Raw genomic sequence first — 113,675 nt, 5'->3', positions numbered from 1 at the left:
CCGTCGCTCATGTGCATCGCCTCATAGTGGACAGTCACATCGGCGAGCGTATGACCCATCTGATCATCTGTCTAGCTGATCAGATGAGCAGGCTTTTTCGCTCGGCGACCTGCCCGGACGGGCAGGTGGTCACCCCCGGATGCGGTCCCCGGCGGGATCGTGCAGCGGCCGCAGCGACACCGAGACCGGGTAGCGCCGGGAACCGACGCTGATCTCGTAGTCACCGGCGCGTACCCAGTCGGCAGCGACGACGGACCCGTCCGCCGCGCGCAGGTACGCCAGCCCCACGCACGCACCGGTCGTCTCGCCCCATGCCGCCGAGGTGGCCTGCCCGGCGACCACCCCGTCGCGCAGGATGAGCTCGCCACCCCACAGCATCGGTTCGTCGGACTCCACACGGAAGCCGGCCAGTTTGCGCGTCGGACCGCGGCGGCGCGCCTCTTCGACGGCGGCCCGACCCAGGAAGTCGATGTCGGTGCCCAGCTTGCAGGCGAACAGCAAGCCCGCCTCGACGGGGTTCTCGCTGGGCGACAGTTCCCGGCCGAAGGCGCGGTATCCCTTTTCCAGACGGAGCGACTCGAGGGCGTAGTACCCACCTCGCGCGACCTCGACGTCGGCGCCGACCCTCATCAGGTCCTCGTAGACGCCGACGGCGAACTCCGCCGGCACGTACAGCTCCCACCCGAGCTCGCCGACGTAGGTGATGCGGGTGGCGCGCACGGTCGCATACCCCAGCGACAGCATGCGGCTGGTCCCGAAGCCGAACGCGGCGTCGGACAGGTCAGCGTCGGTGAGCTGTGCGAGCAGCTCGCGCGAGCGCGGACCCATGACACCGAAGACCGCGTAGGCCGACGTGACGTCGACGATGTGCGCGTCGGTCACCGTATCGGGCAGGTTCCTGCGCACGTGGTCCTTGTCCCGCTCCGTGCTGGCCGCACCGCTGACGACGAGGAACTCCTCGGCGCCGGTGCGGGTCACCGTGACGTCGGCCTCGTAGGTGCCGCGCGCGTTGAGCATGCCGGTGTAGACGGCCCTGCCGATCGGCACGCCGACATCGGCGGTGCACAGCCACTGCAGCGCAGCCTCTGCGTCACGGCCGACGACGAGGTACTTCGAGAACGACGTCTGGTCGAACACCGTCACCGCATTGCGGGTGCTGCGCTGCTCGGCGGCCGACCAGGCCAGCCAATTCGGCATGCCCCAGGTGTATTCGATCACCGGCGCCTGCCCGTCCGGGGCGAAGAAGTTGGCCCGCTCCCAGCCCATCTTGCTGCCGAAGTTGGCTCCGGCAGCCTCAAGAAGGTGGTGTACCGGGGATCGCCGGAACGGGCGGGCCGTCGTCATCTCCCGGTTGGGCCAGGGGATCTCGTAGTGGATGCCGAGCACCTCGGCGACCCGGTCGTGCAGCCAGCGGTTGTTGCCGTTGAACGAGGCGAAACGGCGGATGTCGACGCCGGTGAGATCGGTGGTCGGGCTGCCCTCGACGATCCACTCCGCGAGTGCGCGACCGGCGCCGCCCGCGGTCGCGATGCCGACGGAATTGAAGCCGGCTCCGACGAAGAAGTTCCGGCACTGCGGCGCTTCCCCGAGGATGAACTGGTTGTCGGGGGTGAAGCTCTCGGGCCCGTTGTAGAACTTCTTGATGCCGGTGGTCTCGAGCGCCGGGATGCGCAGCAGCGCACTGTTCATCAGGATCTCGAAGTGCTCCCAGTCTTCGTCGAGGAGCTGGAACTCGAACGGGTACGGGATCGCATCGGGCGACACCCACGGTTTGGCCTCGGGTTCGAACCCGCCGATGACCAGACCACCGACCTCCTCCTTGAAGTACGTGTAGCCGTCCGGGTCACGCAGGATCGGCAGGTCGGGGTGCACCCCCGCGATCGGTTCGGAGACGACGTAGAAGTGCTCGGCCGAGTGCAGCGGCACATCGGCGCCGACCATCGCCGCCACCTGTTTGGCCCACTGCCCCGCACAGTTGACGACGATCTCGGCCTCGACGTCACCGGCGTCGGTGCGCACCCCGGTCACCGCGCCGTCGGCGGTCGTCACGTCGAGCACCCGGGTCTTCTCCACGATCCGGGCACCGCGCATCCGCGCTCCCTTGGCCAACGCGAAGGTCAGGTCGGTGGGATTGGCCTTGCCGTCGGCGGGCAGCCAGATCGCACCGACCAGGTCATCGGTCCGCATGACCGGGTAGCGCTCGGCGGCCTCCACGGGAGACAGGAGCTGACAGTCGAGATCGAATGCCGCCGCATTGGCTGCGGTGCGGCGCAGCTGCTCCATCCGGTTATCGGTGCGCGCCACCGTCACGCCTCCGCACTGCTTGTAGCCGGCGGACAGGCCCGTTTCGGCCTCGAGCTCGGCGTACAGCGCCGTGGAGTACTGCACGAGGCGCGTCATCCCCTCCGAGGCGCGCAGTTGCCCCACCAAACCCGCTGCGTGCCAGGTGGTTCCGCTGGAGAGCTGACCCTGTTCGATCAGCACCACGTCGGTCAGGCCCAGCTTCGTCAGGTGGTAGGCCACGCTGGTGCCGATCACTCCCCCGCCGATGATCACGGCGCGGGCGCGCGCGGGCAGGGACTTCGCGGAGGTCATGTCATCCTCGTGGGTCGTCGGCTGCTACCTGGTCGAGCAGCTCGTGATAGCCGGGACTGCAGAACTCGGCGACGGCCGCCTCATAGCGCTCCATCGCCCACTCCCAGAAGTCGAATTCGATTGCACTGGAGCCACTTTGAATGCACCCCCACAGCGTCCAACCGTACTTGGCGACGATTCCCTGCAGGTGGGCTCGCGCCGTCTTCGCCGGTCGCGGACTGCCGTAGTACTCGGTGACGAGCTCATCGAGCTGATCGAGAGACAGCCCGCATTCGCTCCAGATGTTGCCCAATTCGAAGCACGGGTCGTTGTTGCCCGAGTACTCGTAGTCGATCAGATGGATCCGGTCGCCGCACTCGATGAAGTTGCCGGCCAGCAGGTCGTTGTTGCACGGCACCAGCGTGTCCGCCCCGGCCGAGCCGGCGGCGAGGACCCGCCGCGCAGCAGCGAACGCCTCGGCGTGGTCGTGGTAGCCGGCGGGGATCGCGAACCCGTGCCTTCCGATGATCGCGAGGTAGGCCGGCTGCCGTTCGAACATGTCGAACCGGTTGACGAAGCGAGGCCCCTCATGCAGCGCGCGAACCGCGCGCGCCGCCTTGGCGATGACGCCGGGGCGTTGGAAATCGTTGTTGCACAGGGTTTTTCCGTCGATGTACCCGAGGAGGAGGACACCGAGGTCGGCCCGGTAGTCGAGCACCGGTGCGCCTACCCCGGCGCGGTGGGCGGCCACACTGTTGGCGTGCTCGCAGTCGCGGTCGATGTCGAGCAGATTGCCGGTGGTGTCGACACAGCGCGCCACGTAGATACCGTCGGCCGTGGTGATCTTGACGTTGCGATTGGTCAGGCCCCCGGAGAGGTCTTCGATCGTCCGCGCCCGGCCGGCCAGCACCGGAAGCTGCTCGAGCAGCCAGTCCAGGTGATCGTCGGACAGCGGTGACGACATCGCTTCACTCTACGACGTGACGATGCAAAGGTCTAGACCTAAGCAGGTCAGGTGGTATCGGCGCGCGACCTGACCCGGATCGTGGTGCGGTCCGAGCGGTGGAAATCGCGGGAGTACTCGACCGCAACACCGTTGTCGGCGAACGATGTTCGCACGATGAGCAGCAGCGGGCTGGCCGGTTCCACGCCCAGGATCGTGGCCTGCTCCGGCGTCGCCGACGTCGCCTCGATACGTTCGTCGGCCGACGACGGCCCGTGACCGTACCGGCGCATCAGCGCGTACAGCGAGCCGTCCAGATCGTGGCCCGGCAGGTCGGGGAACACTGCGGCGGGCAGATAGGCCTCCTCGTAGACGATCGGCTCACCGTTGGCCGTGCGGGCCCGCAGGATCTGGTGGACCTCATCGGTTCGGCGCAGTCCCAGTGCCCGACTCACGTCCGGCTGCGGCGGACCCGTGTGCACACCCAGCACCAGAGCACCGGGTTCGACCTCGATGCGGCGCATCTGCTCGGTGAAGCCGGGCAGGCTCGCGTGGTCGAATTCGATGCGCGGCGAGGTGACGAAGTTGCCACCGAAGCGGCCGCGGCGGCGGTCGATCAAGCCCTTGCTCTCAACAGCACCGAGCGCCTGACGCAACGTCATCCGACTACATCCGAGCGCGGTGGCGATCTCCACCTCCGGCGGCAGCTTGTCCCCGGGCACCAACCGTCCCGACGCGATCAGCCCCTGCAGCCAGGCCGCGATGCGCGCGTGCACCGGCCCGTCGTTCTTGCCGCCGAGCACCGGCCCCGGCGCCAGCGGCGGCTGGTCGATGCTCAGCACGCGCGTCACCCGTGCCTGGCCCCGATCCAGTGCAGCAGATCGTGCACGGTCTCGTCGTCGAGCCGATACCGCACCGATCTCCCGACGCGCTCGTTGCTCACCCACCCCTGCTGACGAAGCACGCGAAGCGCTTGCGACACCGCGTTCTCCGAGCGCTTCAGGGCGGCGGCCAGATCGCTGACGACGATCCCCGGCGATCGGTGCAGGCACAGCAGGATCTCGAGGCGGTGCGGATCGGACACCAGATCGAAGCGCTGCGCCCACCCCGCCGTGTCGACCTCGGCCAGCGCCGACGATGCGCGTTCGACGAGTTCGGCATCCTCCACACGTGCAATCTAGCGTCCTGGACACCCCCGGTGGCCGACATCCACGCCCTCAGCGCTTCGTCGCGGTGACGAGCAGGTACTCCGCGTCGTAGGCGGTGCGACCGGCCTCGTCACTGCGATTCCACGCCGTCAGGAACTCCAGGAAGTCGCGGTCGAGGGCGTCCACGCGCTCGGGGTGCTCGCGGGTGTTCCGGTATGCCGCGATGGTCGGGCCGTAGTTGCGCTTCCAGTACTCCCGGAACTCCAGCGGTGACGAGCAGTGGTCCATCCGCACGCTGCGCCGCCGCATCGACAGATCGGTGACACGATCACCGAACAGGGCGCGGACGTGGTCTTCACTGCCCCACAGGGGCGGCGGGCCGGCCCCGGGCGGGGGCGGTGGCGCGTACGGTTTCAACGTCGCGAACAGGTGCCCGATGAAGCCCTCGGGTGTCCAATTGATCAGGCCGATCCGGCCGCCGGGGCGCACCACACGAATCAGTTCGTCGGCAGTCGCCTGATGATGGGGCGCGAACATCGCACCGACACAGGACATCACGATGTCGAAGCTGTCGTCGGCGAACGGTAGCGCCTCGGCGTCGGCTTCCACCCACTCGACTGTCACGCCGCGCTCGCCCGCGATACGCCGGCCCTCCTCGAACAGCTCCGGTGTCAGGTCGCCGGCGGTGACGATGGCGCCTGTCGCCGCCGCCGGGATCGCGGCGTTGCCGGAGCCGGCGGCGACGTCGAGCACCCGGTCGCCGGCGGCCACGCCGCAGGCCGCGACGAGCTCGGCACCCAGCGTGGGGATGATGTCCGCGGCGACGGCGGGATAGTCGCCGGAGGCCCACAGCGCGCGGTGTCTGGCCTTGAGAGCCCGGTCGTCCGCCACGGCGTCGCGGTCTGTGCCACTGTTCGTCTCACCGGCCATCTCGCCCTACCTCCGTGCCGATGGTTTCACCTCCCCCGCTGGCCGTAGGTGGTTTCGGCGCTCCTGGGCTCAGTCCAGGAAGCCGTGCAGCAGGGCCGCCGATCCCCAGACATGGGCCGCCATCGTCTGCGCGGCGGTGTCGACGTCACCGGCGAGGATCGCCGCGACGATCGCCTCGTGCTGCTCGTCGGAGTGAGCGATGTTGCGTGCCAGTAGCGGGATGCAGTCGAGGAGTTCGTTGAGCCGCATCCGGTTCTGCGCCACCAGCGGCACCAGCGACGGCACTCCGGCCGCCTCGGCGATCGCGAGGTGCAGCCGTGAGTCGAGCCGCCGATAGTCGGCGGGATCGGCGCCGCGCACATCGATCAGCCTGCCGCGCAACGCCTCTCGCTCGGCCGCGCCCAGTCTGCGCTCGGCGGCCATGCGTGCCGCGCCGACTTCGAGGATCTCGCGCAACCGCAGCGCGTCGTCGATGTCGGCGCGGCGCAGTTCTACGTCCTCGGTGTGCGGCGCCGGCAACTCGTCAGCGAGAAATGTGCCGCCGTAGCGGCCGCGGCGCGACACCAGGTACCCCGCGTCGGCCAGGGATTTGATCGCCTCCCGGACGGTGTCGCGGCTGACGCCGAGCCGGGCGGCGAGCTCCCGCTCCGGGGGCAGCGACTGTCCTGGCGCCAGCACGCCGAGCCGGATCGTCTGCAGCAGGCGCTCCACCGTGTTCTCGAACGCGTTGAGCGGCCGCACCGGGCGCAGCAGCGCTGCGCCCGGGTCGGAGTCGTCCGCATCGGCCGTCATCGGGTGCCCTCTAGGGCATCACAGCGGGGTGACGTAGTGGCCGCTGATCCCGCCGTCGACGAGGAACGACGACGCGGTGATGAACGAGGCGTCGTCACTGGCGAGGAACGCCACCGCCGCGGCCAGTTCCTCGGGTTCGGCGAAGCGGCCGACGGGCACGTGCACGAGACGGCGTGCCGCCCGCTCGGGATCCTTGGCGAACAGCTCCTGCAGCAGCGGGGTGTTCACCGGTCCGGGGCACAGCGCATTGACCCGGATTCCCTGCCGGGCGTACTGGACCCCGAGCTCGCGCGACATCGCCAGCACCCCGCCCTTGGACGCGGTGTAGGAGATCTGCGATGTCGCCGAGCCCATCACCGCGACGAATGACGCCGTGTTGATGATCGAGCCCTTCTGCGCCGGAACCATGTGTCGCAGTGCGGCTTTGCAACAGAAGAACACCGACTTGAGGTTGATGTCCTGCACCCGCTGCCAGGCATCGATACCGGTGTTCTCGATCAGGTCGTCCTCGGGTGGGCTGATGCCGGCGTTGTTGAACGCGATGTCGACTCCGCCGTGCACCTCGAACGCCGTGTCGAAGAGCTTGTCCACCGCCACCTGGTCGGACACGTCGACCTGCACGAATGTCACGTTCATGTCGTTGGCCACGCTGCGGCCGGTGGCCTCGTCGAGATCGCCGATGACGATGATGGCACCCTCGGCCTGCATGCGTTTGGCCGTCGCCAGGCCGATGCCGCTGGCACCGCCGGTGATGACGGCGACCTTGCCCGCCAGACGCTGGGACAGATCCATCAGTGCTCCTCCTGAACAGCGATAAAGACGTTCTTGGTTTCGGTGAACGACAGGGGGGCGTCCGGCCCGAGCTCACGGCCCAGCCCGGATTGCTTGAAGCCGCCGAACGGCGTGCTGTAACGCACCGACGAGTGCGAGTTGACCGACAGGTTGCCCGATTCCACCGCGCGGGACACGCGCAGTGCCCGCGACAGATTCTCGGTCCAGATCGACCCGGACAGCCCGTAGGGACTGTCGTTGGCGAGGGTGATGGCGTCGGCCTCGTCGTCGAAGGGCAGGACGGTCACGACGGGGCCAAAGATCTCCTCTGTGACCGTGCGGTCGTCGCGTGTTGGTGTGAGAACCGTTGGCGGGAACCAGTATCCGGGGCCCGACGGGGCGTCGCCGCGGAACGCCACCGGTGCGTCGTCGGGTACGTAACCGGCCACCGACTCCCAGTGCTTCTTCGACACCAGCGGACCCATCTCGGTGCCCTCGGCACGGGGATCGCCCACGACGACACCCTTGACGGCGGGCTCGAGCAGCTCCATGAAGCGATCGAACACACTGCGCTGGACCAGGATCCGGCTGCGGGCGCAGCAGTCCTGACCCGAGTTGTCGAAGACGCCGTAGGGCGCGGTCGCCGCCGCGCGCTCGAGGTCGCAGTCGTCGAACACGATGTTCGCGCTCTTGCCGCCCAGTTCCAGCGTGACGCGCTTGACCTGGCGGGCCGCACCGGCCATCACCCGGGTACCGACCTCGGTGGATCCGGTGAACACGATCTTGCGCACGTCGGGATGGCTGACGAAGCGCTCCCCCACCACCGATCCGCGTCCCGGCAGCACCTGGAACAGATCCGCGGGCAGCCCCGCCTCCAGCGCGAGTTCACCGAGCCGGATCGTGGTGAGCGGCGTCCACTCGGCGGGCTTGACCAGCACCGCGTTCCCGGCCGCGAGGGCTGGGGCGAATCCCCACGACGCGATCGTCATCGGGAAGTTCCACGGCGTGATCACCCCGACCACGCCCAGCGGTTCGTTGAACGTGACGTCGAGTCCACCGGCGACGGGAATCTGCTTGCCGGACAACCGTTCCGGGCTGGCCGAGTAGTACTGCAGCACATCGCGGACGTGCCCTGCCTCCCATCGGGCGTTGCCGATGGGATGACCGGAGTTGGCGACCTCGAGCTGCGCCAACTCCTCGACGTGGGCGTCGACCACAGCGGCAAACGCCCGTAGCGCGGCCGCCCGCTCCGCCGGGGGCAGCTTCGCCCACGTCCGCTGCGCCGCGCCGGCCCGGGCCACCGCCTCGTCGACGCCGGCCTCGTCGGTGTGGGTGACGGTGCGCAGCACCTCCTCGGTGGCCGGGTTGATCACGTCACTGGTCTGGCTCATACGCTCACTTTCTGGGCTTTCTTGGCTGCATGGTCTGCGGCGGCGCCGACCAGGCCCCCGAACAGGCGCAGATCGTCCAGCCGCTCTTCCGGGTGCCACTGCACCGCGACCAGCCACCGGTCGGGATGGCGGCGCGGGTCCACCTCGATCGCCTCGATCACGCCGTCGGCGTCCGATGCGCTGACGATCAGGCCGTCACCGAGCCGGTCGATGGCCTGGTGGTGGTAGCACTGCGCTTCCGTGCTGGGACCGACGAGCGCGGCGACCTGGGTGCCGGGGACGGTGGTGATCGTCGATGTCGAGAACACCGCGTTGCCCTGCTGGTGCCGGGGGTGGCCGAGCACATCGGGCAGGTGCTGGTGCAGCGAGCCGCCGAGCGCGACGTTGAGCACCTGGGCCCCGCGGCAGATCCCCAGCACCGGCACGCCGCGGCGCAGGGCCGCATGCAGCAGGGCCAGCTCGAACGCGTCGCGGGTGCGGCTGTCCTCGGTCGGCTCGTCGGTGGCCGGGTGCCGGGTGCTGCCGTAGACCGCGGGGTCGACGTCGCGCCCGCCGGTGATGATCAATCCGTCCAGGCCGTCGAGAATGCGGTCGGCGATCGCATCGTCGACCGGTTGTGGCGGGAGCAGCGTCGAGATGCCGCCGGCGAGCCCGACGCCCTCGAAGTAGATGGCGGGCAGAAAGCTCGCCCGGACATCCCACACGCCGGTCTGAGCCTGCTGCAGATACGTGGTCAGCCCGATGACCGGCCTGACCTCAGAGGCGTTCAAAGCCGCGCACCCTTTCCCAATCGGTCACCGCGGCGTTGAAGGCCTTCAGCTCGACGCGCGCATAGTTCAGGTAGTGGTCGACGACGTCGTCGCCGAACGCCTCGCGGGCGATCGTCGAGTTGTCGAACAGCTCGACGGCCTCGGCGAGCGTCGTGGGTAGCCGTTCGGCGCCGCTGGTGTAAGCGTTGCCCTCCAACGGATCCGGCAGCTCGAGCTCGTTCTCGATGCCGTACAGGCCGCCGGCGATCAGAGCCGACACCGCCAGGTACTGGTTGACGTCACCGCCGGGCGCCCTGTTCTCCATCCGCATGCCGGCGCCGTGGCCGACCACGCGCAGCGCGCAGGTGCGGTTGTCGAATCCCCACGCGATCGCCGTCGGCGCGAAGCTGCCTTCGGCGAAGCGCTTGTAGGAGTTGATGTTCGGCGCGTAGCACAGGCTCAGCTCCCGCATCGTGGCGAGCTGGCCGGCGATGAAGCTGCGGAACAGCGGCGTCATCCCGTCCGCGGCGTCGGAGTCGGCGAACACGGCACCACCATCGTCGCCGCGCAGCGAGATGTGGATGTGGCAGCTGTTGCCCTCGCGCTCGTCGAACTTGGCCATGAACGTCAGGCTCTTGCCGTGCTGGTCGGCGATCTCCTTGGCGCCGTTGCGGTAGATCGTGTGGTTGTCGCAGGTGGACCGGGCGTGGTCGTAGCGGAAGCCGATCTCCTGCTGGCCCAGGTTGCACTCCCCTTTGACGCCCTCGCAGTACATGCCGGCGCCGTCCATGCCGAGCCGGATGTCGCGCAGCAGCGGTTCCATCCGCGTCGACGCGAGCATCGCGTAGTCGATGTTGTAGTCGGTGGCAGGAGTGAGGCCCTTGTAGCCGGCGGCCCAGGCGTCGCGGAAGGTGTCGTCGAACACCATGAACTCGAGTTCTGTGGCGGCGTAGGGCACCAGGCCGCGCTCGGCGAGGCGGTCGATCTGCCGGTTGAGGATGCTGCGCGGCGCCTGGGTGACCGGCCGGCCGTCGGTCCAGGACAGGTCGGCCATGACCAGCGCCGTGCCCGGCTGCCACGGGATCACGCGCAAGGTGTCGAAGTCCGGGGTCATCACCATGTCGCCGTAGCCGGTCTCCCAGCTCGAGATGGCATACCCGTCGACGGTGTTGTTGTCGACGTCGACGGCCAGCAGATAGTTGCAGCACTCGGCGCCGTGCTCGGCCACATCGTCGGCGAACAGCCGCGCCGAGATGCGTTTCCCGGTCAGCCGGCCCTGCATGTCGCAGAACGCGACGATCACGGTGTCGATCTCCCCCGCCTCGACCAACGCGTCCAACTCTGATCGCGACAGCATGCCTCGTGTGCCCATCGGTGTCCTTACGTTCGTCGCGCCCTCGTGTCCCACCGCGCTTCTCGCGCCCGAACACAGTCGCACAAAACTGCCTTCAAAGGTAGGACACCAGACCAATGGCGATCTATTGTCATGCTCGGCGCCGCCGCCGCGCCGATTCCCACACACAGGAGGTCCTGGAGTGCCTGAGGGTCATGAATATCTGAGCGACGACGAACGACATCTCGCCAAGCTCGGCTACGTCCAGGAACTGCAGCGTTCCTGGTCCGGTTTCTCCAACTTCGCGATCTCCTTCTCGATCATCTCGATCCTGGCCGGCTGCTTCACCTCGTTCGGGCTGGGCTGGAACAACGGTGGGCCCGCGTCGATCGCGTGGGGTTGGCCGGTGGTCGCGGTGTTCATCCTGCTCATCGGCTTGTGCATGTCCGAGCTGGTGTCGGCGTTCCCGACCTCCGGCGGGATCTACTGGTGGGCGGCCCGTCTCGGCGGCCCGAAAGCGGGCTTCTACACCGGCTGGCTCAATCTGATCGGCCTGATCGCGATCCTCGCCTCGGTCGCCTACGGGAGCGCGACGTTCCTGGACCTGACGATCTCGACGTTCAGCGAGAGCTGGGCGGCCGGTTACAGCCTGACCCGCGTGTTCGTGATGTTCCTGGTGATCCTCGTCGCCGTCGCGGTGATCAACATCTTCTCCTCGCACCTACTGGCCGTCATCAACAACATCTCGGTGTGGTGGCACGTGGCCGGCGCGATCGCGGTGGTCGCGATCCTGTGGCTGCTGCCGGAACGGCACGCGAGCCTCTCCGACGTCTTCGCCACGACGGTGAACAACACCGGGATGTTCGACGGCGACAAGGGTATCGGCTGGCTGCTGTTCGTGCTGCCCATCGCGGCGATCCTCACGCAATACACGATCACCGGATACGACGCGTCGGCACACCTGTCCGAGGAGACGCACAGCGCGGCCGACGCCGCCGCCAAGGGCATCTGGCGGTCGATCTTCTACTCGGCCATCGGCGGCTGGATCCTGCTGCTGAGCTTCCTGTTCGCGGTGCAGGACGTCGACGAGGTGACCGCGGGCGGCGGGCTGGTGCAGGTGATCTTCGCCCAGGCGCTCGACTCCAAGTGGATGGGCATCGTCCTGCTCATCTCGTGTGCGGGACAGCTCTTCTGCACCACCGCCTGCCAGACCAGCGCCTCCCGCATGCTCTTCGCGTTCAGCCGCGATCGCGCGGTGCCCGGCCATCAGCTGTGGGCCAAGATCAACGCCAAGCGGGTGCCCGCCAACGCGGTACTCGTCACCGCGGTGCTGGCTGCGGTCATCACACTGCCCGCCCTGGTCCCGGTCGACGTCAACGGCGCGCCCGCCCCCATCGCCTTCTACGCGGTGGTGTCGATCGGCGTCGTCGGCCTGTACCTGTGCTTCGCGGTGCCCATCTACTACCGCTGGAAGATGGGCGACGCGTTCGAGGTCGGGTCCTGGAACCTGCGCGGTCACCACCGCTGGATGGCGCCGTTGGCGCTGATCGAGATCATCGTCACCTCGATCATCGCGATGTTCCCCACCTCGATCGGCGGTGTGCCGTGGGGCGGCAGCTTCGAGTGGAAGTTCGTCAACTACACGCCGATCCTCGTCGGCGGCGTCCTCCTGCTGCTCTTCATCTACTGGCACGCCTCGGTGAAGAACTGGTTCACCGGGCCGGTCCGGCAGATCGACGAGACGGGTGGCCAGCTCGAAGGCGTCTCCTGAACCCGGCGCTCTCTGTGACGCGGATCTCGATCTTGATCGGTGAACGGCGTTTGACCCGCTGACGCGCGGGTAAACCCTCACATCGCCGCGCGCCGGAGCGTGGCCGCATCGCCTGAACGAGGAACGCCGACACGGAGTAGGGTCGAACACGTGTGTGGAGCCACCGGCGAGGTACGCCTCGACGGAACCAACCCAGATGTCCGCGCTGTCACCGCGATGGCCGAGGTCATGGTCCCGCGAGGTCCCGACGCCGCAGGCGTCTGGGCGCAGGGCCGGGTCGCGCTCGGTCATCGCCGACTGAAGATCATCGACCTCACCGAGGCGGGCGCGCAGCCGATGGTCGACAGCGAGCTCGGGCTGTCGATCGCCTGGAACGGCTGCATCTACAACTACGAGAGCCTGCGCGACGAACTGGCCGGCCACGGATACCGGTTCTACTCCCACAGCGACACCGAGGTGCTGATCAAGGCCTATCACCACTGGGGAGACCGGTTCGTCGACCGCCTCAAGGGCATGTTCGCGTTCGCGATCGCCGAACGCGACAGCGGGCGGGTGCTGCTGGGCCGCGACCGGCTCGGGATCAAACCCCTCTATCTGTCGGAGACGGCCCACCGGATCCGGTTCGCCTCCTCACTGCCCGCGCTGCTGGCCGGCGGCGATGTCGACACCCGCATCGATCCGATCGCGCTGCACCACTACATGACGTTCCACTCGGTGGTGCCCTCGCCCCGCACCATCCTGCGCGGGGTCACCAAACTCCCGCCGGCCACGCTGATGGCGATCGAACCGGACGGCACCCGCACCACCACCACGTACTGGGAACCCGACTTCAGCCGCCGCGACGATCGCGCCGATTGGTCCGAGAAGGACTGGGAGGACGCGGTTCTCGAGTCGCTGCGGGCCGCGGTCAAGCGTCGACTGGTCGCCGACGTGCCCGTCGGCTGCCTGCTCTCCGGCGGCGTGGACTCCAGCCTCATCGTGGGCCTGCTCGCCGAAGCCGGTCAGCAGGGCCTCGCGACGTTCTCGATCGGTTTCGAATCGGTCAACGGCGTCGCCGGCGACGAGTTCAAGTACAGCGACATCATCGCCCAGCGCTTCGGCACCGACCACCACCAGATCCGCATCGACACCGCCCGTATGCTGCCCGCACTCGACGGCGCGATCGGCGCGATGAGCGAACCGATGGTCAGCCACGACTGCGTGGCGTTCTACCTGCTCAGTCAGGAAGTGGCCAAGCACGTGAAGGTGGTGCAGTCCGGGCAGGGCGCCGACGAGGTCTTCGCCGGCTACCACTGGTATCCGCCGATGGGGGAACCTGCCGCCGCCTCACTGGAGGGCTCGGTGGCGAGCTACCGCGGCGCGTTCTTCGATCGGGACCGCGCCGGCTACGCAGAGCTGGTGTCCGCGGCCTACCTCGCCGACGGCGACCCGAGCGAGCAATTCGTCACCGAGCACTTCGCGCGCGCCGGCGCCGCGACGGGTGTGGACCGCGCGCTGCGTCTGGACACCACCGTGATGCTGGTCGACGACCCGGTCAAGCGGGTCGACAACATGACGATGGCCTGGGGGTTGGAAGGCCGGGTGCCCTTCCTCGACCACGACCTGGTGGAGCTGGCCGCCACCTGTCCGCCACAGCTCAAGACCGCCCACGAGGGTAAGGGCGTCCTGAAACAGGCTGCCCGCCAAGTCATTCCGTCCGAGGTCATCGACCGCCCGAAGGGTTACTTCCCGGTGCCGGCGCTGACTCACCTGGAGGGTCCCTACCTGGATCTGGTGCGCGATGCGCTCTACGCACCCGCAGCCAAGGAGCGTGGCCTGTTCCGGCCCGAGGCGGTCGAACGTCTCCTGGCCGACCCCAACGGCAGACTGACCCCGCTGCGCGGCAACGAACTGTGGCAGATCTCCCTTCTCGAACTATGGCTGCAGAAGCACGGGATCAACGGGCCGGCCGCATGACCAGCGTCGACAAGGCGGATCCGGCCGGGGAGCATTCCGAGGCCATCACGCTCGCGCTACACGAAGCGTCGCCGCCCGACATGGTCGACGCGATGGCCGACGACGTGGTGCTGGAACTGGGTTGGGGCCGACTCATCTTCGGGCAGACGTTCAGCGATCCCGCCCGGCTGGCGGACGTCCTGCGGGCGGAGGCGCACGGCCGGCGGGACATCTGCATCTATGCGCGAGAACCTCACGTGCTGGTATCGAAAGCACCTGCGGAATTGTTCATCGATCCCAGCCACACCTACCGTCTGCGTTTCTCCGACGCGGAGGACGACGCGCCTGCGCCCACCGGTTTCCGCGTGCGGACGTTGGAGAGCCGCGACGACGCCGACGAGATCAACCGGGTGTACGTGCGATGCGGCATGGTGCCCGCCCCCACCGACGTCATCTGGGCCAACCATCAAGACCAGGAGTCGGTCGACTACCTGGTCGCGGTCAGCGACGAAGACGGCAGCGTGCTGGGCACCGTCACCGGCGTCGACCACGCTGTCTTGTTCGCCGACCCCGAGGACGGGTCCAGCCTGTGGACCTTGGCGGTCGACCCGGCGGCAACGCTCCCCGGCGTCGGCGCGGCACTCACCCGCGCGCTCGCCTCGCTGTACCGCGATCGCGGGCGGGCCTACATGGACTTGTCGGTCACCCACGACAACAACGCCGCGATCGCGCTGTACGAGAAGCTCGGCTTCAGCCGGGTCCCGGTGATGGCGGTCAAACGCAAGAACGCCATCAACGAGCCGTTGTTCACCCATCCGCCGGAGACGGTCGACGACCTGAACCCGTATGCCCGCATCATCGCCGACGAGGCGATGCGCCGCGGCATCTGGGTCGAGGTGCTCGATGCCGAGGCCGGTGAGATGCGACTGTCGCACGGCGGGCGCAGCGTCGTCACCCGGGAGTCGTTGTCGGAGTACACCTCTGCGGTGGCGATGAGCCGCTGCGACGACAAGCGACTGACCAGAAGGATCGTGTCGGACGCCGGGATCGCCGTGCCGAAGGGCCGCCTCGCGACGTTCGACGCCGCCGACCACGAATTCCTTTCCGAGGTCGGCGATGTGGTGGTGAAGCCGACGCGCGGCGAGCAGGGCAAGGGCATCACCGTGGGGGTCGACGGGGACGAGGAACTGGACGCCGCGCTGGCCCGGGCGCGCGAGCAGCATCCCGAGGTGCTGATCGAACAGCGCGCCGAGGGTGACGATCTGCGGCTGGTCGTCATCGACAAGAAGGTCGTCGCGGCGGCGCTGAGGCTGCCGGCCGAGGTGACGGGCACCGGCAAGCACACCATCCGCGAACTGATCGAGACGCAGAGCCGTAGGCGCGCTGCCGCCACCGGCGGCGAGTCCCGGATTCCGATGGACGTCGTCACCGAGACCACGGTCCGGGAGGCCGGATACTCCTTCGACGACGTACTGGCCGAAGGTGAGCGGCTGCGGGTGCGGCGCACCGCGAACCTGCACCAGGGCGGCACCATCCACGACGTGACCGCGACCGTGCACCCGGAACTGTGCCGGGTCGCCGTCGCGGCGGCCGAGGCGATCGGCATCCCCGTCACCGGCATCGATCTGCTCGTACCCGACGTGACCCGGCCGGACTACGTGTTCATCGAGGCCAACGAGCGGCCGGGGCTGGCCAATCACGAACCCCAGCCCACCGCAGCAGCTTTCGTCGACTTCCTGTTCCCGGGTCAGCCCGGCCTACCACAGGCGTGGACGCCGGACGAGGCGGAGCGCTAGCCGCCGGTGCGCGTCACCAGCCGCCCACCCAACCGTCGAAGACGGCGTCCGGCTCGGCGTCTGGATCGACGGAGCGGCCCACCAGGAAGTCGAAATCGCAGCCGCGGTCGGCTTGTAGCACCCGGTCGACGTACATCGCCGCGTAACCGCGCCGATGCCGAACCGGCGGCGTCGAGTCCAGGCCGGCGCGACGCTCGGCGAGCTCCGCGTCGGTCAGCTCGACGTTCAGCAGACCAGCGTGCGCGTCGAGAGTGATGATGTCGCCGTCGCGGACCAGCCCCAGCGGACCGCCGGCCGCCGACTCCGGGCTGACGTGCAACACGCAGGTGCCGTACGCGGTTCCACTCATCCGGGCGTCGGAGATCCGCACCATGTCCGTGACACCTTGGCGGAGCAATTTGCTCGGGATCGGCAGCTGACCCCATTCGGGCATGCCCGGACCGCCGCGCGGCCCTGCATTGCGCAGCACCAGCACCGAGTCCGCGGTCACCTCGAGGTCGGGATCGTCGAAGCGCGCCAGCATGTCCCGCATGGTCTCGAACACCACCGCAGGGCCGCGGTGGACGAGTAGCTCGGGACTCGCGGCCGCGCACTTGATCACCGCACCGTCCGGGGCGAGGTTGCCACGCACGACGGCAAGGCCCTGGGGCGGCTGGAACGGCCGGTCCAGCGAGGTGATCACCGCGGTGTCGGCGGCCGGCTGGGCGGGCAGGTTGTCGGCGACCGTCTTGCCGGTGACGGTCAACACGTCGGTGTGCAACAACGACTCCAGCGACTTCATCACCGCCGGGATGCCGCCCGCGTGGAAGACCTGTTCCACGAGGTGCTCGCCCGCCGGTCGCACGTTCACCAGCAAGGGTGTGCGCGCCGACAATTCGTGGAAGCGGTCCAGCGTCAGCGCCACCCCGGCCCGCCCGGCGATCGCCAGCAGGTGCACGATCGCGTTGGTCGAGCCGCCGACCGCCAACATCACCGTGATGGCGTTGTCGAAGGCGTCGGCGGTGAGGACATGCGACGGGCGCACGCCCTCGGTGGCCAGCCCGACAGCTCGCGCGCCCACCTCCTCGGCCACCTGCATCCGCCGCGAGTCCATCGCCGGCACCGCCGCGGTGCCCGGCAGGGTCATGCCGAGCCCTTCGACGATGGTGGCCATCGTCGATGCCGTGCCCATCTCCGGGCAGTGGCCGCGCGACGGACCGGCGGCCGCCTCCAACCGCTCGTAGTCGGTCATCGACATCCGTCCCGCCCGGACGTCGTCGATGTACTCCCACAGGTCGGTTCCCACGCCGAGCTGCCTGCCCTCGAACACTGCGGGCGCGGCGGGCCCGCCGGTCAGCGCGATGGCCGGCACGTCAGCGCTCGCCGCACCCATCAGCTGAGCGGGCACGGTTTTGTCGCATCCGCCCAGCAACACCACCGCGTCGAAGGGATAGGCCCGGATCGATTCTTCGACGTCCATCGCCATCAGGTTGCGGAACAGCATCGTGGTCGGCTTCATCAGCTGCTCGCCGAGTGACATCGTCGGGAACTCGAGAGGGAAGCCGCCGGCGGCGAGCACCCCGCGCCGGACCGAATCGGCGAGACCGCGAAAGTGCATGTTGCAGTTGACGACTTCAGACCACGAATTGCAGATCCCGACGATCGGCCTGCCTTCGAACGCCATCCGGGAGAATCCCGATGCGCGCATCGCCGACCGGTGGACGAAGCCCGGGACGTTCTGGCCGGCGAACCATTTGGCGCTGCGCAGAGTCATCGGACGCGTGCGGCGTACGCGGTGATCTTGCGCAGCGCGGGTTGACGCGCGGCCCGGTATCCCACCCAGCGGCCCGGCCGCGTGGACATCAGCGTGCCCACCATCCGTTGCTGCCAGGGCACCCGGGCTCCGCCGACCGGGGCCCGGCCCGTGGCGATCGGGACACCAGCGGCGTCGGCGAGCGCCACCTTGGCCGCGTTGTGGCCGTTGGCGCCCATCACCCCGCCGCCCGGGTGCGTGCCCGAGCCGCATAGGTAGTAATTTCGCACCGGCGTCCGGTAATTCGCGAGCTCAGGCAACGGACGCGCACCGAACAGCTGATCCAGCATCATCGACCCGTGGAAGATGTTGCCGTCGGTGATCAGGTACTCGTTGTCGAGGTCGTCGGGGGTGATGATGACCCGATCGAGGATGTGGTCGCGAAGGTTCGGCGCATAGGTGAACAGATCCTCGAGCACCAGGTCGGCCCACTTCTCCTTCTCCGCGGCCCACGTGGTGCCGGTGAGTTCGGACGGCAGCTGCTGGATGCCGAGTGTCATGGTGTGCAGCCCCGCCGGTGCCAGTGAATCGTCGGTGACCGACTGGGTGACGGCCTCGATGACGAAGGTGCTCGGGAACGTGCCGCGTCGCTGCGCCTCGTAGGCCTCCTCGAAGGCTTCCCGGCTGGGACCGAGCAGCTGATGCCCGTGGTGTTGCGGGCCCTCGGAAGCGTCGGGGAACGGAAGGTACTGCGGCAGTTCGTCGATCAGCAGGTGGATTCGGGCCATGGACCCGCGGGTGTCGATGTTCTCGACGTCTCGCACCAACCGCGACGGAAGCACACCGGGTTCGAGAAGCTTCAGCAGCGAGCGTTTCGGGTCGGCGTTGGAGAACACCTGCGAAGCCGTCACGGTCGACCCGTCGGCCAGCCGCACCCCGGTGGCCACCCCGCGTTCGACGATGATCGTGTCGACCGGGGCGGAGGTCCGTATCGTCGCGCCGTGCGCGCGTGCCCCCGCCGCGAGAGCCTCGCTGATCGCGCCCATGCCACCCCGGGCGAGGCCGAATTGCCCGAAATTGCCGTTGAACTCGCCCCAGGAGTGGTGCCCGTAGGTGTAGGCGGTGCCGGGTGTCGAGGGACCGCCGAAGATGGACACCATCCCGAAGAACGTCAGCATGCTCTTGAGGCGTTCGTCCTCGAAGTACCGGTCCAGCAGGTCGCGCACCGACAGCAGGGTGAACTCGTCGAACAGCGTCTGCTCCCCCGCGGCTTCGAACGCGGCGAGCACCTCGGAGCGCTCTGGCGGGGACTGGAGCAGATACGGGGTGACCAGTCCCGCGAACCGTTGTAGCCGCACCCCGAAGTCGAGGAACGCCTGGGCGTCCTTCTTGTTGATCTTCTCGAGCTCGCGCAGCGTGCGGTCGGTCTCCTTCCACATCGTGAAGGACGTACCGTCACGGAACAGGCTGTACGACAGCGCATCTCCTTGATACAGGTCCAGACCGTACTTGGCCAGTTCCAGCTCGGCGATGATCTCCGGGCGCAGCAGACCAGCGATGAACGCACACGACGACCATTTCGAGCCCGGGATCAGTTCTTCGGTGACGCAGGCGCCGCCGACGATCTCGCGGGCTTCCAGTACCAGGACGCGCTTGCCGGCGCGCGCCAGGTAGTTCGCGGTGACCAGTCCGTTGTGGCCCGCGCCGATGATCACGGCGTCGTAATCGGTTGTGGTGGACATCTAATGCTCCTGCGGTTGTGCGGGTCGAGTGAGGACGGTGGTGACGCTGCTCGTCTCGACGAGTTCGTCGAACCGCGCCAGCACGGGTTTGAGCTCGGGTGCGTCGGCGAGAAGCTGTTGCCACCCGGGCCACGACGTCACCGTCATGACCTCGATGACATCGGCGCCGTCGGGTTCGGCGTCCTCGACGAGGTAGACGTCGAAGGAGAGCACCACGTCGAAGGCGAGACAGACCGGGCGGTCGAGTTCGGCGGAGAACCGCTCGAAGTCGGCCAGTGTCACGCCGGGGCGCAAGCGGAACATGTTGATCGCACTGACCGCCATGTCAGGCGCTCTCGCGATTGATCATCACGTGCTTGATCTCGGTGTACTCCTCGAGCGCGTAGACCGACATGTCCTTGCCGTTACCGGACTGCTTGAACCCGCCATGCGGCATCTCCGGCGTCACCGGCAGGTGATCGTTGACCCAGACGGTGCCGAACTGCAGCTCGCTGGAAGCGCTCATCGCGCGGCCGATGTCCTGGGTGAACACCGATGCGGCCAGCCCGTATTCGGTGTCGTTGGCTAGTGCGATGACGTCGTCGCTGTCGCCGAACCGGGTCACCGAGGTGACCGGGCCGAAGACCTCGGTACGTACGATCTCGTCGTCCTGGCGCGCACCCACGACCACGGTGGGGGCGGTGTAGAAGCCGGTGCCGGGGTTCTCGCCCTGGATCAGCTCGGTGTGTCCGGTCTGCTTCGCGCGCTCGACGAATCCCTCGACGCGGTCGCGGTGTTCGGCGGTGATCACCGGTCCCATGGCGGTGTTCTCATCGGCGATGTCGCCGAGATCGAGGGCCTTGACCGCCTTTTCGAGTCCTGAGACCAGTTCGTCGTGTACCGAGTCGTGCACGTAGATCCGCGAGGCCGCCATGCAGTCCTGTCCGGAGTTGCAGAACGCGCCCTCCATGATCTTGGCGACCGTGAGCGGGATGTCGGCGTCGGGATACACCAGCACCGGCGCCTTGCCGCCGAGCTCGAGGTGGAGCCGCTTGAGGTTGGTGTCCGCCGAGGCGCGCATGAGCGCCCGGCCGGTGTCGACGGAACCGGTCAGCGATGACATCCGCACCAGCGGGTGGGCGACCAGCCGGGCCCCGACATCCTCGCCGTCACCGGTGACGACGTTGAACACGCCGGCCGGGAACAAGTCGGCGGCCAGCTCCGCCAGGCGGAGCACGGAGAACGGGGTGTGCTCAGAAGGCTTGAGCACCAGGGTGTTTCCTGTCAGCAGCGCCGGGGAGATCTTCCAGATCGCCATCAGCAGCGGGTAGTTCCAGGGCGCGACCGAGCCGACCACACCCAGCGGGTCCCGCCGGATGATGCTGGTCTTACCCGCCACGAACTCCCCCGCCGCACGGCCCTCCATGGTGCGGGCGGCCCCGGCGAAGAACCGCAGGTGATCGGGGATCATCTCCATCTCCTCCAACGCCAGGCCGATCGGCTTGCCGACGTTGCGCGATTCGATCTCGGCGAGCGTGCGGGCGTCTTCTTCGACGCGGTCGGCGAGCTTGAGGAAGGCTCGGGCGCGTTCACCGGCAGGCGTGCGGGCCCAGTCCCCGAACGCGGCGTGGGCGGCGGCCACCGCGCGATCGACGTCGTCGACGGTTCCGTGGGCGATCTCGGCGAACGCCTCACCGGTGGCGGGTGCAGGCACCCGATCGACCGCGCCGCTCGACGACGGAGTCCAGTCGCCGTTGATGAACATCGTGCTGTGAAAAGTCATGTCGTACTCCGATTCTTCTCTGGGGAAAGGGGATTGTCGTTGTCAGCGGCGCCGGCGTTGGCGGCCGTGGTGAGGAATGCACGCACCGCGTCCTTGGACATCGGCTGCGCGGCAATGGACATGTGCACCATCACGCCTTCGATGACCACGTCGAGCAGTCGTGCGGTGGCGCGGTCGAAGTGCTGCGACAGGGCGTCCTCTGCGCGCTCCATCCACTGCTGGGTGATGCGCTTGTTGCCGGATCGTCGCACCGCGTCGCCGTAGAGCTCGTAGGTGACGGCGAGCTCGTTCGGGTTGGCGGCCAGGTCGTCGGTGACGGCCGAGACGATGCACTCGAGGAGATCGTCGTCGGCCCCGCAGGAGGCCAGCCGATCCTCGAACCGGGTCGCCAGCTTCTCGACATGGGTCTGGAAGGCCTGGTTGACGATGTCGTCGAGCGTCGCGAAGTGGTAGGTGATGGAGCCGAGCGGGACGTCGGCAGCCTCGGCGATGGCGCGGTGGGTGATACCGGCGACACCGTCGCGGGCCAGGACTGCCAATGCCGACTCCACGATGCGCTCCTTTCTGTCCGGGTCGTGACGACGTGCGCGGCGGGCTGCGGTGGCCATGGTCGCCTTCCGTTAAGAACAGGTGTACGTATCGGTGAGGACAAACGTACCCAACGATCCGCCGCCGCGCGCACCTTTAAGAACTTGCCCCTACATCGCCTCGGGGGCCGGCTCGTCCAACTGACGTTCATTGAGGGCTTTGCCGACGAGCTCATACCGCTCGGGTGCGACGAACCGCAGGTAGGCGCCGTAGGCCATCCCCGCGAAGAGTGCGACGAACACCAGCGAGACCATGACCGCCGCCATCGCGCCCTGCACACCCAGCAGGATGTCGAGGCTGTTGAGCGTCAGGACGAAGAAGGCGGCCAGCCCGATGACCGCCAGGATCGGCGCGATCACGGTGTTCCACCGGCGCTTGTCGACGTCGGACTTCCGGAAGAACACGAAGATCGCGACCCCGGCGACCAGCTGGGAGAAGATCACCCCGATGGTGCCGATCCCCGTCGCCCAGGTGAACAGGGTGGCGAACGGGTCCAGGCCGGCGACGGCGAACGCGACGATGACGATGCCCACCATCGCGCTCTGGACGATCGAGGCGACCCACGGCGTCTGGCGGCGCGGCAGTGTCCAGCCCAGCGGTTTCCACACCAGACCCTGGCGGCCCAGGGAGAACAGGTATCGCGAGACGTTGTTGTGGAAGGTCACGATCGCCGCGAATGTCGCTGTGACGATGAGGATCTGGAACAGAAGAGAGATGTTGTGGCCGATGATGGTGTCGCTGGCGGCGAAGATGAAGTTGCCGCCGGTGTCGGTCGCGATCGAGACCACCTTGTCCAGACCCAGTGCGTTCATGATGAGCCAGCCGGAGATCGCATAGAGGGTGCCCATGAACGCGATCGACAGATAGGTGGCCCGCGGGATCGTGCGGGCGGGGTCGCGTGCCTCCTCGCCGTAGATGGCCGATCCCTCGAAACCGATGAACGAGGCGTGGGCGAACATCAACGCCACCCCGAGTGCGCCGCCGAGCACGGCACTCGGCGCGAAGGGCTCCAGGGAGAACTCCGAGACCGGCTCATTGCCACCGAACAGGCTGCACACACTCAGCACGGTGATCATCGTGACCTCGAGGGTCATGAACACGCCGAGCACCTTGGCACCGGAGTGCACCCCTTGGACTCCCAGGCCGAGACACGCGAGCAGTCCGACGAATGCGTACACCCACCACGGAATGGCCACGCCGAGAACAGGATTGAGCAACTCGCTCGCGTAGTACCCGAATCCACCGTACAAGCCGGCTTGAATGGCGTTGTAGGCGAAGATGGCCAGCGAGGCCGAGCCCAGTCCGGTGATCCGGCCCAACCCCAGCGTGACGTAGGCGTAGAAGGCGCCGGCGTTGGTGACGTGGCGGCTCATCGCCACATAACCGACGGCGAAGATCATCAGCACGACCGCGGCGATCACGAACGCACCGGGCATGCCGATGCCGTTGCCCGCGCCGATGATGATCGGATAGAGCGCGACGACGACAGTCAGCGGCGATGCGGCGGCGATGATGTAGAAGAAGATGCTCGGAACCCCGAGGCTGTTCTTCTTCAGCCCGTGGTTGAGGCGTCGGCTCCCGGCCGGATCGGCGGCGGTCGGGTTGGCGGGCCGGCGCAGGCCGAGCCGCCGCTGGGGTGGCGACAGGGTGGGGATGTTCTCCATAATGGTCCGTCTCTCGTGATTCACGATGTCTGAATTGGGCACTTCGTGTCCAGGCGCCGAACCGGAAACGGTCGAACGCATCGGATGATCACTGTTCACCCCCTCAGATCCAGCGCGAGGTCGATGAGCAGATCTTCTTGGCCGCCCACCATCGAACGGCGGCCGGCTTCGACGAGCAGGTCGCGTGTGTCGACACCGACCTCGGCGGCGATGCGCTCGGCATGCAGCAGAAAGCTGGAGTACACCCCGGCGTACCCAAGGGTGAGGGTTTCCCGGTCGACCCGCACGGGGCGCTTCTGCAGCGGCCGGACCAGATCCTCGGCGGCGTCCATCATCGCGAACAGGTCGCAGCCGTGCGCCCAGCCGTGGAGTTCGGCGACCGCGACGAAAGCCTCGAGGGGGCAGTTCCCGGCACCGGCGCCCAGACCGGTCAGCGACGCGTCGACGCGGTGCACTCCTTCTTCCACTGCGACAACGGAATTGGCGACACCGAGCGCCAGGTTGTGATGAGCGTGCACCCCGATCGTCGTGGTGGGCGCGAGCACATCACGGTAGGCACGAACGCGGTCGCGCATGTCGGTCATCGTGAGCCGGCCACCGGAGTCGGTGACGTAGACGCACAGTGCGCCGGCCTCCTCCATGATCTTGGCCTGCGCGGCCAGATGATCGGGATCGGTGAGGTGGGACATCATCAGGAAACCCGCCACGTCGAGGCCGAGGCTGCGTGCGGTCGAGATGTGCTGGCGCGCGATGTCGGCTTCGGTGCAGTGGGTGGCGATCCGCACCGACGTGACGCCGACGTCGACAGCAGCGCGCAGATCGTCAAGCGTCCCGATACCGGGGATGAGCAGCGTGGTGAGCCGCGCGGTGCGGATGACGTTGGCGGCCGCCGCGATCCACTCGCGGTCCTCGTGCGCCCCGGCCCCGTAGGTGAGGCTGCCGCCGGCCAGGCCGTCACCGTGCGCGATCTCGATGGCGGCCACGCCCGCCTGATCCAGTGCGCGGGCGATGCGCCGGGTGTCGGACAGGCCCAGCGAGTGACCGACGGCGTGCATGCCGTCGCGCAACGTCACGTCCTGGACGTAGATCTCGGTGGGGCGATCGGTGTTCACCGTGCAACACTTTCGAACTGCCCCGCCATGACGGCCTGCTCGGCGACCCGGACCGCAGCGGCGGTCATGATGTCGAGATTGCCCGCATAGGCAGGCAGATAGTCCCCAGCACCCTCCACCTCGAGGAACACCGTCACCTGAGCCACGTCCACCGCCGTGTCGATGAGCCGTCGGCGCCGATCATGCTGCGGCACCGGCGAATACCGCACCTTCTGACGCAGCCGGTAGCCGGGAACGTACTGGGCCACCGCGTCGACCATGTCCCCCACCGCGCTGGCGATCACCGTCTCGTCGACAGCCGACACCAACGCGCTGACAGTGTCACGCATGATCATCGGCGGTTCCGCGGGATTGAGGATGATGATCGCCTTGCCGCGGGCCGCGCCGCCCACCGTCTCGAGCGCCCTCGCAGTCGTTTGCGTGAATTCGTCGATGTTGGCGCGGGTGCCGGGGCCCGCCGAGCGAGACGAGATGGAGGCCACGATCTCCGCGTAGTGCACCCGGGTCACCGACGACAGCGCACCCACGATCGGGACCGTCGCCTGGCCACCACAGGTCACCATGTTGAGGTTGCGCTGCCCGGTCAGGTCGGCCATGTTGACAGCTGGTACGACGAAGGGCCCGATGGCCGCCGGGGTCAGGTCCACGACCAGGCGACCGGTCGCGCTCAGCGCGGCGTCGTTGTGACGATGAGCTGCGGCGCTGGTGGCGTCGAAGACGACGTCGACGTCGTCGAAGGCAGGCATCGCCAGCAGTCCGTCCACCCCCGCCGCCGTCACCGGCACCCCGAGTGCGGCCGCGCGGGCCAGACCGTCGCTGTCCGGGTCGATCCCGACCATCGCGGCGATGTCGAGCATCTTCGATCTGCGCAGTTTGAACATCAGGTCGGTGCCGATGTTGCCCGAGCCGATGACGGCGGCGTGGTGTCCCATGTGTCTGCTCGTCGACTCAGTTGGCGAGTGCGGGACTGGCCGCGCGCGGTTGCGGGGAGACGACGACGTCCGGAGCGCTCGAGCGGGCGAGCTCGTTGAGAATCGCTGCGTGGCGCACCTTGTGGCGGATGAGTTCCTCGTGGAACTCGGGCCGCACCCAGCCGTTGTACATGACGGCTTCGGATTCGCCCGGCTCGATCTTGAAGTAGACAGGACCCGCGACGCGGGCGATGTCACCGGCCTCCCACAGCCGATTCATTCCGCCGAACGATTCGAACGTCTCGGCCCAGACGTCCAGCGGCACATCGACAGAGCGGCGGATCGCAGCGAGCATCGGGCGACTGAGGTCACCCACCGGATTCACGCTGTCTGCACCGAGATCCTGGAGTATCCGGATCGAGGCCGGGTTGGCATGTCCGGCGTAGACCGAGATCTTGAACTTGGCGTCGGCCGGGATGTGTCCGGCGTCGCGCGCCTTGTTCAGGATGTCGAGGACCCCTTCGTCCCACACCAGGACACCGCGGATGCCGGTGGAGAAGATCCGCAGGTAGTCGTCGAGCAAGTAGCGCACGTTGTCCAGACCGCGGACGCGGCGGCCGCCGGCCGTCCCCTCGGTACTCAGTGCCTGCCGGCCGAGATCCCACCCGGTACGCGGGCCGGGAACGGCGATGAGCTCGATGCGGTTCTCGGCGGCCAACGCGGCGACATCGCCGAGTTCACCGGTGGTGAGCAGCGTGGTGCCGCCGCCGAAGGCGATGACGCGGTGGATGAAGACGTCCTGCTTCGCGGCCTCGTCCAGCATCACCTGCAGCGTCGAAAGACGTTCTACACCAGAGAGTTCCAGTCGATACTGGCCGCCGTCGTCGAACGACTTGTTCGACGTGGCAAGCGAGTAGTCATCGGCCGACAGAAGGCCTTGGGACGCCAGGATGGCGGCCCCGTCGACCCTCGATGAGCGGCTGTCGGCTGCGGTGGGCATTGCGTCTCCTTCTCGAACCTGGATCGGTTATTGCGCCTTATTTCATTCAGTGAAACTGTTATGCGCTGAATGAAAATCTAACCCAGGCCCACCGCTCCGTCAACATGACGCACCATCGGCGTGCCGGCACTGGGCGCTGGTAACCTTCACTGGGTGAAAACCGAGGATCGTCCGGAGAAGAGCTCGACCCTGATCGGCGTCGAGCGCACGGCGCGGGTGCTCAGCGCGGTGGCCGACGCGAATGTCGGTAATCTGACCGAGATTTCGCGTCGGACCGAGCTCAACGAGGCCACGGTGCTGCGGTATCTGAACAGCCTCGCGGCACTGGGTTACATCGAGCGATTCAACGCCACCCAGTACCGGCTCGGCTGGGAGGTGTTCCGGCTGGGGCAGCGCGCGTTCTCCGGCCAGGTGCCCTCCGAGGTGGTCCTGCCGACCATGGAGCGGTTGATGCACGAGTTCAACGAGACCGTGAACTTCGCGGCGCACAAGGAGCGCAGCGTGGTCATCCTCGAGGTGGTCGAGGGTCGGCGCGCGGTCAAGAAGGTCAGCGATGTCGGGCAGTCCGATCCCTGGCATGCCTCCGCGCTGGGAAAGGCTCTTCTGGCCACCATGCCCGACAGTGTCTGGCGCGACATCGTCGCCTCGACGGGCCTTCCGGAGCTCACGCCCCACACGATCACCACCATGAAGAAGATGGACGCGGAGATCAAGGAGATCCGCAAGCAGGGGTTCGCGGTGGACCGCGAGGAGGCCGCGGAGGAGCTGACGTGCGTGGCCGCGGCGATCCCCACCTCCGACGGCGGTGCGTCGCGCTACGCACTCAGCATCAGCTTCCTGACGCACCGGTTGACCCCGGCGAGCCTCGAGCATGCCGGCGCCCAGGTGATCGCGGGGGCGCAGGAGATCGCCAAGAAGCTGCCGTGACGGCCTCGCAGGCGCCGGGCCGGTTCGACGGGCGAGCAGCCGTGGTCACCGGAGCGACATCGGGCATCGGGCCGGCGATCGCAGCGCGGCTGCATGCCGAGGGCGCGCGGCTCCTGGCCACCGGCCGTGACCGAAGGCGTGGCCGCGAGCTCGTCGAATCTCTGGGCGAGAGAATCGTTTTCGTCGCCGCGGATCTCACCGCCCCCGAGACCGCCGACCGGCTCGCGGACGCCTGTCTCGAGTCGTTCGGCGCATTGGATGTGCTCGTCAACAACGCGGGTCTCGACCACACCGGCGACTTCGCGACGAGCTCCATGGACTCCGTCCGCCGGGTGTTCGAGGTGAACACCTTCTCCACCATCGCGATGATGCAGAGCGCGGCGCGCGTCATGCGGTCCGGCGCGGCGATGGTCAACGTGACGTCGAGGCTGGCGACCGTCGGCGTGCCGACCATGGGGATCTACGCGGCGTCCAAGGGCGCGATTCACGCGTTGACGCGCTCGGTCGCGGTCGAACTCGCTCCGCGTGGAATTCGCGTCAACGACGTCGCGCCCGGGATGACCCGCACCCCCCTCTACGACGACTGGCTCGCCCGCATTCCAGGCCGGGAGACCACCGAGGCCGAGGTGTTGGCCGATATCCCGTTGCACCGCTTGGCAACTCCGGAGGATGTGGCGGCCGCCGTGGCCTACCTCGCCTCGGACGACGCACGGTATGTCACGGGGACCACGATCGCCGTGGACGGGGGCTACACCGCACGGTGACAGGCGCTCGCGGGCGTCACCAGGTGCTGGTGCGCATCACGATCTCGGCCGCGAGCTGCGCGGTCGAGTCGGCGGCCTGCTTGCGGCCCAGGAGATCGACGATCCGGTACTCCCCGTAGACGAAACGCTGACTCGCCTTCGCCACCGCCCGCGCCGCCGGGGTGCTCACCAATGCGGTCGTGTTGAGTTCGACCGGCGGACAGCTGTCGTCACGCACGGCGCCCGTCAGATCGGGCACCCGGGGATGACCGCGGTCGATGACGACGAGACCGATGAAGCGGTCCAGCCGCGTCGCGGCCAGCTCCCAGGCCAGTTCACCCCCGAGCCTGTCCCCCACCAGCAGCGCCCACCGCACGTCGAGCTTGTCCAGGATGTCGATCACCGACTTCGCCGTGAGCCGGGGGTCGGGCCCGATGACCACCGTGCGCAACGACGCGGTGTGCAGCCGCTGGCACACGGCTTCGTATGCGGCGGGCGCTTTCTGGGCGGCGCCGAGCAACACCACGACCGAGCCGTTCTCGGGACCGGCGACCTCGACGGGCACCCCGACGCCGTCGACGGTGATCATGGGAGCGGGCATTGCGCCACGCTACCGTCCACACCTGAGTCGGCGGGCCGATTTGCCTGCGGTTGACCGATGCGTCATGCCGCCGCAGCGCGCTGGGCCTGCCGGTCGACCGTGTCCAGGAATGTCTGCGGCAACGTGCCCTCGGCCGGGATCGACGGATCGCGCGTCGGGAACGCGATCCCGAAAACCGCTGTGGCACCAAGGTTCTCGAACGAGAAGTAGACGGTGCTGTCGGCGCCGGCGAGGTGCATCGTCTGCTCGTAGACAAGAGCGTCGGTGCGGTCGGTCTGCAGGCGGGTGGTGGTCATCGGAATACCCGGATCGCTGGGAGCGAAAAATGTCTCGAAGGTCGCGCAGCGCTCGGCGGTGGCGGCGAGCCGAGCCAGATCGAGCGGCCACGTCAGCACCGTGATGACCATGCGCGCCCCGTTGTAGGCCGCCACGTATTCGGCGGCGCTGCCGGGCCCGCGCTCGGCCGTCGCCGCGATGTCCCGCGTCAAGCCGTCGGTGCAGCCCTCGGGCTTCGACAGCATCGGTGGTGGACCGCCCGCCCCGTCCGCCGCGCCGGGGTCCTTGTCGATGCGCTCGTAGTGCACACCGGGAGGGAAGTCGGCGGCGGTGAGCAGCGCCCGGTCCAGCCGTGCTCCCGGCCACGTCGCCGTCCCGGTCACCGTCGGCGCGCAGCCACCCACCAGCAACAGCGCGACCACAGTCGCGAAGCCGGCACGCCAGGTCATGGCATCAGGCTACCGACGCCTCAGACCTGCGTGAGGATCTCCGCGCCGGAGTCGGTGACCACCAGCGTGTGCTCGAACTGCGCGGTCCACTTCTTGTCGGTGGTCGCGACGGTCCAGTCGTCGTCCCAGATCTCGTAGTCCAGCGAGCCGAGGTTGATCATCGGTTCGATGGTGAACGTCATACCCGGCTCGATGACGGTCTGCACGGACGGCTGGTCGTAGTGCAGCACGACCAGGCCGTTGTGGAAGGTGGTTCCGATGCCGTGCCCGGTGAAGTCACGAACGACGTTGTAGCCGAACCGATTAGCGTAGGCCTCGATGACCCGCCCGATCACCGACAGGGCACGACCGGGCTTGACCGCCTTGATCGCACGCATGGTCGCCTCGTGGGTGCGCTCGACCAGCAACCGGTGCTCCTCGGACACGTTGCCGGCCAGGAACGTCGCGTTGGTGTCACCGTGCACGCCGTCGATGTAGGCGGTCACGTCGATGTTGACGATGTCGCCGTCCTCGAGCACCGTCGAATCCGGGATGCCGTGGCAGATGACCTCGTTGACCGAGGTGCAGCACGACTTCGGGTAGCCCTTGTAACCCAGCGTCGACGGGTACGCGCCGTGGTCGATCATGTACTCGTGAGCGATCCGGTCCAGCTGGTCGGTGGTCACCCCCGGTGCGACAGCCTCACCGGCGGCGGCGAGCGCACCGGCGGCGATCCGGCCGGCCACCCGCATCTTCTCGATCACCTCGGGCGTCTGCACCCATGGTTCGCTGCCCTCCTGCGCGGTCGGCTTCCACGCGTACTCGGGGCGGGGAATCGACGGGGGCACCGGCAGCGTCGGAGAGACGGTGCCGGGGCGCAGGGCGGTCCGGACAGACATGAGGTCGATGGTAGTCGCCGGGCTGGCCCTCGACGGTGCAGCGGTCAGCTGATCAGTGGCCACGCCGGGGCAAACCGACCCGCCACGATTTCTGCGGGCCGCGGATGTCGACCGACCCGCACACCACCTTGCCGGTCAGCACGACATGCGGATTGCCTTCCGCCGGCGCTTCTTTGCGGTGATCGGTCGCACTGCCGACGTTGACCTCGACGTCGTCGATGGAGGCACTCGCGCCGTCGGGCAGCCGCAGCTCCAGACCGCCGAACTTCATGTCGAGTTCGATGATCACGATCGGTCCGGCGAACCGCGCCCTGGTGAGGTCGAGCTCCACCGAGCCCATGCGGCGGTACAGCGCCAGCCGGGTCGGCACCACCCATTCGCCCTGCCGCTTGAGCGAGCCGAACACCCCGCGCAGCTCCACGCGGTCGGCGGCCGAGGCCACGATCGCGCCGGGGCCGGGCAGATCACCGACGAGGGCGTCGAGGTCGGACGGCAGCCGCGCCTGCGACACCATCGCCGAGCGCTCCTCGAACTCGGCGATGTCGATCAGGCCGAGCGCGACGGCGTTGTGCAGGCGGCGCAGAGTGCCGTTGCGGTCGGCATCGGAGATCCGCATCTCGATATCGGTCATGACGGTTCCACCGTACCGCCGGGCCGCCGCCCGTCAGGCCTGGTAGTCGGGCGGCAGAGAGTCCAGCATGCCCTTGAGCATGCGTACCGCGTACTCCGAGCTCCCGCCGCCGACGATCAGCGCCGAGAACGCCATGTCGCCGCGGTACCCGGTGAACCAGGAATGCGAGCCGCCGGCGAACTCGGCTTCCCCGGTCTTGCCCCGTACATCGCCCGCGCCCTGTAGGTCCTTGGCGGTTCCGTTGGTGACGACCAGTCGCATCATCGGCCGCAGGTTGTCGACCACGTCGGACGGAATCGGCTGCCGGTCGCCGCTGATCTCGGTTTCGCGCCCTTCGATCAGCTGCGGCACCGGGGTGTGACCGGCCGCGACGGTCGCGGCGGCCAGCGCCATGCCGAACGGACTGACAAGGACCTTGCCCTGGCCGAAGCCGTCCTCGGTGCGCTCGGTGAGATTGACCGTGGGCGGCACCGAGCCGCTGACGGTGGACAATCCGGCGATCTTGTAGTCCGGCCCGATGCCGTACTGGGACGCGGCCTGGGTGAGCCCACGCGGCGGCATGCGGCTGGCCAGTTCGGCGAACGTCGTGTTGCAGGAGCTGGCGAACGCCCGCGACATCGGGACGGTGCCCAGGTCGAATCCGCCGTAGTTGGGCACCGTGCGATGTCCGATGTCGAGGTGGCCCGGGCATCCGAGCAGCGTGTTCGGAGTGGCCATGTCGCGCTCGATCGCGGCGCCCGCGGTGACGATCTTGAACGTCGATCCCGGCGGGTAGAGACCCATCGTGGCGAGCGGGCCCTCCTGATCGGCGGCGCTGTTCTGGGCCACGGCGAGGATCTCGCCCGTCGACGGCTTGATGACCACGATCATGGCCTGTTTGCCGGTGACGTCCACGGCGTTCTGCGCCGCGTTCTGCACCGACCGGTCCAGGCTGATGGTGATCGACGGGGCGGGTGTACCCGCCACTTCGTTGAGCACGTCGACGTCCACGCCGTTCTGGTTGACCGTGACGACGCGCCACCCCGGCGCGCCGTCGAGTTCGTCGGAGACGGTCTTCTTCACCTCGTTGACCAGGGCCGGCGCGAAATGCTCGTCGGTGGGCACCATCTCGGGCTGGGGAGTGATCACCACTCCGGGTAGCGCGCCGATCGCGCCGGCGACGGCGTCGCGGTCGGCCTGGCGCAGTGTCATCAGGTTGAGCGGCCCGGCCGTCGAGCTGGCCTGCTCGGCGAGGCGCTGGGGATCGAGGGTGTTGTCGAAGCGGCGCAGTGCGTCGGCGACTGCCCGTGCGGTCGGCATCAGCTGCTCGCCGGCGGCTTTGGCGTCCAGCGCGAAGCCGTAGCGGAAGCCGGGCACCAGCACGGTGGTGCCGCTGCGCTCGTTGACCGATGCCCGCGGCGGAGCCTCGGCGCGCAGCGCCAGCGTCTGGTTCTCGCCGAGGCGCGGATGCAGGCCGGTGGCCGACCAGCGTACTTGCCAGCGGCCCTCCTCGCGGATCATGTTGAGCTGCCCGTCGTAGGTCCAGCTCCGGTCCTTGGGCAGATGCCAGGTGTAGCGGTAGGTGATGCTGCCGGTGTCCTCGGCGTACTTGGCGCTCAGAATCTGGGCGTCGAGAGCCTTGGCCTGCAGACCTGCCCACGCTTCGTTGAGCGCTTCGCGGGCCGCGTCGGGATGGTCGGCCAGCGCGGCCGCGGCGCTGGTATCGCCGGTGGCCAGCGCCGCGAAGAACGCTTCGGCGGTGGGTTCGGGGCCGTCGGGTCGCGGTGTGCATGCGCTCAACGCCAGCACCACCGTCAGGACCGTGACGACGGCCGCCACACGCGATGTGATTGATGCGGAAGAGACTGTTGTGACCATTGGGACTGATGTTAAGAAGTCACGATCCGATATCGCTGCAGGCGCACCGCGGGATCACCGCCCAAACCGACGTTCGGGCGCACAAGTTCGAGAGAGATCGACCATTTCGTCGAATTCGGCGCGGGGATTACGCGCCCGCGGCGGGAGCCCGCACGACGAGCGGCGCGGCGGGAAAATACGCGGCCATCTCCGAACGCGAGGTCCGCAGCGCCGCCGTGCCGTAGCCCTGCTTGCGGTGGTCGGGGTGAATCCAGATCCGCACGTCCACCTCACCGCCGCACAGCTCACCGAACACCATGCCGACCTTGACCGTGCCGGCCTTGCCACCGCCGACCTCGGCGACCAGCCACGCCGCTTCCTCGGCCGCGACCCGGGCCACGGCGTCGCGGATCTCGTCGGCCAGCTCGCGCGGCGGCGAGTCCGTGCCGTCGCCGGCAGCGCGGACGTCACCGGTGCGGGCGGCGAAGATGTCGGCGTCGAGGTCCGCGCGGAACGGCCGCAGCCGCAGCCGGCGGGCCGACCCCGGCGCGTGCTCGACCGGGCTCTCCGAGACCTGACTCGTCAGGCTGTCCAGCTCCGCGGCGATCCGGCGCCGCGACACGCGGGTCAGCCGGTCGAAGGACAACCGCAGCACGGCCTCGGCCGCCTCGGCACTCGTGTCGAGCAGTTCCTCCAGCGCTTCGATCGCGGCGTCGTAGTCCTCGGACGCCACCACCGCGTCCAGCACGTCGTGGCGGCGCTCCAATGCGCGCACCATCGCATCGGCGATGATCGTCCGCTGCGCCGCGTCCTGGTCGGGCATCAATCCAGCAGCACCGTGGCGAAAGACGCGACTTCGGTGAACCCGATCCGCGCGTAGGTGGCCCGCGCGACCGTGTTGAAGCTGTTCACATACAGGCTCGCGATGCGCCCGCTCGCCACGACGGCCGCCGCGACGGTGGCGGTGCCCGCGGTTCCGATACCGCGGCCCCGCAGATCCGGATGCACCCACACGCCCTGGATCTGCCCCACGGCCGGCGACTGCGAACCCACCTCCGCCTTGTAGACGACCTGCCCCCGGTCGAAACGTGCCCATGCCCGGCCCGCCGCGATCAGTCCGGCGACCCGACGGCGGTACCCGCGGCCCCCGTCACCGATGCGGGGATCGATACCGACCTCGCCGATGAACATGTCGATCGCCGCGACCAGGTAGGCGTCGAGTTCGTCCATGCGCACCTGCCGGACCGCGGGATCGACTGCACAGGCCGGGGCGGTGGCGAGCGCCATCAGAGGCTGATGGGCTCGGACGTCGCGCGCCGGGCCCCAGACCGGCTCGAGCCGCTGCCACATCGGCAGCACCAGTTCCGCGCGCCCGACCAGCGACGAACACCTCCGCGACGTGCTCATCGCCTTGTCCGCGAACGCATTCAGATCACCGGCTGCACCGCGCAGCGGAATCAGATTGGCTCCGGCGTAGCAGAGGGATTCGCTGGCACGCCGCCTCGTCCACAGCTCGCCGCCGATGGCCGCCGGCTCGATGCCGTGTTCGGCGACCCGGGAGGCGACCATGCACGAGGCCACCGGATCGTCGTCGAGAACCTGCCGGACGGCGGTCATGTCCCGGATGTCGCGCACCACCGACACCCTTCGCTCGTCAACGAGGCGAAAAAGCGGAGGAGCCGACATCTGGACTCTTTCTGCGACGACCCTTGTGCAGCCCTAACGGGACCTTGCGCTCAGCTTACGGTCACAACCGGTGAACCGCTGGCATCCTCGGAACCTTCCGACGTGTCCATGTCGGCCGCCAACCTCATGGCCTCCTCGATGAGCGTCTCGACGATCTGCGCCTCGGGCACCGTCTTGATCACCTCACCCTTGACGAAGATCTGGCCCTTGCCGTTGCCGGATGCCACCCCGAGGTCGGCCTCGCGTGCTTCGCCCGGTCCGTTGACCACACAGCCCATCACCGCGACACGCAGCGGAACGTCCATGCCTTCCAGGCCCGCGGTGACCTCGTTGGCGAGGGTGTAGACGTCGACCTGCGCACGACCGCACGACGGGCAGGACACGATCTCCAGTCCACGGGGCCGCAGGTTCAACGATTCGAGGATCTGATTGCCGACCTTGACCTCTTCGACCGGCGGCGCCGACAGCGACACCCGGATGGTGTCGCCGATCCCCTGGGACAGCAGCGCCCCGAAGGCGACGGCCGACTTGATCGTGCCCTGGAAAGCGGGCCCCGCTTCGGTGACACCGAGGTGCAGCGGATAGTCACACTGGGCGGCGAGCTGCTGGTAGGCCTCGACCATCACCACGGGATCGTTGTGCTTGACGCTGATCTTGATGTTGCCGAAGCCGTGCTCCTCGAACAGCGAGGCCTCCCACAGCGCGGACTCCACGAGCGCCTCGGGCGTCGCCTTGCCGTACTTCTGCAGGAACCGCTTGTCCAGGGAACCGGCGTTGACGCCGATGCGGATCGGGATGCCGGCATCGCCGGCGGCCTTGGCCACCTCGGCGACGCGCCCGTCGAATTCCTTGATGTTGCCAGGGTTCACCCGCACCGCAGCACACCCCGCGTCGATCGCGGCGAAGATGTACTTGGGCTGGAAATGGATGTCGGCGATCACCGGGATCTTCGACTTCTTCGCGATCGCCGGCAGCGCATCGGCGTCTTCCTGCCGAGGGCACGCCACCCGGACGATGTCGCACCCCGACGCGGTCAGCTCGGCGATCTGCTGCAGCGTGGCGTTGATGTCGTGGGTCTTGGTGGTGCACATGGACTGCACCGAGATCGGATGGTCACTGCCGACCCCGACATCACGCACCATCAACTGACGGGTGGGACGACGCGGGGCCAGAACGGGCGCCGGCGCGGCCGGCATTCCTAAACCGATGGAGGTCATCAGAGCTTTCCTATTGGAACAACCTGATCGGGTTGACCAGGTCGGCGGTCACGGTCAGCAGCATGTAGCCGACCACCAACACCAGCACCACGTAGGTGGCCGGCATCAGCTTGAGGTAGTTCACCGGTCCGGCGGCCACTTTGCCGCGCGCGGACCGGAACAGATTGCGCACCTTTTCATACAGTGCGATCGCGATGTGGCCACCGTCGAACGGCAGCAGCGGCACCAGGTTGACCGCGCCGAGCACGAAGTTCAGCTGAGCGAGGAAGAACCAGAACGCCACCCACAGCCCCGCCTCGACGGTGTCGCCACCGATGATGCTGGCTCCCACGACGCTGATCGGGGTTTCCGGGTCCCGTTCCCCACCGCCGATGGACTGCACGAGCGCCCCGACCTTGGTCGGGATCTTGGCCAGCGACTTGCCCAGCTCGACGGCCAGGTCCCCGGTGAACGCGAATGTCGCCGGTACCGCGGAGAGCGGGTTGTACTGCGTGGGACCGAAGCTGGCCGCCGCGACGCCGATGGTGCCGACCTGGGTGGGCGTCGGGTCCGCGCCGTCCTTGGCCACGAACCGCTGGCTCGGCGTGACGTCGACGGTGGTGACGAACTCGCGAGTCTGCCCGTTCTCGTCGCGTTGCACGGTGAGTTGGGTCGGACCGTTGAGTTTCCGGACGGCGGTGGACATCTCGTCGAAGTTGGCCACCGGGGTGCCACCGACGGCGACGATGACGTCACCGGCCTGGATGCCGGCCGCCGCGGCCGGACTGGCCGTCACACACTCCCCCAGGTTGCCCTGTGTCACTTCGTCTTTGACGCAGGCAGTCTGCCCCACCATCGCGTTGGTGGGCTGATGCAGGTTGGGCAGCCCCCAGACGACGGCGATCGCGTAGATCAGCACCAGGCCGATGACGAAGTTCATCCCCGGCCCGGCCGCGAGCACCGCGACGCGTTTCCACGTCTTCTGCCGGTACATCGCATACGGGCGATCCTCGGGGTCGAGCTCCTCGACCGAGGTCATGCCGGCGATGTCGCAGAAGCCGCCCAGCGGGACCGCCTTGACGCCGTACTCGGTGGAGCCCAGCCGGTTGGGGCGACGGGTGGACCACAGCGTGGGCCCGAAGCCGACGAAGTAGCGGCGCACCTTCATCCCGGTCGCGCGGGCGACCCACATGTGGCCGCACTCGTGCAGGGCCACCGACAGCAGGATGGCGAGTGCGAAGAGCACGATGCCGATCGCGAACATCATCTGGTGGGCCTCTACTCCTGCTAGTCCCTGCTACCTGCGAAATCGTGCTCGACGGCGCGACGGGCACGCATCCGCGCCCAGTCCTGCGCGTCGAGGACGTCATCCACGGTAGCTGGTTCGGCGGCCCACTGGTCGGCAGCGCGCAGCACGGCCTCGATGGTGCGCACGATCGCCGGGAATCCGATCCTGCCGTCGAGGAACGCCGCGGCGGCTTCCTCGTTGGCGGCGTTGTACACCGCGGTCAGGCAACCACCCCGCCGGCCGGCCTCACGGGCCAGCTGCACGGCGGGGAACACGTCGTCGTCGAGCGGCTCGAACTCCCAGGTCGACGCCGTGGTGAAGTCGCAGGCGGCGGCAGCTCCCGCGACGCGGGCCGGCCAACCCAATGCCAGGGCGATCGGTAGCTTCATGTCCGGCGGGCTGGCCTGCGCCAGCGTCGAGCCGTCGGTGAACGTGACCATCGAGTGCACGATCGACTGTGGATGGACCACCACCTGGATGCGGTCATAGTCGATGCCGAACAGCAGATGTGTCTCGATGAGCTCGAGCCCCTTGTTCACCAGCGACGCCGAATTCAGTGTGTTCATCGGTCCCATGGACCAGGTCGGATGGGCCCCCGCCTGCTCCGGGGTGACCGACTCGAGCTGCTCTGCCGACCAGCCGCGGAACGGACCGCCCGAGGCGGTGAGCACCAGCGCCGCCACTTCGTCGGGGGCGCCTCCGCGCAAACACTGCGCCAGCGCCGAGTGCTCGGAGTCCACCGGCACGATCTGGCCGGGCGCGGCGGCCTTGACCACCAGCGGACCTCCCGCCACCAGGGATTCCTTGTTGGCCAATGCCAGTCGCGCGCCGGTCTCCAGCGCCGCGAGCGTCGGCTGTAATCCCAGGGCACCGACGAGCGCGTTGAGTACGACGTCGGCCTCGGTCTCGCGCACCAGGCGGGTCACCGCGTCCGGCCCGCTGTGGGTGACGTCACCGAGCCTCTCCGCCGCGGCGGGATCGGCGACGGCGATGGTGGTGACCCCCGTGCGCGCCCGCTGCTCGGCGAGCAGATCCAGGTTGCCGCCGCCGGCGGCCAGCCCGACGACCTCGAACTGATCGGGGTTGGCGGCGATCACGTCGAGGGCCTGGGTGCCGATCGATCCGGTGCTGCCGAGGATCAGAACGCGTCGCGTCACGGGTTCATTGTGCCGTGCCGCAGACCGCACCCGGACCTGTGAGGTGACTGTGACGCAAGTGTGACGGGGGGCGTCCGCACCGATCCACATCGCGAACAGCGGTGAATAACCCGCGTCAGCCAAGGACGGGCACCGACGCCCGCCCCACCGAAGGGAACAAGTGATGATCACCGTAAAGCGCAAGACCGTCACCGCCGCGAGCCTGGCCGCCGTGGCCATCTTCGGAGCCGCCGCGTGCTCCAGCGAGGAGGCCGCCAGCACGGCGTCGTCGGCAACCAGCGCCGCCTCATCGGCCGTCGAATCGGCGACCGGCACATCGACCTCCCCGACCTCGAGCGCCGCCGCGGACCCGGCCGCCAACCTCATCGGATCGGGCTGCGCCGCCTACGCCGAGCAGGTGCCGTCCGGCCCGGGCTCGGTCGCCGGCATGGCAGCCGCACCGGTCACGGTCGCCGCGTCGAACAACCCGATGCTCAAGACGCTGACCCAGGCGCTGTCGGGCCAGCTCAACCCGAACGTCAACCTCGTCGACACCCTCAACGGCGGCGAGTTCACCGTCTTCGCCCCGACCGACGACGCGTTCGCCAAGATCGACCCGGCGACCATCGAAAAGCTCAAGACCGATTCCGACCTGCTGACGAGCATCCTCACCTACCACGTGGTGCCCGGCCAGGCCGCGCCCGACGCGGTCGCCGGCGAGCACAAGACCGTCCAGGGCGCGAACCTGACGGTGACCGGCGCCGGGAACGACCTGAAGGTCAACGACGCCGGGCTGGTCTGCGGCGGGGTGAAGACCGCCAACGCGACCGTCTACATGATCGACACCGTCCTGATGCCCCCGGCTGCCTGACCCGGCCACAACACCCCTGCAGACAGAAGGAGACACGTCATGAACACAGCACGACGCGCAGCAACCCTGGGTTTCACCGCCGCCGCCGCTGCCGGCCTGGTCCTGGGAACCGCCCCGTCGGCGGCCGCCCAGCCCGTCGGCCCCGGATGCGCGGCCTACGCCGCGGAGGTACCCACCGGGCCGGGCTCGGTCCAGGGCATGTCGATGGCCCCGGTGGCCGAAGCAGCCTCCAACAACCCGATGCTCAAGACGCTGACCGCAGCCGTCTCGGGTCAGCTCAATCCGCAGGTGAATCTCGTCGACACCCTCAACGGCGCCGAGTTCACGGTGTTCGCCCCGACAGACGAGGCGTTCGCCAAGATCGACCCGGCGACCATCGAGAAGCTCAAGACCGACGCCCCGCTGCTGACCAACATCCTCACCTACCACGTGGTGCCCGGCCAGGCCGATCCCGCGCAGGTGGTGGGCACCCACAAGACCGTGCAGGGCGCCGACCTGACAGTGACGGGCACGCCCGATCACCTGATGGTCAACAACGCCTCGGTCGTGTGCGGCGGCGTCAAGACCGCCAACGCGACCGTGTACCTCATCGACACGGTCCTGATGCCACCGGCAGCCTGACCCGTTCTCGGACCGGGCCCCTCGTCGTTTTCGGCGGGGGGCCCGGCTCGTTGACGGCACAGGGCCTGCGTCGTTCGGGACCGTCACCGATCCGTCAACCTCGTTTCGGCGTCGGCCGCAGCCGCACAGGGCAGCATCAAGACATGCCCGCCGTCCTGTGGTTTCGCCGCGATCTGCGGCTTGCCGACTCCCCCGCCCTCTTGGCCGCCGCGGACGAGGACGGCGACGTCCTCGCCTGCTACGTTCTCGACCCCCGGTTGGAGAAGTCCGCAGGCCCGCGCAGGCTGCGCTACCTCTACGACGCGCTTCGGGATCTCCAGGAGAGTCTCGACGGCCGCCTCCTGGTCACGCGCGGAGCGCCCCACACGCGAATCCCGCAGCTGGCCAACGCCGTCGGCGCGAGCGCAGTCCACGTGTCCGACGACTTCACGCCGTTCGGCCGCGCTCGTGACGAGAAGGTGCGTGACGCCCTCGGTGACGTCGATCTCGTCGCCACCGGATCGCCCTACCTGGTGTCCCCCGGGCGCGTCACCAAGGGCGACGGTGACCCGTACAAGGTGTTCACGCCGTTCTTCAACGCCTGGCGCAAGCACGGCTGGCGGGCGCCGGCCGACTCGAGCGCGACAAGCGCGAGCTGGATCGACCCCGGCGACGTCAAGGGCGCGAAGACGGTGACCATCCCGAAGGGTGACGCCGAGATCGACCTGCCGGCAGGTGAGAAGGCCGCTCACAGCCAATGGAAGGAATTCCTCTCCGACGGGGTGTCCGGCTATGCCGACGACCGCAACCGACCGGATCTCGCCGCCACCAGCAGGATGTCGGCCCACCTGAAGTTCGGCGCCATCCACCCCCGCACGATGGCCGCCGACCTCGGCCGGGGCAAGGGCGCCACGGCATATCTGCGGGAACTCGCCTTCCGCGACTTCTACGCGTCAGTGGTGTGGGAATGGCCGCGCAGCGTCTGGTGGAACTTCAACTCCGCGTTCGACGCGATGGAGGTGGACGAGGGCAAAGACGCACAGGGGGCGTTCGAGGCGTGGAAGGCGGGTCGTACCGGTTTCCCGATCGTCGACGCCGGGATGCGTCAGCTCGCCGAGAGCGGCTTCATGCACAACCGGGTCCGGATGATCGTGGCGTCGTTCCTGGTCAAGGATCTGCACCTGCCGTGGCAGTGGGGCGCCCGCTGGTTCTTGGAACAGCTGGTCGACGGCGACATGGCCAACAATCAGCACGGCTGGCAGTGGGCGGCGGGGTGCGGAACCGATGCGGCGCCGTACTTCCGGGTGTTCAATCCGACCACGCAGGGCTCGAAGTTCGACCCGGACGGCGAGTACATCCGGCGCTGGGTGCCCGAACTGGCCGACGTGGACAACGTGCACAAGCTCGACGGCGACCGGCCCGCCGACTATCCGGAGCCGATCGTCGATCACAGCCAGGAGCGCGCGGAGGCGCTGCGCCGCTACAGCAACCTCGGTTAACGCAGCTGGAGGCCCGCATCGATCGGCAGCGCGACGCCGGTGATGTAGCGCCCGGACGGGCCGCACAGGAACATGATCGCGTCGGTCACGCTGGCCGACTCCATCATCGGCAGCGTCATCAGCGGCATCTGGGACTCCCCGAACGACGGGTTCTCCGTGATGAACCCGGCCATCGCCTCGTTGAGCACCATCGGCGTCGCGACACCGCCGGGGTGTACGGAGTTGACCCGGATGTTGCGGGCGGCCAAAGAGGTGGCGAAGTGCCGCATCAAGCCGACCACGCCGTGCTTGGCCGCCGTGTAGCCCGCGGCGCCGTGGGTCATGGTGGCCAGGTCGGTGCTGACCGACTTCAGCCCGGCGGCCGAGCTCGTGATCACGATCGCCCCGCCGTCACTGTTGGCCAGCAGCGCCGGCAGCGCGGCGTCGACGGTGAAGTAGACGCCGTTGAGCATGATGTCGACAGCGTCGATGTAGGCGGTGATGTCGCGACCCTGCGCACCCGTGGCGGGCATGATGCCGGCGTTGGCGAGCACGAAGTCGCACCGCCCCAGCTCGTCGACGCCGCGCGCGACGACGGACTCCAGCCGGTCACGGTCCCGGACGTCGCAGCGCTCGGCGACGATGCGACGGCCCGTCTTCTCGACCAGCGCCACGGTCTCGGCGAGATCCTCCGGGGTCGCCATCGGGTAGGCCACGCTGTCGAGTTGCTCGCACACGTCGACCGCGATGACGTCGGCGCCCGCCTCGGCGAACCGGACCGCATGTTCGCGGCCCTGCCCGCGCGCGGCGCCGGTGACGAACACCACCCGGTCGGCGAAGGGCCGGTCCGACTGCTGGCTTGCCATGGACGGGCAGCCTACGGCCTGTGTCAGAATGGCCCCAACACCGAGACCAGAGGAGCAGCTGTGGCAAGCACCGAGGTGGAACGACACACAGGTGTCGACGTCGAGGACGTGCCGTCCGCCGAGTGGGGCTGGTCGAAGGAGAACCCCCGGCTGCAGCAGATCGGCGGACTCTTCGCAGGGGTGTTCCTGCTGCTGATGATGCACGGCAACCATCAGGGCCACGTCGAGGACTGGTTCCTGGTCGCCGGTGCGGCCCTGCTGTTCGGCTACGTCGCGCGCAGCTGGTACCTGCACCGCAACCGCGACACCCGCTAGCTCAGACGGCCAGCGGTAACGCGCCGGCGACCGGCGTCAACGTCTCCGGCAGTCCGGCGGCGGCACGGATCTCGGCGAATGCGCCCAGCAGCGCATCGGTGGCTTCGTGCGGATCGTCGAGCGTGCGGTCGTCGGTGAGCACCGAGATGGACAGCTGGTCCACATAGCTCCACACCGTGATGTTCATGCCGCTGCCCGCCACGATCGGGCCCACCGAATAGATCTCGCTGACCGTCGCACCGTGCACGAGGCCGCGTTCCCGCGGACCGGGCACGTTCGAGATCGTCAGATTCATCACCAGCGACGACTCCAGGCGCCGCGCCTGCTGCCGGAAGATGCGCGGCGTGGTCGCCGGCGGCAGGTAGGACAACCACGAGGGCAGCAGGGTGGGGCCGAGCAGCCTGTGGTTCTCCTTGGCGATCGCCGTGGCGGTGGCCGTCAACCGCACCCGCTCCAGCGGATCCGCGACGTGCACGGGCAACGACGGTGTGATGTAGGTGAATTCGTTCCCCATCACGCGGGTGGGAGACGTGTCGACGCTGACGGGTACGCCGGCGATGAGCGGCGCCTCGGCGGCGCCGTCATAGCGCAGCTGCAACCGGCGCAACGCACCCGCCGCCGTGGCGAGCACGATGTCGTTGAGCGTCACACCGAGATGGCGCGCCGTGTCCTTGACATCGGCGAGAGCCAGCGGCGCGGTGGCGAAGCGCCGCACCGGGGAGACGACGTGATTGATGAACGTCGGTGGCGGGGCGAAGTTGCGCGCCAAGTCGGGGTGGGGTCCGCGCTCACGGGCGCTGCGGCGGACGCGCGCGACGCCCGCCGCGGTCTCGCCCAACAGCCGTGGCACCCTGCGCAACCCGCGCACATGGTCGCGGCCCGCGGCGCGCAGTAGGTTGAGCGGGGCGGTCGAATCGGCTCGCGCCTCGGCGAGTGCGCCGCGCACGTCGGGCTCCTCCGCTCCGATCACCATCGCCATCTGATTCGCCGAGGCCATCCCGTCTGCGAGCACGTGATGCACTTTGTGGATCACCGCGATCTTGTTGTCCGGCAATCCTTCTGCCACGTACATCTCCCACAGCGGCCGCGAGCGGTCCAGCGGTGTGCCGGCGATCTCACCGATCAGCTCGTCGAGTTCGCGGCGCCCTCCCGGCGCACGAACCCGGGCGCGGCGGATGTGATAGTCGACGTCGATCTCGGCGTTCTGCACCCACATGGGGTGGTGCAACTTCAACGGGATGTCGACCAGCTGGCACCGTAGCGGCGCCAGCGCGTGCAACCGCGGCAGCGCCAGCTTCCGGAAGAGATCGAAATCGTAGCCGGGCACCCGGGACACATCGAGCACCCCGATCTTGAGGGTGTGCATGTGGATCTCGGGAGTCTCGCTGTAGAGCATCATGGCGTCCACACCGTTGAGCCGCTTCACTCACTCACCCGCCCTCACCCGCGAACCGTTGCCGGACCCCATACCCATTCCGTGCGATAACGGCACATCACGATAGCGTTCACCCCCGATGACACGTGTCGAGAAGAGCTGGATCGCCGAGCTGTTGACGTTCGATCGCCGCGACGGCGACGTCTTCGTCCTGACCGCGCCCGACTCCGGACCGGGGGTGTCCTTGTTCGGCGGGATGATCGCCGCGCAGGCACTGGCCGCCGCGGGCGCCACCGTCGATCCGGCCAAGCTGCCCCAGTCGCTGCACCTCTACTTCGTCCGCGGGGGCAGATACGGGGAGCAGGTCGAGTTCCGCGTGGAACGCACCCGGGACGGACGGTCCTTCGACACCCGGCGCGTCACCGCGGTACAGCACGATGCGGTCATCCTCGAGATGATCGCGTCGTTCCACATCCCCGAACCCGGGGCCGACGAGCAGCCTGTGACGGTGCTGACGCTGGACTTGGCCGACGCGCACCACGAGGTGGCGGGTCTGGAGTACACCGACCGGCTCGAGATCCGCACCGCCCGGAACTGCAGCCCACTTGCGCTGCCGCCGTTCTGGATTCGTTCTCGCACGCCGGTCGACGACGATCCGCTGCTGCGGGCCTGCACGCTGGCGTTCCTGTCCGATTTCGGTCCCGTGCCCGCGGCGCGGCCGTCGGGCGTGACGCTCCCCGCCGGCGCCGGCTTCGCCGCCAGCCTGGACCACTCGGTGTGGTTCCACCGGCCCTTCGTCCCGCATGACTGGCACCTGTACGACGTGGTCGCGCGCAACCACAACGACTCCCGCGGGCTGGTGATGGGCTCGCTCTACGACCGGAACGGGGTGCTCGTCGCCTCGACCACCCAGGAAGCGCTGTGGCGTCCCTGACGCAACCGGGTCCGGCGGGGCCGCTGTTTCGGTAGGTTCTACCGACGTGCCCACGCTGACGAACCGCCAGATCGTGCTGCGCCGCCGACCGCAGGGGCTCGTCGCTCCGGACGACACCGAACTCGTCGAAGGCACTGCGCCCACCCCCGCCGACGGCGAGGCGTTGGTGCGCACCACCTACGTCGGCATCGACGCCGCGGCGCGCACCTGGCTCGACGACCAACCGAGCTATCTGCCGCCGGTGGCGCTGGGTGAGGTGATCCGCGCCGCAGGCATCGGCGTGGTCGTCGAATCCCGTTGTCCGGCATATTCAGTCGGTGACGTGGTGACCACGCTGACCGGATTCTCGGAGTACACGATCGTGCGCGACGACCTGTTCACCACCCCGGTGCCGGGTCCCGGCGATCAGGTCGACCAGCGCGCGGTGATGTCGCTGTACGGGCCGACGGGCGCGACCGCATATTTCGGCATGACCGGCATCGGCAAGCCCGCGCCCGGGGAGACCGTCGTGGTGTCGGCGGCAGGCGGGGCAACCGGATCGGTGGCGGGTCAGATCGCGCGCATCGCCGGAGCCCGGGTGGTGGGCATCGCGGGAGGACCGCAGAAGTGCCGAGCAGTGGTCGAGGACTTCGGCTTCGACGCCTGCATCGACTACCGCACCGACGACCTCCCGACTGCGCTCAAGGCGCACTGTCCCCGCGGCGTCGACGTGTACTTCGACAACGTCGGCGGACCCATCCTCGACGCGGTGCTCGGCAGGCTCGCCCACAAGGCGCGGGTGGTGCTGTGCGGGGTCATCTCCAGCTATCTGACCGGCGAGCACCCGGGCCCGAGCAACTACGTCAACCTGCTCGCCAAGACCGCACTGATGCAGGGCTTCAACGCCCTGGACGAGTGGGGCCGATTCGACGAGGCATTCGCGGCGTTGCGGCGCTGGGATGCCGAAGGCCTACTCGTGCACCGCGAGCACGTCTACGAGGGCATCGAGTCCTGCGTCGACGCACTCAACGGGCTGTTCACCGGCGCGAACATCGGCAAGACCCTGGTCCGTCTCAGCTGACTCAGCCCTGCGCCGCCAGCTGGCCGCAGGCCGCGGCGATCTCCCGGCCGCGTGTATCGCGCACCGTGCACGAGACCCCACGCTCCCGCACGCGGCGCACGAACTCCCGCTCCGCGGGCTTCGGGCTGGCATCCCATTTGCTGCCCGGCGTCGGGTTCAGCGGGATCAGGTTGACGTGTGCCAGCGGACCCAACGCGCCGTGCAGCTTCTTGCCGAGCAGATCGGCCCGCCACGGCTGGTCGTTGACGTCGCGGATCAGCGCGTACTCGATCGACACGCGCCGCCCGGTCGCGTCGGCGTAGTAGCGTGCGGCGTCGAGCGCCTCGCTGACCTTCCAGCGGTTGTTCACCGGCACCAGGGTGTCGCGCAGCTCGTCGTCGGGGGTGTGCAACGACAGCGCGAGCGTGACGTTGAGCTTCTCGTCGGCGAGCTTGCGGATCGCCGGGGCCAGCCCGACGGTCGACACCGTCACCGACCGCGCCGAGATGCCGAAGCCCTCCGGCACGGGTGCGGTGATCTTCCGGACGGCGGCGACGACGCGGTTGTAGTTGGCCAGCGGCTCGCCCATGCCCATGAACACGATGTTGGACAACCGTGAGCCGTCGCGCTCCCGCAGCTCGGCGGCCGCCGACCGGACCTGCTCGAGGATCTCGGCCGTCGACAGGTTGCGTTTGAGGCCGCCCTGCCCGGTCGCGCAGAACGGGCACGCCATCCCGCAGCCGGCCTGCGAGGAGATGCACACGGTGTTGCGGTCGGGGTAGCGCATCAGCACCGACTCGAACGTCGTCTGATCCGCCGCCCGCCACAGCACCTTGCGGGTCTCCCCCGCATCGCATTCGATCTCCCGGGCCGCGGCGAACAGTGTCGGGAACAGGGCCTCGCCCACCTGCTCACGCACCGCCGCCGGCAGGTCCGTCATCTGCGTCGGGTCGGCGATCAACCGGCCGAAGTACTGATTGGCCAACTGTTTGCCGCGAAATGCCGGCAACCCCAGCTCGGCGACCGCGGCCGCCCGGCCGCCGTCATCGAGATCGGCGAAGTGCCGCGGCGGCATCGCGCGACGCGGGGCATCGAAGACGAGGGGCAAAGGAGCCCCGGCAGAACCAGACATGACTGCAGCCAGTATCTCAGGCCAACAGGGTCAGGACGATCCATCCAGCCACCGCGGACGGCAGCATCGCGTCGATGCGGTCCATCAGACCGCCGTGACCGGGCAGCAGCGTGCCCATGTCCTTGATGCCGAGATCGCGCTTGATCTGCGATTCCACCAGGTCACCGAGCACTCCGGTGATCACCAGCATCACACCCAGCGGGACACCGACCCATGCCGGCTTGTCCAGCAGGAACGTGACGGACAACACCGCGGCGGCGGTGCCGAACACCAGCGATCCGCCGAGGCCTTCCCAGGATTTCTTGGGGCTGATCGCCGGCGCCATCAGGTGCTTGCCGAACAGCACGCCCGCGACATAGCCGCCGATGTCGGCGAACACGACCGTGGCGATCACCGTGAACACGCGCACGCCGCCGTGGTCGGCGAAGATCAGCAGCGCCGTGAACGCCGCGAACATCGGCACCCAGGTGGCCAGCAGCACGGACGCTGCGATGTCGCGGAGATAGTTGACGGGCTGGCTGCCCAGCCCCTGCCCGAGCAGTCGCCACACCATGGCGACGACGATCGTGCCGGCATAACCGCCCAGCAGTCCCGCCATGCCGAACGGCCACGTCAGCCAGATCATCGCCTGGCCGCCGACCAGCAGCGGGATCACTGGTAGCACGTAGCCGTGCTCGCGCAGGCGACGAATCACCTCGTGGGTGGCGATCGCAATGGCCGCCGCCAACAACGGCAACCACCAGATCGGCGCGAACAGCAGCGTGCCGATCGCCATCGCCCCGAGCACCACACCCACCGCGATCGCTGCGGGAAGGTTGCGTCCGGCGCGGGACTTCTTCTGGGTCGGCGCTGGATCGACCGGCTTGTCTGCCACGGGAGTCGGTTGCTGATCGGTCACCTCAGACCTCCAGCAGCTCGCCTTCTTTGTGTTTGACCAGCTCGTCGATCTGGGTCGTGTATTGCGCCGTGGTCTTGTCGAGATCCTTCTCCGCCCGGGTGACCTCGTCCTCGCCCGCGTCGCCGTCCTTCTTGATCCGGCTCAGTTCCTCCATGGCCTTCCGGCGGATGTTGCGCACCGAGACCTTCGCGTCCTCACCCTTGGCCTTGGCCTGCTTGACCAGGTCACGGCGGCGCTCCTCGGTCAGCTGAGGAATCGCGACACGGATGACGTTGCCGTCGTTGGAGGGGTTGACGCCCAGGTCGGAGTTGCGGATCGCGTCCTCGATGTTGCGCAACTGGTTGGCCTCGTACGGCTTGATCACCACGAGCCGCGGTTCGGGGACGTTGATGCTCGACAGCTGCGTGATCGGGGTCGCGGAGCCGTAGTAGTCGATGCTGATCCGGTTGAACATGCCGGGGTTGGCCCGTCCGGTGCGGATCGCCCCCAGGTCGTCTCGGGCCACCGACACGGCCTTCTCCATCTTCTCCTCGGCATCGAAGAGCGTCTCGTCGATCACCTGAATCTTCTCCCGTCGCTTCGCTCGCCGATCACATCACCGATCACGAGGTGGTGACCAGTGTGCCGATCTTCTCACCTGCGACCGCGCGGGCGATATTGCCGTCGGTGAGCAGGTTGAACACCATGATCGGCATCTTGTTGTCCATACAGAGGCTGAACGCGGTCGCGTCCGCCACGGCCAGGCCGCGATCGATGACCTCGCGGTGCGTGATCGACGTCAACAGCGTGGCATCGGGATCGGTGCGCGGGTCGGCGGTGAACACCCCGTCGACCGCCTTGGCCATCAGCACGACATCCGCCCTGATCTCCAGGGCCCGTTGCGCGGCGGTGGTGTCGGTGGAGAAGTAGGGCAGTCCCATCCCGGCGCCGAAGATCACCACACGGCCCTTCTCCAGGTGCCGCTGCGCGCGCAGCGGGATGTAGGGCTCGGCGACCTGACCCATCGTGATCGCGGTCTGCACGCGTGTCTGGATACCTTCCTTCTCCAGGAAGTCCTGCAGCGCAAGGCTGTTCATCACGGTGCCGAGCATGCCCATGTAGTCGGAGCGGGTGCGCTCCATGCCCCGCTGCTGCAGCTGGGCACCGCGGAAGAAGTTGCCGCCGCCGATGACGACCGCCACCTGGACGCCGCTGCGCACCACCTCGGCGATCTGGCGGGCGACGAGCGCGACGACGTCGGGGTCGAGACCGACCTGCCCGCCGCCGAACATCTCACCGCCCAGCTTGAGCAGTACGCGGCTGTAAGCGGGCCTGATCGACGATGTCGGGCCCCCGTTGGCTGTGCCGTCCGCCATCCGACTCCTTCTCGCTCGCGCTTGGCCGCCCCCGAGAATGCCGCAGACGGCTCCCCCATCCTGCCTCATCGCAGGCCGCGCGCGTCGCTCAGGGGCGCCCGGGTGTGTCAGCCGGCGTGCGCGGTGAGAAGCCAGGCACCCACCGACTTGCGGCCGGGCGCCTCGTCGCGGATGTCGGCGCCCGCGAACGTCGCGAATCCGGCGGCGAAGGACTCCGGCACCTCGGCGTGGATGCGGGCGGGGCGAATGTCGTCGATCGTCCAGTACCGGGCGACGACGTCGCGCAGCTCGGGCTCGGTGACGGCGTTGACCGGACCGCCCTCGGGCATCGCGGCCCGGTCGAAGACGAGCACGACGTACGTCGCGCCGGGCGCCGCGGCGCGCACGATCGACTGCTGGTAGCCGTCGCGCAGCTCCACCGGCATCGAGTGGAACAGTGTCGAGTCGATGATCGTGCCGAATCGGCCGTCATAGCCGGTGAACGCGCTGATGTCGGCGACCTCGAAGGTCGCGTTGCCCAGCCCGCGGCGGGCGGCATCGGCTCGTGCCAGGTCGATGGCGGTCCGCGACTGGTCCAGTCCGACGACGGTGAAGCCGCGTTCGGCGAGGTACATCGACACCGCCGCCTCGCCGCACCCGGCGTCGAGCACGTCACCGTGACAGATGCCGGCGTCGATCAGCGCGCGGATCTCGGGCTGCGGCTCGCCGATGCTCCACGGCGGCCGAGTGCCTGTGCCCATCTCCTCGGCTTCGCCGCGGTAGGCGGCGTCGAACATCGCGTCACTGGGATTCGTCATACCATCTTTGGTATCAATGAGATTGATATGCGTCAAGATGGTTGACATGGGCGAGCGCGACGGCACCCCGCTGGGCTACCTGCTGCACCGGTTGGCGTCCGCGTTGCGCGCCGACGTCACGAGTGCGGTGCTCGAGCCCTTGGATCTGAGCTTCCCGCAGTACATCTGCATGCGGCTGCTGTCGCGACAGCCCGGACGGTCCAACGCCGAACTGGCCCGCGACGTGATGGTGTCTCCCCAGGCGATGAACATGGTGGTGCGGAGCCTGCAGGAACGTGGTCTGGTCTCGCGGCCCGCGGCGGTCGCGTCGGGCCGCGCGCTGCCCGCCGAGTTGACCCGTCAGGGGCGGGCCCTGCTCGCGCGCACCGATGACGGAATTCGGGACGCCGAGCAGCGGGTGCTGGGCTCGCTGTCGGAGCGTGACCGCCGCGAGTTGCGGCGCATCCTGACCGCACTGACCTGACCTGGTCACTCTTTCCGGTCAGGATTCCATCGCGCGCTCCGCCACGGGCAGTCCGCTGTGGTTCATGTGGCACGACTTGGGCGGTGACGGCGGCAGGTCCAGCGCCGGGTTGCCGTCGAAGAACCCGATCGGCTTCAGATGGAAGCCCGCATACGCACACGGCATCACCGGCCAGTCCTCCGGCCGGACCACGTGGTGCGCCCCCAGCGTGTACCAGAGCACCACGTCGGTGTTCTCCAGCGGCGCGTCGTCGGCGATGAACTCCGGCAGACCCTGCATGTCCGCTGACTGATACATGTAGTCACCCGCGGCGAACATCTCCGTGGGGTCGTAGCGCGTCACCCAGAGGTTGTGCTGAACGAACCGGGCACGGTCGTAGATGTAGGAACCCTCCTGCACCATCACCGGCACGATGTCCTTGGGCACCAGCTTGTAGGCCACCGGGCTGCCCAGTTCGTTGACCTTCGCCGGGTTGGTGACCTTCCAGTACCGCCCCGTCGACCAGTTCCAGTCGCGCGCCCCGTCGGCCTCCGACGCCACGAGCGTGTCCCGCACGATCCACGCGTTGTGGTGCGGATTGAGCTCCGGATCCGGTTCCGGTATCGAATCCACCTCGTAGACACTGTTGTTCGACCCGTCGACGCTCATGTCGAGCCGAAAGTTGAAGAAATGCTGGTGATTCGGGCCGTAGATGCCGGGGGCGACCATCTTGCCCCAGCGCGGCGTCTCCCCGTCGGGAACGGCCCCGGTGGTCAGCACACCGGAGAGCTTCACCTCGACCTCGATCGAGGCGTCGTTGTACAGGTACCAGAAGAAGCCGTACTCGTAGTTGCCCACGGTGCAGATCATCGAGATCACCAGCCGGCGGGACCGTCGGACCTCGACCTCTTCGGTGCGGAAGTCGGTGTGCTTCCACGAGATCCCGTAATCCTCCTCGTGCATGCAGATCGCATTCGGGATCGTCACCGCGTTGCCGCTCGAATCATTGACCGTGCCGTCGAAGTAGAAGATCTCGCCCAGGCAGTCACATCCCAGCGTCAGCGGATTGGCCGAGAACCCCATCCCGACTTCGCCCATGTCGAAAACGTTCTTGTTCCAGTGCGTCGGCGACGTGTCCCCATACGGCACCACCATCTCCGACAGCGATGCGCGGTAGAGGATCGGTCGGGTGACGCCGCGGTCGGTGTAGGTCACCTCGTGCAGGGTGACGCCCTCACGTGGATTGAAGCCGATGCGCAGCGACCATTTCTGCCAGGTGACGTTCCAGCCGTCGACGGTGAAACTGGGCCCGTCGGGCTGGGTGATCTCGATCGGCTTCACGTCGTCGCGGAACTGCGTGAACGCCGGTCGGTTGTTCGCATCGAACATGAACTTCTCGGAGTAGTTGCCTGCCGTCGGCGGTAACGGCACCACCCCGTGGTCCTCCACGTCGAGCACCGTCATGGCGTCGAGGTCGAACGTGACGATCAACCCCTCGACCGGGCGGGCGTAACCGTGCTCCGAGGGCGCGGCACGCATGAACGTCAGCGGCCGGCAGATCAGAGCCGAGTTGTCGTAATGGTCTGCGCTGCCGTAATAGCCGGCCGGCCACGGATCGATCATCGCCAGGCTGAAGTCGGTGACGCCGCGCTTGCGCATCGCGTCCTGCCAGCGCGGATCCTCTCGGACCTTCTCCTCCACCCCGGTCATGTGCTCGACGAGATAGGACGGGAAGCGGCCGGGCACGGGTGTCCACGTCTCGAGGAGCCGGGCGTCGAGGTTCACGACGGCCTCGTACACCATCTTGGCCGCGGCGTCGTACATCGTGACGAATGCACACCGTGGCACATCCGTGCCCGCGAAGGTCAGCGTCTCCGTCTTCGCCGGCTCCGCCAAGTAGATCATGACGAATTTCAGTGTCGGCGTGTCGTATTGACTCGAGCGCACGACAGCAGCCGCGGCTTCGATCTCGGCCCCGGTGAGCGGATCGAGCGGATACCGCCCGACGGTGTCGGCGGACTGGGTGCGGGTGTCCTCCAGTGTCATCAGACGCTACCTTCCGCCTTGTCCTTGTCGGTGAGGTCGAAGACCGCGAGGTGGGCCAACGAATCCTCTTGGGAGATCTTGTGCGCGGAACGCCTGCCGAAGACGTAGACGATCAGGCCGAGTGCGAACATGCCCACGCTGATGCCGCCGACCCAGGTCATCCAGGTCGCCGACGGCACGTCGATCCACGGCGTGACGAACGAGTAGTAGACGCCGCCGATGGTCCCCACGGTGCCCACGACGACGGCGATCCAGACGCCGGTCATACCGCCGGGGATTCGCCAGAATTGTTCTGCGGCATAGCGATCGGCGTACTTGCGCCGGGCGATCACGACCGGGAACAGGAAGAAGAATCCGGACAGCAGCCACACCGTGGACAACCCACCCTGCAGATAGATGGTGACGTTGGCCATGCTGCTCTGTGAGTACAGGCCCACCAGGATCAGCGACGAGATGACACCCTGGATCAGGATGGCTGTCACCGGATTACGGGTGCGTGGATTGAGATGGGTGAACAGCCGCGGCAGGTGCCGTTCCAGGCCGGAGACGAAGATCAGCCGGGAGTAGGCGACCTGATAGGTCATCAACGCCACGATGATGATGAACGCCAGCACGACCGCGCAGACCTCCATCAGACCGGGGAAGCCGGCCACATCCAGCATGCCGATCACCCCGGTGACCGGGTCGATCTCATCGCTGGGCAGGGCCATCATGGTGCCCAGCGTGGTCAGCAGGTAGATCGCGACCAGAGCGGCGGATCCCCACAGGATCATCTTCGGCCCGCTCTTGCGCACCGAGAGGAACTCGGCGCCCATGTTGTACGGGGTCTCCACACCGAGCAGATACAGCAGCACGGTGCCGTAGAGGAAGCCGGCGACGGCGAAGTTGGGGATCGTGGCCTCGGCCCAGCTGAACGGCGTGCCCGATCCGTTGTTGACCGCGAAGAGAAGGCCGCAGATGAAGATCGTCAGGGTCAGGATGCCGTACACCACGAAGACGATGTTCATGATCTTCTGATTCGCAGCCAGTTTCGCGAGGGCGAGCCCGATCACCGTCCAGAGGATCACCAGCTGCAAGATGATGCTCGTGGTCAGGCCGAGTTCGGCATGGAACGCGAGCAACAGGAACTGCAACACGACCGCCGGCGACGACGCGGCGTTGAGGATCACCGGTACCCACGACAGATAGCCGCCGATGAAGCCCCACGTCTCCCCCATGGTGCGGGTGGCCCAGATGTACACACCACCTTGGCCGGGCCAGAGGTTTCCCAACTCCACGACCGCCATACCGGCCGGGATCAGGAACGTCAGGATCCCCAGCACCCACATCGGGATCGCCGTCCAGCCGCCCGCGGCCATCACCGACGACCCGGTGACCCAGCAGATGATGAACACGTAGGCCGCCGTCAGGCCGAACGTCGTCATCACCTTGGGCAGGATCTGTTCGGGTACCAGCTCCGTGGTCATCAGCGCGTCGCGCCCCTGGGGTGGCGCGGGTTCGGTCTGCGTCATAGGTTGTCTCCCAACTCAGTTGACGATCTGTCCGTCTTTCATGCGGACGACACGGCTCGCTTCGTCGGCCACCGTGGGGTCATGGGTGCTGGCGACCACGGTGACGCCCATGGTCGAGCAGAGCTCGCGCAGCATGCGCACGACGGTCTCGCCGGTGCGGTGATCGAGGTTCGCCGTCGGTTCGTCGGCCAGTACGAGGGCCGGGTTGCTGATCAGCGAGCGGGCGATCGCGGTGCGTTGCTGCTCGCCGCCCGACATCTTGGTCGGCTGATGGTGGATCCGGTGACCGAGACCGACCAGCTCGAGCAGCTCGACCGCCCGCCGGCGCAGCGCGTCGCGATCGTAGGGTTCGAACATCAGTGGCAGCTCGACGTTCTCGACCGCCGACAGAAACGGGATCAGGTTGTAGCTCTGGAAGATGAAGCCGACCTTGTCGTGCCGCAGCGCGGCGAATTGGCTTTCTGTCAGGGCGGCGGTGTCCTGGCCCGCGACGGTCACGGACCCTTTCGTCGGCCTGTCGAGGCCGCCGATGATGTTGAGCAGCGTGGACTTTCCACTACCGCTGGGGCCCATCAGGCACACGAACTCGCCCGGCATGACGGTGAGGTCGGCCGCCATCAACGCCTTGACGACCTCGTCGCCGAGTTTGTGCAGTTTCCAGACATCCGAGATCTCGATGACGGGCGCAGGTGCGGGGGCGGGCGCGGATGCGGTCATGTCAGCTTCCTTCGGTCAACGAACGAATCGGAGGACGTGAGGCCGCCTTCCACGTCGGCACGATGCTGGTCGCCAGGGCGGCCACGATGCTGACGCCGACTGCGACCGCAGCGCCGACTGCCGATCCGGCCACCGACACACCGGTGCCGACCACCCCGGCCACGGCCAGGGCCACCCCTGTCAGCGCCGCCAGCAGCGCCCCGGCGACGGCACCCACCACCGCGGCGATCGCAGGTTCGACGAGGAGGGCGGCGACGACCGGTGGGCGAGGCACCCCGTTGGCGCCGAGCACGCCGAGCTCCCGGGTGCGTTGCGTGACGGTTCTCGTGGTCGCCACCGCGACCTCGGCGACACCGACCAGCAGCACCGTGACGGCGATCAGCGTGACCGCGTGCCCGATCTCGTCGGCGTGCCCCAACACCGCTGACTGACTACGGATTCCGTCGCTCATGCCGAAGACGAGCACCACGAGGTACGCCCCGGTGGCGGTGGTCACGGCAGGCAGCACCATCTCCCGGACGCGGCGGCGGGCGGCGAGCCATCCGTAGGTCAAGCCCTTGGCGATCATCGCGCACCCAGCAGTTCGACAGGACGCTGCTGGAGCAGCCGGTGTACCGGCACCAGGGCTCCGACGATGGCCATGGCGGGCAGGAACATCGCGGTCATCGCGATGCCCTGCAGCCAGGACGTCACCGTGGCGATTCCCGGAATGACCAGCGCCACAGCGATTCCCGCGGCAGCAATACCCAACACATAAGCGGTCACGAACACGATTGCCGACTCGACCAGGAAGAAATACAGGACTTCGTCGGCGAGTCCGATACTCGACATGATGCCGAACTCTCGGCGCCGCTCGGTGACCGAGGCCAGAAACGACGACACCGCGATGACGAAGCCCAACCCGAGACCGACGGTCGAGATCAGGCCGAGCGTCGACCCGGTCACCTCGCCGGAGAACAGTGCCGAGAACTTCTGCTCGAAGGTCAGTGGGCCCGAGCCGCCGACGGTGTCGTAGATGAGTCCCGCACCCTTCGGGTCCGGTTGCACGGACGGATCGGCGGTGACCGGCAATCCCACCTCGGCGCCGAACGTCTGCGCCACATCACGGCGCTTCTCGGCTCCGGCAGGAGCCGAGACCACCCACCAACCGCCCTCTCCGACAATGGCTTTGGCCAGCGACGTAGCAACGACCACGGATTGACCGTCGCCGCCGGTCCGGACCAGCAGGCTCTGCCCCCCGATCGTGACACGGTCGCCGTCGGCCAGACCGAGACGCTCGGCCGCGCCGGAGGCCACCGACGCCTCGCCTGCGGCAACGTCGTCGCGACCGCGCAGGGACACCGGATGACCGCTCACCTCCGTCACCCCGGACAGCGTGCGGGTGACCGTCCATCCGGCGGGGACGTCGATGTCGGGCGCGGGACCGTTGGCGACGAGAGCCTCGACGTCGGGGTCGTAGCGCACACCGTCGGCGGGCACCACCCACAGGGCGCCGCCCGAGAGCACATCGGTGACCGAATCTTGGCCTGTGATCGCGAAACTCGCCGACACCGTGCGCACCACGGTCACGCATGCGATGGCCAGCGCGATGCCGAGCACCGACAACACGAAGCGTTCCGGCCGGCGCCGGATGGTGGCCAGCGCGAACCGGATGAGGCACATCACCGTGTTGTGCGAGCCGACGGGCAACCGTTCGGAGCGCATCACCGACGACGAATCGCCGACCTGCTTCGTCTCCACGAGACATGATGGTGGGAGCCACACGTAACACCCAGGGCCGCCAGTGGTGTCGTCGGTGTTAAAACGCCAGGGGCTCAGTTACAGCAGGGTGTCGCGAAGGCAACGGATTTCGTTGCCGACCCGTCACCCCGAGATCGTCGGCCACGGTCGCGCCTGCTCGAGTTCGTAGGCGAGCTCCAGCAGCCGGGCGTCGCGGCCCAGAGGTGCGGAGAACATCATGCCGACCGGCAACCCCGACGCCGACCGTGCCAACGGAAGCGAGATCGCCGGTTCCCCCGTCACGTTCTGCAGCGGCGTGAACGCCACCCAGTCGATGAGCCGCTCGATCACCTGCTGGTAATCAGCGGTCGGATCGAGATGCCCGATGCGCGGCGTGACGTCGGCGAGGGTCGGGGTCAGCAGCAGGTCGTAGGTGGCCTGAAGCCGCGCCGTGATTCGCCGGGTGCGGGCGAGCCGCACCAGCGCCGCGGGCAGGCGCGCCAGGTTGCGAGCAGCGTGCTGCTCCAGCCCGAGGGTGAGGCTGTCCAGCCGGGTGCGGTCGAACGTCTCACCGAAGGTGCGCCGACCACCGCGCACCAACGCGAACGCGAGGAACGACCAGTACAGCAGGAAGTCGTCGATGAAGCGTCGCGGTATCGGGTTGTCCACCACGGTGACTCGATGACCGAGCTCCTCGAGCAGTGCCGCGGTCTGCATCGTCAGTTCGGCGATCTCCGGTGCGGAGTTCCGCGCGATCGACTGCGTGCACACGGCGATGTGCAGGCGCTCGACACCCGGGGCGCGGACGTCGCCGACAGGCGGCAGCTTCGGGTGGGCGACGACGCGTTCCATCTCCCGGTAGAAGGCGGCGGTGTCGCGCACCGTCCGGGTGAGGACCCCGTTGTGCACGATCTGCAGCGGCATCTGACGCACATTGCGATCCAGCGGAAGCCGACCCCTGGAGGGTTTGAGGCCGACCAGGCCGTTGCACGCCGCAGGGATGCGGATGGAGCCGCCGCCGTCGTTGGCGTGCGCGATAGGGACGACACCCGCGGCGACGAACGCGCCCGAACCCGACGAGGAGGCGCCCGCGGTGTGGTCGGTGTGCCACGGGTTGCGCACCGCCCCCAGCCGCGGGTGCTCGGCTGAGGCGCTGAACCCGAACTCCGACAGCTGCGTCTTGCCGAGCGGGATCAACCCGGTGGCCAGGTACGGTTTCGCGAAGTCACCGTCGCTCCGCTCGACCCGGGCCTCCCACGCGTCGGCTCCCTCCCGGGTGGGCATGCCGGCCACCGCCACGTTGTCCTTGATGAACGAGGGCACGCCGTCGAAGTAGCCGCCGTAGGGGTAGGCCAGCCGGGCCCGCGTGCGCGCGCGGTCGAACGCCTCATAGGCCAGGCCGTTGAGCGCCGGATTGACGGCCTCCGTGCGTGCGATGGCGGCGTCGACCAGTTCGGCCGCCGAGACTTCGCCCGCGCGAAGGGCTTCCACGGCACCGACCGCGTCCAGCGTGCCCAGGGCGTCGTCGGTGAAGGCGTCGATGCGGGTCATGGCGCGACGGTACCAGAGCGTACCGATGGCTCAGGCCGTCACGAGGTCATCATTCGGCGCGCTGCAGCACCGCGCCCACGGTCATCGCCAGGATCTTCCAGTCCAACCACAGCGACCAGTTCTCGATGTAGAAGTTGTCCCATTCGGCGCGGTCGGCGATCGAGGTCTGGCCACGAAGGCCGTGCACCTGCGCCCACCCGGTCATCCCCGCCTTCACGCGGTGCCGGTCGCCGTATCGCGCGATCTGGGCGTTGAACAGGTCGACGTACTCGGGCCGCTCCGGGCGTGGGCCGACCAGACTCATCTCGCCCCGGATCACGTTGATCAGCTGCGGCAGCTCGTCGAGCGAGGTCGCACGCATGATCTTGCCGATCCGCGTGCGCCGGTCCTCCCCCTCGACGCCGCCGGGCGCGCTGTCCGCGCGTCGCTCGAACGAGGCGTCGGCCTCGCTCGGCGGCCGCATCGACCGGAACTTGAGGCAGTCGAAGACGCGCCCGTCACGGCCGACCCGGGCCTGGCCGAAGAAAATCGGCCCCGGCGAGCTCAAGCGCACCGCCAGCATCAGCGACAGGAACAGCGGTGAGATCAATACCAGCCCGATCGTCGCCACCAGGCGATCCGAGAAGTGCTTGACCGCGAACTGCCAGCCGCGCGGGTCCGTGCTGGGTACCGAGATCAGCGGAAGTCCGCCGATGTGGTCGATACTGGCATGCACGCCGATGGTGTCGAAGACCCGCGGCACGATCCACACGGCCAGTCCGCGCCGATGCGCGACCTTGACCGCCGCCGTGATGGCCTCGTCCCGGGTGCGGGAGAAGGCCACGATCAGACATCGGGCGTTGGTCCGGTCGATGGCGTCTTCGAGAGTGTCCAGCTTGCCGAGATACGGGATGCTTGCCGGCTTGTCGCGATCCACCCCCATGGACGGGAGGTCGTCGTCGATCAGGCCGATGGGCCGCAACCCGTAACCCGGGGTGACTTCCAGCCGCTCCACCACCTTCGCGGCGATCCTGCCGTTACCGACGATCAGCGTCGGCGAGATCATCTTGTCGCGGCGTATCAGGCGGGTTCGGGCGGCGAACCACAGCAGCCGCCCCAGGGGGATGAGCACCGCGGCGCAGACCCACACCTGGGCCACCGCAGTACTGCGCGATCCCTCGATGTCCGGATTGAGGACGAGCCCGGTCATCAGCAGCATCGCTGCGACCGCGGTGAGCGCTTCGATCTTCGGCAGCTCGTCGAGGAACGAACGGTTCAACGACCGTTTGTAGAGACCGCGGATGGCGAACAGCCCGACCACCGTGGGTGCGAAGAAACACATCATCTGCCACGGCGGCAGCTGCTGATGCCGGTAGTTGGCGACCGTCATGCCGATCGCGACCGCCGCCGACGCGGTCGTCAGATCGACCGCCATCGCGACGACGGGCGACCATGCTTTGCGGCGTCGGGCCGGGGAGACGCCGGACAGCATCCGCAGCTCAAACTGGCGGTCGACGGCATCAGTCTTTGCCGTTTGCGGAGCGTCGATCACACCGGTCATTGCTGACCTCCCCCGACTACGCATTGCTCCACAGGGAAAGATTAACTCTATAGCCGGTCTCATCGCGGGATTTGACCTGAACGTCAGCACTTAGCTGACCTCGACAACATCAGGAGAAACTTTGCTGATCCGGTCTAGTCAGCGGTCGCGGCAAAACAATGACGTCCACACTCGTCGCTGACGGCAACGGGCGGAACACGGCGTTATTGTCGTCAACGCCATTTGTCGTCTCATTTTTGCAATCGTGGCAAAGATCGGTCCGGGTTCGAGCGGTTGCCGTCGACGAGCAACTTCCGGTGCTGCAACATCGCCGAACATCGCCTACAACGCACACAGCCCCCGGAACAGGAGTTCCGGGGGCTGCGCGGTGACGCTGGGGTCAGGCCTGACCGACCTCGAACCGGACGAACCGGGTCACGGTCACGCCGGCATCGTCGAGCAGAGCCTTGACGGTCTTCTTGTTGTCGGACACCGACGGCTGGTCGAGCAGCACGACGTCCTTGTAGAAGCCGGTGACGCGACCCTCGACGATCTTGGGCAGCGCCTGTTCGGGCTTGCCCTCGGCCTTCGCGGTCTCTTCGGCGATGCGACGCTCGTTGGCGACGATGTCCTCGGGCACGTCCTCGCGGGTGAGGTACTTGGCCTTCAGCGCGGCGATCTGCAGGGCCACAGCGTGCGCGGCCGACTTGTCGTCGCCGGTGTACTCGACCAGCACACCGACGGCCGGCGGGAGGTCGGCAGCGCGCTTGTGCAGGTACGTCTCCACCTGGCCGTCGAAGTACGCCACGCGGCGCAGCTCCAACTTCTCGCCGATCTTCGCCGAGAGGTCGGCGATGACCTGCTCGACGGTGGTGTCGCCCGCCTGAGCGGCCTTGAGCGCATCGACGTCGGTCGCCTTGGCCGCGACGGCAGCCGCCACGATCTGGTCGGCGGCGGCCTGGAACTCGGCGTTCTTGGCGACGAAGTCGGTCTCGGAGTTGAGCTCGATCAACGCGCCGTCCTTGGCGGCCACCAGACCTTCGGCGGTCGCGCGCTCGGCGCGCTTGCCGACGTCCTTGGCGCCCTTGATGCGCAGCAGCTCCACAGCCTTGTCGAAATCGCCCTCGGCGTCGACGAGCGCGTTCTTGCTGTCCATCATTCCGGCGCCGGTCAGCTCCCGCAGGCGCTTGACGTCGGCAGCGGTGTAGTTAGCCATAGATGTGTTCCTAGGGGTTCTGTGCGGGGGTGGGTTCGGTCTGGATGTCGGCCTCGGGCGTTCCCGGCGCGGCACCGGCCGCGGTGGGCGACGCCGTCGCACCGGCGAGCAGCTCCTGCTCCCATTCGGCGAGCGGCTCGGCGCCCGCGCCGTCCTGGCCGGCCTCGGCCTTACCGGCACCCGAGCGGGCCTGCAGACCCTCGGCGACCGCGGAGGCGACGACCTTGGTCAGCAGCGCGGCCGAGCGGATCGCGTCGTCGTTGCCCGGGATCGGGTAGTCGACGAGGTCGGGATCGCAGTTGGTGTCGAGGATCGCGATGATCGGGATGTTCAGCTTGCGCGCCTCGGCGACGGCCAGGTGCTCCTTGTTGGTGTCGACGACCCAGATCGCCGACGGCACCTTCTGCATGTCGCGGATACCGCCGAGCGAGCGCTCGAGCTTGTTCTTCTCGCGGGTCAGCATCAGGATTTCCTTCTTGGTGCGACCCTCGAAGCCACCGGTCTGCTCCATCGCCTCGAGCTCCTTGAGGCGCTGCAGGCGCTTGTGCACGGTGGAGAAGTTGGTGAGCATGCCGCCGAGCCAGCGCTGGTTCACATACGGCATGCCGACGCGGGTGGCCTCTTCGGCGATCGATTCCTGCGCCTGCTTCTTGGTGCCGACGAACATGATGGAGCCGCCGTGGGCCACGGTCTCCTTGACGAATTCGTAGGCCTTGTCGATATAGGTCAGCGTCTGCTGCAGATCGATGATGTAGATGCCATTGCGGTCGGTGAAGATGAACCGCTTCATCTTGGGGTTCCAGCGCCGGGTCTGATGCCCGAAGTGGGTGCCGCTGTCGAGCAGCTGCTTCATGGTCACAACAGCCATGGTTGTCCGTACCTTTGAGTTGTCGGTTGTCGTCCGGCATCGGGTGAGCCGGACCCTGGCGACTGCTTCGATGCCGGACCCGAGTCATCGGGACCGCCCGGCATACAGGTGACGAACCGTGAGGTTCGTGCAGACGCGCGAAGTCAGCCCGCGCAAGCGAGCTGCGCAGAGAAGTTTACACGCTCGGAACGGGTGGTTTGACCACGCCGAGGCGCCATCCCCAACCGCTGAACTGGGGCTGGAATGCGGGCGTCTGCTCGGGTGCACTCTTCCGATGCGCATTCCGGCGGCTCTTCTGCTGTGCGTCTCGATCGCGGCCGGGGCGGCGCAGGCCCCCGCGACGGCAGACGGTACTCGTCTGGAGTGGCCGTTGCGGCCGCGCCCGGCGGTGGTGCGAGCGTTCGATGCGCCCGAACGCAACTGGCAGCGCGGGCATCGCGGCGTCGACCTCGCTGCTTCGGTGGCCCAAGTCGTCTACGCCGCGGCGGGCGGCACGGTGGTGTTCGCCGGGGAACTCGCGGGCCGGCCGGTGGTGTCGATCGCCCACCCGGGTGGCTTGCGCACCAGCTACGAGCCCGTGCAGGCGACGGTTCGCCCGGGTCAAACGGTCGGCGCGGGCGCTGCCATCGGTGCGCTGCAGCCAGGTCACGCGGGGTGCGCCTCGGCAGCGTGCCTGCATTGGGGCGCCATGTGGGGTCCCGCGGCGCGCGCCGACTACGTCGACCCGGTCGCGCTGGTGGCGACGACGCCGATCCGGCTCAAGCCGCTGCGGTGAGCATCATGCGCGGGGGTGCGCCTGGTCGTGCACCGCGCGGAGCCGGGCGACGGTGACGTGGGTGTAGAGCTGCGTGGTGGCCAGCGTCGAGTGGCCGAGCAGTTCCTGCACGACTCGCAGGTCGGCGCCGCCCTCGAGGAGGTGGGTGGCTGCGCTGTGCCGCAACCCGTGCGGGCCGATGTCCGGAGCACCGCTCACGGCGGCCATCGTCTGATGCACGACGGTGCGGGCCTGCCGGGGGTCGAGGCGGCCGCCGCGCGCCCCGAGCAGCAACGCCGGGCCCGACGCAGAGGTCGCCAGCGCCGGCCGCCCCTCGGACAGCCAGGACATCAGAGCCGTGTGCGCCGGACCGCCGTAGGGGACGGTGCGCTGCTTGTTTCCCTTGCCGAGCACCCGCAGCACCCGCCGAGAGGTGTCGATGTCGTCGATGTCGAGACCGCAGAGCTCGCTGACCCGCATGCCGGTGGCGTAGAGCATCTCCACGATCAGCCGGTCCCGCAGGGCGATCGGGTCGTTCTGCTCGGCACCGGAGCTCGCCGCATGCATCGCGTCGATCGCCTGATCCTGACGCAGCACCGACGGCAGCGTCCGGCGCGCCTTCGGCGCCTGCAGGCGCACCGACGGGTCCTCGTCGAGCAGGCCGCGGCGCGCCGCCCATGCGGTGAAGGTCTTGACCGCCGACGCCCGCCGGGCCAGCGTGGTCCGCGCCGCGCCCGCCGAGGCTTGCGCGGCCAGCCAGGAGCGCAGCACCGGCAGGGTCAACCCGCGCAGCCCCGTCCCGGGGTGACGACGGGTCAGGAAGTCGAACAGCGAGCGCAGGTCACCCAGGTACGCCCGCCGGGTGTGCTCGGAGCGGCCACGCTCCAGCGCCAGGTAGTTGTCGAATTCGGCGAGAATGGCCTCCACGCCGGTCACGGTGACATCGGACCGGCGCCGGCTCTACAGGACGCGCCGCAGCGTGTCCGGAGTGAGATCTGCCAGGCTGCGGTAGCCGTCGACGGCCATCGTCAGGTCGGTCTCGGCCAGCAGTGAGCGCAGCACGTGCACCAGACCTTCCTCGCCGCCGATGGCCAGGCCGTAGGTGTAGGGCCGGCCGACGCCGACCGCGGTGGCGCCCAGCGCGAGCGCCTTGACGATGTCGGTGCCGCTGCGGATGCCCGAATCGAACAGCACGGGCAACCCGTCAGCGGCGTCGACGACGTCGGGCAGGCAGTCGATCGCCGGTATGCCGCCGTTGGCCTGGCGGCCGCCGTGGGTCGAGCAGTAGATGCCGTCGACGCCGCCGTCTTTGGCCCGGCGCACGTCGTCGGGGTGACAGATTCCTTTCAGTACCAGCGGAAGGTCGGTCAGCGATCGCAGCCAGGGCAGGTCGTCCCAGGTCAACGGGTTACCGAACAGACCCACCCACTTCAGCACGGCAGCCTGCATGTTCTCCTCGGGCGGCTGGGCCAGGCCTGCTCGGAAGACGGGGTCGCTCATGTAGTTGGCCAGGCAGCGGCCGCGCAGTTGCGGGAAGTTCGACGTGGACAGGTCGCGGGGACGCCAGCCGGGAATCCAGGTGTCGAGCGTGACGATGATCGCCTTGTAGCCGGCCTTCTCGGCGCGGTGGACGAGGCTGGCGGCGAGATCCCGGTCGGTCGGGGTGTAGAGCTGGAAGAACCCGGGGGTGTCGCCGAACTCGGCAGCGACGTCTTCGAGGGGGTCTTCGGTGAGCGTCGACACCGCCATCGGCACGCCGGTGCGGGCCGCGGCTCGCGCGGCGGCGAGATCGCCGTGCCCGTCCTGGGCGCAGATCCCGATGACGCCGACGGGCGCCATGAACATCGGCGACGGCAGGCTCAGCCCGAACAGGTCGACGGAGAGATCGCGCTCCGTCGCGCCGACCAGCATGCGGGGCATGAGGCCCCAGCGGTCAAAGGCGGTGCGGTTGGCCCGCTGGGTGTTCTCGTCACCCGCGCCGCCCGCGACGTAGGACCAGATCGACGGCGGCATGGCGACTTCGGCCTTGGCCTCCCAGCCGGCGTAATCCATGGGCAGGGTCGGCTGCACGCCCGAGAGGCCCTGCAGATAGATCTCGTACTGGTAGTTGCCGAAGGTCATGGACCCACCCTGCCATCGGTCTGGGACGTCGGCCGTCGGTTTCGCTACCCGGCCTCTGCCGCGGCCAGTTCACGCTTCCATTCGCGGAACGTCTCCTCGGTGCGGCCGCGCCGCCAGTACCCGGAGATCGACGACGCCCATTTCGCGTCGATGCCGCGTTCCTTGCGGATGTAGGGCCGCAGGTTGTGCATGACCGCCTGCGCTTCGCCGTGGATGAACACCTGGACCTGTCCCGGCAGCCACGGCGCTTCCTTGACGGCGGTGATCAGTGGCGCATGATCGCCGGCCTGGTCCTCGAGCACGAGGTCGGCGCGGCCGCCGCGATACACCCAGCGGATGTCGACGCCGTCGGGCGCGGTCAGTTCGAGCATGTCCTCGGGGCCCGCCACCTCGATGATCGCTTGGCCAATCGCAGTGTCGGGCAACGCTTCCAATGCTGCGGCAATGGCAGGCAACCCCGCTTCGTCGCCGGCGAACAGGTACCAGTCGGCGGCCGGGTCGGGGGCGTAGGCACCGCTGGGCCCCATCACGAACAAGCGTTGACCCGGCTGCGCATTGGCGGCCCACGGACCCGCGACGCCGTGCTCGCCGTGAACGACGAAGTCGATGGTGATCTCGCGCCGCTCGGCGTCCGTCCGTCGCACGGTGTAGGTCCGGACGGTGGGCCGCTGCTCCGGCGGCAGCGCGGTGAAACTGTCGAGCGTCAGGGGTTGGTCGAGCGTGCTGACGTCCACCGCATCGTCTACGAACACCAATTTGACGTAGGCGTCGGTGTAGTCGTTCGGCGTGAACGTGTCGAAACCGTTGCCGCCGAGAATCACTCGCACGATGTGGGGACTGATCTGCTCGGTCCGCACCACCTCGAAGGTGTGCACCGGACGTCCTGCCACCTGACCGCCTTTCTGCGTTCATGTCGTGCGCCGGATGGCGCCCCCTCGACTATACGAGTGGTGCCGGCGACGCAGGGCCGTCCCTTCCGAATAACAGAGCAATCGCTCTGTTATGGTGTTGCCATGCCGAGGCCGCGGGTGCACGACCCCGACTCCGTGCTCGACGCCGTCGAGCGCCTGGTCAGCCGATCGGGGCCCCAAGCGGTGTCGATCCGCGCGGTCAGTGCGGCGATCGGGGTGTCCAATGGGGCGCTCTATCACACGTTCTCGTCGCGCAATGGGCTGATGGCCCAAGCATGGCTGCGGGCAGGCCGACGATTCCTGGCGGCGCAGACGACGCTCGTCGACAGCGCGCTGCAGCCGCACACCGGCGCCCCCGAGCCCGCGGTGGAGGCGGTGGTGGCCGCCGCCGACGCACCGATCACGTTCGCCGAACGCCATCCCGACTCGGCCGCGCTGCTGCTGCACGTACCCCGCGACGAGCTGTTGGCGGGAGCGCTGCCGGCCACGGTCGGCGATGCACTGCGCGACCTCGACACCGAGCTGATCGCGTTGATGGTGCGGCTGGCCGACGCGATGTGGAACCGCAGAGACGCCGCAGCCGTCGACGTCATCACCGCGTGCATCGTCGACCTGCCGACAGCCCTGGTGTTGCGTCGCGATCGTCTCGACTCCGCCACGGCGCGAGACCAACTGCGGGCCGCGGTGCGCGCCGTGTTGACCATTACCCCACCCGAGTACCGACGACCCGATAACCGAAAACAAGGACGACGACCATGAGCGTGACCATCACTTCCGACGACAGCATCGCGATCCTGGATCTGGGCGACGGCGAAAACCGTTTCTCTCCAGAGTTTCTGGATGACATCGACCAAGCCCTCGATCGAGCGCTGGCTGACGGCGCCCAGGCCCTCGTCACCACGGCCGGGGCGAAGTTCTATTCGAATGGCCTGGATCTCGAGTGGCTCGGTGCCCACAGCGATCAGGGGACGTGGTACGTCGGGCGGGTTCACCGCCTGCTGGCCCGCGTCCTCACACTGGAGGTGCCGACCGCAGCGGCCGTGGTCGGTCATGCGTTCGGTGCCGGAGCGATGCTGGCGCTGGCCCACGATTTCCGAGTGATGCGAACCGATCGCGGGTTCTTCTGCCTGCCGGAGGTCGACATCCGCATCCCGTTCCATCCCGGCATGGCGGCGCTGATCCAGGCCAAGCTGACGCCGGCGGCGGCCGTTGCCTCGATGACGACCGGACGCCGCTTCGGCGGGGCGGACGCTCACGCGTACGGCATCGTCGACTCCACCGCCGCTGAAGGTGAGGTGAGCGGCACTGCAGCGGATTTGCTGCGCCCGCTGGCGGGGAAGGACCGCGGGACGCTCGGAGCCATCAAGAACACGATGTTCGGATCGGTGGTGGACGCACTCCGTCAGGTGTGATCGTCCGCGGCATCCGGGCCGGCGTCCGGCCACCAGCGCGCCGCCGCCACGTCGACGATCCCGCGGCGCAGCGGGGTTCGCTCGTGATGCCACTGCGTCTGCGCTTCGATCATCAGGTGCGGGGGCAGGGTCCCGTTCGCGCGAACCACCCGCCACCAGGTCACCGCCGCGCCGTCGCGCGCCATCACGCCGCCCACGCCGCGCGGCCCACCGCGCTGCAGGTACTCGGCGATGTCGCCGTAGGTCATCACACGACCGGCCGGAATGCGGTCGACGACCTCGAGTACGGCTGCGGCGAACTGCTCGTGAGCGTCGTTCACCGGCGAAGCGTACTGCCGTAGTCTCCGAGCCGAGTCGGAGGCCGGGCAGGCACGTGCTCACCGGGATGGACGGCCGTGGCGGTTGGCGACGAAGGCATTTGTCACTGCAACTGAGACCCGTTGCGTCGCATGATTTTCCACTCGCCATCCTGCTGCGTGACCAGTCCACGGATGTCGAGCATGGTCAGCTGTCCGATCACCTCGGGCTCGGGCATACCGGCCGCCACGGCGATCTGATCCACCGACCGCGACCCTCGGCCGGGCAACGCCTCGTACACCACGAGCTCCTCAGCGCTCAGTCCGTCCACCTCGCCAGGCGGGCGCGGAAGCTCACCCGCGAACTCCCCGTAGTTGCCGACCAATTCGACGATTTCTTCGGCCCGCGTGACGAGATGAACTTCTTTGTCGTTCTTCAGCAACTCGTGACAGCCCACCGACGACGCCGACGTGATCGGCCCCGGAACCGCACACACGCTGCGACCCAGCGCTTTCGCCCACGCCGCGGTGTTGGCCGCCCCACTGCGAATCCCCGCTTCGACCACAACGGTCGCTCCCGACAGCGCGGCGATCAGCCGGTTGCGCGCCAGGAAGTGACGCCGGCAGGGCCTGCTACCGGGCGGATACTCGCTCACCACCACGCCGTGACGAGCCACCCGGTGCAACAACGCCGAATGCCCCGACGGATAGGGCACGTCGACCCCGGACGCCACCACCGCCACCGTCACCCCATCGCACGACAGCACCGCCCGGTGCGCCGCACCGTCGATGCCGTACGCCCCGCCCGACACCACGGCGACGTCACGCTCCACCAGACCGGCCGCCAGATCCGCCGCCGCGAACTCGCCGTAGTCAGTCGCCGCCCGGGTGCCGACCAAGGCTGCCGCCCGCGCGGGGACCTCGGCCAACGATGACGGGCCCAACACCCACAGCGCCAGCGGCGCATACCCCTGCGGCCTCTTGGCCTTCTCCACCCCGTCGAAACTGCCAAACGCCGTGACCGGCCACTCCTCGTCGTGCGGGGTCACCAACCGCCCGCCGAGACGGTCCAGCACCTCCAGATCCTCACGCGAACAGTCGATCCCGTGCCGGGCCTCCGTCGCGGCCAGCAACTTCGCATCCGGGAGATCGCGGCGGCGCACCCGCTCAGCCGCCTCTTCGACACCCATGGTTTCCACCAACGCAGCGATTCGCGGATTCGGCGCCTCGGCCACCCGAGACAGGTACGCCCAGGCCCGCCGCTCATCCTCGGTCATGACCGCTCCCCCACCTGCCGGTACGACAACGCCGCGACCACGTGCTCCCGAGACGGCGACACCGCACCTGCCAGATCGCCCAACGTCCACGCGACCCGCAGCGTGCGATCCATACCGCGGATGCTCAGCAGCCCGCGGTCCACGGCGGTCTTCAGCGGCTTCATCGCTTCTGCACCCAGCCGGTACCTTCGGCGCAGCAGAGCCCCGCTCACATCGGCGTTCGTGCTGACCCCGTGCGGCCGCCATCGCTCCTGGGCCGCCGCCCGGGCGGCCCACACCCGCTCCCGTACCGCCGACGTCGACTCGCCGGCGTCGTCGGCGAACGTCCCAGCCCGCGACGCATGCATCTCGACCCGCAGGTCCACCCGGTCCAGCAACGGACCCGACAGCCTGCTGCGGTAACGGCGCCGGTCCGCCGACGCGCACACGCAGTCGCGGGGATCGGGCGGCGCGCACGGGCACAGATTGGCAGCCAGCACGAGCTGGAACCGGCACGGGTAGCTCGCCACACCCTCCCGGCGGGCCAGGCGGATCACGCCGTCCTCCAACGGTGTTCGCAGCGCCTCGAGGGCGGAACTGTTGATCTCGGCGAACTCGTCGAGGAACAGCACACCGCGGTGCGCCCGGCTCACTGCGCCCGGCCGGGCCATGCCCGAACCGCCGCCGACGAGCGCGGCCACGCTGGAGGTGTGGTGTGGCGCGACGAACGGGGGCCGGGTGATCAGCGGGGCATCGCCGGTCAGCAGGCCGGCAACCGAGTGGATCGCGGTGACCTCGAGCGCCTCGGGCTGCGACAGCGGCGGCAACAATCCGGGCAGCCGCTGCGCCAGCATCGTCTTGCCCACCCCGGGCGGGCCCGTCATCACCAGGTTGTGGCCGCCCGCTGCGGCCACCTCGATGGCCCGACGCGCTTGCGGTTGGCCGACGACGTCGGCGAGGTCGACCGACACCTCCGGCGCCTGGTCGGGGTGGTCGATGCGAGCCTGCAAGTCGCCTTTGCCGGCCAGCCACGCATGCAGTTGGCCCAACGTGCTGACGCCCCATACGTCGACACCGTCGATCAGGCTGGCCTCCGCCAGGTTCTCGACCGGCACCACGACCGTCGGCCAGCCGTGGCGCTGGGCCGCCAGCACGGCGGGCAGTACGCCTTTGACCGGCCGCACGCGACCGTCGAGCGCCAACTCCCCCAGCAGGACCGCTTTCTCCAGTTTCGGCCACGTCTTCTTGCCTTCGGCCGCGAGCACTGCCGTGGCCAGAGCCAGGTCGTAGACCGACCCCATCTTCGGCAGCGTCGCCGGTGACAGCGCCAGCGTCAGCCTGGTCTGCGGCCAGCTGAACCCGCAGTTGTTGATCGCCGCGCGCACCCGGTCTCGGGATTCCTGCAGCGCGGCGTCGGCCAAGCCCACGAGGTGGACGCCGGGCAGACCGTTCGAGATGTCGGCCTCGATCTCGACGATGTGTCCCTCCACCCCACGCACGGCCACCGAGAACGCCCGCCCGAGCGCCATCACCCCACCCCCTGCAGGTGCGTGATCTCAGGAGCGCGGGTGCGGCCGAGCGTCACCGCGACGACGTCGATCCGCAGCTGCGCCCAGCTGCCGCCGCGTGCGGACAGCCACAGGCCCGCGAGGCGGCGCAGACGCTGCAGCTTCACCGGCGTCACGGCCGCCAGCGGCCCGCCGAACTGCTCGCCGGTGCGGGTCTTCACCTCGACGAACACCAGCGCCCGGGCGTCCTCGTCGGCAGCCACAACATCCAATTCGCCGTACCGGCATCGCCAGTTGCGGTCCAGAATCGTCAGCCCTAGCCCGCGCAGATGATCGACGGCGAGCTGCTCTCCCAGCGCCCCGATCTCGGCGCGACTGTGTGTCTTCGTCATGCCGCCACCCTGAACAGGCCCGCCGACACACCGGCCCCGCGTAGGGCCGTTCATCCCCAGAGCCGAATCCATCCACAGACCGGTTTCGGCAGCGTCAAAACCGGGGAACCGGAGAACCACCGTCGGCCCCGGAGGACACATCATGACCAGCAGCCCCGCGAATCTGCACGGCGTCGCACACCGCGCGACCGGCAGCGACGCCTTCGAATACGCAGCTCGCGCCGGGTTCGCCGCCAGTGGCGTGCTCCATCTTCTGGTCGCGTACATCATCGCGCAGCTGGCGTTCACCGGCGCGAGCGGCAACGCCGATCAGTCCGGCGCGCTGGCCACGCTGGCCGCGCAGTCCGGCGGCAAGATCGCGTTGTGGGTCGCCGCGGTTGGGCTGGCCGCTCTCGGCCTCTGGCGGGTGGCCGAAGCCATCATGGGCGCCAAACCTCGCGAGGCCGCGGGCCGCCGCGGGGACAACCCCGGGTGGAAGCGGGCGAAATCGCTCGCGATGGCCGTGGTGAACTTCGCGATCGCGTTCTCGGCCGCCAAGTTCGCAATGGGCAGCGGCCAGCAGAGCAGCCAGCAGAACGCGGGCATGTCGGCTCAGCTCATGCAGTCCGGCGGCGGCAAGCTACTGCTCATCGCGATCGGTATCTGCGTCATCGCCGTCGGCGGCTACCACGTGTACAAGGGCGCCTCCGAGAAGTTCCTCGACGAGTTGACGGTGTCCGGTGGACGCCTCGTCACCGCCACCGGCGTCGCCGGCTACGTCGCCAAGGGCCTGGTGCTCGGTGGTGCGGGCGTGCTGGTCATCATCGCGACGCTGCAGGCCGACCCCGCCAAGGCCAGCGGCCTCGACGCGGCGGTCAAAACACTGGGCCAGGCCCCGTTCGGCAAATTCCTGCTGATCCTGGCCGCACTCGGGATCGCCGCGTTCGGCGCCTACAGCTTCATCCGGAGCAAGTACAACCGCATGTGAGGCCCAGGTAAGGTCGCCCTTATGCGGCCGCTGATCGACCACCTGCGCCGGTTCGCGGACCGCACGGCCATCCTCACCGAGACAACGGAACTGACCTACGGACACCTCGCGGATCGCGTCGAATCGTGCGCACTGACGCTGCCGCGACTCCGCGCTCTCGTCCTGCTCGAGGTCGCCAACGACATCGAGACGCTGACGCACTATCTGGCGGCGCTGGCCGCCGGCCATGTCGTGCTGCCCGTGCCGGCCGGCGGCGACACCACCGCGCTGACCGCCACCTACCGGCCCGATGTCGTGATCGACCGGACCGGCGTCCATCTCCGCGACACCGGCGGACATGCGTTGCACCCGGATCTGATGCTGCTGATGTCGACCTCGGGCAGCACCGGCTCCCCGAAACTCGTGCGGCTCTCCCACACCAACGTCGTGTCCAACGCCCACGCCATCGCCGACTATCTCGGCATCGTCGACACCGACCGCGCTGCGACGACGCTGCCGATGTCGTACTGCTACGGACTCTCGGTGGTGCACAGCCATCTGCTCGTCGGAGCGGCACTCATCCTCACCGAGCTGTCGGTGTCCGAACAACCGTTCTGGGACCTGTTCGTGCGGCACCGCGGCACCACCTTCGCCGGCGTGCCCTACACGTTCGAACTTCTCGACCGGGCCGGCTTCGCCGACAGGGAACTGCCGCATCTGCGCTACCTGACGCAGGCCGGCGGACCGATGCCGCCCGAGCGCGTGCGACGCTACGCCGCGCTCGGACAGCGCCGCGGCTGGGAGCTGTTCGTCATGTACGGCGCGACCGAAGCCACCGCTCGAATGGCCTACCTGCCACCGCATCTGGCGCAGACGTATCCGCACGCCATCGGGGTCCCCATCCCGGGCGGCTCCCTGAGCCTGGAACCGCTCGACGGCTGGCCCGACGACGAGGCCGGCGAACTCACCTTCCGCGGACCGAACGTGATGATGGGATACGCCGAGCGGATCGAGGATCTGGCCGAAGGCCCCTCACTGCAGGAGCTGCGCACCGGAGACGTGGCCCGCCGCAGCGGGCCCGGGCTCTTCGAGATCGTCGGGCGGACAAGCCGATTTGCGAAGATGTACGGGCTCCGCGTCGACCTGCAGCGGCTCGAGCGGACGCTGGCCGAACGTGGCGTGACCGCCCTGTGCACCGATGCCGATGAGCGGCTCGTGGTCGTCGCAGAGGGCACCCACGATCCGGCCGACGTGCGCAGACTGGTCGCCGACACGGCCGCCGTGCCGGTGGGCGCGGTCGACGCCGTCGCCGTGCCCGAATTGCCGCTGCTGCCCTCCGGTAAGCCCGACTACCCGACGGCGCGCACCCTCGTCGCGCCCCGCGCGCAGACCGACGACGACATGACGGGCGTGTTCGCCGACGTGTTGCACCTGGACCCCGCTCACATTGCCGACGACGCCACGTTCGTCGACCTCGGCGGCAATTCCCTGACCTACGTGACGATGTCGGTGCGGCTGGAGCGGATACTCGGCCACCTGCCAGCCGACTGGCCACGGGTGCCGATCCGCGAACTCCGGCACCGGCCCGCGCCGCGGCCCCGCTGGTGGCGATCCTGGGGCAGCACGATCGAAACCAGTGTGGCGTTGCGTGCGCTGGCGATCATCCTAGTTGTCGCGTCGCATGCCGAGCTGTTCGAGATGTGGGGTGGCGCGCACATCCTGCTCGGCATCGCCGGATACAACTTCGCCCGGTTCTGCCTGACCCCGCTGCCCCGCGAGGTGCGCGTCCGCCACCTCGGCGCCACGATCGGATGGATCGCTGTGCCCGCCGTGGCGTGGATCGCCGTCGCACTGGTGCTGACCGACGACTATCACGCATCGAACCTGTTGCTGGCCAACAAGTTCCTCGGCCCGCACGACAGCATGACGGCGGGGCGGCTGTGGTTCGTCGAAGTGCTGGTGTGGACGTTGGTGGCGCTGGCCCTGCTGTTGTGGTCACCCGTGGCCGATCGGGCGGAACGGAGGTTCCCGTTCGCGTTCGCGGCAGTGTTCCTCGCTGGCGGTGTGGCGCTGCGCTATGACCTGCCGGGCTTCGGCCTGGGCCACGATGCGTGGTTCACGATGCTCGCGTTCTGGTTCTTCGCCATCGGTTGGGCGGCGGCGAAGGCGAGCACCGGCCTTCAGCGACTCGCGGTGACGGTGGTGTTGGTCGTCGGCGTACACGGCTATTTCGGCAACACCGTGCGAGAGACCCTGGTCACGACGGGGTTGGTGCTGTTGATCTGGCTGCCGGCGGTGCGGTGCCCCGCCGTGGTGGCCGCCGCGGCGGGTGTGATCGCTGAAGCGTCGCTCTACATCTATCTCACGCATTTCCAGGTGTATCCGCTGTTCGGCACCCACAAGCTCTACGGCGTGATCGCCTCCATCGTCATCGGCATCGCACTGACCGCGGTGATCACCCAGGTGCGGCAGCGGATGCGGGACCGTCGCGTCACGACGCGGAATCCGGCGCGGGCTCCCGCTCTGCGATGAGGCCCTCTTGGGTCAGCGTGGCGGCGATCACGCCGTCACGTCGTATGAGTGACGCCGTGACGACGCCCCGGCCCCGGGCGGCCGCCGGCGAGCGACATTCGAGCAGATTCCAGTCGTCGGCCCGCAGCTCGCGGTGAAACCACATCGACGAATCGGTGGTGCCGCTGCGGTGCGTGCGTGAGCGCATCGAGTGGCCGTGGACCTGCAGCGCCGGGTCGATCAGATAGACGTCGGTGACGTAGGCCGCGACCAGCGTGTGCAGCAGCGGATCGTCGCCGAGGTCCACATCGGCGCGCCACCACAGTCGCCGGACGAATTCGTCGCCGGCACCGGTGTCGACGATCCGCAGGTCGAGTTCGTCGAGCGGCATCGACGGTGCCGGGCCGGCAGGACCGGTGCGCGGCAACGTTTCCGGGTCGGCACCGACATCCGCGGTGCCGTGTTCGGGGCCGGGCAGCCCCGCCGCGAAGGACACCGTCGCCGTCGTCAGCAGCCGCCCGTCCTGGGTCGCATCCACGCGGCGGGACGCCGCCGTGCGGCCGTCGAACACCCGCTGCACCCGGTAGTCGACGGCGGCTCCGGCGTCCCCGCCTCGCAGGAACTGAAGGTGCAGCGCGGTCGGGGCCTTCGCGATCTCCACGGTGCGCGCCGCCGCGGCGAGACTCTGCGCGACCAGCTGACCGCCGTAGGAACGCTTGCCGTCCGGCCCGCTCGCCGGCCCGCGCCATCGGTCGTCGTCGAGGGCGGTGACATCGAGCAGCTCCAGCAGCCGGCTCACGCGACGGCTCCCGCCGCGCGCAGGGCGTCGATGCGCCTTGCGTCGAATCCCAGCCAGTCACCGAGCACGGTCGCGGTGTCGTCACCGAGCGCCGGCGCGACGGCCGGCGGCGGATACGTCCCGTCGATCGCCATCGGCACGCCCGTCGCGGCGTACCGGCCGATCCGAGGTTGCTGCAGCACGGTGAACAGCGGGTTGTCGGCGACGCGGTCCGCAGCCTCGGCGAACGTGCGGTAGCGCTCCCACAGCACCGACGTGTCGTCCAGTGCAGCCGTGATCTCCTCCCCGGTGTGACGGGCGAACCAGCCGGCGAACAGTGCGCTCAGCGCGTCCCGGTGCGCGTAGCGCTCGCCCTCGTCGGTGAAGTCGGCACCCAGCGAATCTGCAAGCGCAGCAACGTCATCGGCGGTTCCGGTGAGTGCGGTCAGGTCGCGGAAGTGCCGGTTGGTCAACGCCACCACCATGAACACGGAGCCGTCGCTGCCGGTGAAGTCCTGCCCGTAGGTGCCGTAGACGGCGTTGCCGATCCGCGCCCTCGACGTGCCGCAGACCATGGCCTCGGTGAGCAGGCTCAGGTTGCTCGCCGTGGCCAGCGCGACGTTCTCCAGCGGGATCGAGACGTGTTGTCCGGCACCGGTGCTGTCGCGGTGACGCAGCGCGGTCACCACTGCCAGCGCGGCGTAGAGCCCGCAGCTGACGTCCCAGGCCGGCAGCACGTGGTTGACCGGGGCCGCGGACTCCGGCGCGCCGGTCGCGAGCGGAAAGCCGATACCGGCGTTGACCGTGTAGTCGACCGCGGTGCCGCCGTCGGCACGGCCGGACACCTCGACCTGGATCAGGTCGGGTCGTCGTGCACGCAACGTCTCGTAGGCGTGCCAATCCCGGCCGGTGACGTTGGTGAGGAACACCCCGCTGTCGGTGATCAGCCGGGTCACGACGTCGCGCCCGTCCTGCGATCGCATGTCGACGGCCAGCGACCGCTTGCCCTTGTTCAGGCCGGCCCAGTAGATGCTCTCGCCGGCGTCGGTCAGCGGCCAGCGGTGGTAGTCGGCGGCGCCGCCGATCGGGTCGACGCGGACCACATCGGCGCCCAGCTGCGCGAGCGTCATCCCCGCCAGCGGTACCGCGACGAAGCTGGAGATCTCGACGATCCGCACCCCGGCCAACGGCCGTGTCGGGTCCACAGTCACAGTCACGGCGCCAAGTGTAGGGAGGGCTCAGATCAGCTCGATCGCCTCCGCGATCGAGGGCAGTACCCGGCTGGGGCGGAAGGGGTAGCGTTCGACGTCCTCGATCGTCGTCGAGCCGGTGAGCACCAGGATCGTCTCCAGTCCCGCCTCGATGCCGGCGACGACGTCGGTGTCCATCCGGTCCCCCACCATCACCGTGTTCTCCGAGTGGGCCTCGATCTGGTTGAGCGCGCTGCGGAACATCATCGGGTTGGGTTTGCCGACGAAGTAGGGCTCCCGGCCGGTCGCCTTGGTGATCATCGCGGCCACCGAGCCGGTGGCCGGCAGCGGCCCTTCGGCCGACGGGCCGCTGACGTCGGGGTTGGTCGCGATGAAGCGGGCGCCGCCGAGGATCAGCCGCACCGCCTTGGTGATCGCCTCGAAGGAATACGTGCGGGTCTCGCCCAGCACCACGAAGTCGGGCTCGACGTCGGTCATCGTGTAGCCGGCTTCGTGCAGCGCGGTGGTCAGGCCGGCCTCTCCGATGACGTATGCCGAGCCGCCGGGCAGTTGGTCGGCCAGGAACGTGGCGGTCGCCAGCGCCGATGTCCAGATCGCGGACTCGGGCACGGTGAGACCGGAGCGGGCCAACCGCGCCGCAAGATCTCGCGGGGTGAAGATCGAATTGTTGGTGAGAACCAGGAAGGGCCGCTCGCGGTCGGCGAGGGTCTGCAGGAATTCCGCGGCCCCGGGGAGCGCGTGTTCCTCACGGACCAGAACGCCGTCCATGTCGGTCAGCCAGCACTGCGGTGCGGTGCGCATGCCCCCAGTCTGTCAGGCGCGCGGCGTGTCCGGGCACGGGCCGGGAGAACGCTCAGCCGTGGCGTCGACGCCGCAGTCGCGGCAGCGCGCCGGCCAGATCGCGGTAGGTGCCGGTATCGAGGACCGCGGGCCAGGTGCTGCGACCGCCCCGGTGCTCCTTGTCCAGCCGATTGCCCAACCACCGCAGGCTCATCGGCACCGCGAACGGGTACAGAAGTAGGTGCTCGGCCAGCGGGTCGCGGTGATAGCGCACCGTCGCACCGCCCTCGGTGTAGCGGCGCACCAGACCGTCGACGTCGCCGACATCGACGATGCGGTCGTGCACACCCTGGATCACCAGGACCGGCATGCTCGGGATCGCCTGGCCGAGCCTGGTCATGTCGAAGATGTACCGCAGTTCGGGCAGGGCGAACAGTTCGTCGAAGCTGAGGTCGACGTAGTCGGAGATGTCCTTGTTGCGCAGCCGCCGGATCGCCGAGCCGGTCGACATCTCCTCGATCTCGCGCAGCAACGCCTTGCCTTCGTCGGTCGCGTGCGTGTCGACCACCGCGCGCGCCTCCGGGAACACATGGACCAGGGAGGCGATCATCAACGCGGCCAGGCCTGCCCAGGTGGTCGAATTCAACCGTCGCGCAACGTTTTCCGGATCGACGACGGGCGAGCCCAGCACGGCGCCGGCGATGTCGAGTTCAGGCGCGTAGTCCGCAGCCGCCTCGGCGGCCCACCCGGTGGCGAGCCCTCCGCCCGAATATCCCCACATCGCCATACGGGCGTCCGACGACAAGCCGAGTGCCTCGTGTGAGACAGCGGCACGCAGCCCGTCGAGCACGCGGAAGCCCGCCTCGTACGGAGCACCCCACATGCCCGCCAGCCCCTCGTGGTCGGGGATGGAGACCGCCCACCCGCGCGCGAGTGCCGCGGCGACGAACAGGAATTCGGCCTGCACCGACGCCCCGACCAGCCGCGAACCGAGGCGCAGCGCATACGACGGGAAGCAGCGCGCGGCGACGGCGTCGATGGCGCACTGATAGGACAGCAGCGGGCAGTTCTGAGGGTCCCGTCCCTTCGGCACCACGACCGTGGTCACCGCGGCCTCGGGCCGGCCGTGGGCGTCGGTGCTGCGGTACATCAGCTGGGTCGCTGCGCCACGGCGGATTCGGCCGAAGAACGCCAGCTGCACGCGGCGCGACCGCACGACCGTGCCCGGTGGCACGTCGGCGAGGCCCGGCGGCGGGTCGTAGAACGGGTCCTCGCCCGGCTCGGGCACTGACGACGTCGTGCCTGTTCGGCCCCCTGCGTCCTGCCCCACTTCCACGCCTACTCCGGCAGCCGCAGCTCGGGCTTGTCGACCTCTTCGATGTTGACGTCCTTGAACGTGATGACGCGGACCTGTTTGACGAACCGGGCGGGCCGGTACATGTCCCACACCCAGGCATCCCCGAGCCGCAGTTCGAAGTACACCTCGCCGTCGGCGTTGCGGGGCACCATCTCCACACTGTTGGCCAGGTAGAACCGCCGCTCCGTCTCCACGACATAGCTGAACTGCCCGACGATGTCCTTGTACTCCCGGTAGAGCGAGAGCTCCATCTCGGTTTCGTACTTCTCGAGATCCTCGGCACTCATCGGCTCAGCTGTCCTTCGCGTAGGTCGTACAACTCCGAGTCCACTGAACCCAGTGAACTCATCCTGTCAAAATCGTCTCGGCCGTCATCGTCGACCTGCCCCTCGGGTTCCCCCGATACGAGCCGTCGCACATTGATGAACGAATAGCGGTGTTGGGCCGAGGGCCCCAGCCGGGCCAGCGCGGCGCCGTGCGCCCGTGTGCTGTACCCCTTGTGCTCGGCGAAACCGTAGCCGGGAAGTTCATCGTCCATCGCGACCATCAGCCGATCGCGACTGACCTTGGCCAACACACTGGCGGCGGCGATGCAGGCCGCCGCGGCGTCTCCGCCGATCACCGGCAGGGAGGGCGTCGGCAGTCCGGGCACGCGGAAACCGTCGCTCAACACGTAGCCCGGGCGCACCGGCAGGCCGGCGACCGCCCGTCGCATTCCCTCGATGTTCGCCACGTGCACACCGCGGCGGTCGACCTCCACCGAGGGTATGAAGACCACGTGGTAGGCCAGCGCATACCGCTTGATCACCGGGAACAGCCGCTCGCGCTCGGCCTCGCCGAGCTTCTTGGAATCGTCGAGTGCGGCGAGGCTCTCCAACCTGTTGGGTCCGAGCACGCAGGCCGCCACCACCAATGGGCCCGCACAGGCGCCCCGGCCCACCTCGTCGACGCCGGCCACCGGACCGAGTCCGGCCCGGTAGAGCGCCGATTCGAGGGTGCGCAGACCAGACGACCTGCGGATCACCATCCTCGGAGGCCACGCCGGCACTGTCGAGCCTCCCGCTAACTCTGCGGATCCACCGAGTTCACACCGCCCCACCGCGACGGCGGCCAGGCGATGAAACGGGCCTTGCCGATCACGTTGTCGACGGGGATCGTTCCCGCCACCGGGTCGCCGGTGCACAGGATGCCGCGCTGCACGTCGGCCGGCTCGTTCGAGCAGTGTGCGCGCGAGTCCGCCGAGTGGGTGCGGTTGTCGCCCATCACCCACAGTCGCCCGTCGGGCACCGTCACCGGACCGAATTCGTTGCCCAGGCACGGGTACACCGCCGGGTCGGCGTTCATGGTGTTCGGATCGAGGTACGGCTCGTCGAGCTTCTTGCCGTCGACCGTCAGCCCGGTCGTCACCCGGCATTCGACGGTCTGACCGCCGACCGCGATGACGCGCTTGACGAGGTCGTTTTCGTCCGGCGGGACGAAGCCGATGAACGAGAGCGCATTCTGCACGGTGCGGATGGCCGGGTTCTCGGATCGGATCGACTTGTAGCCGATGCTCCAGTTGGGCGGCCCCTTGAACACGATGACGTCACCGGGTTCCGGTTGGGAGAACCGGTAGGTGAGCTTGTCGACCATGATGCGGTCGCCGACACACCCGTTGCAGCCGTGCAGCGTAGGCTCCATCGATTCCGAGGGAATCAGGTAGGGCCGCGCGATGAACGTCAGCATGACGTAGTAGAGCACCACCGCAACGGTGATCAGGATGGCTGCTTCGCGCAGCGCTCCGCGCTTCTTCTTCTCCGGCTTGTCCTCCGGATGGTCCCCGGCGGCCTCCGACTGGTCGATCGCCTCGTCGGCGGACGTGTCGTCGGTTTCGGGGGTGTCCCTGGGTCCGGTCACGAGATCAGCGTAGCCAGGAGCCGGCTCGACACCGCGCCGAGCACGGGCGGGCGAAGCGCTGTCAGCGCTTCTCCTTGATCTTGGCCTTCTTGCCGCGCAGCTCACGCAGGTAGTACAGCTTGGCCCGACGCACGTCACCGCGGGTGACGACGTCGATGTGGTCGATGTTGGGCGAGTGCACCGGGAAGGTGCGCTCCACGCCCACGCCGTAGCTCTCCTTGCGGACGGTGAAGGTCTCGCGGATCCCGCCGCCCTGGCGGCGGATCACGACACCCTTGAAGACCTGGATGCGTTCCTTGGAGCCCTCGATGACCTTGACGTGGACGTTGATCGTGTCACCGGGACCGAAATCCGGGACGTCGTCGCGCAGCGACGTCTGGTCGACGAAATCCAGCGTGTTCATCGGTCACACTTCCTCGGTGTCGGCGGCTGCTGGCGGCGTCGCGATGACGCGCGCAGAGCCTGGTGGTTCGGGCGTCTGGGGCCTGTCGTGCAGCGCGGCGACGGTGTGCCGGCCGTGCACAGACAACTGCCCAATCATGCCAGACGGAGCCGCGATCTCTGAAATCGGCGTCGCGGCTGGTGCACGGGTGGGTCCGTCGGGCGGCGGCCGATACTGACACGGTGATGACGCCGGGTTGGCGGCGGGCTTACCGAGCAATGCCCAGCGGGTACACAGCCGTTACGCTGAATGGTACGGGCGCGCCGAACGCTGGCCCGTTCACAGCATCAGGGCAGGCCCACATCCGGGAGGACGAGCGATGCGACGGCGGCCGTGGCGGCTGGCCAAGACCGCAGCCAGCATGGGTGTGGTGGCTGTGGCCCTCGGCGCCTGCCAGGCCGAGGTGTTCGGCTCGCAGGCGCGTCCGGACGGTCCGCAGCTGACGGTGATCGCCCCGGTGGGGACGGCCGCGGCGCTCCCCCAGCAGCCCGTCGATCAACCGCCGGCCGCTTTCCGCGGGCTCGCCGACCGCGAGCGCCAGGCGACCGCCACCGCCGCCGTCGAGGGTGCCGACATCACCGCAGCCGTGTTGGATCGCAACACCGGTGAACTCGTGACCAACGGCAATGACCGGCCGATCGCGATCGCCTCGGTGGTCAAGCTGTTCATCGCCGACGATCTCCTTCTTCAAGTGGCCAGGGGCCAGACGGCGCTCTCCGACGATGACCGCGAGATGCTCGACGTGATGCTGCGCTCGTCTGACGACAGCGCAGCCGAGGTGTTCTGGAACCGCAGCGGTGGCAGCGCGATCATCGATCGCGTGGTCGGCCGTTACGGACTGACCGCCACCCGCCCGCCCACCAACGGCAGGTGGTTCAACACGACGAGCACGGTGGTAGACCTGGTGCGCTACTACGACAAGCTGCTGGCAGGCAGAGGGGGGCTGCCTGGTGAGCAGGCCAGCGTCATCCTGTCCAACCTCGCTGCGTCGACGCCGACCGCCCCCGACGGCATGGTGCCCGGCGGGGTGTACCCCCAGCGGTTCGGCATTCCGGAGGGCCTGCCCGGCGACCCCGTTGCGGTCAAGCAGGGATGGATGTGTTGCGTCAACTCCGACTGGATGCACCTGTCCACCGGTGTGATCGGTCCCGACCGCCGCTACGTGATGGCGATCGGTTCGATGCAGTCCACCGATGCAGCGACCGCCCGCAAGACCATCACCGACGCGGTCCGGACGATGTTTCCGGACGGCCGGATATGACGACCCCGAGGAGAGATATGCAGAGCTGGTCCCGGCGCCGCGTGACGGCCCCCGTGCTGTGTGCCGCCGTGCTAGTCGCCGCCGGATGCCAGGCGCAGTCGCCCCCACCCCAACGCACCCAGCAGTCTGCGGTGGCGCCGCAGAGCAACTCGGTGCCGTTGCCCGCCGCTCCCCCGGCGCAGCCGTCGGCCGGGCTGGTCGATCTCGACGCCCGCATGCAGCGGGCCACCGATGATGCCGCGTCCGCCACCGGCGCCGCCATGACGGCCGTGGTGATGGACCGCACCACGGGGCAGGTGGTGTCCGACCGTGGCGACCAACGCTTCCCGATCGCCTCGGTGGTGAAGCTGTTCATCGCCGACGATCTGCTTCTGCAGGTGGCCGAGGGCAAGACCACCCTGTCGCCGAGCGACCGGCAGCAGCTCGACATCATGCTGCGCTCCTCCGATGACAGCGCCGCGCAGAACTTCTGGGATCGCAGCGGCGGCAACGCGATCATCGGGCGGGTGGTGGCCCGCTACGGATTGACCGGCACCACAGCGCCGTACAACGGGCATTGGGACGTGACGCAGAGTACGGCGAACGACCTCGTTCGCTACTACGCCAAGCTGCTCGACGGCAGTGGCGGGTTGCCGCCCGAGCAGGCCGACATCATCATGGGAAACCTGGCGAAGTCCACCCCGACCGGCACGGATGGATATCCGCAGCGCTTCGGCATCCCCGAGGGCCTCTACGCCGAGCCGGTCGCCGTCAAGCAGGGCTGGTTCTGCTGCTGGAACGGCGGCAATCAGCTCCATGTGTCCACAGGGGTGATCGGCGCCGACCGCCGGTACGTGATGGCGATCAGTTCACTCGATCCAACGAGCGAGGCAGCCGCGCGCCAGGACATCACCCAGGCCGTCAAGACGATGTTTCCCGGCGGCAGGATCTAGACGACCGTCACTGCAGCAGGTCGGGGCGCCGTTCCCGCGTGCGCTCGAGGCCCTGCTCGCGCCGCCACGCGGCGATGCGGGCGTGATCACCCGACCGCAACACCTCCGGTACCTCGAGATCGCGCCACACCGCGGGCCGGGTGTAGCTCGGGCCCTCGAGGAGCCCGCCAACCGACTCGGAATGCGAATCGTCGCGGTGCGACTCCGGATTGCCGAGAACCTCGGGCAGTAGCCGCAGCACGGCCTCGATCATGACCACGGTCGCGGATTCGCCGCCCGGCAGCACGTAGTCGCCGATGGACACTTCCTCGACCCGCATGCGCCGGGCCGCGTCGTCCATGACCCGCTGATCGATGCCCTCGTAGCGGCCGCAGGCGAAGACCAGATGCTTCTCGGCGCTCCAGCGCTGCGCCACCTTCTGGGTGAACAGCCGACCGGCCGGGCTCGGCACCACGAGAAGGGTGTCGGCAGAACAGATCTCGTCGAGCGCCTCGCCCCACACGGGGGCCCGCATCACCATGCCGGGCCCGCCACCGTAGGGGGCGTCGTCGACGGAGCGGTGGACGTCGTGGGTCCACCGCCGCAGATCGTGCACCGCCACGTCGACGATGCCGGCGTCGATCGCCCGTCCGGGCAGCGACTGCCGCAGCGGCTCGAGGAACTGCGGAAAGATCGAGACCACATCGATGCGCATGCCGGTGCCCCTCAGCTCAGGTCGAGCAGACCCTCGGGCGGGTCGATCACCACGGATTGCTCGGACAGCGACACCGAGATCACGATCGCGGACACGAACGGTACGAGCACCTCGGCTCCGTCGTCGCGCGTCACCGCCAGCAATTCGCCTGCGGCAGTGTGCAACACCTCTGCGACCCTGCCGACGACGGTGCCACCGACGGTCGAGACGGTGAGCCCTTCGAGCTGATGATCGTAGTACTCGTCCGGGTCCTCGATCGGGGGCAAGGTGGATGCGTCGACGAGGAACAGCGTGCCGCGCAACGCGTCGGCGGCGTCGCGGTCGGCCACGCCGTCGACGCGAATGAGGAGCCGATCGCCGTGGCTACGCACCGACTCGATCCGGTACTCACGCTCGGCTCCCCCGCGCGGCGCACGGCCGCGCAGGGTGGCGCCGGCGACGAATCGGCCCTCCGGGTCGTCGGTGCGGACGTCGACGGCGAGCTCGCCGGTCACGCCGTGCGCCTTGACCACACGCCCGACCACGAGGTCCATCTACTGGTCGGTGTCCACCACGTCGACGCGGATACCGCGGCCACCGATACCGGCCACCAGGGTACGCAGCGCGGTCGCGGTACGCCCGCCCCGCCCGATGACCTTGCCCAGGTCGTCGGGGTGCACGTGCACCTCGACGGTGCGACCCCGGCGGTTGGTCACCATGTCGACGCGAACATCATCGGGATTGTCGACGATCCCGCGCACCAAGTGCTCGACCGCGTCGACCACGACTGAACTCACGGTGTCGCTCAGCTTTCAGTGGCGCCGGCGACGGTGGCGTCCTCGCCCTCGGCCGCGGCCTCGGACTTGTCCGCCGATCCGGACGGATCAGCGGTCGCCTCGACGTCGGAGGCTTCCTTCTTGGCGGCCGGAGCCTTCTTCTTCTTGGGCGTGGTGGCCTCGGTGGACGGGGCGCCGTCGGCCTCGGACAGTGCGGCGTTGAACAGGTCCAGCTTGGACGGCTTGGGCTCCTTGACCTTCAGCGTGCCCTCGGCGCCGGGCAGACCCTTGAACTTCTGCCAGTCACCGGTGATCTTGAGCAGCGCGAGCACGGGCTCGGTGGGCTGAGCGCCCACACCCAGCCAGTACTGGGCGCGCTCGGTATCGACCTCGATGAGGCTCGGGTCTTCCTTGGGGTGGTACCGGCCGATCACCTCGATGGCGCGACCATCACGGCGGGTGCGCGCGTCGGCGACGATGATGCGGTACTGCGGATTGCGGATCTTGCCCAGACGGGTCAGCTTGATCTTGACAGCCATGAAGAACTACTCCTGTGGTTTGCCACGCTGCAATTCGGCGATGCGGGCGGACTGCCCGATCCGGTTTTGCCTCACGTGTGTGACTGCCGCGGGGCCTGAGTCCCGGACAGACAGCCGCCCATTGTGCCAGAGCGCTGGGCGGGAACAGAAATCGTCACAGGAGCTTGTCGAAGCACTTCTCCTCGACCCGCTTGCTCATCCGCCACCCCTGCTCGGTGCGGATGAATTCGTCGACGTACCAGATCCCCACAAAGTAGACCTGACCGGAATCGCCGCCCATGACCATCGGGTTGAAACAGATCGCGCGCGATGTCGCGGTGTCGCCCGAGATGCGGATGTCGACGTTGCCCAGCATGTGGTAGTAGATCGGGAAGTTCGGCAGCACCTCCTTCAACCACGCCTTGACCTCGGGGAACCGACCCTCGATGCCGCCGGCGACGCTGTAGTCGATGTACGCGTCCGGGGTGAACACCGCGTCGAGGTCATCGAAGCGCTTCTGGTCGATCGCAGTCGAATAGTCGATCAGCAACTGTTGGATCTCCAGCCGATCGGAGATCTCCTCGAGGCTCAACATTCCTCGATTGAACACGATCGCGACATCCCGTTAGGCTCGGCCGCCATGATGAGGCTTCTCACATGCCTGGCGGTGATTCTGGTCGGCAGCGTGACGGCTCCCCACGCCGTCGCGACTCCGGTTGCCGGGGTGAGCCAGCCCGCCGGCAGTGTCCCGATCCCGGTCGGCCCGGCCGAAGCGTGGATCGTCGCCGACATGGACACCGGCGCAGTGCTGGCGGGCCGCGAGGAGAACACCCGGTTCGCGCCGGCGAGCACGATCAAAGTGCTGCTGGCGCTCACCGTGCTCGATGAACTGCCTCTCGACGCGACAGTCGTGGCCAATGAGCCCGACACCGCGGTCGAATGCAACTGCGCGGGCGTGACACCGGGCATGACCTACACCACCCGTCAGCTGCTCGAGGCGCTGCTGCTGGTGTCGGGCAACGACGCGGCCAACACGTTGGCGACCATGCTGGGCGGTCGCGACGTCGCCACGGCCAAGATGACCGCGAAGGCGGTCAGCATCGGCGCGCGCGGCACCACCGCCGGTTCACCGTCGGGCATCGACGGCCCCGGGATCGACATCTGGTCCACGCCCCACGACCTCGCCGTGATCTTCCGCGCCGCGATGGCCAACCCGGTGTTCGCCCAGCTCACCTCCCAGCCCACGGCCGTCTTCCCGACGGGCACCGGGGATGTCGTGCTGGTCAATCAGGACGAGCTGCTGCACCGCTACCCGGGCACGTTCGGCGGCAAGACCGGCTACACCGATCTCGCGCAGAAGACGTTCGTCGGCGGCGCCGAGCGTGGCGGCCGCCATCTGGTCGTGGCGCTGATGCACGGTCTGGTCAGGGAAGGCGGGCCGACCTACTGGGATCAGGCGGCTGCGCTCCTCGATTGGGGTTTCGCGCTGGGGCCGAACGCCGGTATCGCCACGCTCTAGCGGCGCCACTCGCGCCGAGACTGCGGGGAGATCGCATGTCGGCGCCGGTATGCGATCTCCCCGCAGTCTCGAGCGTCGCTACGGCGCGAAATCGCTACCCGACGGTGATCTGACCGAGTCCTCCCATGGGTAGCGTCGCTCCACGTGCGGCGTGGATTCGCGGGGTTGGTGTACGCCGTCAGTACGACGATGGTCGCGGTGACGGTCGTCGCGGCGCCGCAAGCCGTTGCTCAACCCGGCGCCGAACCCGCTGCAGCACAGGCACTTCCACAGGGGCCGGCGCAGGCCTGGCTGGTCGCCGATCTGGACACCGGCCGGGTGCTGGCCAGTCGCGATCCGTACGGCCGCTACGCACCCGCCAGCACCATCAAGGTCCTGCTGGCGATGGTGGTGCTCGATCACTTGCGGCCGGACAACTTCGCGCGGGCCAACTCGTCGCATGACGACGTCGAATGTTCCTGCGTCGGAATCGAACCCGGGCAGGCGTACACCACGACCCAGTTGCTCTCCGGACTACTGATGGTCTCGGGCAACGACGCGGCGAACATGCTCGCCGACATGCTCGGCGGGCAGCAGGCAGCGGTGGCAGCGATGAACCGTAAGGCCGCGCTCGTCGGTGCGCGCAGCACCCGGGCGTCGTCCCCGTCGGGCCTCGACGGGCCGGGCTGGGAGTCGATCACCACGCCGCACGATCTCGCGGTGATCCTGCGTGCGGCGCTGACGTACCCGCTCATCGCGACCATCATGCGATCGCCGACGGCGCCCTTTCCCGGCAAGACCCTGCACAACCAGAACGAACTGCTGAGCCGCTATCCCGGCGACATCGCCGGCAAGACCGGCTTCACCAATCTCGCCCGCAAGACCTACGTCGGTGCGGCCCAACGCGGCTCCCGGCGGTTGGTGGTCGTCCAGATGTACGGCAGCGGTGACCTCTACGGACAGGCGATCGACCTGTTCGACTACGGCTTCAGCCAGCCCTGAGTCGTCAATCCCCGGGCAGTTCGGCGAACGCCCGCACGGGAAACGTGCCGAACCCCACGATCGCCGGCGGGGCCGCCGTGAACCGGGCACCGCGCTGCGGCAGCGCCCCCAGGTTCGTGAGGTGCTCCACGACGTGCACTCCGGCCCCGAGCAGCATCGTGTGGGCCGGACGACTGCCGCCCGACTCGGTGTCGTCGATGTTGACCGAGTCGATGCCGACCAGCACCGCGCCGCTGTCGATGAGGTGTTGCGCCCCTTCCTCGTTCAGGAACGGCGCCCCCACCCCGTAGGCCGGCGTTGCGAAGTGACGATCCCAGCCCGTGTGCAGCAGCACGGCCGCACCCCGGACGTCCCGGTCGGCGAGATCGTCGACGGTGATCGCCCGAGCGTGGTCGGGATCGAGGTGAACCACTTCGGCGGGGATCCCGACGAGCGTCGAGAGGTCCAGACCGGCCAGGTCGGCGCCGTCGCCGTAGCGGTGGAACGGTGAATCGAGGTAGGTACCCGTGTTGCCGATCATCGTGATGAGGTCCATCGCGAATTCCGTTCCGGGCGCGTACTTCTCACGGGATTGTTCGCGCGTCAGATACGGACTGATCACAGGGGCGGGCAGTCCCGGATAGGTGATCAGGCCGGCGCGGATCGGATGACTGAGGTCGACGACGCGGCGTGTGGACACCGCGCCATCCTAGGACGGGCAGCGACGGAGCTACCCGCGGTAGACCTTTCCGCGCAGCACGACGAGCGTCGGATGGGCGAGCACGTCGGCACCGGTGCGGGGATCGTCGGCGTAGCAGACGAAATCGGCGGATGCCCCGTGCTCGAGGCCTGGCCGGCGCAGCCACTCCCTGGCGTCCCAGCACGCCGCGCCCAGCGCGTCGGTCGGCGTCATGCCGATCGCTTTGAGCGCATCCACCTCCTCGGCGATGCGGCCGTGCGCGACGGCGCTGCCCGCATCCGAGCCCGCGTAGATGGGCACACCGGCTTCCCGGGCCGCGGCGATACGCTCGCTGCACGTCGCATAGAGGGCGCGCATGTGCTGCGCATAGCGCGGGTACTTGTGCGCCGCGGCGGCGATGTCGGGGAAGTTCTCGATGTTGATCAGCGTCGGCACCAGCGCGGTGCCGTACTCGACCATCAGGTCGATGGTGTCCTCGGTGAGTCCCGTGCCGTGTTCGATGCAGTCGATGCCGGCGCGGATCAGGCCGGGTAGGGCGTCCTCGCTGAACACATGGGCGGTGACCCGGGCGCCGTTGGCGTGCGCGGCATCGATCGCCGCGTCCAGGACGTCGTCGGACCACAGCGGAGCCAGGTCGCCGGTGTCGCGGTCGATCCAGTCTCCGACGATCTTCACCCAGCCGTCCCCGCGACGCGCCTGTTCGGCCACCGCCGCGGGCAGCTGCGCTTCGTCGGCGAGCTCGGCGGCGAACCCCCGCTGGTAGCGCTTCGGCCGGGCGATGTGTCGCCCGGCCCGGATGATCCGCGGCAGGTCCTGGTGCTCGTCGAGAATGCGCGTGTCGGTGGGAGATCCGGCGTCGCGCAGGAGCAGCGCGCCGACCCCGCGCTCGACCTCGGCCTGTTGGATCGCCTCGTCCAGCGGGATCTCACCGTCCGGTCCCAACCCGACGTGGCAGTGGGCGTCGACGAGACCAGGCAGGATCCAGCCTCCATCAAACACGGTCTCGGCGCCCGCCACGGGTTCGGCGGACAGGAGCCCGCCCCGCCCACCCTCTTCGGGCGAGCCCTCATAGACGATCCACCACTCGACGGGTTCGCCGTCGGGCAGCCCACGCCCGCGGACGTGCAGCGCCGGCGCCATCAGTTCTTGGGGAACTTCAGCTTCGACAGGTCGATGCCGGCCAGACCCGGCGGGAGCTCGTCGAGTCCCTTCGGCATGTTGGACAGGTCGGGGAAACCGGCGGGCATTCCGGCGCCGAGCGGGTTTCGGTTCTTCGCCGGCGTGGGCCCGCGCCCGCCCTTCTTCTTGCCGGCCTGCTTGTTCTTGCCCTTGCCCGCCTTGCGAGTGTTCTTGCGGCCGAACGGCATTCCCATCTGCCCGGCCATCTGCGACATCATCTTGCGCGCATCGAAGAACCGATCCACCAGCTGGTTGACCTCGGCGACGGTCACCCCGGAGCCGTTGGCGATGCGCAGCCGCCGCGACGCGTTGATGATCTTCGGGTCGGCGCGCTCGGCCGGTGTCATGCCGCGGATGATGGCCTGCACCCGGTCCAGCTGGCTGTCGTCGACCGCGGCCAGGGCGTCTTTCATCTGCCCGGCACCGGGCAGCATGCCCAGCAGATTGCCGATCGGCCCCATCTTGCGGATCATCAGCATCTGCTCGAGGAAGTCCTCGAGGGTCAGCTCGCCACTGCCGATCTTGGCGGCGGTGGCCTCGGCCTGTTCAGCGTCGAAATGCTGCTCGGCCTGCTCGATGAGCGTGAGCACGTCGCCCATGCCGAGGATGCGGCTGGCCATCCGGTCGGGGTGGAAGACGTCGAAGTCCTCGAGCTTCTCGCCGCTGGACGCGAACAGGATCGGCACACCGGTGACCTCGCGCACCGACAGCGCAGCGCCACCACGAGCGTCGCCGTCGAGCTTGGTGAGCACGACGCCGGTGAAGCCGACACCCTCCCGGAAGGCATCGGCCGTGGTGACGGCGTCCTGACCGATCATCGCGTCGAGAACGAACAGCGTCTCGTCGGGCTGCACGGCGTCGCGGATCGCGGCGGCCTGACTCATCAGCTCTTCGTCGATACCCAGCCGGCCGGCGGTGTCGACGATGACGACGTCGTAGTGCTTGCTTTTGGCCTCTGCCAGACCGGCAGCGGCGACGGCCACCGGGTCGGCGGTGCCCTTGACCTCGGCGGCGCCGGGCGCGGTGCCCGGATGGGGGGCGAACACGCCCACCCTGGCCCGCTCACCGACGATCTGCAGCTGGTTGACCGCACCGGGGCGCTGCAGGTCGCAGGCCACCAGCAGCGGCGTGTGCCCCTGACCCTTCAGCCACCTGGCGAGCTTGCCGGCCAGTGTGGTCTTACCCGAACCCTGCAGGCCGGCCAGCATGATGACCGTCGGTGGGTTGCGTGCGAACGCGAGCTGGCGCGTCTGACCGCCGAGGATCGCGATGAGCTCCTCGTTGACGATCTTGACGACCTGCTGGGCCGGGTTGAGCGCGGCGGACACCTCGGCGCCCTTGGCACGATCCTTGATACGGGCGATGAACGCACGGACCACGGGCAGCGAGACATCGGCCTCGAGCAGTGCCAGGCGGATCTCGCGCGCGACGGCATCGATGTCGGCGTCGGTGAGCCGGCCCTTGCCGCGCAGGCCCGACAGGGCACCGGTCAACCGGTCGGACAGGGATTCAAACACCTCGCCAGCCTAACGGTCGGTGCGTTGCAGCGAGAAAGCCGCGCTGACCTCTGGTCGCCCCCGGTGCACACCCATTAGCGTATGAGCCATCCGACAAGCCCGCGGAGGTCCGATGACAGCTGTCGACTTGCCCTTGACCACCGCGCACCGGGACCCGTCCGGCCCGCTCGACCACGTCACCCACATCAGCCAGTGCACGCTGTGCGAGGCGCACTGCGGACTGCACGTCACCGTTGCCGACGGTCAGGTCACCCGTATCGAGGGCAATCCCGACGACGTGCTGTCGCACGGCTACATCTGCCCCAAGGCCACCGCGATGGGTGGATTGCATCACGACCCCGACCGGGTGCGGACACCGCTGCGCCGTGTCGGGGACCGGTTCGAACCGATCGGCTGGGACGCGGCGTTCGCCGAGATCGGGCGGCGGCTGAGGGCGGTGCGCGCCAGGAGCGGCAGCAACTCGCTGGGCATGTACCTCGGCAACCCGGCCGCGCACAGCTCCGGGGCGGCCTACGGCTTCCTGCTGAGCCGGGCGCTGCGTACGCCGAATTTCTTCACCGCGTCGTCGATCGACCAGATGCCACACGAATTCGCCGCGTGGAAGGTGTTCGGGTCCAACGCCCTGATCCCCGTCACCGACATCGACCGCACCCAGCGTTTGGTGATTCTGGGCGCCAACCCCGCCGTGTCCAACGGATCGTTGTCGATCATGCCCGGCGCCAAACGACGGATCCGGGCGATCCGCGACCGCGGGGGCACCGTCGTCGTGGTCGACCCGCGCCGCACCGAGACCGCGCGGCTGGCCGACCAGCACGTCGCGGTGCGCCCCGGCGGTGACCTGTTCCTGCTGCTCGGCATGCTGCACGTTCTGCTCGCCGAAAGGCTCTGCGACACAAGGGCTGTCGCTGAACAGTCGACGGGGATCGCCGAGCTGGCGGATCTGGTCGCCGACGCGACGCCGGAGGCGATGGCCCCGCGGGCGGGGGTGGACGCGGAGACGATCCAGACGCTCGCCCGCGAGCACGCGGCGGCGGAGTCGGCGGCGATCTACGCGCGCATCGGCATCTGTCAGCAGCCGACGGGCACGCTGGTCAGTTGGCTGGTGATGGTCATCAACACCGTGACGGGCAACCTCGACCGCGCGGGCGGCACCATGTTCACCACGCCCGTGGCGGACGTGCCGCGCCTGGCCAAGCGGATACCGTTCCGGCCCGGCCGTTTCACCGACCGATCGGGCCGCTACCGCTCGTTCCGCTCGGAGCTACCCGCAGTCGTCATGGCCGACGAGATCCTCACCCCTGGCCCCGGCCAGATCCGCGCGATGATCACCTATGCCGGTAACCCGGTCTCGTCGATCCCCCAGCGGGGCCGGCTCGACGATGCCCTGGAGTCGCTCGACCTGTATGTGGCGGTCGACATGTACATCACGGAGACCACCCGGCACGCCGACTTCATCCTGCCCCCGGTGTCACCGCTGGAGCGCGACGATGTCAGCCTGCTCACGCCGGTGTTCCAGGTGCGCAACACCGTTCGCTTTCAGCACCGCTCGTTCGACCCGCCGTCCGGCGGCCTCGAGGACTGGGAGATCCTGACCCGCTTGGCTCTCGAGTTGCTGCCGCGGCCGCTGCGGTCGCTGCCCGGCCCGCTGCGGTCGCGGGTGGTCTCGGCGATCAATCCGCTGCGACTGGCGGCGCTGGCCGTGGCCACCGGGCCGCACGGACGATTTCGTAAGGGCCGCAAGGGCATCACGATGCGTCAGATCCGCTCGAGCCCCGGCGGTGTCGATCTCGGACCGCTGCGCCCCCGGCTGCGTGAGGTGATCGCGACCAAGGACCGGCGTGTGCAGCTGGCACCGGTGGAGTTCGTCGCGGCGACGCAGGCGCATCTGCGCGACGGCGACGCGGCCGCAGCTGACGCCTATGACCTGCAGCTGATCGGCCGCCGGCAGTTGCGGAGCAACAACTCCTGGCTGCACAACGTCGCGACGATGACGGGCGGCAGCAACCGGTGCACGGTGCTGATGCATCCCGACGACGCGGCGGCCCGCGGCCTTGCCGACGGTGACACCGCGTGTATCGCCTCGCCCGTCGGCGAGATCGAGGTGCCGGTGGACGTGACAGACGACATTCGTGCCGGAACCGTTGCGATACCGCACGGTTGGGGCCATCAGGACACCGGGTGGCGCCACGCCAGGACGTTGGCGGGCGCCAACGTCAATGCCCTGCACGACCCGCATCTCGTCGATTCGTTCACCGGGACGGCGGCGGTCAACGGCACCTGGGTGTCGGTCACGGTCGCGCAGTGACCGTCTAGCTGGCTTCCTCGACGGCCGGTACCGGCGCGGGCAAGACGGCGAACAACTCCCGATCCAGCGTCTGCCGCACCGCGGCACTGTCCTGCGGCAGCACGACGCCGAAGGCGTCGACCACCGACGAGCCCAGCGTCGTCACCTTCGCCCACGCGATGTCCACGCCGTTGCGCTCGAACACCGCAGTCAGCGCGCTCAACAGTCCGGCGCGGTCGGTGGTGCGGATCTCGAGGACGGTGCGCCCGGCGTCGTCGGCGTCGTGCCACAGCACACGCGATGGCGCGGCGGGTGCGTGGATGGGCACTGCCGGACGGACCTCGCCGGCGCGGGCCGCCTGCGGATCACCCTTCTTCTCCAGTGACGAGGCCACGTCGAGATCCCCGTCGAGGGCGAGGATCAGCTGCTGGCGCAGCAGCTCTGCCGCCGGCGGCGAGCCGAAATGCGGCGAAACCACGAAGGTGTTGACCGCCGAACCGTTGTGACCGTTGACCGACGCCGAATGCACCCGGAGCGAATTCAGGGCGAGCACCCCGGCGGCCTTCGACAGCAGTCCCCGCCGGTCTGCCGCGATCATCGTGACGGTGAAGATGTGCGGACTGTCGCCGGGCGCGAGCTCCACCGCCACGCCCGGCTGACCCGCCATGTCCAGGAAGCGTGGATCGATCGGATCCGGTTGCGGCAGAGGCTCCCCCGCCATCACCAGCCGACACCGCCGGACCAGGTCACCCAGCAGGGAGGCCTTCCAGTCACCCCAGACACCGGGCCCGGTGGCCAGCGAATCAGCTTCGGCCAGGGCGTGCAGCAGCTCGAGCACCGTCAGGTCCCCGCCGATCGCCTCGACGACGGTGGAGATGGTGGCCGGGTCCTGCAGATCGCGCCGGGTCGCGGTGTGCGGCAGAAGCAGATGATGCCGCACGACCGCGGACAGGATCGTGATGTCCGACGGCCACAATCCGAGCCTCGTGCCGATCTGATGCGCGAGTTCGGCACCGATCACGCTGTGGTCCCCGCCGCGCCCCTTGCCGATGTCGTGGATCAGCGCACCGAGCACCAGTAGATCCGGTCGGGCGACGCGGGTCGTCAAAGCGCTTGCCCGCGAGACCGTTTCGACGAGATGACGGTCGACGGTCCAGATGTGCACGACGTCGCGGGGCGGCAGGTCGCGCACCGCGCCCCACTCGGGGAACAGCCGGCCCCACAGGCCCGTGCGGTCGAGCGCCTCGATCGTGGCGACCGCCGAGGGTCCGGCGGCGAGCATCACCAGCAGGTCCTTGAGCGCCTGCCGCGGCCATGGCGTGCGCAGTTCGGGCGCGGTCTCCACCAGACGACTCAGCGTCGACGCCGCCATGGGCAGACCGGTGGTCGCCGACGCGGCCGCCACCCGCAGGATCAGCCCGGGGTCGCGTTCGGGGCGGGCGTCGCGGGCGAGGATGACTTCGCCGTTGAACTCGATCACACCCTCGTCCAGCGGTCGGCGCACCGGGCGGCGCAGCGCCGACAGGCCGCGGCGCGGCAGCGCGTTGCCTGCCGTGCGGATGCCGGCATCGACGTAGTAGCTGACCGTGCGGGCGGCGTCGGAGAGCATCCGGGCCAGGTCGAATCGGTCGCCGATGCGCAGCGACGCCCCGATCTCGTCGGCGTGCTGGGCGAGCAGCAGCTCACGCCCGCGGCCCGCGACACGGTGCAGTTCTGTGCGCACGTTCAGCAGTGCCAGATGCGCCTCGCCGAGGGTTTCGGTGGGAGAGGCCAGCGATCGGCTGGGATAGACGTCGGCCAACTGTGCGATCGCCAAGGCGTTGAGTAGCTGAACGTCACGCAGGCCGCCGCGACCGCACTTGAGATCGGGTTCGGCGCGGTGTGCGATCTCACCGCTGCGATGCCAACGGGCACGTGTGTGCTCGACGAGTTCGGTGAAGCGCGAGCCGATTCCGGTGCGCCACTGCCGCCGTGCACCCCCGATCAGCAGCGCCGACAGGTCGGCGTCGCCGGCGATGTGCCGGGCCTCGAGCATCGCCAGCCCGGCCGAGATGTCCTCCGCGGCGACACGCAACGCCTCGGGCACCGTACGCACGCTGTGATCGAGGCGAATGTTGGCGTCCCACAACGGATACCACAGCAGCTCGGCGACCTCGCCGACGATGTCGGCGGGCATGTTGTCGTGCAGCAGCATCAGGTCGAGGTCGGAATACGGGAGGACCTCACCGCGGCCCAGACCCCCGGTGGCGACGATGGCGAACCCGCTGCTGGCGGTGATGCCGATGTCGTTGGCCTTGGTGGTGAGCCAGAAGTCGTAGAGATCGCGAAGGGCATTGCGCAGGGCAGCCGAGTCGAGTCGGGCTCCCCCGGCCCGCAGCTGCTCGACGGCTGCCGTCAGATCAGTTGCCGGACTTGACGATCCCGCCGCCGGACGCACCCAACGGGGTGCGCCGGCGGCGGGTCGCGGCTTCTGCTCTGTCATGAGTTGTCCTCCCGGCACGTGATGATCCAGCGCACCCGGCGCTGGCCGGGAGACGACTCGGTGTTCGACTTCTCTGTCAGAGAGCGTCGGCTCCCCTCTCGCCGGTGCGCACCCGCACCACGGTCTCGACCGGGCTCACCCAGACCTTGCCGTCACCGATCTTGCCGGTGCGGGCGGCTTGGACGATCACATCGACCACCTTGTCCACGGCAGCGTCGTCGACGACGACCTCGACGCGCACCTTCGGCACGAAGTCCACCGAGTACTCCGCCCCGCGGTACACCTCGGTGTGCCCCTTCTGCCGACCGTAGCCCTGAACTTCGCTGACGGTCATGCCGAGGATGCCTGTCTGTTCCAGACCGGTCTTGACATCTTCGAGGGTGAACGGCTTGACGATCGCAGTTATCAGCTTCATATCCCTTATCCCTCCACGCCTGGGTGACGACCGAGTGCCGAGCCCGCGCCGACCGATGCGAAGTCGTAGGCGGTTTCCGCGTGCTCCGACTCGTCAGCCCCGGTGGATTCATCCTCCTCGTTGAGCCGAAGTCCGACGGTGTACTTCACTATCAGAGCCAAGATAGCTGTCCCGATGGCCGAGTAGAGCAGAACCGCCCCCGCACCAACGGCCTGGCGCCACAGCTGATCGACGCCACCGCCGTAGAAGAGACCGGCGACACCCGCGCCGGTCTCGGGCGCGGCCACCAGCCCCACGAGCAGGGTGCCGACGATGCCGCCGACCAGGTGGACACCCACCACGTCGAGCGAGTCGTCATATCCCAGTTTGTATTTCAGGCCGACGGCGAGAGCACAGAGTGCACCTGCGACCACGCCGATGACGAGCGCGCCGACCACGTTCACCGACGAGCAGGAGGGGGTGATCGCGACCAGGCCGGCCACGATGCCCGAGGCGGCACCGAGCGAGGTGGCCTTGCCGTCGCGGATGCGCTCGGTGAGCAGCCAGGCCAGCATCGCCGCCGCGGTGGCCACCGTGGTGGTGACGAACGTCGACCCGGCGAGTCCGCCGGAGGACACCGCCGAACCCGCGTTGAAGCCGTACCAGCCGAACCACAGCAGGCCGGCGCCCAGCATCACGAACGGCAGGTTGTGCGGGCGCATCGGGGTGCCCGGCCAGCCGCGGCGCTTCCCCAGGATGATGGCCAGCACCAGACCGGCGGTACCCGCGTTGATGTGGACCGCGGTGCCACCGGCGAAGTCGACGGCGGCGAGCTTGTTGGCGATCCAGCCGCCCGTCTCCCCGGTGACGCCGTCGAACGCGAAGACCCAGTGTGCGACCGGGAAGTACACGACGGTGGCCCACAGCGCGGTGAACAGCAGCCACCCGCCGAACTTGATGCGGTCGGCGACCGCGCCGGAGATCAGCGCGACGGTGATGATCGCGAACATCAGCTGGAACGCGACGAACACCGTCGCCGGGATCGTGCCGACCAGCGGGATGTTCACCGCGTCCACGGCTTCCACGCCGGCAGCCGGATCGGCGACCACCGCTGCCGCAGCGTTGCCCCCGAGCAGACCCTTGAGCCCGAAGTACTGGGCGGGGTTGCCGAAGAGGTTGCCGACGTCATTGCCGAAGGCGATCGAGTAGCCGTAGAGCACCCACAGCACGGTGACGACACCCATGGCGGAGATGCTCATCATGATCATGTTGAGCACGCTCTTGGCGCGCACCATGCCGCCGTAGAAGAACGCCAGGCCGGGCGTCATCAGCAACACCAGCGCGGCGCTGGCGAGCATCCACGCGGTGTCACCGGTGTCCGGTAAACCCATCGTCGGGAATTGGTCCACTCGCAGATTCCTCCTTCGTCATGCCACAGCCGCGCGAAATGACGACCGTTGCCTGGGACATGACGACAATGCGCAGTGGTTGTTTCAGCAAAGACGCGCGGGTGTTTCGCCCGTGTGAACGGATGGGCCGGTCACGTTTCGCTGCTGTTACATCACGCGATTCAGGGCGTATCAGCCGAGGAGTGCGTCGACGAAGGCAGCCGGTTCGAACGGGGCGAGGTCGTCGGCACCCTCGCCCAGACCCACCAGTTTCACCGGGACCCCGAGCTCCTGCTGCACCCGGAACACGATGCCGCCCTTGGCGGTGCCGTCCAGTTTGGTGAGCACGACGCCGGTGATCTCGACGACCTCGGCGAACACCCTGGCCTGCGGCAGGCTGTTCTGACCGATCGTCGCGTCGAGGACGAGCAGCACCTCGTCGACCGCGGCACGCTTGCTCACCACACGCTTGACCTTGCCGAGCTCATCCATCAGACCGGTCTTGGTGTGCAGCCGGCCCGCGGTGTCGATCACCACGACGTCGGCACCCGAGGCGATCCCGGTGTCGACGGCGTCGAAGGCCACTGATGCCGGATCGGCCCCCTCGGGGCCGCGGACCACCTGCGCGCCCACCCGGGAGGCCCACGTCTCCAATTGATCCGCCGCGGCCGCACGGAACGTGTCGGCCGCGCCCAGGACCACGCGGCGGCCGTCGGCCACCAGCACGCGGGCCAGCTTGCCCACCGTGGTGGTCTTCCCGGTGCCGTTCACGCCGACGACCAGCAGCACCGACGGCTTGTCCTCGTGCGGCAGCGCTCTGATCGAGCGATCCAGATCGGTCTTGAGTTCGGTGATCAGCACATCACGCAGGACCGCGCGGGCGTCGGCCTCGGTCCGGACGTTGGCCGCGGCCATCCGGGAGCGCAGCGCGCTGACCACCGATTCGGTCACCACGGGGCCGAGATCGGCGATCAGCAGGGTGTCCTCGATCTCCTCCCAGGAGTCCTCGTCGAGGTCGCCACCGCCGAGCAGACCCAGCATGCTGCGGCCCAGCGTGTTCTGTGACTTCGCCAGGCGGCCGCGCAAGCGGTCCAACCGGCCCTCCGCCGGCGCGATGGCATCGATCTCCGGGGTGGTCTCGGGGGCCGGGGTCGCCTCGGGGGCCGGGGCAGGCGGCTCCTCGGGGACGACCACATCGGGCGCCGGGGCGGGCGGCGGGGCCGGCGCATCCATCCGCGGCTCCGGCGGGGCCTCGGTGACCGGGTCAGGCAGCCTGACGTCGGAGATGCGCCGTTTCGGTGCATCGCGCGGGATGGTGGCATCATCGCCGACGGCAGGTAGTCCGGTGGTGTCGATACGCTCGGGCGCCTTCGGAGGGCGCGGCGCCCGCTCGGGCGCCTTCTCAGGCGTCTCGGTGGGCGCTGACGCCGAGAACGTGATGCCCGAGGCGGCTTTGTAGCCGCCCGACCGATCGACAGGAGTGGCAGTGTCTCGAGCGGACAGGCTGATGCGACGCTTGCGGTACCGCACCAGGCCCACCACGAGCGCGACGAGCAGCAGAACGGCGATGACCGCTATAGCGATCCAGAGACCCTCACTCACCCGGCCATTGTCGCAGGGGCGTCGATCGGGCCACAGCCGGTGAGCGTCAACCCCGGCTCGGCGGTCCATCACCGCAAGCGCCGCCACATCGACGTCTGCCTCACCGAGGCGGTCGACTACCAGACGGTGACCACCGGCTTCGAGCGTTACCGACTGCCGTACAACGCGCTGACGCAGACCGACCTGCGCTCCATCGACCTGGGCACCGAATTCCTCGGCCGGCGCCTGAAGGCGCCGGTGCTGATCGGCGCGATGACCGGCGGCGCAAAGCTCTCCGGCATCATCAACCGCAACCTGGCCGCCGCGGCGCAGCAGCTGGGTATCGGCATGATGCTCGGATCGCAGCGGGTGATGGTCGACGACGAGGGCGCCGCGGCCAGCTTCGCGGTGCGCGAGGTGGCGCCCGACGTGCTGGTCATCGGCAACATGGGGCTGGCCCAGGTGTCCCCGGACATGGTGCCCGGGCTGGCAGCCGCGCTGCGACGCGTCGGCGCCGACGCCGTCGCGGTGCACACCAACCCCCTGCAGGAAGCCATGCAGCACCAGGGCGACACTGACTTCTCCGGGTCTCTGGGCCGCCTCGGCGACGTCATCGGCGCGCTCGACTACCCGGTGATGATCAAGGAGGTCGGGCACGGCATCGGCGCCGTCGCCGCGGCCGAACTGACGCAGTACCCGGTCGCCGCCGTCGACGTCGCGGGTGCGGGCGGCACGTCGTGGGCGCGCATCGAGCAGTTCGTCCGCTACGGGGAGATCCGCCACCCCGCACTGGCCGAGTGGGGCATCCCGACCGCGCAGGCGCTGCGTGAGGTGCGCGAGGTGCTGCCGGGCATGCCGCTGGTCGCCTCGGGCGGGATTCGCACCGGCATGGACGCCGCCACAGCGCTCGCGATGGGCGCGCAGGTGGTCGCGATCGCGCGGCCGCTGCTGGCGCCCGCCATCGAATCGGTTGCCGCCGTGGTCGATTGGCTGGAGGTGTTCCTCGAGGAGCTGCTGATCTGCCTGCACGGCAGCGGCGCGGCCGATCTGGCGGCATTGCGCGCCGGCGGCGTCGTCGAACTCCTCTGACGCCCAAACCGACGTTTGGGCGGGAAAGTACGAGAAGAACGCGCCAGAACGTCGATCTCGGCGCGGGTCAGGCCGGGCTGGTGACCAGCTCCTGCCCCCGCATCCGCTGCGAGATGACGGTCGTGATGCCGTCGCCGCGCATCGTCACGCCGTAGAGGGCGTCGGCGACCTCCATCGTCGGCTTCTGGTGGGTGATGACGATCAGCTGGGAACGTTCACGCAGCTGCTCGAACAGACTGATCAACCGCCGCAGGTTGACGTCGTCGAGCGCGGCCTCCACCTCGTCCATCACATAGAACGGTGACGGGCGGGCCCGGAAGATCGCGACGAGCATCGCCACGGCCGTCAACGACTTCTCCCCACCCGACAGCAGCGAGAGCCGCTTGATCTTCTTGCCCGGCGGCCGCGCTTCGACCTCGATGCCGGTGGTCAGCATGTCGCTGGGATCGGTCAGCAGCAGCCGGCCTTCACCCCCGGGGAACAACGTCGAGAACACTTGAGAGAACTCGCGTTCCACATCGGTGTACGCCTCGGTGAAGACCTGCAGGATGCGGGCGTCGACCTCGGCGACCACGTCGAGCAGATCCTTGCGGGCGGCCTTGACGTCCTCGAGTTGCGTGGACAGGAAGTTGTAGCGTTCCTCCAGCGCGGCGAACTCCTCGAGCGCCAGCGGGTTGACCCGGCCCAGTTCGGCCAGCTCCCGCTCGGCCCTCTTGGCGCGCCGCTGCTGGGTCGGCCGGTCATACGGCATCGGCGCCGGCGCGGTCACCTGCTCACCGCGTTCACGGGCCTGCTCGTATTCGGCCATCTCCAGCTCGGAAGGGGGCAGCGCGACGTCGGGTCCGTACTCGGCGACCAGATCGGCCGCCGCCATCCCGAACTGCTCGAGGACCTGCGCCTCGAGCTGCTCGATGCGCAGGGCCGCCTGCGCCTTGGCGACCTCGTCGCGGTGCAGCGCGTCGGTGAGTGCAGAGATCCTCGCGGTGAGTTCGGAGACCTCGTCGCGGGCCGTGCCGAGCGCCGCCGCGCGGACCTGACGTTCGGCGGTGATCTCGTCGCGCACCCGCGACGCCACCCCTACCGCACTGCTCAGCCGCTGCGCGACCAGTCTTCCGGACTCCGCAACGACGGCCGCCACAGCGGCGGTCCGCACCCGCGCCTCCCGTGCATGCTGGGCACGCACCCGGGCCTCGCGTTCCGCCGACGCCGCTCGACGTAACGAATCCGCCCGTCCGCGAACAGCATTCGCGCGTTCCTCGGCGGTGCGCACTGCCAGGCGCGCTTCCACCTCGGCAGCCCGCGCGGCCTCGGCCGCAGCCGTCCATTCCTGGCGGTCGACGGGCTCGGCGTTGAACATCGGCTCCTGCTGGGCGTGATGCAGCCGGGTCTCGAGCTCGCTGAGCTCGGCGATGGTGCGGTTGCGTCCGGCCTCCAGCTCGTCGCGCTGGGTGATCAGCCGCTGCCATTCGTCGTCGGCAGTGCGGGCCTCCTGGCCCAGGCGGCCGAGCTGCTCGTAGATCGCCGAGATGGCCGCGTCCGACTCGTTGAGCGCAGCCAGCGCCTGCTCGGCGGCATCCTGCCGGCTCGCCTGCTCGGCGAGCGCGCCGGAGAGGGCGGCGGACAGTTCGGCGGTCTGACGTTCGGCATCGGCGAGTTCGGCACGCGACTTGTCCACTTCGGACTGGATTTCCAGCGTGCTCGGTTTGCGGTCCGAGCCGCCACTGACCCAGCCCGCGCCGACGAGGTCACCATCGGTGGTCACGGCACGCAGATCGGGTTGTGCCGCAACCATTTCCAATGCGGCACGCAGGTCGTCGACCACCGCGACCCCGGCGAGCATCGCCATCACCGCGCCTCGCAGCCGGGGCGCAGGCTCCACCACCTCGGCCGCCCACACCGCGCCGGCGGGCAGTGCGCCGCCGGCCTCCGACGACGTGTGCGGCCAGTCGCCGAGTACCAGTGCCGCCCGGCCGCCGTCGGAGTCCTTGAGGGCGCGCAAAGCACCTTCGGCGCTGCCGATCCCGTCGACGGCCAGCGCGTCGGCGGCCGCGCCCAGCACGGCAGCGATCGCTGCTTCATGGCCGGGCGCCACCTTGACCATCGCCGCCAGCGAGCCCAAAAGCCCGCCGCCGCTGTGGTTCTGCTGCAGCCAGGCAGCTCCGTCCTTGCGGTCGAGGCCGACGGAGAGCGCGTCGATGCGTGCCTGCAGCGAGGCGACCTGGCGCTCGCCGGCCCGTTCGGCGGCCTGCAGTTCAGCAACGCGTTCGTCAGCCAGGCGCAGGGCGGTCACGGTGCGGTCGTGGTGTTCGTCGAGGCCGACCTCACCGGCGTCGAGTTCGCTGACGCGAGCCTGCACCGTCTCGAACTCGGCCTGCGCCTGCTGGGCCCGAGCGGCCGCCTCGTCGATGCCTGCGCTCAGCCGTGCCACCGTCTCGTCGATGGACTCGACGCGGGTGCGCATGGTGTCGACCTGACCCGAGAGGCGCGCCAGGCCCTCCCGGCGATCGGCCTCGGCCCGCGCCGCGGCCATGTGGGCGCGTTCGGCCTCCGCCGCGGCATGCTCGCGTTCGGCGAGCTCGGCCCGCGCACCGTCGAGTCGTTCCCGCGATTCCTCGAGCCGCTCCAGCAGGGCGCGCTCCTGCTCGGCGATCTCATCGGCCTGCGCCTCGAGTTCGTCGGGGTCGGGTCCGCTGGACCGCTCCGGCTCGGCATCGAGGTACTGCGCGCGTTCGCTGGCGATGCGTACCGTGGCAGCCACCCGCTCGGCCAGCGCCGACAGCCGGAACCACCGCTGCTGCGCGGCGTCGGCCCGCTCGCTGAGTTCGGCCACCGCGCTCTCGTGAGCCTCCAATTCCAGCGTGCGCGTCTCCAGCCGCGCACTGAGTTCGTCGTGCTCGCGACGCAGCGTGGTCTCGGCGTGGTTGGTGTCGTCGAATTCGGACTTGCGGGTGACCAGATCGTCGGCGGCCAGCCGCAGCCGGGCGTCGCGCAGATCGGCCTGGATGGTTTGTGCACGCCGCGCCATCTCCGCCTGCCGGCCCAGAGGTTTGAGTTGACGCCGCAACTCGGTGGTGAGATCGGTGAGCCGGGCCAGGTTGGCGGCCATCGAATCGAGCTTGCGGACAGCTTTTTCCCGGCGCTTGCGGTGCTTGAGCACCCCGGCGGCTTCCTCGATGAACGCGCGCCGGTCCTCGGGGCGCGATTCGAGGATCTCCGAGAGCTTGCCCTGACCGACGATCACATGCATCTCGCGCCCGATGCCAGAGTCGCTCAGCAACTCCTGCACATCGGTCAAACGGCAACGGCTGCCGTTGATTTCGTATTCGCCGGCGCCGTCACGGAACATCCGCCGGGTGATCGACACCTCGGAGTACTCGATCGGCAACGCATTGTCGGAGTTGTCGATGGTCAGCGTCACCTCGGCACGCCCGAGCGGAGCGCGCGACGACGTGCCGGCGAAGATGACGTCTTCCATCTTGCCGCCGCGCAGCGTCTTGGCGCCCTGCTCACCCATCACCCAGGTCAGCGCGTCGACGACGTTGGACTTGCCGGAGCCGTTGGGGCCCACCACACAGGTGATGCCCGGCTCGAAGCGAAGAGTCGTCGGCGAAGCGAAGGACTTGAAGCCCTTCAGCGTCAGACTCTTCAGATGCATGACGCGTTACCCTACCGTCGCGGACCTCAGCGCTCGGTGAAGCCGGAGAGCGCGTCGGACGCTGCGGACCAGTCCGCGACGACGGTGTCCACGCGCCCCGGTGTGTCACCGTGTTCGAGCAGGTCGAGCAGCTTTTCGCAGGCCTCTCTCGGACCCTGCGCGACCACCTGGACGCGTCCGTCCGCCTTGTTCGCGGCGAAGCCGGTCAGCCCGAGTTCCAACGCGCGAGAGCGCGTCCACCAGCGGAAACCCACCCCCTGGACGTGTCCGTGCACCCAGGCGGTGAGGCGGACCTCACTCTCCCCCAACATCTTTGACCTCAAATGTCACTTCAGTACCTGACTTCAACGTGCGCCCCACTGTGCACACCGAATCGATGGCCCGCTCGACGACGGTGAGCAGCCGGACCTTATCGTCGGCCGAGAGGCTCGAGAGGTCGATCTCCAGCGACTCCGCCAGGTGCGGGTAGCGCTCCTGGTCGCGGTCGGCCGCGCCGGAGACCCGGATCGTGGTGCGGTAGTCGTCGCCCAGGCGGCGGCGCAGCGGCTGATCGCTGGACAACCCGCTACAGGCCGCCAGCGCGATCTTCATCAGTTCCCCCGGCGTGAAGACGCCCTCGACGTCTTCGGAGCCGATGAGTACTTCCGCGCCGCGCGTGCTGCGTCCCGTATAGCGCCGCACGCCGGTGCGCTCCACCCACAGTTCCGTCATTCCCCCATCTTTGCCCAAACCGACGTTCGGGCGGGAATATCCCCGTTCAGAGCGCCCATGCGTTGGTTTGGGCGGGGTTCAGCGGGCGCGCGGGCTGGGTTCAGCGGGCGCGCGGGCTGGGTTCAGCGGGCGCGCGGGCGGGGTTGGCAGCGGGGGCAGTAGCACGACGAGCGGTTCATGAACTTCTCCCGCCGCATGATCGCCCCGCACCGGCGGCACGGCTGGCCGTCGCGGCCGTAGGCATCCAGCGAGCGGTCGAAGTACCCCGACTCCCCGTTGACGTTGACATAGAGCGAATCGAACGAGGTGCCGCCCTGACCCAGCGCGTCGGTCATCACCGCGGTGGCCGCGTCGAGCACCTCGGCGAGCTTGGCCTTCGACAGTCCCGACGCCAACCGCGCTCCGTTGACCTTCGCCCGCCACAGCGCCTCGTCGGCGTAGATGTTGCCGATGCCGGAGACCACCGTCTGATCGAGCAGCTGCCGCTTGATCTCAGAATGCTTGCGGCGCAACACCGCAACCACACCATCGCGATCGAAGTCAGGATCGAGCGGATCCCGGGCGATGTGCGCCACGGGCACCGGGATCTCGGTCCCGTCGACAGTCACCATGTCGGCGAGCATCCAGCCGCCGAAGGTGCGCTGGTCGACGAAGCTCAGCGTGGTCCCGTCATCCAGGAGCACGGCGATGCGCAGATGGTTCTCGTTCGGCACGGCGCCGAGCAGCATCTGGCCACTCATGCCCAGGTGCACCACCACCGCAGATCCGTCGGAGAGCGTGAGCCACAGGTACTTCCCCCGTCGGCCGGTGCCCGTGATCGTCATGTCGAGCAGACGTGCGGTCAGGTCGGCCGGGCCCGCCTCGTGGCGGCGTACCGCGCGCGGATGATGCACGCGTACGGCGGAGACGGTCCTCCCGGTGACGTGCGCGGCCAATCCGCGGCGGACCACCTCGACTTCGGGGAGTTCAGGCATTCCGCTCTTCGCTGCGCACGCTTTCGGAGGTCAGCGCGTTCCACGCGGCCGCAGCGGCTTTGAGCTCGGCTTCTTTCTTGGTCTTGCCCACACCGTTGCCGTACTCCCGCTCGGCGACGATGACGGTGGCGGTGAACTCTTTGTCGTGATCGGGCCCGGTGGAGCTGACGACGTAGGACGGCGCGCCGAGGCCTCGTGCCGCCGTGAGCTCCTGCAGACTGCTCTTCCAGTCCAGGCCGGCACCCAACGTCGGTGCGGTGTCGAGCAACTCGCTGAACAGTCGCAGGATCACCTCACGGGCGATCACCGCGCCGTGCTCGAGATAGATTGCCCCCAATAGGGATTCGACACCATCGGCGAGGATGCTGGATTTGTCGGCGCCGCCGGAATTCTCCTCGCCCTTACCCAGCAGCAGGTAGCTGCCCAATCCCTTGTCCGAGAGCCGGCGTCCGACGTCGGCGAGCGCCTGGGTGTTGACGATGCTCGCCCGCAGCTTGGCCAGATCGCCTTCGGATCGTTCGGGGTGCCGGTGGTAGAGCTCCTCGGTGATGGTGAGCCCGAGCACCGAGTCGCCGAGGAACTCCAGTCGCTCGTTGGTCGGCAGCCCACCGTTCTCGTAGGAGTAGCTGCGGTGAGTCAGCGCAATGGTGAGCAGCTCCGGTGGCAGCCGTACGCCGAGGGCCTCGAGCAGCGGTTCGCGGTCGACCGTCACTGATCGTCTCCGGCCGGCTCGCGGAACTGAGCGAGTTTGGCCCACCGCGGATCGATCTGGTCGTGGTGGTGCCCGGGCTCGGCGTCGGCCATCCTGACCCCGCACTCCGGGCACAGGCCGGCACAGTCGGGCGTGCACACCGGGGAGAACGGCAGCGCGAGACCCACCGCGTCGATGATCGGCTGCTCTAGGTCGACGGTGTCGCTGCCGCCGTCGCGGCCGACCCGGGGAATCTCGTCCTCGTCGGTGGTGGCCTCGGTGGTGCTGTCGGGATAGGCGTACAGCTCGGTCAGGTCGATCGCGACATCGCCGGTGACCGGTGTGAGACAGCGGGCGCACTCACCGCGGGTGGGTCCGGCGACGGTGCCGGTGACCAGCACCCCCTCGGACACCGACTCCAACCTCAGGTCCATGTGCAGAGGCGCACCCTGCGGGACCGCGATGAGGTCCAGCCCGATCCGGAAGGGGCTCGGCACCGTCTCGTCGACGGTGATCATCGAGCCGGGCCGCCGGCCGAGGCGGGAGATGTCGATGATCAACGGCGACCGTGCCCCCCGGCGCGCCGCTTTGTCGTCGCCCGTCACCATGAGTGCATCGTAGACGCGCCGGCATCGGTCCAATACGCGCGTATGCCCGGAGCCGGCGGGGCGTCCGCTAGCGAGACACGTAGTCGTGCGTCCCGGCGGCGGTGCGCAGCTGGTGCCGGCCGCGGCCGACCGAACGGATGGTGCCGTTGAGGAAGTCCTCGAATTCGGCCAGCTTGCTGTCGACGTAGATGTCGCATTCGCCGCGCAGCCGGTCTGCCTCCGCATGCGCCGAATCGATCATCCGGGTGGCCTCGGCCGTCGCCGTCGCGACGATCTCGGTCTGGCTGACCAGGCGCTGCTGCTCCTTGATGCCTTCCTGCACGGCCTTCTCGTAGGCGAGGTTGCCGCTCTCGATCAGGCGGTCCGCCTCCGACTTGGCCCGTCCGGTGCTCGCCTCGTACTCGCGCTTGGCGGTGGCCGCGATCCGGGCGGCCTCCTCGCGGGCTTCACCGACCATGCGCTCGCTGTGCTGTCGCGCTTCGGCGACCATGCGGTCGGCCTGAGCCTTGGCATCGGCCAGCAGGCGGTCGGCCTCGGCGCGGGCATGGTTGACCATCGAGTCGGCCTCGGCGTTTGCCGTGGACACGGTCGATTCGGCATGGTCCTTGGCTTCGCGCAGCATCGCGTCACGCGCGTCGAGTACGTCCTGGGCGTCGTCGAGCTCGCCGGGGATCGCATCTTTGATGTCATCGATCAGTTCGAGAACGTCCCCGCGGGGCACGACGCAGCCGGCGGTCATCGGCACGCCGCGGGCCTCTTCGACGATGGCACCCAATTCGTCGAGCGCTTCAAAAACTCGGTACACGGCGACACCCTCCAGGCGTAGTTGTTAGTGACCAGTGTGCCTGGTGTTACGCCTGTGACTAAGCACTGCGGGCCGGTGTGTCGTCACCGGTTCACCGCAACGCGGCGCCGATCACGTCGCGCGCGCGGTCGAGCATGGACGCGAACGGGCCGATGACAAAGTTCCGCTTGGCCGATTCCACCCCCGGGTGCGGCCGCGTCGGTGCGATCGCCTCGGCAGCACGAACCGCGGCGACGAGGCTCTTGAGCTCGTTCTCGTCGAGATCCCGCTTGAGCTTGGTGAACTCCTCGGCCTCCTCGCGCTCGGCGTGCTCGAGCACCGCCTCGCGGAACGCGGTCAGTTCGGTGATGAACTCCTCGGACGCGATGTCCATCGACTCGAGCTCGGAGAGCTTCTCCTTGGCCTCGTGCTCCTCGTGCAGCCGGGCGTCGACGATCTCGTCGCCGGCCGCGCCGTCGGCACGTGCGCGCGGGTGCACGACCATCTCCTCGGCCGTCTCGTGCACGGCGAGCAGCTGGCGCAGTTCCACGAACGCCGTCTCACGGGCCTTCGGCTCCGAAGCGTGCAGCACCTCCTCGAACAAATCCTTGATCAGGTTGTGCTGGTCGCGCAGAAAAGCAACGACGTCGTCGGTCGATTGCACGAATGTCTCAACCACGGCAGATACCTCCGTCAGCGGGATGTGGCGCGCGGGCTGGCGCGCCTGCGCTGTCCCTACCCACCGACCGCGGCGCTAATCGCGCAACTTGGCCTGCAGTCGGGTGTTGACGGCCGCGGGCAGCAGATCGGCCACATCGCCGCCCAGGGTGGCGACCTCCTTGGCCAGCGACGACGACACGAACGAATACCGCGGTGCGGTGGCGACGAAGAACGTGTCGACGTCCGCGACGTGCTTGTTCATCTGCGCCATCTGCAGCTCGTATTCGAAGTCGGCGCCGGTGCGCAGCCCTTTGACGATCGCGGTCAAGCCGCGGTCCCTCGCGAAGTCGACCACCAGACCGCTACCCGATTCCGCCCGCAGATTCGGCAGATGCGCTGTCGATTCGGCGATCATCTCGATGCGTTCGTCGACGGTGAACATGCCCTTCTTCGCCGGGTTCACCAGCACCGCGACGACGACCTCGTCGAACTGGGCGGCGGCACGCTCGAAGATGTCGACGTGGCCCAGCGTCACCGGATCGAAGGATCCTGGGCAGACAGCTCCGCTCATGGACGACGACGCTAGCAGGGGGCGGACACACCGGGCCGCCGACGGCGCTCGCGGCCGACGCTACCGCCGAATGCCCGACCGCAGCCTCACCCAGTTGCCCGATGCGATCTTGTCCCGGCCCTCGCCGTCGAGGCCCGACTCCTCGAGGAACTTCCGCGCCGCCGCACCGGCGGTGGGCACGAACGGGTAATCGGCGGCGAACAGGATGCGGTCGACACCGACCACATCGAGGGACCACTGCAGGTATCGCTGGCTGAAAACGCCTCCGGGAGTGAGGAACACGTGATCGGCAAAGTACTCCGACACCGGTCGCTCGAGGCCCGCCACACGTGCCATCGGATCGATCCGGTCCAGGTAGAAAGCTACGACCTCGCCCCAGTGTCCGAGAATCACCTGCAGTCCGGGGAACCGGTCGAACACGCCGGCAAGGATCAGGCGCAGGAGTTGGACGCCGGCGTCGTAGTGCCAGCCGACCCCGTGGGTGGCGAAGGCGGCGTCGACGGAGTCGCCGAAACCCGAATAGTAGGCGTCCCGAACGGCTGCGGGCGGAGTCTGCGGATGCAGGTACAGCGGCGCGCGCAGCGCCTCAGCAGCCTCGAAGAGCGGCCAGAACCGCTGATGGTCCATCGGCTCGTCACGCACGCGGCTGAAGATCAGGGCACCGTGGAAACCCAGTGTGCGCACGGCACGGTCGAGTTCGGCTGCGGCGGCGTCGGCGTTCTGCGGGGCGAGCGTCGCGAATCCGTGCAACCGCTCGGGATGGCGCGACACCGCCTCGGCGAGCAGATCATTGGTGGGGCCCTGCAGAGCAACCGCCTCGGCGGTGTCGAGACTGAACAGACCAGGCGTGGTCAGCGACAACACCTGGACGTCCACGCCGCCGTCGTCCATCACGGCGAGCCGTTCGGAGTCGAGGGAGAGCAGCCGCCGGGCAACGGGGTCATCGTCGGCGTAGCGGGTCTGCGGGTCGCGCCACCGGTCGTCCTGCGCACGCCAGGCGCGCATCACGTCCGGGGTGACGTAGTGCTCCTCCAGGGCGACGATCGTCATGACGCTCTCCTCACGCTGAATCATGCTTGCACCGAACCGATTTCGAGACGGGTATCGCCATAGCGACGGGGGCGCTCGGCCGACCACCCGCTGGGCCAGGCGATCTCGGCGACGCCGGTAGGGCGTTCGACGACGACCACCGTGCCCGGCACCGCCCAGCCGTGGGCGAGCAGATCGGCCAGAAGCGCGTCCACCGCGGCGGTCGACACCTCATACGGCGGGTCGGCCAGCACCAGGTCGACGGGCCGGGGCGCCGGGCTCGTGACCACGCTCGCGACCGGCGCGCGCCGCACGTGCGCTCCCTGCGCGCCCAGGGCGGCGATGTTCTGCTCGATGACCGCGGCCGCTCGCGCGTCGGATTCCACGAACACCGCCGAGCGCGCCCCTCGCGAGAGCGCCTCGAGCCCCAGGGCGCCAGACCCCGCGTACAGGTCCAGAACGTCCAGGCCGTCGAAATCCACCCTCGCGGCGAGCATGTTGAACATCGACTCCCGCACCCGGTCGGTGGTCGGCCGCGTTCCGCGGCCGGACTTCTGCTGCGGCACCGTGATTCGGCGCCCGCCGTACGCCCCCGCGATGATCCGCGTCAGCTGGATTCCTCGGAGGAGTCGGCGCGACCCGGTGATCCGACCACCACCAGCAGATCCCCGCCCTCGACCTGCGCGGTGGCCGCGACCGCCACGCGAGTGACCGCACCGGCTTTGGGTGCGGTGATCGCGGCTTCCATCTTCATGGCCTCGATCGTCGCGATGGTCTGGCCGGCTTCGACGGTGTCCCCTTCGGCGACTCCGACGGTCACCACTCCGGCGAACGGCGCGGCGACATGGTCGGGATTGGTCCGGTCGGCCTTCTCGGCGGCCGGCACATCGCTGGCCACGCTGCGGTCTCGGACCACGACGGGGCGAAGCTGGCCGTTGATGATGCACATGACGGTGCGCATGCCCCGCTCGTCTGCCTCGGACACGGCTTCCAGGCCGATCAGCAGCTCAACACCGCGCTCCAGGGTCACGCGATGTTCGTCGCCGTGGCGCAGCCCGTAGAAGAACTGGTTGGCCGACAGGCTGGAGGTGTCACCGAACTGCTCGCGGTGCGCCTCGAATTCCTTGGTGGGGCCGGGGAACAACAGCCGGTTCAACGTCGCCTGCCGCTGCGGGCCTGCGTCGCTGAGCGCCTTCTCGTCCTCGGCGCTCAGCTCGGCCGCCGGCTTGGCTTCTGCCCGCCCGGCCAACGCCTTGGTGCGCAACGGCTCCGGCCAGCCGCCGGGCGGGTCGCCGAGTTCCCCGCGCAAGAAGCCGATGACGGAGTCGGGGATGTCGAAACGGTCGGGCTCGGCGGCGAATTCATCGGCGGTCACACCCGCGCCCACGAGCGCCAGGGCCAGGTCACCGACCACCTTCGACGACGGCGTCACCTTCACCAGCCGACCCAGGATCCGGTCGGCACCGGCGTATGCCGCCTCGATCTCTTCGAAGCGGTCTCCGAGACCCAGCGCGGTGGCCTGCTGCCGCAGGTTCGACAGCTGGCCGCCGGGGATCTCATGGGTGTACACCCGCCCCGTCGGGGTCGTGGGACCGGCTTTGGCGACGTCGAAGGGCGCGTACACCTTTCGCAGCGCCTCCCAGTAGGGCTCGAGCTCACAGACCGCCGCGAGTGACAACCCGCTGTCGTATTCGGTGTGCGCGGTCGCCGCCACGATGGAGCTCAGGGCCGGCTGGCTGGTGGTTCCCGCCAGCGGCGCCGAGGCACCGTCGACCGCGCTGGCGCCGGCCTGCCAGGCGGCCAGGTAGGTGGCCAGCTGTCCACCGGGGGTGTCGTGGGTGTGCACGTGCACCGGCAGATCGAAGCGACTGCGCAGGGCACGGACCAACATCGCGGCCGCCTGCGGTCGCAGCAGTCCGGCCATGTCCTTGATCGCGAGCACGTGTGCGCCTGCGTCGACGATCTGCTCCGCCAGCTTCAGGTAGTAGTCGAGGGTGTAGAGGTTCTCCCCCGGATCCGACAGGTCGCCGGTGTAGCTCATCGCGACTTCTGCGACGGCGGTGCCGGTTTCGCGTACGGCGTCGATGGCGGGCCGCATCGATTCCACGTTGTTGAGGGCGTCGAAGATCCGGTAGATGTCGATGCCCGTCGCAGTCGCCTCCTGCACGAACGCATGCGTCACCGACTCCGGGTAGGGCGTGTAGCCCACCGTGTTGCGGCCGCGAAGTAGCATCTGTAGGCAGATGTTGGGCACCGCCTCGCGCAACGCCGCCAGGCGCTCCCACGGGTCCTCTTTGAGGAACCGCAGCGCCACATCGTAGGTCGCGCCACCCCAGCATTCGATCGAGAGCAGCTGCGGAGTGAGCCGGGCGATGTAGGGCGCCACCATCAGCAGGCCCGACGTCCGGATACGGGTGGCCAGCAACGATTGGTGCGCATCCCGGAACGTGGTGTCGGTGACGCCCACCGACTTGGATTCGCGCATCCACCGCGCGAACCCCTCGGGTCCGACTTCGGTCAGCAGGTGCTTGCTGCCCCGTGGCGGCATCGTGTCGAGGTCGATCGCCGGCAGCTTGTCGTGCGGATAGACCGACGACGTGCGCGGCCCGTGCGGCTGGTTGACCGTGACGTCGGCCAGATAGTTGAGGATCTTGGTGCCGCGGTCGGCGGGAGACCGGGCGGTCAGCAGGTAGGGCCGTTCGTCGATGAACGACGTCGTGATGTGGCCGGCCCGGAAGTCGGGATCGTCGACGACGGCCTGCAGGAACGGAATGTTGGTCGACACCCCGCGCACCCGGAACTCGGCGAGCGCGCGATGCGCGCGGGCCACCGCGGTATCGAAATCCCTTCCGCGACAAGTCAGTTTGACGAGCATGGAGTCGAAGTGGGCACCGATCTCCGCGCCGAGTACGGCACCGCCATCCAGGCGGATACCGGCGCCACCCGGCGATCGGTAGGCCGTGATCCGGCCCGTGTCGGGCCGGAATCCGTTGGCGGGATCCTCGGTGGTGATGCGGCACTGCAGCGCGAATCCGCGGGGCGCGGTGAGCACGTCCTGGCCCAGCCCGAGATCGGCGAGCGTCTTGCCCGAGGCGATGCGCAGCTGGCTGGCCACCAGGTCGACGTCGGTGATCTCCTCGGTCACCGTGTGCTCCACCTGGATTCGCGGGTTGCACTCGATGAACACGTGGTGACCCCGCTCGTCGAGCAGGAACTCGACGGTGCCCGCGCACGAGTAGCCGATGCCACGGGCGAACGCGACGGCGTCGTCGCAGATCCGCTGGCGCAGCTCGGCCGGCATGTTCGGCGCCGGCGCCAGTTCGATCACCTTCTGGTGTCGACGCTGCACGCTGCAGTCGCGCTCGAACAGGTGCATGACGTTGCCGTCGTTGTCGGCGAGGATCTGCACCTCGATGTGGCGCGGGTTGAGCACCGCCTGCTCCAGGTACACCGTCGGATCGCCGAAGGCCGACTCGGCTTCCCGACTGGCGGCGTCGACGGCCTCGGCCAGCGCGTCGAAATCGGTGACCCGCCGCATGCCGCGGCCGCCGCCGCCCGACACGGCCTTGACGAACAGCGGGAACTCCATGTCGCGCGCTGCGGCGACGAGTTCGTCGACCGAGGACGACGGCGCCGACGACGACAGCACGGGGAGTCCGGCAGCCCGGGCGGCCTCGATGGCGCGTGCTTTGTTGCCCGTCAGCTCGAGGACATCGGCACTGGGCCCCACGAAGGTGACGCCGGCGGCCGCGCACGCCGCGGCCAATTCCGGGTTCTCCGAGAGGAATCCGTACCCGGGATAGACCGCATCGGCGCCGGCTTCGAGTGCGACCCGCATGATCTCGTCGACCGACAGATACGCCCGCACCGGGTGACCGGTCTCCCCGATCTGGTACGACTCGTCGGCCTTGAGCCGATGCAGGGAATTGCGGTCCTCGTAGGGGTACACCGCCACGGTGGCGATGCCCATCTCGTAGGCGGCGCGGAACGCCCGAATGGCGATTTCACCGCGATTGGCGACGAGAACTTTTGTTATCTGGCCGGGCACGGTTCACCTTAACCCGCACGCACAGGTCAGATGAGTGTCGACCAGTAGTTCCAGAACCGCTCGAGGATCAGCAGCACGACCGCGGTGAACCAGAGCGCGACCAGAGACCAGCGCCAGGTGTACACGGAGCGCACGAGCGCGTTCGAGCTGCGCTGCGGCTGCAGCGCGATCGAGGTGGCGACGATCAGGAGCGGGATCGTCACGCTCCACACCACCATGCAGTACGGGCACAGAGCCCCGATGCGGTACAGGCTCTGGAAGATCAGCCAGTGCACGAACACGGTGCCCAGCGCAGAGCCGACGGCCAACCCGGCCCAGTACCAGCGGGGCAGCGCGACCCGGGCGACGGCAAGCACTCCGGTGACCACCACGACGGAGAAGCCGACGATGCCGAGCAGAGGGTTGGGGAAGCCGAACACCGAGGCCTGCGGGGTGATCATCACCGACCCGCACGACAGCACCGGGTTGATGCTGCAGGACGGGACGTAGTCCGGGTTGATCAAGATCTCGATCTTCTCGATCGTCAGAGTCAGCGCGGACGCGAGCCCGATGACGCCGGCGATCAGGACCCACCACGCGC

The 113,675-nt window shown here is 68.6% G+C and carries 109 protein-coding genes (2 of these 109 only partly in view); 23 read left to right on the top strand and 86 right to left on the bottom strand.

Annotated features, from left to right (window positions below; all coding sequences use genetic code 11):
• The 11 genes from MHN84_RS08460 to MHN84_RS08410 all read right to left on the bottom strand — a co-directional run.
• Positions 1–17, bottom strand: the start of a protein-coding gene (locus MHN84_RS08460) for an energy-coupling factor ABC transporter permease (protein ID WP_255730173.1). It extends 670 nt beyond the left edge of the window; only the first 17 of its 687 coding nucleotides appear in the window; its start codon is at positions 15–17; the stop codon falls past the left edge of the window.
• 112 nt (positions 18–129) lie between these two features.
• Positions 130–2,595, bottom strand: a complete 2,466-nt coding sequence (locus tag MHN84_RS08455; protein WP_241204174.1) for an FAD-dependent oxidoreductase — start codon at positions 2,593–2,595, stop codon at positions 130–132.
• A gap of 1 nt (position 2,596) precedes the next feature.
• The gene (locus MHN84_RS08450) at positions 2,597–3,538 is read right to left on the bottom strand and encodes a phosphotransferase (protein WP_241204173.1); all 942 of its coding nucleotides are present in this window, start codon (positions 3,536–3,538) and stop codon (positions 2,597–2,599) included.
• A gap of 47 nt (positions 3,539–3,585) precedes the next feature.
• A complete protein-coding gene (locus tag MHN84_RS08445) occupies positions 3,586–4,359 on the bottom strand; it encodes a GntR family transcriptional regulator (RefSeq protein WP_241204172.1) in 774 nt (257 codons plus the stop codon).
• 5 nt (positions 4,360–4,364) lie between these two features.
• The gene (locus tag MHN84_RS08440; protein WP_241204171.1) at positions 4,365–4,685 is read right to left on the bottom strand and encodes a helix-turn-helix transcriptional regulator; all 321 of its coding nucleotides are present in this window, start codon (positions 4,683–4,685) and stop codon (positions 4,365–4,367) included.
• A 49-nt stretch (positions 4,686–4,734) separates the two neighbouring features.
• Positions 4,735–5,595: a class I SAM-dependent methyltransferase gene (locus MHN84_RS08435; RefSeq protein ID WP_241204170.1), complete on the bottom strand. Its 861-nt coding sequence runs from the start codon at positions 5,593–5,595 to the stop codon at positions 4,735–4,737.
• Between the two features lie 69 nt (positions 5,596–5,664).
• Positions 5,665–6,387: a FadR/GntR family transcriptional regulator gene (locus MHN84_RS08430; RefSeq protein ID WP_241204169.1), complete on the bottom strand. Its 723-nt coding sequence runs from the start codon at positions 6,385–6,387 to the stop codon at positions 5,665–5,667.
• An 18-nt stretch (positions 6,388–6,405) separates the two neighbouring features.
• On the bottom strand, positions 6,406–7,182 hold the full coding sequence (locus tag MHN84_RS08425; RefSeq protein ID WP_241204221.1) for a 3-oxoacyl-ACP reductase: 777 nt from the start codon (positions 7,180–7,182) through the stop codon (positions 6,406–6,408).
• Positions 7,179–8,549 (bottom strand): aldehyde dehydrogenase, encoded by a 1,371-nt coding sequence (locus tag MHN84_RS08420; protein ID WP_241204168.1) that lies wholly within the window; start codon positions 8,547–8,549, stop codon positions 7,179–7,181. The genes MHN84_RS08425 and MHN84_RS08420 overlap by 4 nt, the downstream gene beginning before the upstream one ends.
• Positions 8,546–9,319 carry a gamma-glutamyl-gamma-aminobutyrate hydrolase family protein gene (locus MHN84_RS08415; RefSeq protein ID WP_241204167.1) on the bottom strand — a complete coding sequence of 258 codons (774 nt, stop codon included), beginning with the start codon at positions 9,317–9,319 and terminating at the stop codon, positions 8,546–8,548. Before MHN84_RS08415 ends, MHN84_RS08420 begins: the two co-directional genes overlap by 4 nt.
• On the bottom strand, positions 9,306–10,670 hold the full coding sequence (locus MHN84_RS08410) for a glutamine synthetase family protein (protein ID WP_241204166.1): 1,365 nt from the start codon (positions 10,668–10,670) through the stop codon (positions 9,306–9,308). Before MHN84_RS08410 ends, MHN84_RS08415 begins: the two co-directional genes overlap by 14 nt.
• Positions 10,671–10,833: 163 nt before the next feature.
• Here MHN84_RS08410 and MHN84_RS08405 point away from each other — a divergent pair, with 163 nt between their 5' ends.
• The 3 genes from MHN84_RS08405 (at position 10,834) to ngg (ending at position 16,133) form a co-directional block, all read left to right on the top strand.
• Positions 10,834–12,402, top strand: a complete 1,569-nt coding sequence (locus MHN84_RS08405; RefSeq protein ID WP_241204165.1) for an amino acid permease — start codon at positions 10,834–10,836, stop codon at positions 12,400–12,402.
• A 150-nt stretch (positions 12,403–12,552) separates the two neighbouring features.
• Entirely contained in the window at positions 12,553–14,358 is a 1,806-nt protein-coding gene (locus tag MHN84_RS08400) for an N-acetylglutaminylglutamine amidotransferase (RefSeq protein ID WP_241204164.1), read from the top strand.
• A complete protein-coding gene (gene ngg / locus MHN84_RS08395) occupies positions 14,355–16,133 on the top strand; it encodes an N-acetylglutaminylglutamine synthetase (RefSeq protein ID WP_241204163.1) in 1,779 nt (592 codons plus the stop codon). Before MHN84_RS08400 ends, ngg begins: the two co-directional genes overlap by 4 nt.
• A gap of 13 nt (positions 16,134–16,146) precedes the next feature.
• Here the strand turns inward: ngg and MHN84_RS08390 are convergent, their stop codons facing one another.
• The 9 genes from MHN84_RS08390 to MHN84_RS08350 all read right to left on the bottom strand — a co-directional run bounded on the left by MHN84_RS08390 (position 16,147) and on the right by MHN84_RS08350 (position 26,644).
• Complete coding sequence (locus MHN84_RS08390) at positions 16,147–17,886, bottom strand: dihydroxy-acid dehydratase (protein ID WP_241204162.1); 1,740 nt, start codon at positions 17,884–17,886, stop codon at positions 16,147–16,149.
• The gene (locus MHN84_RS08385) at positions 17,883–19,607 is read right to left on the bottom strand and encodes an NAD(P)/FAD-dependent oxidoreductase (protein WP_241204161.1); all 1,725 of its coding nucleotides are present in this window, start codon (positions 19,605–19,607) and stop codon (positions 17,883–17,885) included. Before MHN84_RS08385 ends, MHN84_RS08390 begins: the two co-directional genes overlap by 4 nt.
• On the bottom strand, positions 19,608–19,931 hold the full coding sequence (locus MHN84_RS08380) for a hypothetical protein (protein ID WP_241204160.1): 324 nt from the start codon (positions 19,929–19,931) through the stop codon (positions 19,608–19,610). It abuts the gene before it with no gap.
• A 1-nt stretch (position 19,932) separates the two neighbouring features.
• Positions 19,933–21,369, bottom strand: a complete 1,437-nt coding sequence (locus MHN84_RS08375; RefSeq protein WP_241204159.1) for an aminobutyraldehyde dehydrogenase — start codon at positions 21,367–21,369, stop codon at positions 19,933–19,935.
• Positions 21,366–21,920 carry a TetR/AcrR family transcriptional regulator gene (locus MHN84_RS08370; RefSeq protein WP_241204158.1) on the bottom strand — a complete coding sequence of 185 codons (555 nt, stop codon included), beginning with the start codon at positions 21,918–21,920 and terminating at the stop codon, positions 21,366–21,368. Before MHN84_RS08370 ends, MHN84_RS08375 begins: the two co-directional genes overlap by 4 nt.
• Positions 21,921–22,067: 147 nt before the next feature.
• On the bottom strand, positions 22,068–23,621 hold the full coding sequence (locus tag MHN84_RS08365; RefSeq protein WP_241204157.1) for an APC family permease: 1,554 nt from the start codon (positions 23,619–23,621) through the stop codon (positions 22,068–22,070).
• A gap of 95 nt (positions 23,622–23,716) precedes the next feature.
• Positions 23,717–24,733: a 4-hydroxy-2-oxovalerate aldolase gene (gene dmpG / locus MHN84_RS08360; RefSeq protein WP_308192924.1), complete on the bottom strand. Its 1,017-nt coding sequence runs from the start codon at positions 24,731–24,733 to the stop codon at positions 23,717–23,719.
• Positions 24,730–25,665, bottom strand: a complete 936-nt coding sequence (locus tag MHN84_RS08355) for an acetaldehyde dehydrogenase (acetylating) (protein ID WP_241204156.1) — start codon at positions 25,663–25,665, stop codon at positions 24,730–24,732. Before MHN84_RS08355 ends, dmpG begins: the two co-directional genes overlap by 4 nt.
• A gap of 16 nt (positions 25,666–25,681) precedes the next feature.
• The gene (locus tag MHN84_RS08350; protein ID WP_241204155.1) at positions 25,682–26,644 is read right to left on the bottom strand and encodes a U32 family peptidase; all 963 of its coding nucleotides are present in this window, start codon (positions 26,642–26,644) and stop codon (positions 25,682–25,684) included.
• Between the two features lie 153 nt (positions 26,645–26,797).
• Between MHN84_RS08350 and MHN84_RS08345 the strand changes: the two genes are divergently transcribed.
• Together MHN84_RS08345 and MHN84_RS08340 are read left to right on the top strand one after the other, a co-directional pair.
• Positions 26,798–27,571: an IclR family transcriptional regulator gene (locus tag MHN84_RS08345; protein ID WP_241204154.1), complete on the top strand. Its 774-nt coding sequence runs from the start codon at positions 26,798–26,800 to the stop codon at positions 27,569–27,571.
• Positions 27,568–28,335 carry an SDR family NAD(P)-dependent oxidoreductase gene (locus MHN84_RS08340; protein ID WP_241204153.1) on the top strand — a complete coding sequence of 256 codons (768 nt, stop codon included), beginning with the start codon at positions 27,568–27,570 and terminating at the stop codon, positions 28,333–28,335. The genes MHN84_RS08345 and MHN84_RS08340 overlap by 4 nt, the downstream gene beginning before the upstream one ends.
• 16 nt (positions 28,336–28,351) lie before the next feature.
• Here MHN84_RS08340 and MHN84_RS08335 read toward each other — a convergent pair whose 3' ends face one another.
• The 10 genes from MHN84_RS08335 to dxr form a co-directional block, all read right to left on the bottom strand.
• On the bottom strand, positions 28,352–28,915 hold the full coding sequence (locus tag MHN84_RS08335; protein ID WP_241204152.1) for an alpha/beta hydrolase: 564 nt from the start codon (positions 28,913–28,915) through the stop codon (positions 28,352–28,354).
• A 62-nt stretch (positions 28,916–28,977) separates the two neighbouring features.
• Positions 28,978–29,640: a hypothetical protein gene (locus tag MHN84_RS08330; RefSeq protein WP_241204151.1), complete on the bottom strand. Its 663-nt coding sequence runs from the start codon at positions 29,638–29,640 to the stop codon at positions 28,978–28,980.
• Between the two features lie 20 nt (positions 29,641–29,660).
• A complete protein-coding gene (map, locus tag MHN84_RS08325) occupies positions 29,661–30,518 on the bottom strand; it encodes a type I methionyl aminopeptidase (RefSeq protein ID WP_241204150.1) in 858 nt (285 codons plus the stop codon).
• 52 nt (positions 30,519–30,570) lie between these two features.
• The gene (locus MHN84_RS08320; RefSeq protein WP_241204149.1) at positions 30,571–31,149 is read right to left on the bottom strand and encodes a DUF1707 domain-containing protein; all 579 of its coding nucleotides are present in this window, start codon (positions 31,147–31,149) and stop codon (positions 30,571–30,573) included.
• Between the two features lie 33 nt (positions 31,150–31,182).
• The gene (locus MHN84_RS08315) at positions 31,183–33,006 is read right to left on the bottom strand and encodes a penicillin-binding transpeptidase domain-containing protein (RefSeq protein ID WP_241204148.1); all 1,824 of its coding nucleotides are present in this window, start codon (positions 33,004–33,006) and stop codon (positions 31,183–31,185) included.
• Between the two features lie 127 nt (positions 33,007–33,133).
• Positions 33,134–33,808 (bottom strand): GNAT family N-acetyltransferase, encoded by a 675-nt coding sequence (locus tag MHN84_RS08310; protein ID WP_241204147.1) that lies wholly within the window; start codon positions 33,806–33,808, stop codon positions 33,134–33,136.
• Positions 33,808–34,671 carry a GNAT family N-acetyltransferase gene (locus MHN84_RS08305; RefSeq protein ID WP_241204146.1) on the bottom strand — a complete coding sequence of 288 codons (864 nt, stop codon included), beginning with the start codon at positions 34,669–34,671 and terminating at the stop codon, positions 33,808–33,810. The genes MHN84_RS08310 and MHN84_RS08305 overlap by 1 nt, the downstream gene beginning before the upstream one ends.
• 50 nt (positions 34,672–34,721) lie before the next feature.
• Positions 34,722–35,888: a flavodoxin-dependent (E)-4-hydroxy-3-methylbut-2-enyl-diphosphate synthase gene (gene ispG, locus MHN84_RS08300; protein WP_241204145.1), complete on the bottom strand. Its 1,167-nt coding sequence runs from the start codon at positions 35,886–35,888 to the stop codon at positions 34,722–34,724.
• A gap of 10 nt (positions 35,889–35,898) precedes the next feature.
• Entirely contained in the window at positions 35,899–37,134 is a 1,236-nt protein-coding gene (locus MHN84_RS08295) for an RIP metalloprotease (RefSeq protein ID WP_241204144.1), read from the bottom strand.
• A 20-nt stretch (positions 37,135–37,154) separates the two neighbouring features.
• A complete protein-coding gene (dxr, locus tag MHN84_RS08290) occupies positions 37,155–38,312 on the bottom strand; it encodes a 1-deoxy-D-xylulose-5-phosphate reductoisomerase (RefSeq protein WP_374238338.1) in 1,158 nt (385 codons plus the stop codon).
• A 163-nt stretch (positions 38,313–38,475) separates the two neighbouring features.
• Here dxr and MHN84_RS08285 point away from each other — a divergent pair, with 163 nt between their 5' ends.
• The 3 genes from MHN84_RS08285 to MHN84_RS08275 all read left to right on the top strand — a co-directional run bounded on the left by MHN84_RS08285 (position 38,476) and on the right by MHN84_RS08275 (position 41,261).
• Positions 38,476–39,162 carry a fasciclin domain-containing protein gene (locus MHN84_RS08285; protein ID WP_241204143.1) on the top strand — a complete coding sequence of 229 codons (687 nt, stop codon included), beginning with the start codon at positions 38,476–38,478 and terminating at the stop codon, positions 39,160–39,162.
• Between the two features lie 39 nt (positions 39,163–39,201).
• Complete coding sequence (locus MHN84_RS08280; RefSeq protein ID WP_241204142.1) at positions 39,202–39,783, top strand: fasciclin domain-containing protein; 582 nt, start codon at positions 39,202–39,204, stop codon at positions 39,781–39,783.
• Positions 39,784–39,926: 143 nt separating this feature from the next.
• Entirely contained in the window at positions 39,927–41,261 is a 1,335-nt protein-coding gene (locus tag MHN84_RS08275; protein WP_241204141.1) for a deoxyribodipyrimidine photo-lyase, read from the top strand.
• Here the strand turns inward: MHN84_RS08275 and MHN84_RS08270 are convergent.
• Entirely contained in the window at positions 41,258–42,106 is an 849-nt protein-coding gene (locus MHN84_RS08270) for a mycofactocin-coupled SDR family oxidoreductase (RefSeq protein ID WP_241204140.1), read from the bottom strand. The genes MHN84_RS08275 and MHN84_RS08270 overlap by 4 nt on opposite strands.
• 60 nt (positions 42,107–42,166) lie before the next feature.
• On the opposite strand from MHN84_RS08270, the gene MHN84_RS08265 reads away from it, so the two are divergent.
• Positions 42,167–42,421, top strand: a complete 255-nt coding sequence (locus MHN84_RS08265) for a DUF2631 domain-containing protein (RefSeq protein WP_241204139.1) — start codon at positions 42,167–42,169, stop codon at positions 42,419–42,421.
• A 1-nt stretch (position 42,422) separates the two neighbouring features.
• Here MHN84_RS08265 and MHN84_RS08260 read toward each other — a convergent pair whose 3' ends face one another.
• Entirely contained in the window at positions 42,423–43,847 is a 1,425-nt protein-coding gene (locus MHN84_RS08260) for a wax ester/triacylglycerol synthase family O-acyltransferase (RefSeq protein WP_241204138.1), read from the bottom strand.
• Between the two features lie 88 nt (positions 43,848–43,935).
• Between MHN84_RS08260 and MHN84_RS08255 the strand changes: the two genes are divergently transcribed.
• Positions 43,936–44,730: an acyl-CoA thioesterase II gene (locus MHN84_RS08255; protein ID WP_241204137.1), complete on the top strand. Its 795-nt coding sequence runs from the start codon at positions 43,936–43,938 to the stop codon at positions 44,728–44,730.
• Between the two features lie 46 nt (positions 44,731–44,776).
• A complete protein-coding gene (locus tag MHN84_RS08250; protein ID WP_241204136.1) occupies positions 44,777–45,790 on the top strand; it encodes a zinc-binding dehydrogenase in 1,014 nt (337 codons plus the stop codon).
• A gap of 1 nt (position 45,791) precedes the next feature.
• Here the strand turns inward: MHN84_RS08250 and rlmN are convergent, their stop codons facing one another.
• The 5 genes from rlmN to MHN84_RS08225 form a co-directional block, all read right to left on the bottom strand.
• On the bottom strand, positions 45,792–46,901 hold the full coding sequence (gene rlmN, locus MHN84_RS08245) for a 23S rRNA (adenine(2503)-C(2))-methyltransferase RlmN (protein WP_241204135.1): 1,110 nt from the start codon (positions 46,899–46,901) through the stop codon (positions 45,792–45,794).
• 16 nt (positions 46,902–46,917) lie between these two features.
• The gene (locus MHN84_RS08240) at positions 46,918–47,799 is read right to left on the bottom strand and encodes a phosphatidate cytidylyltransferase (protein ID WP_241204134.1); all 882 of its coding nucleotides are present in this window, start codon (positions 47,797–47,799) and stop codon (positions 46,918–46,920) included.
• Position 47,800: 1 nt separating this feature from the next.
• Positions 47,801–48,358: a ribosome recycling factor gene (frr, locus tag MHN84_RS08235; protein WP_241204133.1), complete on the bottom strand. Its 558-nt coding sequence runs from the start codon at positions 48,356–48,358 to the stop codon at positions 47,801–47,803.
• Positions 48,359–48,401: 43 nt separating this feature from the next.
• Positions 48,402–49,154 carry a UMP kinase gene (gene pyrH / locus MHN84_RS08230; protein WP_241204132.1) on the bottom strand — a complete coding sequence of 251 codons (753 nt, stop codon included), beginning with the start codon at positions 49,152–49,154 and terminating at the stop codon, positions 48,402–48,404.
• Positions 49,155–49,261: 107 nt separating this feature from the next.
• Complete coding sequence (locus tag MHN84_RS08225) at positions 49,262–49,951, bottom strand: class I SAM-dependent methyltransferase (protein ID WP_241204131.1); 690 nt, start codon at positions 49,949–49,951, stop codon at positions 49,262–49,264.
• A gap of 37 nt (positions 49,952–49,988) precedes the next feature.
• Between MHN84_RS08225 and MHN84_RS08220 the strand changes: the two genes are divergently transcribed.
• Complete coding sequence (locus MHN84_RS08220; protein WP_241204130.1) at positions 49,989–50,414, top strand: MarR family winged helix-turn-helix transcriptional regulator; 426 nt, start codon at positions 49,989–49,991, stop codon at positions 50,412–50,414.
• A gap of 18 nt (positions 50,415–50,432) precedes the next feature.
• Here MHN84_RS08220 and MHN84_RS08215 read toward each other — a convergent pair whose 3' ends face one another.
• The 9 genes from MHN84_RS08215 to rpsB all read right to left on the bottom strand — a co-directional run bounded on the left by MHN84_RS08215 (position 50,433) and on the right by rpsB (position 61,540).
• Positions 50,433–52,439: a primary-amine oxidase gene (locus tag MHN84_RS08215; RefSeq protein ID WP_241204129.1), complete on the bottom strand. Its 2,007-nt coding sequence runs from the start codon at positions 52,437–52,439 to the stop codon at positions 50,433–50,435.
• Complete coding sequence (locus MHN84_RS08210) at positions 52,439–53,950, bottom strand: APC family permease (RefSeq protein WP_241204128.1); 1,512 nt, start codon at positions 53,948–53,950, stop codon at positions 52,439–52,441. Before MHN84_RS08210 ends, MHN84_RS08215 begins: the two co-directional genes overlap by 1 nt.
• Before the next feature lie 15 nt (positions 53,951–53,965).
• Positions 53,966–54,667, bottom strand: a complete 702-nt coding sequence (locus tag MHN84_RS08205; RefSeq protein WP_241204127.1) for an ABC transporter ATP-binding protein — start codon at positions 54,665–54,667, stop codon at positions 53,966–53,968.
• A gap of 1 nt (position 54,668) precedes the next feature.
• Positions 54,669–55,235, bottom strand: a complete 567-nt coding sequence (locus tag MHN84_RS08200; protein ID WP_241204126.1) for an FtsX-like permease family protein — start codon at positions 55,233–55,235, stop codon at positions 54,669–54,671.
• Positions 55,232–56,407, bottom strand: a complete 1,176-nt coding sequence (locus MHN84_RS08195; protein ID WP_241204125.1) for an FtsX-like permease family protein — start codon at positions 56,405–56,407, stop codon at positions 55,232–55,234. The genes MHN84_RS08200 and MHN84_RS08195 overlap by 4 nt, the downstream gene beginning before the upstream one ends.
• A gap of 123 nt (positions 56,408–56,530) precedes the next feature.
• Positions 56,531–57,937: an amidase gene (locus MHN84_RS08190; protein WP_241204124.1), complete on the bottom strand. Its 1,407-nt coding sequence runs from the start codon at positions 57,935–57,937 to the stop codon at positions 56,531–56,533.
• Positions 57,938–57,986: 49 nt separating this feature from the next.
• On the bottom strand, positions 57,987–59,477 hold the full coding sequence (locus tag MHN84_RS08185) for a sugar transferase (RefSeq protein WP_241204123.1): 1,491 nt from the start codon (positions 59,475–59,477) through the stop codon (positions 57,987–57,989).
• Between the two features lie 379 nt (positions 59,478–59,856).
• The gene (gene tsf, locus MHN84_RS08180) at positions 59,857–60,672 is read right to left on the bottom strand and encodes a translation elongation factor Ts (RefSeq protein ID WP_241204122.1); all 816 of its coding nucleotides are present in this window, start codon (positions 60,670–60,672) and stop codon (positions 59,857–59,859) included.
• Between the two features lie 10 nt (positions 60,673–60,682).
• A complete protein-coding gene (gene rpsB / locus MHN84_RS08175; RefSeq protein WP_241204121.1) occupies positions 60,683–61,540 on the bottom strand; it encodes a 30S ribosomal protein S2 in 858 nt (285 codons plus the stop codon).
• A 274-nt stretch (positions 61,541–61,814) separates the two neighbouring features.
• Here rpsB and MHN84_RS08170 point away from each other — a divergent pair, with 274 nt between their 5' ends.
• Positions 61,815–62,315, top strand: coding sequence for a M23 family metallopeptidase (locus MHN84_RS08170; RefSeq protein WP_241204120.1), 501 nt, complete (start codon positions 61,815–61,817; stop codon positions 62,313–62,315).
• Positions 62,316–62,318: 3 nt separating this feature from the next.
• On the opposite strand, the gene MHN84_RS08165 is transcribed toward MHN84_RS08170, so the two are convergent.
• Genes MHN84_RS08165 through MHN84_RS08155 form a run of 3 tightly spaced genes read right to left on the bottom strand, consistent with a single transcriptional unit; the run spans position 62,319 to position 65,305 of the window.
• Positions 62,319–63,221 carry a tyrosine recombinase XerC gene (locus MHN84_RS08165; RefSeq protein ID WP_241204218.1) on the bottom strand — a complete coding sequence of 301 codons (903 nt, stop codon included), beginning with the start codon at positions 63,219–63,221 and terminating at the stop codon, positions 62,319–62,321.
• Positions 63,222–63,254: 33 nt separating this feature from the next.
• Positions 63,255–64,415: a lactate 2-monooxygenase gene (locus MHN84_RS08160; RefSeq protein WP_241204119.1), complete on the bottom strand. Its 1,161-nt coding sequence runs from the start codon at positions 64,413–64,415 to the stop codon at positions 63,255–63,257.
• Positions 64,416–64,459: 44 nt separating this feature from the next.
• Positions 64,460–65,305 carry a siderophore-interacting protein gene (locus MHN84_RS08155; protein ID WP_241204118.1) on the bottom strand — a complete coding sequence of 282 codons (846 nt, stop codon included), beginning with the start codon at positions 65,303–65,305 and terminating at the stop codon, positions 64,460–64,462.
• Between the two features lie 123 nt (positions 65,306–65,428).
• On the opposite strand from MHN84_RS08155, the gene MHN84_RS08150 reads away from it, so the two are divergent.
• Both MHN84_RS08150 and MHN84_RS08145 read left to right on the top strand, forming a co-directional pair.
• Positions 65,429–66,085: a TetR/AcrR family transcriptional regulator gene (locus tag MHN84_RS08150; RefSeq protein WP_241204117.1), complete on the top strand. Its 657-nt coding sequence runs from the start codon at positions 65,429–65,431 to the stop codon at positions 66,083–66,085.
• On the top strand, positions 66,082–66,738 hold the full coding sequence (locus MHN84_RS08145) for an enoyl-CoA hydratase/isomerase family protein (protein WP_241204116.1): 657 nt from the start codon (positions 66,082–66,084) through the stop codon (positions 66,736–66,738). The genes MHN84_RS08150 and MHN84_RS08145 overlap by 4 nt, the downstream gene beginning before the upstream one ends.
• On the opposite strand, the gene MHN84_RS08140 is transcribed toward MHN84_RS08145, so the two are convergent.
• The 4 genes from MHN84_RS08140 to MHN84_RS08125 all read right to left on the bottom strand — a co-directional run bounded on the left by MHN84_RS08140 (position 66,729) and on the right by MHN84_RS08125 (position 70,190).
• Complete coding sequence (locus MHN84_RS08140) at positions 66,729–67,058, bottom strand: MGMT family protein (protein ID WP_241204115.1); 330 nt, start codon at positions 67,056–67,058, stop codon at positions 66,729–66,731. The two genes, MHN84_RS08145 and MHN84_RS08140, sit on opposite strands and share 10 nt — an antisense overlap.
• A gap of 101 nt (positions 67,059–67,159) precedes the next feature.
• Positions 67,160–68,311: a DNA-processing protein DprA gene (dprA, locus tag MHN84_RS08135; protein WP_241204114.1), complete on the bottom strand. Its 1,152-nt coding sequence runs from the start codon at positions 68,309–68,311 to the stop codon at positions 67,160–67,162.
• Complete coding sequence (locus MHN84_RS08130) at positions 68,308–69,819, bottom strand: YifB family Mg chelatase-like AAA ATPase (protein ID WP_241204113.1); 1,512 nt, start codon at positions 69,817–69,819, stop codon at positions 68,308–68,310. The genes dprA and MHN84_RS08130 overlap by 4 nt, the downstream gene beginning before the upstream one ends.
• Positions 69,819–70,190 (bottom strand): YraN family protein, encoded by a 372-nt coding sequence (locus MHN84_RS08125; RefSeq protein WP_241204112.1) that lies wholly within the window; start codon positions 70,188–70,190, stop codon positions 69,819–69,821. The genes MHN84_RS08130 and MHN84_RS08125 overlap by 1 nt, the downstream gene beginning before the upstream one ends.
• A gap of 142 nt (positions 70,191–70,332) precedes the next feature.
• Here MHN84_RS08125 and MHN84_RS08120 point away from each other — a divergent pair, with 142 nt between their 5' ends.
• Positions 70,333–71,157 carry a DUF1206 domain-containing protein gene (locus MHN84_RS08120; RefSeq protein WP_241204111.1) on the top strand — a complete coding sequence of 275 codons (825 nt, stop codon included), beginning with the start codon at positions 70,333–70,335 and terminating at the stop codon, positions 71,155–71,157.
• A gap of 21 nt (positions 71,158–71,178) precedes the next feature.
• Complete coding sequence (locus MHN84_RS08115) at positions 71,179–73,668, top strand: AMP-binding protein (RefSeq protein WP_241204110.1); 2,490 nt, start codon at positions 71,179–71,181, stop codon at positions 73,666–73,668.
• On the opposite strand, the gene MHN84_RS08110 is transcribed toward MHN84_RS08115, so the two are convergent.
• From MHN84_RS08110 to rplS, 8 genes are all read right to left on the bottom strand, one after another.
• The gene (locus MHN84_RS08110; protein ID WP_241204109.1) at positions 73,628–74,446 is read right to left on the bottom strand and encodes an acyl-CoA thioesterase II; all 819 of its coding nucleotides are present in this window, start codon (positions 74,444–74,446) and stop codon (positions 73,628–73,630) included. The two genes, MHN84_RS08115 and MHN84_RS08110, sit on opposite strands and share 41 nt — an antisense overlap.
• The gene (locus tag MHN84_RS08105) at positions 74,443–75,636 is read right to left on the bottom strand and encodes a CoA transferase (RefSeq protein ID WP_241204217.1); all 1,194 of its coding nucleotides are present in this window, start codon (positions 75,634–75,636) and stop codon (positions 74,443–74,445) included. The genes MHN84_RS08110 and MHN84_RS08105 overlap by 4 nt, the downstream gene beginning before the upstream one ends.
• A 27-nt stretch (positions 75,637–75,663) precedes the next feature.
• A complete protein-coding gene (locus MHN84_RS08100) occupies positions 75,664–76,437 on the bottom strand; it encodes an HAD-IIA family hydrolase (RefSeq protein ID WP_241204108.1) in 774 nt (257 codons plus the stop codon).
• Positions 76,438–76,489: 52 nt separating this feature from the next.
• Complete coding sequence (locus MHN84_RS08095; RefSeq protein WP_241204107.1) at positions 76,490–77,704, bottom strand: lipase family protein; 1,215 nt, start codon at positions 77,702–77,704, stop codon at positions 76,490–76,492.
• A 50-nt stretch (positions 77,705–77,754) separates the two neighbouring features.
• The gene (locus MHN84_RS08090; RefSeq protein ID WP_043407609.1) at positions 77,755–78,060 is read right to left on the bottom strand and encodes a DUF2469 domain-containing protein; all 306 of its coding nucleotides are present in this window, start codon (positions 78,058–78,060) and stop codon (positions 77,755–77,757) included.
• On the bottom strand, positions 78,057–78,800 hold the full coding sequence (locus MHN84_RS08085) for a ribonuclease HII (RefSeq protein ID WP_241204106.1): 744 nt from the start codon (positions 78,798–78,800) through the stop codon (positions 78,057–78,059). The genes MHN84_RS08090 and MHN84_RS08085 overlap by 4 nt, the downstream gene beginning before the upstream one ends.
• A 35-nt stretch (positions 78,801–78,835) precedes the next feature.
• Positions 78,836–79,615: a signal peptidase I gene (gene lepB / locus MHN84_RS08080; RefSeq protein ID WP_241204216.1), complete on the bottom strand. Its 780-nt coding sequence runs from the start codon at positions 79,613–79,615 to the stop codon at positions 78,836–78,838.
• Positions 79,616–79,730: 115 nt separating this feature from the next.
• Positions 79,731–80,072, bottom strand: a complete 342-nt coding sequence (gene rplS / locus MHN84_RS08075) for a 50S ribosomal protein L19 (protein ID WP_143819229.1) — start codon at positions 80,070–80,072, stop codon at positions 79,731–79,733.
• Between the two features lie 358 nt (positions 80,073–80,430).
• Between rplS and MHN84_RS08070 the strand changes: the two genes are divergently transcribed.
• Both MHN84_RS08070 and MHN84_RS08065 read left to right on the top strand, forming a co-directional pair.
• The gene (locus MHN84_RS08070) at positions 80,431–81,372 is read left to right on the top strand and encodes a hypothetical protein (RefSeq protein ID WP_241204105.1); all 942 of its coding nucleotides are present in this window, start codon (positions 80,431–80,433) and stop codon (positions 81,370–81,372) included.
• A 17-nt stretch (positions 81,373–81,389) separates the two neighbouring features.
• Positions 81,390–82,304 carry a class A beta-lactamase-related serine hydrolase gene (locus MHN84_RS08065; protein ID WP_241204104.1) on the top strand — a complete coding sequence of 305 codons (915 nt, stop codon included), beginning with the start codon at positions 81,390–81,392 and terminating at the stop codon, positions 82,302–82,304.
• Between the two features lie 7 nt (positions 82,305–82,311).
• Here the strand turns inward: MHN84_RS08065 and trmD are convergent, their stop codons facing one another.
• From trmD to MHN84_RS08040, 5 genes are all read right to left on the bottom strand, one after another.
• Positions 82,312–82,998 (bottom strand): tRNA (guanosine(37)-N1)-methyltransferase TrmD, encoded by a 687-nt coding sequence (gene trmD / locus MHN84_RS08060; RefSeq protein WP_241204103.1) that lies wholly within the window; start codon positions 82,996–82,998, stop codon positions 82,312–82,314.
• A gap of 11 nt (positions 82,999–83,009) precedes the next feature.
• A complete protein-coding gene (rimM, locus tag MHN84_RS08055; RefSeq protein ID WP_241204102.1) occupies positions 83,010–83,531 on the bottom strand; it encodes a ribosome maturation factor RimM in 522 nt (173 codons plus the stop codon).
• Positions 83,532–83,774 (bottom strand): RNA-binding protein, encoded by a 243-nt coding sequence (locus MHN84_RS08050; protein ID WP_003928628.1) that lies wholly within the window; start codon positions 83,772–83,774, stop codon positions 83,532–83,534. It abuts the gene before it with no gap.
• Positions 83,775–83,782: 8 nt separating this feature from the next.
• Positions 83,783–84,292, bottom strand: coding sequence for a 30S ribosomal protein S16 (gene rpsP, locus MHN84_RS08045; protein ID WP_241204101.1), 510 nt, complete (start codon positions 84,290–84,292; stop codon positions 83,783–83,785).
• Positions 84,293–84,446: 154 nt separating this feature from the next.
• Complete coding sequence (locus MHN84_RS08040; RefSeq protein WP_241204100.1) at positions 84,447–84,866, bottom strand: nuclear transport factor 2 family protein; 420 nt, start codon at positions 84,864–84,866, stop codon at positions 84,447–84,449.
• A 45-nt stretch (positions 84,867–84,911) separates the two neighbouring features.
• On the opposite strand from MHN84_RS08040, the gene MHN84_RS08035 reads away from it, so the two are divergent.
• Complete coding sequence (locus MHN84_RS08035; RefSeq protein ID WP_241204099.1) at positions 84,912–85,790, top strand: D-alanyl-D-alanine carboxypeptidase family protein; 879 nt, start codon at positions 84,912–84,914, stop codon at positions 85,788–85,790.
• 144 nt (positions 85,791–85,934) lie between these two features.
• Positions 85,935–86,771 carry a D-alanyl-D-alanine carboxypeptidase family protein gene (locus MHN84_RS08030; protein WP_241204098.1) on the top strand — a complete coding sequence of 279 codons (837 nt, stop codon included), beginning with the start codon at positions 85,935–85,937 and terminating at the stop codon, positions 86,769–86,771.
• A gap of 4 nt (positions 86,772–86,775) precedes the next feature.
• Here the strand turns inward: MHN84_RS08030 and MHN84_RS08025 are convergent, their stop codons facing one another.
• Genes MHN84_RS08025 through ffh form a run of 3 tightly spaced genes read right to left on the bottom strand, consistent with a single transcriptional unit; the run spans position 86,776 to position 90,146 of the window.
• Positions 86,776–87,450 (bottom strand): cyclase family protein, encoded by a 675-nt coding sequence (locus tag MHN84_RS08025; protein ID WP_241204097.1) that lies wholly within the window; start codon positions 87,448–87,450, stop codon positions 86,776–86,778.
• A gap of 30 nt (positions 87,451–87,480) precedes the next feature.
• On the bottom strand, positions 87,481–88,590 hold the full coding sequence (locus MHN84_RS08020; RefSeq protein WP_241204096.1) for an amidohydrolase family protein: 1,110 nt from the start codon (positions 88,588–88,590) through the stop codon (positions 87,481–87,483).
• Positions 88,590–90,146: a signal recognition particle protein gene (ffh, locus tag MHN84_RS08015; protein ID WP_241204095.1), complete on the bottom strand. Its 1,557-nt coding sequence runs from the start codon at positions 90,144–90,146 to the stop codon at positions 88,590–88,592. Before ffh ends, MHN84_RS08020 begins: the two co-directional genes overlap by 1 nt.
• A 112-nt stretch (positions 90,147–90,258) precedes the next feature.
• Between ffh and MHN84_RS08010 the strand changes: the two genes are divergently transcribed.
• A complete protein-coding gene (locus MHN84_RS08010) occupies positions 90,259–92,451 on the top strand; it encodes a molybdopterin-dependent oxidoreductase (protein WP_241204094.1) in 2,193 nt (730 codons plus the stop codon).
• A 4-nt stretch (positions 92,452–92,455) separates the two neighbouring features.
• On the opposite strand, the gene MHN84_RS08005 is transcribed toward MHN84_RS08010, so the two are convergent.
• From MHN84_RS08005 to ftsY, 4 genes are all read right to left on the bottom strand, one after another.
• A complete protein-coding gene (locus tag MHN84_RS08005; protein WP_241204093.1) occupies positions 92,456–94,912 on the bottom strand; it encodes a [protein-PII] uridylyltransferase in 2,457 nt (818 codons plus the stop codon).
• Positions 94,913–94,988: 76 nt separating this feature from the next.
• The gene (locus MHN84_RS08000; RefSeq protein ID WP_011779408.1) at positions 94,989–95,327 is read right to left on the bottom strand and encodes a P-II family nitrogen regulator; all 339 of its coding nucleotides are present in this window, start codon (positions 95,325–95,327) and stop codon (positions 94,989–94,991) included.
• Between the two features lie 5 nt (positions 95,328–95,332).
• The gene (locus MHN84_RS07995) at positions 95,333–96,715 is read right to left on the bottom strand and encodes an ammonium transporter (RefSeq protein ID WP_241204092.1); all 1,383 of its coding nucleotides are present in this window, start codon (positions 96,713–96,715) and stop codon (positions 95,333–95,335) included.
• A 171-nt stretch (positions 96,716–96,886) separates the two neighbouring features.
• Positions 96,887–98,296, bottom strand: coding sequence for a signal recognition particle-docking protein FtsY (ftsY, locus tag MHN84_RS07990; RefSeq protein ID WP_241204091.1), 1,410 nt, complete (start codon positions 98,294–98,296; stop codon positions 96,887–96,889).
• 39 nt (positions 98,297–98,335) lie between these two features.
• On the opposite strand from ftsY, the gene fni reads away from it, so the two are divergent.
• A complete protein-coding gene (gene fni, locus MHN84_RS07985) occupies positions 98,336–99,364 on the top strand; it encodes a type 2 isopentenyl-diphosphate Delta-isomerase (protein WP_241204090.1) in 1,029 nt (342 codons plus the stop codon).
• A gap of 67 nt (positions 99,365–99,431) precedes the next feature.
• On the opposite strand, the gene smc is transcribed toward fni, so the two are convergent.
• The 13 genes from smc to MHN84_RS07920 form a co-directional block, all read right to left on the bottom strand.
• Positions 99,432–103,019, bottom strand: a complete 3,588-nt coding sequence (gene smc, locus MHN84_RS07980) for a chromosome segregation protein SMC (protein ID WP_241204089.1) — start codon at positions 103,017–103,019, stop codon at positions 99,432–99,434.
• A 26-nt stretch (positions 103,020–103,045) separates the two neighbouring features.
• Positions 103,046–103,330 carry an acylphosphatase gene (locus MHN84_RS07975; protein ID WP_241204088.1) on the bottom strand — a complete coding sequence of 95 codons (285 nt, stop codon included), beginning with the start codon at positions 103,328–103,330 and terminating at the stop codon, positions 103,046–103,048.
• Complete coding sequence (locus MHN84_RS07970; protein ID WP_241204087.1) at positions 103,314–103,730, bottom strand: OsmC family protein; 417 nt, start codon at positions 103,728–103,730, stop codon at positions 103,314–103,316. The genes MHN84_RS07975 and MHN84_RS07970 overlap by 17 nt, the downstream gene beginning before the upstream one ends.
• A 122-nt stretch (positions 103,731–103,852) precedes the next feature.
• Positions 103,853–104,704, bottom strand: a complete 852-nt coding sequence (mutM, locus tag MHN84_RS07965) for a bifunctional DNA-formamidopyrimidine glycosylase/DNA-(apurinic or apyrimidinic site) lyase (protein WP_241204086.1) — start codon at positions 104,702–104,704, stop codon at positions 103,853–103,855.
• Positions 104,697–105,416: a ribonuclease III gene (rnc, locus tag MHN84_RS07960; protein ID WP_241204085.1), complete on the bottom strand. Its 720-nt coding sequence runs from the start codon at positions 105,414–105,416 to the stop codon at positions 104,697–104,699. The genes mutM and rnc overlap by 8 nt, the downstream gene beginning before the upstream one ends.
• Positions 105,413–106,003: a DUF177 domain-containing protein gene (locus tag MHN84_RS07955; protein ID WP_241204084.1), complete on the bottom strand. Its 591-nt coding sequence runs from the start codon at positions 106,001–106,003 to the stop codon at positions 105,413–105,415. Before MHN84_RS07955 ends, rnc begins: the two co-directional genes overlap by 4 nt.
• A 67-nt stretch (positions 106,004–106,070) precedes the next feature.
• Positions 106,071–106,808, bottom strand: a complete 738-nt coding sequence (sepIVA, locus tag MHN84_RS07950; protein ID WP_241204083.1) for a cell division protein SepIVA — start codon at positions 106,806–106,808, stop codon at positions 106,071–106,073.
• A 91-nt stretch (positions 106,809–106,899) separates the two neighbouring features.
• Positions 106,900–107,466 carry a hemerythrin domain-containing protein gene (locus MHN84_RS07945; protein ID WP_241204082.1) on the bottom strand — a complete coding sequence of 189 codons (567 nt, stop codon included), beginning with the start codon at positions 107,464–107,466 and terminating at the stop codon, positions 106,900–106,902.
• 75 nt (positions 107,467–107,541) lie between these two features.
• A complete protein-coding gene (gene coaD, locus MHN84_RS07940; RefSeq protein WP_241204081.1) occupies positions 107,542–108,018 on the bottom strand; it encodes a pantetheine-phosphate adenylyltransferase in 477 nt (158 codons plus the stop codon).
• Positions 108,019–108,078: 60 nt separating this feature from the next.
• The gene (locus MHN84_RS07935; RefSeq protein ID WP_241204080.1) at positions 108,079–109,068 is read right to left on the bottom strand and encodes an amidohydrolase family protein; all 990 of its coding nucleotides are present in this window, start codon (positions 109,066–109,068) and stop codon (positions 108,079–108,081) included.
• A gap of 20 nt (positions 109,069–109,088) precedes the next feature.
• Positions 109,089–109,658: a 16S rRNA (guanine(966)-N(2))-methyltransferase RsmD gene (gene rsmD, locus MHN84_RS07930; RefSeq protein ID WP_241204215.1), complete on the bottom strand. Its 570-nt coding sequence runs from the start codon at positions 109,656–109,658 to the stop codon at positions 109,089–109,091.
• Positions 109,655–113,083 (bottom strand): pyruvate carboxylase, encoded by a 3,429-nt coding sequence (locus MHN84_RS07925; protein ID WP_241204214.1) that lies wholly within the window; start codon positions 113,081–113,083, stop codon positions 109,655–109,657. Before MHN84_RS07925 ends, rsmD begins: the two co-directional genes overlap by 4 nt.
• A 38-nt stretch (positions 113,084–113,121) precedes the next feature.
• On the bottom strand, positions 113,122–113,675 hold the 3' portion of the coding sequence (locus MHN84_RS07920; RefSeq protein WP_241204079.1) for a vitamin K epoxide reductase family protein. Its footprint extends 82 nt past the window's final position; the window shows 554 of its 636 coding nt (coding positions 83–636); its start codon lies off the right edge, out of view — the gene reads right to left on this strand; its stop codon occupies positions 113,122–113,124.

Origin of the sequence: Mycobacterium sp. PSTR-4-N, assembly GCF_022348085.1 — a bacterium.
In the GTDB taxonomy this organism is placed as follows: domain Bacteria; phylum Actinomycetota; class Actinomycetes; order Mycobacteriales; family Mycobacteriaceae; genus Mycobacterium.
This window is presented reverse-complemented; position numbering and strand designations above follow the sequence as displayed.

What these genes read in the sequence shown, in the direction of transcription:
- MHN84_RS08455 (WP_241204174.1), bottom strand. Translation starts at nt 2,595, where the DNA reads ATGACCTCCGCGAAGTCCCTGCCCGCGCGCGCCCGCGCCGTGATCATC.
- MHN84_RS08450 (WP_241204173.1), bottom strand. Translation starts at nt 3,538, where the DNA reads ATGTCGTCACCGCTGTCCGACGATCACCTGGACTGGCTGCTCGAGCAG.
- MHN84_RS08435 (WP_241204170.1), bottom strand. Translation starts at nt 5,595, where the DNA reads ATGGCCGGTGAGACGAACAGTGGCACAGACCGCGACGCCGTGGCGGAC.
- MHN84_RS08430 (WP_241204169.1), bottom strand. Translation starts at nt 6,387, where the DNA reads ATGACGGCCGATGCGGACGACTCCGACCCGGGCGCAGCGCTGCTGCGC.
- MHN84_RS08420 (WP_241204168.1), bottom strand. Translation starts at nt 8,549, where the DNA reads ATGAGCCAGACCAGTGACGTGATCAACCCGGCCACCGAGGAGGTGCTG.
- MHN84_RS08410 (WP_241204166.1), bottom strand. Translation starts at nt 10,670, where the DNA reads ATGGGCACACGAGGCATGCTGTCGCGATCAGAGTTGGACGCGTTGGTC.
- ngg (WP_241204163.1), top strand. Translation starts at nt 14,355, where the DNA reads ATGACCAGCGTCGACAAGGCGGATCCGGCCGGGGAGCATTCCGAGGCC.
- MHN84_RS08390 (WP_241204162.1), bottom strand. Translation starts at nt 17,886, where the DNA reads ATGACTCTGCGCAGCGCCAAATGGTTCGCCGGCCAGAACGTCCCGGGC.
- MHN84_RS08385 (WP_241204161.1), bottom strand. Translation starts at nt 19,607, where the DNA reads ATGTCCACCACAACCGATTACGACGCCGTGATCATCGGCGCGGGCCAC.
- MHN84_RS08380 (WP_241204160.1), bottom strand. Translation starts at nt 19,931, where the DNA reads ATGGCGGTCAGTGCGATCAACATGTTCCGCTTGCGCCCCGGCGTGACA.
- MHN84_RS08375 (WP_241204159.1), bottom strand. Translation starts at nt 21,369, where the DNA reads ATGACTTTTCACAGCACGATGTTCATCAACGGCGACTGGACTCCGTCG.
- MHN84_RS08365 (WP_241204157.1), bottom strand. Translation starts at nt 23,621, where the DNA reads ATGGAGAACATCCCCACCCTGTCGCCACCCCAGCGGCGGCTCGGCCTG.
- MHN84_RS08355 (WP_241204156.1), bottom strand. Translation starts at nt 25,665, where the DNA reads ATGGGACACCACGCCGCCGTCATCGGCTCGGGCAACATCGGCACCGAC.
- MHN84_RS08350 (WP_241204155.1), bottom strand. Translation starts at nt 26,644, where the DNA reads ATGCCCACCGCAGCCGACAGCCGCTCATCGAGGGTCGACGGGGCCGCC.
- MHN84_RS08335 (WP_241204152.1), bottom strand. Translation starts at nt 28,915, where the DNA reads ATGCCCGCTCCCATGATCACCGTCGACGGCGTCGGGGTGCCCGTCGAG.
- MHN84_RS08330 (WP_241204151.1), bottom strand. Translation starts at nt 29,640, where the DNA reads ATGACCTGGCGTGCCGGCTTCGCGACTGTGGTCGCGCTGTTGCTGGTG.
- map (WP_241204150.1), bottom strand. Translation starts at nt 30,518, where the DNA reads ATGTCTGTCCGGACCGCCCTGCGCCCCGGCACCGTCTCTCCGACGCTG.
- MHN84_RS08320 (WP_241204149.1), bottom strand. Translation starts at nt 31,149, where the DNA reads ATGACCGATATCGAGATGCGGATCTCCGATGCCGACCGCAACGGCACT.
- MHN84_RS08315 (WP_241204148.1), bottom strand. Translation starts at nt 33,006, where the DNA reads ATGGTCACAACAGTCTCTTCCGCATCAATCACATCGCGTGTGGCGGCC.
- MHN84_RS08310 (WP_241204147.1), bottom strand. Translation starts at nt 33,808, where the DNA reads ATGCCCGACCAGGACGCGGCGCAGCGGACGATCATCGCCGATGCGATG.
- MHN84_RS08305 (WP_241204146.1), bottom strand. Translation starts at nt 34,671, where the DNA reads ATGTCGGCTCCTCCGCTTTTTCGCCTCGTTGACGAGCGAAGGGTGTCG.
- ispG (WP_241204145.1), bottom strand. Translation starts at nt 35,888, where the DNA reads ATGACCTCCATCGGTTTAGGAATGCCGGCCGCGCCGGCGCCCGTTCTG.
- MHN84_RS08295 (WP_241204144.1), bottom strand. Translation starts at nt 37,134, where the DNA reads ATGATGTTCGCGATCGGCATCGTGCTCTTCGCACTCGCCATCCTGCTG.
- MHN84_RS08285 (WP_241204143.1), top strand. Translation starts at nt 38,476, where the DNA reads ATGATCACCGTAAAGCGCAAGACCGTCACCGCCGCGAGCCTGGCCGCC.
- MHN84_RS08280 (WP_241204142.1), top strand. Translation starts at nt 39,202, where the DNA reads ATGAACACAGCACGACGCGCAGCAACCCTGGGTTTCACCGCCGCCGCC.
- MHN84_RS08275 (WP_241204141.1), top strand. Translation starts at nt 39,927, where the DNA reads ATGCCCGCCGTCCTGTGGTTTCGCCGCGATCTGCGGCTTGCCGACTCC.
- MHN84_RS08270 (WP_241204140.1), bottom strand. Translation starts at nt 42,106, where the DNA reads ATGGCAAGCCAGCAGTCGGACCGGCCCTTCGCCGACCGGGTGGTGTTC.
- MHN84_RS08255 (WP_241204137.1), top strand. Translation starts at nt 43,936, where the DNA reads ATGACACGTGTCGAGAAGAGCTGGATCGCCGAGCTGTTGACGTTCGAT.
- rlmN (WP_241204135.1), bottom strand. Translation starts at nt 46,901, where the DNA reads ATGTCTGGTTCTGCCGGGGCTCCTTTGCCCCTCGTCTTCGATGCCCCG.
- pyrH (WP_241204132.1), bottom strand. Translation starts at nt 49,154, where the DNA reads ATGGCGGACGGCACAGCCAACGGGGGCCCGACATCGTCGATCAGGCCC.
- MHN84_RS08225 (WP_241204131.1), bottom strand. Translation starts at nt 49,951, where the DNA reads ATGACGAATCCCAGTGACGCGATGTTCGACGCCGCCTACCGCGGCGAA.
- MHN84_RS08220 (WP_241204130.1), top strand. Translation starts at nt 49,989, where the DNA reads ATGGTTGACATGGGCGAGCGCGACGGCACCCCGCTGGGCTACCTGCTG.
- MHN84_RS08215 (WP_241204129.1), bottom strand. Translation starts at nt 52,439, where the DNA reads ATGACACTGGAGGACACCCGCACCCAGTCCGCCGACACCGTCGGGCGG.
- MHN84_RS08210 (WP_241204128.1), bottom strand. Translation starts at nt 53,950, where the DNA reads ATGACGCAGACCGAACCCGCGCCACCCCAGGGGCGCGACGCGCTGATG.
- MHN84_RS08205 (WP_241204127.1), bottom strand. Translation starts at nt 54,667, where the DNA reads ATGACCGCATCCGCGCCCGCCCCCGCACCTGCGCCCGTCATCGAGATC.
- MHN84_RS08200 (WP_241204126.1), bottom strand. Translation starts at nt 55,235, where the DNA reads ATGATCGCCAAGGGCTTGACCTACGGATGGCTCGCCGCCCGCCGCCGC.
- MHN84_RS08190 (WP_241204124.1), bottom strand. Translation starts at nt 57,937, where the DNA reads ATGACCCGCATCGACGCCTTCACCGACGACGCCCTGGGCACGCTGGAC.
- MHN84_RS08185 (WP_241204123.1), bottom strand. Translation starts at nt 59,477, where the DNA reads ATGACCGGTGTGATCGACGCTCCGCAAACGGCAAAGACTGATGCCGTC.
- tsf (WP_241204122.1), bottom strand. Translation starts at nt 60,672, where the DNA reads ATGGCTAACTACACCGCTGCCGACGTCAAGCGCCTGCGGGAGCTGACC.
- rpsB (WP_241204121.1), bottom strand. Translation starts at nt 61,540, where the DNA reads ATGGCTGTTGTGACCATGAAGCAGCTGCTCGACAGCGGCACCCACTTC.
- MHN84_RS08170 (WP_241204120.1), top strand. Translation starts at nt 61,815, where the DNA reads ATGCGCATTCCGGCGGCTCTTCTGCTGTGCGTCTCGATCGCGGCCGGG.
- MHN84_RS08160 (WP_241204119.1), bottom strand. Translation starts at nt 64,415, where the DNA reads ATGACCTTCGGCAACTACCAGTACGAGATCTATCTGCAGGGCCTCTCG.
- MHN84_RS08150 (WP_241204117.1), top strand. Translation starts at nt 65,429, where the DNA reads ATGCCGAGGCCGCGGGTGCACGACCCCGACTCCGTGCTCGACGCCGTC.
- MHN84_RS08145 (WP_241204116.1), top strand. Translation starts at nt 66,082, where the DNA reads ATGAGCGTGACCATCACTTCCGACGACAGCATCGCGATCCTGGATCTG.
- dprA (WP_241204114.1), bottom strand. Translation starts at nt 68,311, where the DNA reads ATGACCGAGGATGAGCGGCGGGCCTGGGCGTACCTGTCTCGGGTGGCC.
- MHN84_RS08130 (WP_241204113.1), bottom strand. Translation starts at nt 69,819, where the DNA reads ATGGCGCTCGGGCGGGCGTTCTCGGTGGCCGTGCGTGGGGTGGAGGGA.
- MHN84_RS08125 (WP_241204112.1), bottom strand. Translation starts at nt 70,190, where the DNA reads ATGACGAAGACACACAGTCGCGCCGAGATCGGGGCGCTGGGAGAGCAG.
- MHN84_RS08120 (WP_241204111.1), top strand. Translation starts at nt 70,333, where the DNA reads ATGACCAGCAGCCCCGCGAATCTGCACGGCGTCGCACACCGCGCGACC.
- MHN84_RS08115 (WP_241204110.1), top strand. Translation starts at nt 71,179, where the DNA reads ATGCGGCCGCTGATCGACCACCTGCGCCGGTTCGCGGACCGCACGGCC.
- MHN84_RS08100 (WP_241204108.1), bottom strand. Translation starts at nt 76,437, where the DNA reads ATGCGCACCGCACCGCAGTGCTGGCTGACCGACATGGACGGCGTTCTG.
- MHN84_RS08090 (WP_043407609.1), bottom strand. Translation starts at nt 78,060, where the DNA reads ATGAGTGCCGAGGATCTCGAGAAGTACGAAACCGAGATGGAGCTCTCG.
- MHN84_RS08085 (WP_241204106.1), bottom strand. Translation starts at nt 78,800, where the DNA reads ATGGTGATCCGCAGGTCGTCTGGTCTGCGCACCCTCGAATCGGCGCTC.
- rplS (WP_143819229.1), bottom strand. Translation starts at nt 80,072, where the DNA reads ATGAACACGCTGGATTTCGTCGACCAGACGTCGCTGCGCGACGACGTC.
- MHN84_RS08070 (WP_241204105.1), top strand. Translation starts at nt 80,431, where the DNA reads ATGCGACGGCGGCCGTGGCGGCTGGCCAAGACCGCAGCCAGCATGGGT.
- MHN84_RS08065 (WP_241204104.1), top strand. Translation starts at nt 81,390, where the DNA reads ATGCAGAGCTGGTCCCGGCGCCGCGTGACGGCCCCCGTGCTGTGTGCC.
- trmD (WP_241204103.1), bottom strand. Translation starts at nt 82,998, where the DNA reads ATGCGCATCGATGTGGTCTCGATCTTTCCGCAGTTCCTCGAGCCGCTG.
- rimM (WP_241204102.1), bottom strand. Translation starts at nt 83,531, where the DNA reads ATGGACCTCGTGGTCGGGCGTGTGGTCAAGGCGCACGGCGTGACCGGC.
- rpsP (WP_241204101.1), bottom strand. Translation starts at nt 84,292, where the DNA reads ATGGCTGTCAAGATCAAGCTGACCCGTCTGGGCAAGATCCGCAATCCG.
- MHN84_RS08040 (WP_241204100.1), bottom strand. Translation starts at nt 84,866, where the DNA reads ATGTTGAGCCTCGAGGAGATCTCCGATCGGCTGGAGATCCAACAGTTG.
- MHN84_RS08035 (WP_241204099.1), top strand. Translation starts at nt 84,912, where the DNA reads ATGATGAGGCTTCTCACATGCCTGGCGGTGATTCTGGTCGGCAGCGTG.
- MHN84_RS08020 (WP_241204096.1), bottom strand. Translation starts at nt 88,590, where the DNA reads ATGGCGCCGGCGCTGCACGTCCGCGGGCGTGGGCTGCCCGACGGCGAA.
- MHN84_RS08010 (WP_241204094.1), top strand. Translation starts at nt 90,259, where the DNA reads ATGACAGCTGTCGACTTGCCCTTGACCACCGCGCACCGGGACCCGTCC.
- MHN84_RS08005 (WP_241204093.1), bottom strand. Translation starts at nt 94,912, where the DNA reads ATGACAGAGCAGAAGCCGCGACCCGCCGCCGGCGCACCCCGTTGGGTG.
- MHN84_RS08000 (WP_011779408.1), bottom strand. Translation starts at nt 95,327, where the DNA reads ATGAAGCTGATAACTGCGATCGTCAAGCCGTTCACCCTCGAAGATGTC.
- smc (WP_241204089.1), bottom strand. Translation starts at nt 103,019, where the DNA reads ATGCATCTGAAGAGTCTGACGCTGAAGGGCTTCAAGTCCTTCGCTTCG.
- MHN84_RS07975 (WP_241204088.1), bottom strand. Translation starts at nt 103,330, where the DNA reads ATGTTGGGGGAGAGTGAGGTCCGCCTCACCGCCTGGGTGCACGGACAC.
- MHN84_RS07970 (WP_241204087.1), bottom strand. Translation starts at nt 103,730, where the DNA reads ATGACGGAACTGTGGGTGGAGCGCACCGGCGTGCGGCGCTATACGGGA.
- mutM (WP_241204086.1), bottom strand. Translation starts at nt 104,704, where the DNA reads ATGCCTGAACTCCCCGAAGTCGAGGTGGTCCGCCGCGGATTGGCCGCG.
- MHN84_RS07955 (WP_241204084.1), bottom strand. Translation starts at nt 106,003, where the DNA reads ATGGTGACGGGCGACGACAAAGCGGCGCGCCGGGGGGCACGGTCGCCG.
- coaD (WP_241204081.1), bottom strand. Translation starts at nt 108,018, where the DNA reads ATGAGCGGAGCTGTCTGCCCAGGATCCTTCGATCCGGTGACGCTGGGC.
- MHN84_RS07935 (WP_241204080.1), bottom strand. Translation starts at nt 109,068, where the DNA reads ATGACGATCGTCGCCCTGGAGGAGCACTACGTCACCCCGGACGTGATG.